Annotated in this window: 75 protein-coding genes, 1 tRNA gene and 1 other RNA gene; 32 read left to right on the top strand and 45 right to left on the bottom strand. The window is 67.0% G+C overall.

The features are described 5' to 3' along the window. Window positions 1-815: 815 nt before the first annotated feature. The 5 genes from B1A74_RS05550 to B1A74_RS05530 all read right to left on the bottom strand — a co-directional run bounded on the left by B1A74_RS05550 (window position 816) and on the right by B1A74_RS05530 (window position 6,958). Window positions 816-2,525: an ATP-binding response regulator gene (locus tag B1A74_RS05550; protein ID WP_019591431.1), complete on the bottom strand. Its 1,710-nt coding sequence runs from the start codon at window positions 2,523-2,525 to the stop codon at window positions 816-818. Next, a complete protein-coding gene (locus B1A74_RS05545; RefSeq protein WP_077244019.1) occupies window positions 2,518-3,069 on the bottom strand; it encodes a heme NO-binding domain-containing protein in 552 nt (183 codons plus the stop codon). The genes B1A74_RS05550 and B1A74_RS05545 overlap by 8 nt, the downstream gene beginning before the upstream one ends. A gap of 256 nt (window positions 3,070-3,325) precedes the next feature. After that, entirely contained in the window at window positions 3,326-5,089 is a 1,764-nt protein-coding gene (locus tag B1A74_RS05540) for a putative bifunctional diguanylate cyclase/phosphodiesterase (RefSeq protein WP_244269173.1), read from the bottom strand. Continuing rightward, window positions 5,073-5,483: a response regulator gene (locus tag B1A74_RS05535; protein WP_018945926.1), complete on the bottom strand. Its 411-nt coding sequence runs from the start codon at window positions 5,481-5,483 to the stop codon at window positions 5,073-5,075. The genes B1A74_RS05540 and B1A74_RS05535 overlap by 17 nt, the downstream gene beginning before the upstream one ends. Then, window positions 5,480-6,958 carry a DUF3939 domain-containing protein gene (locus tag B1A74_RS05530; protein ID WP_077244017.1) on the bottom strand — a complete coding sequence of 493 codons (1,479 nt, stop codon included), beginning with the start codon at window positions 6,956-6,958 and terminating at the stop codon, window positions 5,480-5,482. Before B1A74_RS05530 ends, B1A74_RS05535 begins: the two co-directional genes overlap by 4 nt. Before the next feature lie 217 nt (window positions 6,959-7,175). Between B1A74_RS05530 and B1A74_RS05525 the strand changes: the two genes are divergently transcribed. Further along, complete coding sequence (locus B1A74_RS05525) at window positions 7,176-7,595, top strand: secondary thiamine-phosphate synthase enzyme YjbQ (RefSeq protein WP_077244016.1); 420 nt, start codon at window positions 7,176-7,178, stop codon at window positions 7,593-7,595. Between the two features lie 11 nt (window positions 7,596-7,606). Here B1A74_RS05525 and rlmM read toward each other — a convergent pair whose 3' ends face one another. Further along, entirely contained in the window at window positions 7,607-8,677 is a 1,071-nt protein-coding gene (rlmM, locus tag B1A74_RS05520) for a 23S rRNA (cytidine(2498)-2'-O)-methyltransferase RlmM (protein WP_077244015.1), read from the bottom strand. 261 nt (window positions 8,678-8,938) lie between these two features. Next, on the bottom strand, window positions 8,939-10,672 hold the full coding sequence (gene soxB, locus B1A74_RS05515) for a thiosulfohydrolase SoxB (RefSeq protein WP_077244014.1): 1,734 nt from the start codon (window positions 10,670-10,672) through the stop codon (window positions 8,939-8,941). 437 nt (window positions 10,673-11,109) lie between these two features. On the opposite strand from soxB, the gene B1A74_RS05510 reads away from it, so the two are divergent. The 3 genes from B1A74_RS05510 (at window position 11,110) to B1A74_RS05500 (ending at window position 13,421) form a co-directional block, all read left to right on the top strand. Next, window positions 11,110-11,200: transfer RNA gene (locus B1A74_RS05510), tRNA-Ser, on the top strand. Between the two features lie 40 nt (window positions 11,201-11,240). After that, a non-coding RNA gene (locus B1A74_RS05505) (RtT sRNA) lies at window positions 11,241-11,387 on the top strand. A gap of 126 nt (window positions 11,388-11,513) precedes the next feature. Further along, window positions 11,514-13,421, top strand: coding sequence for a polysaccharide biosynthesis protein (locus tag B1A74_RS05500; RefSeq protein ID WP_077244013.1), 1,908 nt, complete (start codon window positions 11,514-11,516; stop codon window positions 13,419-13,421). 13 nt (window positions 13,422-13,434) lie between these two features. On the opposite strand, the gene B1A74_RS05495 is transcribed toward B1A74_RS05500, so the two are convergent. The 3 genes from B1A74_RS05495 to B1A74_RS05485 are packed head-to-tail and all read right to left on the bottom strand — an operon-like array spanning window position 13,435 to window position 17,288. Continuing rightward, a complete protein-coding gene (locus B1A74_RS05495; protein WP_077244012.1) occupies window positions 13,435-15,663 on the bottom strand; it encodes a polysaccharide biosynthesis tyrosine autokinase in 2,229 nt (742 codons plus the stop codon). Between the two features lie 35 nt (window positions 15,664-15,698). Further along, window positions 15,699-16,139, bottom strand: coding sequence for a low molecular weight protein-tyrosine-phosphatase (locus B1A74_RS05490; RefSeq protein ID WP_018945919.1), 441 nt, complete (start codon window positions 16,137-16,139; stop codon window positions 15,699-15,701). 18 nt (window positions 16,140-16,157) lie between these two features. Next, entirely contained in the window at window positions 16,158-17,288 is a 1,131-nt protein-coding gene (locus tag B1A74_RS05485; RefSeq protein ID WP_038035878.1) for a polysaccharide export protein, read from the bottom strand. Window positions 17,289-17,489: 201 nt separating this feature from the next. On the opposite strand from B1A74_RS05485, the gene B1A74_RS05480 reads away from it, so the two are divergent. The 7 genes from B1A74_RS05480 (at window position 17,490) to phoR (ending at window position 24,693) form a co-directional block, all read left to right on the top strand. Further along, window positions 17,490-18,827 carry a TRZ/ATZ family hydrolase gene (locus tag B1A74_RS05480; RefSeq protein ID WP_077244011.1) on the top strand — a complete coding sequence of 446 codons (1,338 nt, stop codon included), beginning with the start codon at window positions 17,490-17,492 and terminating at the stop codon, window positions 18,825-18,827. A gap of 7 nt (window positions 18,828-18,834) precedes the next feature. After that, window positions 18,835-19,539 (top strand): bifunctional 2-polyprenyl-6-hydroxyphenol methylase/3-demethylubiquinol 3-O-methyltransferase UbiG, encoded by a 705-nt coding sequence (gene ubiG / locus B1A74_RS05475; protein ID WP_077244010.1) that lies wholly within the window; start codon window positions 18,835-18,837, stop codon window positions 19,537-19,539. Then, window positions 19,536-20,213, top strand: a complete 678-nt coding sequence (gene gph / locus B1A74_RS05470) for a phosphoglycolate phosphatase (protein ID WP_018945915.1) — start codon at window positions 19,536-19,538, stop codon at window positions 20,211-20,213. The genes ubiG and gph overlap by 4 nt, the downstream gene beginning before the upstream one ends. A 98-nt stretch (window positions 20,214-20,311) precedes the next feature. Continuing rightward, window positions 20,312-21,184, top strand: coding sequence for a squalene synthase HpnC (gene hpnC / locus B1A74_RS05465; protein ID WP_077244009.1), 873 nt, complete (start codon window positions 20,312-20,314; stop codon window positions 21,182-21,184). A gap of 68 nt (window positions 21,185-21,252) precedes the next feature. Beyond that, window positions 21,253-22,584 carry a DUF3422 family protein gene (locus B1A74_RS05460; protein ID WP_077244008.1) on the top strand — a complete coding sequence of 444 codons (1,332 nt, stop codon included), beginning with the start codon at window positions 21,253-21,255 and terminating at the stop codon, window positions 22,582-22,584. 92 nt (window positions 22,585-22,676) lie between these two features. Then, the gene (phoB, locus tag B1A74_RS05455) at window positions 22,677-23,366 is read left to right on the top strand and encodes a phosphate regulon transcriptional regulator PhoB (protein ID WP_077244007.1); all 690 of its coding nucleotides are present in this window, start codon (window positions 22,677-22,679) and stop codon (window positions 23,364-23,366) included. Window positions 23,367-23,379: 13 nt separating this feature from the next. Next, window positions 23,380-24,693: a phosphate regulon sensor histidine kinase PhoR gene (gene phoR / locus B1A74_RS05450; RefSeq protein WP_077244006.1), complete on the top strand. Its 1,314-nt coding sequence runs from the start codon at window positions 23,380-23,382 to the stop codon at window positions 24,691-24,693. Window positions 24,694-24,695: 2 nt separating this feature from the next. Here phoR and B1A74_RS05445 read toward each other — a convergent pair whose 3' ends face one another. After that, window positions 24,696-25,322 (bottom strand): YIP1 family protein, encoded by a 627-nt coding sequence (locus tag B1A74_RS05445; protein ID WP_077244005.1) that lies wholly within the window; start codon window positions 25,320-25,322, stop codon window positions 24,696-24,698. 158 nt (window positions 25,323-25,480) lie between these two features. On the opposite strand from B1A74_RS05445, the gene B1A74_RS05440 reads away from it, so the two are divergent. The 5 genes from B1A74_RS05440 (at window position 25,481) to phoU (ending at window position 32,196) form a co-directional block, all read left to right on the top strand. Beyond that, a complete protein-coding gene (locus B1A74_RS05440) occupies window positions 25,481-26,449 on the top strand; it encodes a PstS family phosphate ABC transporter substrate-binding protein (RefSeq protein WP_018945909.1) in 969 nt (322 codons plus the stop codon). Window positions 26,450-26,640: 191 nt separating this feature from the next. Beyond that, complete coding sequence (locus tag B1A74_RS05435; RefSeq protein ID WP_077244004.1) at window positions 26,641-28,911, top strand: ABC transporter permease subunit; 2,271 nt, start codon at window positions 26,641-26,643, stop codon at window positions 28,909-28,911. A gap of 9 nt (window positions 28,912-28,920) precedes the next feature. Then, window positions 28,921-30,588 (top strand): phosphate ABC transporter permease PstA, encoded by a 1,668-nt coding sequence (gene pstA, locus B1A74_RS05430; protein WP_077244003.1) that lies wholly within the window; start codon window positions 28,921-28,923, stop codon window positions 30,586-30,588. Window positions 30,589-30,631: 43 nt separating this feature from the next. Beyond that, window positions 30,632-31,459 (top strand): phosphate ABC transporter ATP-binding protein PstB, encoded by an 828-nt coding sequence (gene pstB / locus B1A74_RS05425; RefSeq protein ID WP_077244002.1) that lies wholly within the window; start codon window positions 30,632-30,634, stop codon window positions 31,457-31,459. A 14-nt stretch (window positions 31,460-31,473) separates the two neighbouring features. Next, window positions 31,474-32,196: a phosphate signaling complex protein PhoU gene (gene phoU / locus B1A74_RS05420; protein WP_024328937.1), complete on the top strand. Its 723-nt coding sequence runs from the start codon at window positions 31,474-31,476 to the stop codon at window positions 32,194-32,196. An 18-nt stretch (window positions 32,197-32,214) separates the two neighbouring features. Here the strand turns inward: phoU and folE are convergent, their stop codons facing one another. Beyond that, window positions 32,215-32,838 (bottom strand): GTP cyclohydrolase I FolE, encoded by a 624-nt coding sequence (gene folE, locus B1A74_RS05415; protein WP_018869560.1) that lies wholly within the window; start codon window positions 32,836-32,838, stop codon window positions 32,215-32,217. Window positions 32,839-32,868: 30 nt separating this feature from the next. Next, window positions 32,869-33,624 (bottom strand): DUF3429 domain-containing protein, encoded by a 756-nt coding sequence (locus B1A74_RS05410; protein WP_077244001.1) that lies wholly within the window; start codon window positions 33,622-33,624, stop codon window positions 32,869-32,871. Between the two features lie 85 nt (window positions 33,625-33,709). Here B1A74_RS05410 and B1A74_RS05405 point away from each other — a divergent pair, with 85 nt between their 5' ends. From B1A74_RS05405 to B1A74_RS05380, 6 genes are read left to right on the top strand one after another with little or no spacing between them, the layout of a single operon-like run. After that, window positions 33,710-35,062: an NAD(P)/FAD-dependent oxidoreductase gene (locus B1A74_RS05405; protein WP_077244000.1), complete on the top strand. Its 1,353-nt coding sequence runs from the start codon at window positions 33,710-33,712 to the stop codon at window positions 35,060-35,062. Continuing rightward, on the top strand, window positions 35,062-35,829 hold the full coding sequence (locus B1A74_RS05400) for a DUF1365 domain-containing protein (RefSeq protein ID WP_077243999.1): 768 nt from the start codon (window positions 35,062-35,064) through the stop codon (window positions 35,827-35,829). Before B1A74_RS05405 ends, B1A74_RS05400 begins: the two co-directional genes overlap by 1 nt. Next, a complete protein-coding gene (locus B1A74_RS05395) occupies window positions 35,829-37,085 on the top strand; it encodes an SAM-dependent methyltransferase (RefSeq protein WP_077243998.1) in 1,257 nt (418 codons plus the stop codon). Before B1A74_RS05400 ends, B1A74_RS05395 begins: the two co-directional genes overlap by 1 nt. A gap of 57 nt (window positions 37,086-37,142) precedes the next feature. Continuing rightward, window positions 37,143-37,595: a GNAT family N-acetyltransferase gene (locus B1A74_RS05390; protein ID WP_024328942.1), complete on the top strand. Its 453-nt coding sequence runs from the start codon at window positions 37,143-37,145 to the stop codon at window positions 37,593-37,595. A 27-nt stretch (window positions 37,596-37,622) separates the two neighbouring features. Next, window positions 37,623-38,123: a DUF7931 domain-containing protein gene (locus B1A74_RS05385; RefSeq protein ID WP_024328943.1), complete on the top strand. Its 501-nt coding sequence runs from the start codon at window positions 37,623-37,625 to the stop codon at window positions 38,121-38,123. After that, complete coding sequence (locus B1A74_RS05380) at window positions 38,110-38,901, top strand: secretin N-terminal domain-containing protein (RefSeq protein ID WP_077243997.1); 792 nt, start codon at window positions 38,110-38,112, stop codon at window positions 38,899-38,901. The genes B1A74_RS05385 and B1A74_RS05380 overlap by 14 nt, the downstream gene beginning before the upstream one ends. Before the next feature lie 135 nt (window positions 38,902-39,036). On the opposite strand, the gene B1A74_RS05375 is transcribed toward B1A74_RS05380, so the two are convergent. Beyond that, window positions 39,037-39,552: a c-type cytochrome gene (locus tag B1A74_RS05375; RefSeq protein ID WP_019022146.1), complete on the bottom strand. Its 516-nt coding sequence runs from the start codon at window positions 39,550-39,552 to the stop codon at window positions 39,037-39,039. Window positions 39,553-39,614: 62 nt separating this feature from the next. Between B1A74_RS05375 and B1A74_RS05370 the strand changes: the two genes are divergently transcribed. Further along, window positions 39,615-40,343 (top strand): HAD family hydrolase, encoded by a 729-nt coding sequence (locus B1A74_RS05370; RefSeq protein ID WP_077243996.1) that lies wholly within the window; start codon window positions 39,615-39,617, stop codon window positions 40,341-40,343. Window positions 40,344-40,362: 19 nt separating this feature from the next. On the opposite strand, the gene B1A74_RS05365 is transcribed toward B1A74_RS05370, so the two are convergent. From B1A74_RS05365 to B1A74_RS05265, 20 genes are all read right to left on the bottom strand, one after another. Then, a complete protein-coding gene (locus tag B1A74_RS05365) occupies window positions 40,363-43,467 on the bottom strand; it encodes an efflux RND transporter permease subunit (RefSeq protein WP_077243995.1) in 3,105 nt (1,034 codons plus the stop codon). Continuing rightward, entirely contained in the window at window positions 43,464-44,801 is a 1,338-nt protein-coding gene (locus tag B1A74_RS05360; RefSeq protein ID WP_018945893.1) for an efflux RND transporter periplasmic adaptor subunit, read from the bottom strand. The genes B1A74_RS05365 and B1A74_RS05360 overlap by 4 nt, the downstream gene beginning before the upstream one ends. Then, complete coding sequence (gene kdsB, locus B1A74_RS05355; protein ID WP_077243994.1) at window positions 44,798-45,565, bottom strand: 3-deoxy-manno-octulosonate cytidylyltransferase; 768 nt, start codon at window positions 45,563-45,565, stop codon at window positions 44,798-44,800. The genes B1A74_RS05360 and kdsB overlap by 4 nt, the downstream gene beginning before the upstream one ends. 7 nt (window positions 45,566-45,572) lie before the next feature. After that, window positions 45,573-45,767 (bottom strand): Trm112 family protein, encoded by a 195-nt coding sequence (locus B1A74_RS05350; protein ID WP_018869574.1) that lies wholly within the window; start codon window positions 45,765-45,767, stop codon window positions 45,573-45,575. 7 nt (window positions 45,768-45,774) lie between these two features. Further along, window positions 45,775-46,788, bottom strand: a complete 1,014-nt coding sequence (gene lpxK / locus B1A74_RS05345) for a tetraacyldisaccharide 4'-kinase (RefSeq protein WP_018945890.1) — start codon at window positions 46,786-46,788, stop codon at window positions 45,775-45,777. A 28-nt stretch (window positions 46,789-46,816) separates the two neighbouring features. Then, a complete protein-coding gene (locus B1A74_RS05340; RefSeq protein WP_018945889.1) occupies window positions 46,817-47,965 on the bottom strand; it encodes a glycosyltransferase N-terminal domain-containing protein in 1,149 nt (382 codons plus the stop codon). Window positions 47,966-47,970: 5 nt separating this feature from the next. Further along, window positions 47,971-48,408: an ExbD/TolR family protein gene (locus B1A74_RS05335; RefSeq protein ID WP_077243993.1), complete on the bottom strand. Its 438-nt coding sequence runs from the start codon at window positions 48,406-48,408 to the stop codon at window positions 47,971-47,973. After that, window positions 48,405-49,043, bottom strand: a complete 639-nt coding sequence (locus B1A74_RS05330) for a MotA/TolQ/ExbB proton channel family protein (RefSeq protein WP_018869578.1) — start codon at window positions 49,041-49,043, stop codon at window positions 48,405-48,407. The genes B1A74_RS05335 and B1A74_RS05330 overlap by 4 nt, the downstream gene beginning before the upstream one ends. A 41-nt stretch (window positions 49,044-49,084) precedes the next feature. Further along, the gene (rlmD, locus tag B1A74_RS05325) at window positions 49,085-50,410 is read right to left on the bottom strand and encodes a 23S rRNA (uracil(1939)-C(5))-methyltransferase RlmD (protein ID WP_024328952.1); all 1,326 of its coding nucleotides are present in this window, start codon (window positions 50,408-50,410) and stop codon (window positions 49,085-49,087) included. A 4-nt stretch (window positions 50,411-50,414) separates the two neighbouring features. Further along, window positions 50,415-51,206, bottom strand: a complete 792-nt coding sequence (locus B1A74_RS05320; RefSeq protein ID WP_018869580.1) for a 3'-5' exonuclease — start codon at window positions 51,204-51,206, stop codon at window positions 50,415-50,417. 7 nt (window positions 51,207-51,213) lie between these two features. Further along, the gene (gene cysM, locus B1A74_RS05315; RefSeq protein WP_024328954.1) at window positions 51,214-52,122 is read right to left on the bottom strand and encodes a cysteine synthase CysM; all 909 of its coding nucleotides are present in this window, start codon (window positions 52,120-52,122) and stop codon (window positions 51,214-51,216) included. A 130-nt stretch (window positions 52,123-52,252) separates the two neighbouring features. After that, window positions 52,253-52,726 carry a sulfur carrier protein DsrE2 gene (dsrE2, locus tag B1A74_RS05310; protein WP_018945885.1) on the bottom strand — a complete coding sequence of 158 codons (474 nt, stop codon included), beginning with the start codon at window positions 52,724-52,726 and terminating at the stop codon, window positions 52,253-52,255. Between the two features lie 330 nt (window positions 52,727-53,056). Next, window positions 53,057-54,628 (bottom strand): dynamin family protein, encoded by a 1,572-nt coding sequence (locus B1A74_RS05305; RefSeq protein ID WP_077243992.1) that lies wholly within the window; start codon window positions 54,626-54,628, stop codon window positions 53,057-53,059. Between the two features lie 46 nt (window positions 54,629-54,674). Then, complete coding sequence (locus tag B1A74_RS05300) at window positions 54,675-55,223, bottom strand: hypothetical protein (RefSeq protein ID WP_077243991.1); 549 nt, start codon at window positions 55,221-55,223, stop codon at window positions 54,675-54,677. Between the two features lie 53 nt (window positions 55,224-55,276). Next, on the bottom strand, window positions 55,277-55,918 hold the full coding sequence (locus B1A74_RS05295; protein ID WP_077243990.1) for a hypothetical protein: 642 nt from the start codon (window positions 55,916-55,918) through the stop codon (window positions 55,277-55,279). Window positions 55,919-55,953: 35 nt separating this feature from the next. Continuing rightward, the gene (locus B1A74_RS05290; RefSeq protein WP_077243989.1) at window positions 55,954-56,580 is read right to left on the bottom strand and encodes a nucleotide-binding protein; all 627 of its coding nucleotides are present in this window, start codon (window positions 56,578-56,580) and stop codon (window positions 55,954-55,956) included. An 87-nt stretch (window positions 56,581-56,667) separates the two neighbouring features. Next, window positions 56,668-57,105, bottom strand: a complete 438-nt coding sequence (locus B1A74_RS05285) for a sulfur globule family protein (protein WP_077243988.1) — start codon at window positions 57,103-57,105, stop codon at window positions 56,668-56,670. A gap of 563 nt (window positions 57,106-57,668) precedes the next feature. Next, window positions 57,669-58,409, bottom strand: coding sequence for a V-type ATP synthase subunit E family protein (locus B1A74_RS05275; RefSeq protein WP_077243986.1), 741 nt, complete (start codon window positions 58,407-58,409; stop codon window positions 57,669-57,671). A 33-nt stretch (window positions 58,410-58,442) separates the two neighbouring features. Next, on the bottom strand, window positions 58,443-62,327 hold the full coding sequence (locus tag B1A74_RS05270) for an efflux RND transporter permease subunit (protein ID WP_077243985.1): 3,885 nt from the start codon (window positions 62,325-62,327) through the stop codon (window positions 58,443-58,445). Window positions 62,328-62,369: 42 nt separating this feature from the next. Next, window positions 62,370-63,518, bottom strand: a complete 1,149-nt coding sequence (locus B1A74_RS05265) for an efflux RND transporter periplasmic adaptor subunit (protein WP_077243984.1) — start codon at window positions 63,516-63,518, stop codon at window positions 62,370-62,372. 285 nt (window positions 63,519-63,803) lie between these two features. Here B1A74_RS05265 and B1A74_RS05260 point away from each other — a divergent pair, with 285 nt between their 5' ends. The 3 genes from B1A74_RS05260 (at window position 63,804) to B1A74_RS05250 (ending at window position 69,451) form a co-directional block, all read left to right on the top strand. Continuing rightward, a complete protein-coding gene (locus B1A74_RS05260) occupies window positions 63,804-64,787 on the top strand; it encodes a sigma-54 interaction domain-containing protein (RefSeq protein ID WP_077243983.1) in 984 nt (327 codons plus the stop codon). 184 nt (window positions 64,788-64,971) lie between these two features. Then, window positions 64,972-66,288: an efflux RND transporter periplasmic adaptor subunit gene (locus B1A74_RS05255; protein ID WP_077243982.1), complete on the top strand. Its 1,317-nt coding sequence runs from the start codon at window positions 64,972-64,974 to the stop codon at window positions 66,286-66,288. Beyond that, the gene (locus B1A74_RS05250) at window positions 66,281-69,451 is read left to right on the top strand and encodes an efflux RND transporter permease subunit (protein WP_425274671.1); all 3,171 of its coding nucleotides are present in this window, start codon (window positions 66,281-66,283) and stop codon (window positions 69,449-69,451) included. Before B1A74_RS05255 ends, B1A74_RS05250 begins: the two co-directional genes overlap by 8 nt. Before the next feature lie 49 nt (window positions 69,452-69,500). Here B1A74_RS05250 and B1A74_RS05245 read toward each other — a convergent pair whose 3' ends face one another. The 4 genes from B1A74_RS05245 to B1A74_RS05230 are packed head-to-tail and all read right to left on the bottom strand — an operon-like array spanning window position 69,501 to window position 73,609. Beyond that, window positions 69,501-70,340 (bottom strand): segregation and condensation protein A, encoded by an 840-nt coding sequence (locus B1A74_RS05245; RefSeq protein ID WP_077243981.1) that lies wholly within the window; start codon window positions 70,338-70,340, stop codon window positions 69,501-69,503. A 5-nt stretch (window positions 70,341-70,345) separates the two neighbouring features. Further along, window positions 70,346-71,566 (bottom strand): tryptophan--tRNA ligase, encoded by a 1,221-nt coding sequence (locus B1A74_RS05240; protein ID WP_077243980.1) that lies wholly within the window; start codon window positions 71,564-71,566, stop codon window positions 70,346-70,348. Between the two features lie 49 nt (window positions 71,567-71,615). Continuing rightward, a complete protein-coding gene (locus B1A74_RS05235) occupies window positions 71,616-72,986 on the bottom strand; it encodes a DUF945 family protein (RefSeq protein WP_077243979.1) in 1,371 nt (456 codons plus the stop codon). A 2-nt stretch (window positions 72,987-72,988) separates the two neighbouring features. Next, on the bottom strand, window positions 72,989-73,609 hold the full coding sequence (locus B1A74_RS05230; RefSeq protein ID WP_024329776.1) for an L-threonylcarbamoyladenylate synthase: 621 nt from the start codon (window positions 73,607-73,609) through the stop codon (window positions 72,989-72,991). A 113-nt stretch (window positions 73,610-73,722) separates the two neighbouring features. Between B1A74_RS05230 and B1A74_RS05225 the strand changes: the two genes are divergently transcribed. Then, window positions 73,723-74,019 carry a YciI family protein gene (locus B1A74_RS05225; RefSeq protein WP_018945870.1) on the top strand — a complete coding sequence of 99 codons (297 nt, stop codon included), beginning with the start codon at window positions 73,723-73,725 and terminating at the stop codon, window positions 74,017-74,019. After that, on the top strand, window positions 74,020-74,898 hold the full coding sequence (locus B1A74_RS05220) for a peptidylprolyl isomerase (protein ID WP_077243978.1): 879 nt from the start codon (window positions 74,020-74,022) through the stop codon (window positions 74,896-74,898). A 48-nt stretch (window positions 74,899-74,946) separates the two neighbouring features. Here the strand turns inward: B1A74_RS05220 and thrC are convergent, their stop codons facing one another. The 3 genes from thrC to alaC all read right to left on the bottom strand — a co-directional run bounded on the left by thrC (window position 74,947) and on the right by alaC (window position 78,700). Beyond that, a complete protein-coding gene (thrC, locus tag B1A74_RS05215; protein WP_018869600.1) occupies window positions 74,947-76,089 on the bottom strand; it encodes a threonine synthase in 1,143 nt (380 codons plus the stop codon). 37 nt (window positions 76,090-76,126) lie between these two features. Further along, the gene (locus tag B1A74_RS05210; RefSeq protein WP_018945867.1) at window positions 76,127-77,434 is read right to left on the bottom strand and encodes a homoserine dehydrogenase; all 1,308 of its coding nucleotides are present in this window, start codon (window positions 77,432-77,434) and stop codon (window positions 76,127-76,129) included. A gap of 63 nt (window positions 77,435-77,497) precedes the next feature. Beyond that, the gene (gene alaC / locus B1A74_RS05205; protein WP_018945866.1) at window positions 77,498-78,700 is read right to left on the bottom strand and encodes an alanine transaminase; all 1,203 of its coding nucleotides are present in this window, start codon (window positions 78,698-78,700) and stop codon (window positions 77,498-77,500) included. A 530-nt stretch (window positions 78,701-79,230) separates the two neighbouring features. Between alaC and B1A74_RS05200 the strand changes: the two genes are divergently transcribed. After that, complete coding sequence (locus tag B1A74_RS05200) at window positions 79,231-79,614, top strand: magnesium transporter MgtE N-terminal domain-containing protein (protein WP_077243977.1); 384 nt, start codon at window positions 79,231-79,233, stop codon at window positions 79,612-79,614. An 89-nt stretch (window positions 79,615-79,703) separates the two neighbouring features. Further along, window positions 79,704-80,270 (top strand): CPBP family intramembrane glutamic endopeptidase, encoded by a 567-nt coding sequence (locus tag B1A74_RS05195; RefSeq protein WP_026279465.1) that lies wholly within the window; start codon window positions 79,704-79,706, stop codon window positions 80,268-80,270. 22 nt (window positions 80,271-80,292) lie between these two features. Here the strand turns inward: B1A74_RS05195 and B1A74_RS05190 are convergent, their stop codons facing one another. Next, window positions 80,293-80,673, bottom strand: coding sequence for a DUF2237 family protein (locus tag B1A74_RS05190; protein WP_018869605.1), 381 nt, complete (start codon window positions 80,671-80,673; stop codon window positions 80,293-80,295). Window positions 80,674-80,835: 162 nt separating this feature from the next. Between B1A74_RS05190 and B1A74_RS05185 the strand changes: the two genes are divergently transcribed. Beyond that, the gene (locus B1A74_RS05185) at window positions 80,836-82,938 is read left to right on the top strand and encodes a putative bifunctional diguanylate cyclase/phosphodiesterase (protein WP_077243976.1); all 2,103 of its coding nucleotides are present in this window, start codon (window positions 80,836-80,838) and stop codon (window positions 82,936-82,938) included. 5 nt (window positions 82,939-82,943) lie between these two features. Here B1A74_RS05185 and lysS read toward each other — a convergent pair whose 3' ends face one another. From lysS to B1A74_RS05170, 3 genes are all read right to left on the bottom strand, one after another. Beyond that, a complete protein-coding gene (gene lysS / locus B1A74_RS05180; RefSeq protein ID WP_077243975.1) occupies window positions 82,944-84,434 on the bottom strand; it encodes a lysine--tRNA ligase in 1,491 nt (496 codons plus the stop codon). A 17-nt stretch (window positions 84,435-84,451) separates the two neighbouring features. Further along, a protein-coding gene (prfB, locus tag B1A74_RS05175; protein ID WP_099049988.1) for a peptide chain release factor 2 occupies window positions 84,452-85,550 on the bottom strand; the annotation gives its coding sequence in 2 pieces (ribosomal slippage) (window positions 84,452-85,477 and window positions 85,479-85,550; 1,098 coding nt in all). A 75-nt stretch (window positions 85,551-85,625) separates the two neighbouring features. Next, window positions 85,626-86,606, bottom strand: a complete 981-nt coding sequence (locus B1A74_RS05170; protein ID WP_077243973.1) for a hypothetical protein — start codon at window positions 86,604-86,606, stop codon at window positions 85,626-85,628. A gap of 172 nt (window positions 86,607-86,778) precedes the next feature. Between B1A74_RS05170 and B1A74_RS05165 the strand changes: the two genes are divergently transcribed. Next, window positions 86,779-88,344, top strand: a complete 1,566-nt coding sequence (locus B1A74_RS05165; RefSeq protein WP_077243972.1) for a DUF255 domain-containing protein — start codon at window positions 86,779-86,781, stop codon at window positions 88,342-88,344. Window positions 88,345-88,467 lie beyond the last annotated feature (123 nt).

Genomic DNA, 88,467 nt, shown 5'->3' with positions numbered 1-88,467 from the left:
TCATCGACGGCATCGAGCAGACCGAACCGACCAACGACGAGGAATCCTCCATCACCGACCGGAGCGCCGCCTGAACCAGCGATCACTCATACACCAGACTTGACCATAACTCCGGCCTTGCGTCAACACGCGTCGCGAAAGCCAGGGAACGGTTGTGAGAATCGTGGGAGGAAGAGGGGATATTCAGCACGAAACGATCCTTGTCATCAGTCTGGAGCATGGTCGTTCCTTGTCCACACGGTGTAAGTAGGAGCCTAAAGCATCGAAGAAAGGTTGCCCACCCTGACTGGCGAACCGGTCTCAAAGAGCCCTCGGGCTTCTGCCCCCAATCCGGAAACTCAAGGACTGGCAGACCGAGAACCCCGAGCTGTCCCGGAAGAAGGTCTACGATCGGTCAGGTCTCGAAGGACACCCTGACCCAACGGGAGGACGTTACCCGAGTGAACGTGGTGGGTCGGTTGATTGACCAGGCTTGGAACGAGTCAGGGGACGAGGGATAGACGGCCAGCCACGCAGCGGGCATGATGCGTTGATCGTAAGGGCAGACGTTGCGCCCAGCATCCGCCAGCCCCTACCTTGCGGGGGCAACATTGGGGGCAACCTTACCCAGACAGCCTAAGAAAGTTAACGGTTAACAGGGGTTTATGGCGGCTTTTTCGTTGACGCCGCCTCCACCAGTTAAGCAGTAAAATCAGGCACCTGCGGGTGCCTTTTTCTTGTGCTTCAGCGCCTGCCCAATCACGATGAGACAGGGAAACGCCGATCAAGCCACACGTGCGACCTCGAGCCGCTTTCGCGTGTGAGCGGGGATGTCTTCAGTCTGCCGCCTGGTGTTCGCTGATCACGGAGCGGATGTGCCCAAAGAGCTCTTCCAGCTCGCGAGGCTTTTTCCCGATTACCTCACTGACGCGGCCGTGGAGGCGTTCAAGCTCGGCATTCGACAACTCCTTGGCTGTCACCACGATAACCGGGATGTCCTTCCAGTCGGGGTTTCGACGAATCTCTTCCAGGAAATCGAAACCATCCATACGGGGCATCATCAGGTCCAGGAGGATTGCAGCTGGCGGCTCGGACCGAAGGCGCTCCAGGCCTTCGACTCCATCGCTGGCCAGAGAAACCATCCACCCGTCCCGTTGCAGAGTACGCTGCAGAACATCCCGTGTCCCGGCGTCGTCTTCCACCACTAGAATCCGGTTACGCGGCTCGGACGTCGTCAATTTCGAGAGCACGGTGGCAAGTCGCTTTCGATCCACTGGCTTGGTGACATAGTCCGTCGCCCCCAGCGCAAATCCTGTGGTCTTCTGATCCATGATCGTGACCATCACCACAGGTATATCGGTCAGAACACGATCGCGCTTGATCCGGCTCAGCACCGCCCAGCCGTCCATCTGCGGCATCATTACATCCAGCGTGATCGCCACCGGACGGATTTCCCTGGCCTTCTGCAGCGCCTGTTCGCCGTCCGTCGCGACCTCGACACAGTACCCCTCGCTGCGCAACTGCCGGGCCAGAAGATCGCGTACGGAGGGGTCGTCATCCACCACAAGTATGGTCGTCCCGTGCGTGGCATTGCCGGTCGCCGACTCACCGCCCCGAACCTCCGGAGGGGTCTCGCCGGACGGCGTTGTCACCGGCAACTCCATCGTGAACGTAGAACCTTCCCCGTATTCACTGACCACACGGATTTCGCCACCAAGCATCTGACAGAAATGCCGCGTGATGGCCAGTCCCAGCCCTGTACCGCCGAATTTGCGGGTAGTGGAGGCATCTGCCTGGGAGAACGCCTGGAAGAGCCGCTTCATCTGATCCGGGGTCATGCCGATCCCCGTATCGTTCACCGAGAACCGCAACTGTCCCCCGGAGGAATCCGGCTCATGGAAAACCGAGAGTGTGACCACCCCTTGTTCCGTGAATTTGCAGGCATTGGAGAGAAGATTGAAAACACCCTGGCGCCACTTGGTCAGATCCGAATGCATGGTCATCGCTTCAATGCCCGGATCCACGTCCAGCACCAGCCGGTTACCGTTTTTCTCCGCCAGCGGCTCCACCGTGGCCATCACCTCACGCAATTGTTCGCCAACCACAAAGCTTTCGAGATGAATATCCATCTTTCCGGCTTCGATCTTGGACAGATCAAGGATGTCATTGATGAGGCTGAGCAAATGTTTGCCTGCCGAGAGAATCCGGTGCAAATCCGTAAGGAGCTCGTTCGCCCCGTCATCCCCCGCCTCCTCCAGCAGGATCTCGCTGTAACCGATAATGGCATTCAGCGGAGTACGCAGCTCATGGCTCATGTTGGCCAGAAAGAGACTCTTGGCCTGATTCGCTTCCACCGCCTCGTCACGGGCCGCCTGAAGTTCGGCCGTCCGATTGGCGACCTCGTTCTCCAGGTTTTCATTCAGCCTGCGCAGTTCACGATTGGATTCGAAAATCTCTCGTGTCTTCTCTTCGGCTATACGTTCGGCCTGCTTGCGCGCCGCCCGTTCACGATCCAGCCTGCGTTGCAGGGTGCTCCCGTCATCCATTGTCGACTAGCCGCAGCGTGAACCGCGTGTGGGTATCTTCCCCATGGGAAAGATCCTCAAAGTCGACTTCGGCCGTCTCACCAAAAGACTCCAGACATCCGTGAATGAGTCCATTGGCCAGATGGGCAAAAGGCCGCGCCGAGGAGTACTCCATGACCAGCCTTTCGCTATCAAGACGTCTGGTGTCAAATGTGGGCAATTCCGCATCGGGATACAACTTCCGCACTTCCACGTGGATGTAGTCCTCTACGTGTTCCAGAAAGCCAAAGGCACTGTCTACCCCGGTGAAAAAGTCGGGGTAGAGTGCCCTGAATCGCCCAAAGAGGTATTTCCCGAATACTTCCAGAAGGTCGTCCACTTCCGTTCCGGTCTCGCGCGAAAGAGCGGTCACCAGCCGCACCATCTCGGAGTGGTCGTAGGTCCCGACGGCAGTGTAGACCCCGCCGCTGGGGAGATTCGCGTGTTCGATAATGGCGTCGGCCACGTCGGGCGAAAAGACGTCCTCCACCATTTCCAGGAATTCCGTGAAAACGATACCCTTCATTATTCCCCCTCCCGGGTGCTTCCAGGAACCGGCCCGGCAGCCCCTTGCATATACCGGTAACATGCTTTCTTGTTGAAGCTTTCACATTTCTCGAGCGCGGACAAGCCCGGGAGGCGCGGAAACGCGGATGCACTGGCTCGGACATGATCTGCCTCAATCCCTCCGTTCGGGAAACGAGGCATGGGGCCGTGAAGCGGCAGCTGGCCACCCCATACGGGTTCAGGGGTTGCGCTTATTCCGTGAATTCACGGGGGCTTCAGCTGTTCCACTGCTCCAGCCATCCGGCGAACTCGCCGGTGGGCATTGGTCGGGCGATGTGGAAGCCCTGCCCGAGGGCCACGCCGGCATCCCGCAGGTAAGCGAGCTGGTCCTCGTTCTCGATGCCTTCGGCAACGGTCTTGAGGCCGAAGTCATGCGCGAGGTGAATGATTGCGCGTATCACCGTATCGCTGCCCGCTTCGCCGGGTACGCCGTCGACAAACTGCTTGTCGATCTTGAGGGTGTCCACCGGCAACTGCTGCAGGTAGCCGAGCGAGGAATAACCGGTGCCGAAGTCGTCGATGGCAACCCGGAACCCGGCCTCGCGCAGCGTCTGCAGGCGCCCGATGGTATCGGTGCCGGTCTCGCACAGCATGGTCTCGGTGAGTTCGATCTCGATCGCTTCGGGTGGCAGTCCGTGCTCGGCGCACAGGGCTCGCATCTGATTGACGAAATCCGTATCGGCGAGATCCGCCGGCGTGATGTTCACCGCCAGCACGAACCTGCCTTCCCGGCCGTCGCGCAGCTCCGCGGCGATGCGAAAGGCAGTGGCGAGGACCCAGGGCGTGATCCGGCGGATGAAACCGCTGGATTCGGCGACCGGGATGAACCGCCCTGGCGGCACCAGCTCGCCGGAAGGCAGACGCCAACGGATCAGGGCCTCGGCACCGGCAATCCGGTTGTCCGTGAGCGATAGCTTGGGCTGCAGCCACAGCTCGAACTGGTCTTCGGCCAGTGCATCATGCAGCGCCGCCTCGGTGCGCAGATGATGCAGCATGGCCTCGCGCCGGTTCTCCGAATAGAACGCCGGCTCGCCCTCGCCCGCCTGTGCCGCGGCCATCATCGCCGCGTTGATCACACTTTCGGCGTCGCTGCCGTCTTCGGGGTAACTGGCAATGCCAATGCGGGCCCTGAGGTGGACCGACTCGCCGGCGATCCGGATCGGCCGACGCTCCATCTGCCCGAGGTGGCTGCACAGCGGCATCACCCGGTCCATGGGCAACGTATCGTCGACAACCAGAACACCCCAGTCCTCGGTATCCAGCCGGGCGAGCTCCATCCCTTCCTCCAACAGATGCCCGAATCGTTCGGTACAGGCGACCGCGGCACGGTCAAGGCCGCGATGACCGAAAGTCTCGAGCACACTGGTGAACGGCGTGTGGATCACCACCACGTGAACCGATACGCCCTCTCCCCTTGCCCTTTCCAGCTCGCTGCGCACCCTTTCATGGAATAGCAGGCGGTTGGGCAGGCCCGTCACGCGGTCATAGTTCACGATGCGCACGAGCTCCTCGTGCCGGGTCTGAGCCTGATGGCGGGCACTCAGCAGGAGTTCCACGCGTTCGAGGAATTCGGAGCGGTCGACAGGGCTGATGACAAACTCGTCGACGATGGAACGCAGGCGGCCTGCCCGGCTGCGCAGGTCGGCACGCGGGAGCATCAGCATCACGGGCAGGAACACCGGCTGCTGGGCGCTCTTCGCCTCGTACAGCGCATCATGCCAGCGCACCAGCCCCGGGCCGTCGCCGATGGCCAGGTCAAAGCCGTCTGACGGCAGTTCAATATTGTCTGGATGGACCACCTGGTAACGCGCCGACAACAGATTCTCCACCTGCTGGCGATTGCCGCGTCCGTCCATCAGCGAGAGGATGCGGGGGGGCTTCCCGACGTCAGTGGCCGAGGCCTGCGAGGCCACCGGCCGCCAGGCGGCGGGGGGCGGGACATTCGTCCCCGAATCACCCGGATCAGGCCTGTCCGTCATCCGCGTCCTCCCTGGTGGATCCCGTCCCCGGCTGCAGGCTCCGGAGCAGATTCAGCAATGCCTCCTTGGCGACCGGCTTGTACAACACACTGGCCGCCCCGTACTGCAGCGAACGGTTCCCGGCATCACGATGGCGATTGGTGGAAAGGACGACGAACGGGATGCCATGGTCCTGCAGTCGCTGACACATCGGCCAGACCGTCTCGCCGAAGCCCGATGGATCGACCAGCGCAACCCAGTGGCCTTCCCGTTGATTCAGCAGTGCCTGCAGTTCGTCCGCCGTGGATGCCCGGGCTGCCGCCATGCCCGCTTCCTCGGCGGCCCGGGCCAGCACGCGTGCATTGCCCGGCTGATACACGATCAGGATCACGCCGAGCGGGGTTTCCGCGGTCATGTCTTGTCCTTCCGGCCGCCATCGCCCTGAAGTACCGCACTGGCCGGCTGCCCGACCCGGAAACCACCCGGAGCGATCTCGAAGCGGCGCTGAACCCGTTCAAAATTGGACATCCGTTTCTTCAGGATCCCGATCAGCTTTTCCAGGGTATCGCCCCCATGGACATAACGGAAAAAGATCACGTTGTCCGCCAGATGGCTGATGTCGCGCGACGAAATCTGGAAATCTTCGCCGAAGGCATGGTTCTCGTTGACCAGGAGCACCGTAATGCCGCGCCTCGACAGCGACTTGGCGAGCGTGTGCAGCGGGCGGTGGACGGCCTCGTCCGGGTTCAGGGCCATGTCGAAGCCGGTAACACTGTCGATCACCACGAGATCGATGTTTTCCTCCTCAATCCGCTGCAGCAGGTCTGCCATGAACTCCTCGGCGAGATATCGCAGCGGTTCGATCTGTTCCACCCGCAGGTTCTCCGATTCCAGCGGACCGTCCACATCGATTTCCAGGTTCCGCAGCCGCCGTAGATAGCCATCCAGCTCCTCCTCGAACTGGAACACGCTGGCGCGATGACCGTCCCGGGCCGCCACGGCCGCGATCATGGCCGCCACGGTCGACTTTCCGACACCACTGGGGCCGGTGATCAGTGTGATGGTGCCACTCTCGAGGCCGCCATGGAGCATCTCGTCCACATCGCCATTCCCGCTGCGGAACTGCACGCTGCCCGCGCCGTTCGTCAGCCGTCGCATTGGCGGCAGGATGCGCGGAAACACCTCCACGCCATTCTCGTCCACCCGGTACTGGTGCGGCCCCCGACGGGTCTGCGAGCCGCGCAGCTTCGACACCTCGACCGTGGGGCTGGAGATGCCCGGGTCCAGGGTGATGACACCGTCCGCCAGAAACTGGAGGTCGTCATCGGGGCTCTCCGCCGAAAACTCCGAGGTAAACATCGCGGTGGCGCCCCGATCGACGAGAAACCGCAGCAATGAAACCACCTGCTGGCGGAACTGGTAGCGGTCGGCGGACATGAGCCGCAGGTGGGTCAGCGAGTCGATGAAAACCCGTTGCGGCTGGATGCGTTCGACCGCCTCGACCACCGTATCGATCATCGGGGCCTGCTCGACATCGGAGGCAGCGAAGACATCGTAGGTCTCGGCGCCGGTAAAAAATTCCTCGGATGGGGCCAGGCTCAGGAACTCGATGCGGCGGGTATCGAGACCGACCCTGGCCGCATTCGCCTGAAGCTCCGCCTCCGGCTCCTGAAAACCGATGAAAAGTGTTCGCTCTTCCTCCTCCGCCGCGAGGAGAAAACTCAGACCAATGGTGGTCTTGCCCAGCCCGGGACCACCACGCAGAAGGTAGCCGCGGCGGGCGATCAGCCCTCCGTCAAGAACCTGGTCCAGGCCGGGAACGCCGGAGGAGACCCGTTCCAGCTCCCCGGCGACCGTGGATGGGTCGGCGTCACGTGTCACTGAGTCCATGTCATGCTTCCTTGTCAGTTGCTGGATTAAACCCTGTTCCCATTGACCAATAATGGTTTCTGCCGGTTCCCTCGGCATCCCCTTGCCGATCATGCCCGGCTTCCGGTCTTCCACGGAAGGGAGCACCCGAGCGTTGCGCCGTCCCGGTAGGATCATGGTCCCGCATGCGGTATAAACACCCCACCCCCGCCCAGGTAACCCTTGCAAGGAGATCGGGATGCCCGTGTACCAGCAGCCACTCACCTTCCACACCCGCGGGCGCCAGAGCCTGGACATCACCCGCGAGGTTGCCCGAATCATCGGCGATTCCGGCATCACCACCGGCACCTGCCACGTCTTCCAGCACCACACCAGTGCGTCGCTGCTGATCACCGAGAACGCCGACCCGGACGTCCGGCGCGATCTGGAGACGATACTGGCCCGGCTGGCGCCCGACGGCGACCCCGCCTACCGCCACGACATGGAAGGCGACGACGACATGGCCGCCCATGCCCGCGCCATGCTCACCCACAATGACCTCACTCTCCCGGTGACCCGCGGCCGCCCCGCTCTGGGTACCTGGCAGGGGATCTTCCTCTGGGAGCACCGTTACGCCGGACACGACCGGCGGCTCACGGTGACCGTCCAGGGCGAATAGCCCGGTCTCCATCAGTCGGCCGCGCCGCGCGCCGGACGGGCATGCACGGTGATTTCCTCGCGATCGTGATACAGCTGGCGCGCCCGCAGCCGAACGGTTTGCGCGCCCAGGCGCTGTTCCAGCCGGTCCAGGCAGTCCCGCACCGTCTCGAAGCGTTTCTTCATCGGGAGCTTGAGGTTGAAGATGGCTTCCCGGGCCCACCCCGCCTCCAGCCAGTCGCCGATACGGTCGGCGACGCGCCCGGGCCGGTCCACGATGTCGCACACCAGCCAGTGCACCGGACGCGGGGGCATCCAGGTGAACGCATCCTCGCGGATATGCTCCACCTGTCCCCCGGCCATCAGGTCGGCATCCATCGGACCGTTGTCCACGGCCTGGACATGCAGGCCGTGCCGCACCAGCTGCCAGGTCCAGCCCCCCGGCGCCGCCCCCAGATCCACCGCCGTCATGCCCTCCGCCAGTCGCTGTTCGCGCTCCTCGGGTGTCAGGAACTGGTGCCAGGCTTCCTCGAGTTTCAACGCGGAACGGCTGGGCGCCGCGCGCGGGGCCTTCAGCCGCAGGATGCCCCCCGGACGGTCGCTGCTGCTCTCCGGCGCGGCCAGACCCAGCTGCACACGGTCCCCGGCCGTCCAGAAACAATGCAGCCGACAACCCTGCGCCTCACCCTGCCCGCGCAGTGCGCCGGCCTTGCGCAACGCCGAGGCCAGCGGGCGCTCCAGTGCCTTTCCGAGGCGGTGCAGCTCCTTGCCCTTGTTGGTATCCGGCGTCTCGTGCCAGATGGCCTCAAACGCCCAGCCGCTCGCGCGGATCCGTTCCACGACCGGGCTCACCCGATCTTCGCGTGACAGGCCCTCCAGCGGATGCAGCGCGGGGAGGCGCTGGCGCGCGAAGATCCGCTCTTCCAGGGAAAACGCGTCGCGCAGCGGTGCCGGATCGCCATCGGCCGATAACAAGCGGACGAAGGCCGTCCCTTCAACGAACCGTGGATAGACGGCCAGGCCTTCGCGCGCGGCTTCCGCGGCCAGCTCGCCGGCCAGGTCCTTTTCGAATCCTGCCCGGCAATAAAAAAGCAGTTCTTCCATGATCCTCCCCAAGTAATTCCGCGCGCCTGCGGCGCCCTGTGGAGCGGCCCCGGCCGCGAATCGCGGCGCCAATCAACACCCCGCGTTGTTCGCGTGCAAGCACGCTCCCATCAAGGGTACCCCGAGAAACCACCCCGGGAGCCTTTCCGGGATCCCTCCTTCACTCGGGGCCTCTCGGGGGCAACAAAAAGGGCCGCCCCTCGCGGGACGGCCCTTCACGATCCGGCTCCGGATCACAAGGATCCGGAGCAACTGGCGGCCTTAGCGAGCCAGGCCGGGATCGCCCTCCACGTTCTTCAGCTTCGGCAGGTAGGGCTCGCCCACGTTGACCGTATCCTGGTTGCGCAGCCAGTTACCCACCACTTCCCAGACCGGGGGCGTGTCATGCCGCTGATGCACGTCGGCCCAGCCCGCCACTACATAGCGCCGTTCCGGATCCATGGGTTCGCCGTTGATCTCCATGTCGGTGATGCGCTCGCCCATCGGCTTGTGCGGGTCGATGGTGTAGCGGATACCACCGGTGCGCACCATGTCGCCGCCGCGATGACGATACGGATCTTCGTTGAAGATCGAGTTGGCCACGTCTTCCATCGCGTGCTTGAGATCCGCACCGGTCATCTCGTTGCGCGTGGTCTCGGAGTACGTCGTCGCGGTCTGGGTCATCAGCTCTTCGAAAGTGATCGGCTGGCCCGGCAGCACGCTCACGCCCCAGCGGAAACCCGGCGACAGCGCGACTTCGGCGTCCATCTCCTCCATCATCGCCTGCACGATGACCTCGTCGAAGGTACCGTTGAAGTTGCCGCGGCGGTAGAGGACATCGTCGGTCACCGCCAGTTCTTCCCGCAGCTGGTCCTCGAACGGCTTGCGCACCTCTTCGATGTGCGCCTCCATCTCCGGATCCGCGTCCAGGATGTTGGCGAACACCGGCAGCATCTTGAAGCGGTAGTCCTTGATGCCGCTGTCGTTCACATCCAGATCCAGCACGCCCAGGAACTTGCCGTTGGAACCGGCGTTGGTCACCAGCGTGCGCTCGCCCGCGGCGTTCTCGATCTCCAGCGCACCCGGGATCGCGTCGTGGGTGTGGCCGCCCATGATCACGTCGACGTCGCGCAGCCGGCGGGCCATTTCGATGTCCGTCACCATGCCGTTGTGCGACAGGATCGCCACGACCTTCGCGCCCTTCTGACGCACCTCGTCGATCATCTGCTGCATCTTGTCGTCACGGATGCCGAACGACCATTCCGGGAACATGTAATCCGGATTGGCCACCGAGGTGTACGGGAAGGCCTGTCCGATCACGGCCACCGGGACGCCGTTCATCTCGCGGATGGTGTAGGGCTCGAAGATCCGGTCACCCCAGTCGCGGTCCTCGACGTTCTGCGCGACGAAGTCGATGCCGTTGGGCTTGAAGTCGTTCTCGATGACTTCCTTGACGCGCTCGTCACCGAAGGTGAACTCCCAGTGACCGGTCATCACGTCCACGCCCAGGAGCTTCTGCGCGTCGACCATGTCCTGCCCGCCGGTCCACAGCGAGGTCGCCGAACCCTGCCAGGTGTCGCCACCGTCCAGCAGGAGGGAGTTCGGCCGGTCCGCACGCAGGCGCTTCACCAGGGTCGACAGATGCGAGAAGCCGCCGACCCGACCGTACTTCTCGGCCGCCTCGGCGAAATCGAGGAAGGTCAGCGCATGGGCCTCGGGCGTGCCCTTTTCGACCCCGAAGTGGTCGAGCAGCGCCTCGCCGGCCAGCACCGGCGGCTTGCCCTGCATGTCCCCCACGCCAATGTTCACGTCCGGCTCACGGAAATAGACCGGGCGCAGCTGCGCATGGCAGTCGGTGTAATGCAGCAGAGACACGTTCCCGAACGGAGAAATGTCGTAGAAATCCGACGGCGCGCGCTGCCAGTCGATGCTCTCGCCCGCCCAGGCATTGGTGGCGAGACCGGCCGCGCTGGCGGCCACCATGACTTCGAGGAATTCCCTCCGCGTGAGGTTCATATACCACTCCTGAATGTTAGGACCTGAATGAAGAAAGCCGTCTGCCGGATCGCGCCGACAGACGCCCTGGTGAACGAAAAGACGTCGGCCCGACATCGGTTATTCCGTCCCGACAGAGGCCATTGCTACAGCGTGACGCGGAACGGCGGCTGCGTCGCAAAACGCCCACACGCTAAGGGGATAACAAAAAAGGCCCCTTCGTCCTGAAGGGGCCAACACGCGACATACACCACTTGACGGTGCCCGGCTCGGGGCAGAGAGCCTGCCGGCGACCACCACCGCAGAAAGCGGACAGTTCAAGTGTAGCGTCAGGAGAAAGCGAGTTCGTGATGCAGATCAACGAGTAATGCCGGCATCCCCCGAGGCCCGCCACTCGGGAACGCGCGATCTCGTCCATTGCACACGGCGCCGATGTCGTTTAACCTTTCGCAGCTTACGGAGAGGTGGCCGAGCGGTCGAAGGCGCACGCCTGGAAAGTGTGTATACGGTAACCCCGTATCGAGGGTTCGAATCCCTCCCTCTCCGCCAGATTTCAGAATCAGGGGGCAACCGGGCCCCTGATTCCATGTAAATCCCGGTCGGATGAGGGATTCGAACCCGAGGAATCGGACAAGCCGGGTTCGACGGGTGCCGCACCGCGGCACCCGAACATCGTCGCAGGCGATGGCCCGGAGGGCGAGCCACAGCGTGGCGAGTAATCCCTCCCTCTCCGCCAGATTTCAGGGGGTATTCCGGCGCCCGCAGCGGGCAACGCCGGAACTCGGCAAGAAAGGGCCCTCGCGGCCCTTTTTTTACATCGGCTCCGCGTATGGCGCGCACTCCGCGCCGGGACCAGGGAAGAATGGGCAACCCCAAGGATCAAACGGGCGACCACCGCACCCGCTGGCTGGGCTCCCTCATCAACCTGCCGCGCCGAACCAAGCGCTGGCTGATGGTCGCGGCCGATGTGGCCATGCTTCCGCTCGCCCTGTGGACGGCCTTCGCCCTCCGGCTGGCCGAACCCCTGCCCGAAGCCCTGATCAATGCCTGGTGGCTGTTTCCCCTGCTGCCGGTGGTCGGTGTGTTCATCTTCGCCCGGCTGGGCCTCTACCGTGCCGTGGTTCGTTTCATGGGAATCCGCGCGGTATGGTCCGTGGCCACCGGGGTCGTCCTGCTCGCCGGATTCCTGTGGGCGGCCGCGGCGATTGGCCGGCTGGACGACTTCCCTCGCCTCGTCCCGGTGGCCTTCGCCCTCCTGGCCTTCATCTACGTGGGCGGCAGCCGTTTTCTCGTGCGCAGCTGGTACCAGAACGTGAACGAACTGCGCCGCCACGCGGAACCCGTACTGGTCTATGGCGCCGGTGCCGCCGGGATGCAGCTCGCGGCCGGCCTCGGCACCACCGGGCAGTTCCGCATCGTCGCCTTCATCGACGACAACCCGGCCCTGCAGGGGCAGGCGATCAACGGCATTCGGGTCCACCCCCCGCAGATGATCGGGACGCTGATGCACCAGTACGGCATCCGGCGCATCCTGCTGGCCGTTCCTTCGGCCTCGCGCTCGGCGCGCAAGGCCATCCTGGAGCGCCTCGAGCCCTATCCCCTGCATGTGCAGTCGGTACCCTCCATGGAGGCCGTCGTCTCCGGCCAGGCGCGCCTGGACCAGCTCGAAGATATCGACGTGGCGGATCTCCTGGGACGCGACCCGGTGCCGCCTCAGCCGGACCTGCTGCAATGCAGCATTGTGGATCGCCGCGTAATGGTCACCGGTGCCGGCGGCTCCATCGGCTCGGAGCTGTGCCGGCGCATCCTCCGCCAGGGACCGGCCGAACTCGTCCTGTTCGAACGCAACGAATTCGCGCTCTACCGTATCGAACACGAAATGCAGGCACTGCGTGCCGAGCTCGGCCTGGACTGCCCGATCCATGCCGTTCTGGGGTCGGTCACCCTGCCCCGGCGGGTGGAATCCGTCCTCGCCCGCCACCGGATCCAGACCCTTTACCATGCGGCCGCCTACAAGCACGTACCCATCGTCGAGGAGAATGCCGTCGAGGGAGTGCGCAACAATGTCCTCGGAACGCGGGTGCTGGCCGACGCCGCGATCGCGGCCGGCGTGGAACGATTCATCCTCATCAGTACCGACAAGGCCGTGCGCCCCACCAACGTCATGGGCGCGAGCAAGCGGCTGGCGGAAATGATCCTGCAGGACCGGGCAGCCGGCACCCCGGCTACCGTGTTTTCCATGGTGCGCTTTGGCAACGTCCTCGGATCATCCGGTTCCGTCGTGCCCCTGTTTCATCGCCAGATCCGGGAAGGCGGCCCCGTCACGGTGACCCACCCCGAGATCACGCGCTACTTCATGTCCATCCCGGAGGCCGCCGAGCTGGTGATCCAGGCCGGCACCATGGCCGGCGGCGGTGAGGTCTTTGTCCTCGACATGGGCGAGCCCGTACGAATCCAGGATCTCGCCCGACGCATGATCCGCCTGCACGGCCGCCAGGTCCGGGACGACAACGGCGACCCGCCCGACGGCGTGGCGATCCAGTTCACCGGGCTGCGCCCGGGCGAAAAGCTCTACGAAGAACTGCTCATTGGCGACAACGTGGAGAGCACGCGCCACCCCCGCATCATGCAGGCCCGCGAAGACCGGGCACCGGCGGATGCCCTCAGCGAGGCGCTGGCGGCTCTGGAACGCGCCGACCAGGCGATGGATGCCGCGGCGACCCGCGCACGTCTGCGGGAAATCGTTCCCGAATACCGTCCCGCCGGGTGAACCGGGAGTTCCGCTACTTGTACGAGTAGTGGTAGTAGCCGTAACCGTAACTGGCACTGGCGGTGGCTTCCATGGAATTCAGGATCGCACCCCGCGTCTCCACGCCCGCACTCTCCAGACGACGCCGCGCCGCCTCGATCTCGCGCGGCGGGTTGAGCTGGAAGCGCACCACCATCAGGGTGGTCGAGCAGTGGCGCGCGACCACGGAGGCGTCCGTCACCGCCAGGATCGGCGGCGTATCGATCAGCACCAGGTCGTACTGCTCGCTCGCCTGATCGAGGAACCGGGTAAAACGCTCGTTCATCAGCAGCTCGGCGGGATTCGGGGGCGCCGAGCCCCGGGCCATGTAATCGAGGCCCTCGATATCGGTATGGCGGATGGCCTCCCCGGGCGTCAGCTTCTCCGACAGCAGATCGGAGAGACCGCCCGCACTGGCCTCGCCGAACGCATGATGAACGTGCCCCTTGCGCATGTCGGCGTCGACCACCAGGACCTTCTGGCCCGCCTGGGCACACACCGCCGCCAGGTTCACCGAGATGAAACTCTTGCCGACACCCGGGCTGGGACCGGTGATCACCAGCCGATTGTCCGCCGCCTCGAGCATCGCGAAATGCAGGCTGCTGCGCAGACCACGCAGCGCCTCGATGGCCCCGTCCGTCGGGGAATACGAGGCCAGCACCCCCGTCACGACCCCTTCTTCCCCGGTGGCCCCGCGTCGACGCCCGCTTTTCAGATCACGCCGCCGCCGCAGCCGCTTGACGAGTTTCTGCTGCACGTCCGACAGCGGTACGGTCGCATAGACCGGTAGATCCAGTTCCTCGATCTGCTCCTGTGATTCAACGCCCCGGTTGAGCATCCCGCGCAGCAGCACCAGCGCCACCGAAAGCATGCCGCCGAGGACCGTTGCCAGCGCCACGATCAGCCCGCGCTGTGGCTCCACCGGTGACGGCAGAACTGCGGCATCGTCCAGGATGCGGACATTCCCCACCGTGCTGGCTCGCGTGATGTCCATCTCCTGCATGCGGTTGAGCAGCTGGACATAGACTTCCTGGTTCACTTCGACATCACGCTGCAGCCGGAGTACCTGTTGCTGGGTCTCCGGCAGACCCCCGATCTCCTGCTGCAGCTCCCGGCGCTCGTTCTCCAGTTGCTCGCGTTTTTCCAGCAGGGTGACGTAGGTCGGATGGTTCTGCGTGTACCGACGGGAGATCTCCGCCTCCTCGAATTCCAGCTCGGTGATCTGGCGCTCCAGGTCAACCAGCCGGTCGAGGACCGCCTGCGTCTCCATCGACATGTCGACGCTTTCCTGCTCCACCTGATACTCGTTCAGGGCGTCTTCCGCTTCCCGCAGCCGTGCCCGTACCTGGGGCACCTGCTCTTCCAGGAACTCCAGGCTCTGTTCCGCCTCCGCGGCCTGACGTTCGACGTTCTGGCGGCGATAGATGTCACTGATCGCGTTCAGGGCGCGCCGAGCCTGTTCCGAATCGGTGTGGGTGAACGTCAGGCTGAAGACACCGCTCTCATTGCCCTGTTCCGTGGCCTGGAAACGGTTGCGCAGATCGCGTATCGCGGCCAGCCGAGCGCGGCGCTGGAGTTCGAAGCGGGCCCCGGCCCCGGCCGAGATGTCCTCCACAAACAGGATGACCTGCCCGTCGAGGAAGCTCGCATCCTCCCCGGTCCGGCCTTCTCCCAGGACCCGATCGTCGTGGGCCAGGCGGAACTGATCCTCGCCGGTGACCTGCAGTGTCAGGGTTTCCCCTTCCATCGCGGGCGTGACCCGCAGATCGCCCACCGTCAGCGATTCTCCGGACCACGCATAGCGCTCGGCGACGCCGCCCAACACGGCGGCCCGGCTCCGGTCCCAGTCCCGGCGGACCAGAAAATCTCCGATGACCGGCAGGCGCACCGGACGCACGATCAGGTCCAGGCGCTCGCGATCCACCGCCTGACCCAGCACCATGCGCGAACGCAGAATCTCCAGTTCCGCCGATGCACGCGGCTCGCGCCCCAGCATCTCGCGCATGTCGTTCAGTGGTGCACTGACACCGCCGGTATCCTCCACCTGGACCAGCGCATCCGCCTGGTAGACCGGCGTCGAGAGGGTCGCATACGCCCCTCCGCCCAGCATGAACAGGAAGGTGATGCCGACGATCCACCACTTGTGATCGAGCAGCAGTCCGAGCAGCCGGCCAAGGTCGATCTCGTCATCCGCCGGCGGCGGGGAAGCGGGGGTCTGCGTCATGGGTTACCTGTTCCTGTCGTGGCGCGGCCGGGAGATCAGCCCAGTCGCTCCGCCCAGCTCTGTGCGGCTTCGGTCAGCAGCGCGTGCACTTGCCGAAATGCCTCGTCGCTCTTGCCATAGGGATCGGGAATATCGCGCCCGCGACCGTCATCCAGCCAGTGGCCGAAACGCATGGTCTTGCCCAGGGCACGGGGGTGGTTGCGGCCGATCGCCTGGCGCTGCCCGTCGCTCATCACCAGCACCAGATCCGATTGCTCGAGCATGCCGGTGGTCACTTGCCGGGCCTCGTGACCGGACACGTCCAGGCCATCGGCCTCCGCCAGTGCCCGCGCCTGCGGCGCGACACCCTCGCCGACCAGCGCGCCCAGACCGGCCGAGCCAATGCTGCGCTCCGGGGCATGCCGGCGCAGCATCGCCTCGGCCACCGGACTGCGACAGATGTTGCCCGTACATACCACGAGGATCCGTTCAAACATCCGTTCCACCCTGCCCGCTCAGAAGTCGTCGCGCAGCTCGCGCACGTCGCGCGTGGCCTGGGAGGCACGATAAACAGCGTTAACAGTCGGCAGCAACTGATTGATCACACGGTTCCAGCGCCCCAGGGGAGTCGTCGTCACATAGACGATATCCATGGGTTCGAGCTCGAACTCGGTCCCCAGCACCAGCGCCGTGGCATCCCGGGCGTCCAGCTGGTAAACCGTCGCCAGCAGGTCACTGTCCGGCGGCGCCTGACGGACCACAAAGATGCCGCTGGCATCCGCCGTCGCCTCGTTGAAGCCACCGGAATCGGTAAGTGCGTCGGTCAGCGAGATCCGTCCGCGTCCCATCGGGATACTGCGCGGTTCGCCCACCTCGCCCAGCACATACGCCTTCTGGTCGGTCGTGTCCGGCACGTGCAGCACGTCGCCATCCCGGAGCACGCGGTTCTCGGACAGATCGCCCTCGCTCAGCATCGCGTACATCGACAGCGGCACTTCTTCACCATCGCGTGTCAGACGTACGTTGTGCCAGTTCGCCTCCTCGGTCAGCCCACCGGCATCATTGATCGCGTCCAGCACCGTCAACGGAACGTTGGTCACCGGCTGGCGCCCCGGTTCGCGCACCTCGCCGGTCACGTGCACCTGCTGCGAGCGGTAATCCGCCACCAGCACTTCTACCTGCGGATCATTGATGACCGCGGCGAGCTCTTCCGCAAGGATGTCCCGCACTTCGGCGACCGTTCGGCCCTCGACCTCCACCCGTCCGACGAACGGATAGAAGATGGTCCCGTCGGAATGCACCGTATTGCCGGATTCGGCCGCCGAGCGTTCCGAACCGGCCGGGATCGTCAGTTCGGGATGGTCATAAACGATGATGCTGAGCACGTCGCCGCGACCGATCCGGTAGTCGTACCGCGTGTCATCCGCCTCGAGCTCCTCGCGTGCCTGTTCCAGATCCGGCTGGACGGGATCCTCGGCCTCCTGACGAACCAGACCCCGGGTGATCGGCTTCACTTCCACCTTGTCGTGCAGTGGTTCGCTCTCGGCGCGCTCCTGAATGAAACCACCCGGCGCGAACCCGCAGCCCGACAGGGCGACGGCGACCACGAGAGGCACCGCGGTTTTCCAGCTTCCTGCTGCGATCATTGGCAACTGCACCCGGTTTGGCGATCTCTGAAGGCCGCAAGGATACAGCTCGGTGCGGGCATATTCCACAGTTCCGGCCCCATCCTTTCCGAGTATCGCCGCGGTCCGTCGGCCGGGCCGCGAACGTGTACATTGGTCCACGTTTCCTTACCATGCGCGGATTCCGAAACCCGATTTTCAAACCGTCATCGCGGAGTTCCGATGTCCGAAGCAGCCACGCTGATCCTGAGCGCCTCCTGGGTGCTGCCCGTGGTTCCACGGGGGGCCGTCCTGGAAGACCATGCGGTAGTCGTTCGCGACGGTGCGATCCTGGCCGTCAAGCCACGCGAGCAGGCCCTCGCCGAGCATCCCGAGGCCCGCCACGAACATCGCGAGGGGCACGCCCTGATGCCGGGGCTGGTGAACGCCCACACCCATGCCGGCATGACCCTGTTGCGCGGCATCGGCAGCGACCAGCCGCTGATGGAGTGGCTGAAGCGCTACGTATGGCCGGTGGAGGGCCGGCTGCTGTCGCCGGAGTTCGTCAACGACGGCACCCGGCTGGCTGCCGCGGAGATGCTGCGTGGCGGCACCACCTGCTTCTCCGACATGTATCTGTTCGTGGGGGACGCCGCCGCCGCGGTCGATGCCAGCGGCATCCGCGGGGTGATGGGCCTGACGGTGTTCGACTTTCCCACCCCCTGGGCGCAGACCCCGGACGAATACTTCCAGCGCGGCCGCGAGGTGGTGGAGACCTGGGGTGATCACCCCCGCATCCGTTTCACCGTCGCTCCTCACGCGCCTTACACCGTCGGTGACGAGAGCATGCAGCGGGTGGGCGAGCGCGCCCGCGAGCTGGGCGTGCCGGTGCACACCCACGTGCACGAGACCGCCGGCGAGGTGGAAGAGGCGGTGAGCAACGGCGGTGAACGCCCGCTGGCCCGGCTCGCCCGTCTGGGCCTGCTGGACCAGCCGTTCATGGCCGTCCACATGACCCAGGTCAGCGACGAAGACCTGGCCCTGCTGGAGAACCGGCCGGTGTCGATCACGCACTGCCCCGAATCGAACCTCAAACTGGCGTCCGGCTTCTGCCCCGTGGCCCGCCTGGACCAGGCCGGGATCAACCTCGCGCTGGGCACCGACGGGACCGCCTCCAACAACGACCTCGACATGATCGGCGAGATGCGCACGGCGGCCCTGCTGGCCAAGGGCGTGAGTGGCGATGCAGCCGCGCTGCCGGCCGAGCGCGTGCTGGAGATGGCAACCCTGGGCAGCGCGCGCGCCCTGGGGCTGGACCACGAGATCGGTTCACTGGAAGCGGGCAAGCGGGCCGATCTGATCAGCCTCGACCTGACCTCCCCGGAGCTGCAGCCCGAACACGATCCGCACGCACGCATCGTCTATGCCGCCACCCGCGAGGCCGTGCGCGACGTATGGGTGGACGGCCGGGCGTTGCTCGCCGACCGCGAACTGCTTACGCTTGACCTTGAGGCCATCCACGCCAGCGCCGTCCGGTGGCAGGGCCGCGTGGCCGAGACCCTGCAAGCCTGCGAGAGCTGAACCGCCCATGACCCAGATCCATTCCAACGTCGATCAGGCCGAGATCCACAAATTCACGGATCGCGCGCACGAATGGTGGGACCCCAACGGGGCCTTCGCCACCCTGCACGCAATCAACCCGCTGCGCCTGGAATGGATCGACGGCCACGCCGATCTCGTCGGCAAGAAGGTGCTGGACGTCGGCTGCGGCGCCGGGATCCTGTCCGAGGCAATGGCCGTGCGCGGGGCCGAGGTCACCGGACTCGATGCCGGTGCCGAACACCTGGAAGTCGCGCGCGAGCACGCCCACGACAGCGGTGTTTCCGTGCGTTATCTGCACGTAACGGCCGAGGAGCACGCGGAAAAGCACCCCGGCGAATACGACGTGGTCACCTGCCTGGAAATGCTGGAACACGTGCCGGACCCGGAGAACGTGATCGACGCCCTGTGCCGACTGGTCCGGCCCGGCGGCTGGATCTTCCTCTCCACCATCAACCGCACCCCGCGCGCGTTTGCCGAGGCCATCGTGGGCGCCGAATACGTGATGCGCCTGCTGCCGGCTGGCACCCACGAGTACGGCCGTTTCATCCGCCCCTCGGAGCTGGCCGCGCAGCTGCGCCGGCATCACGTGGAGGTGGCCGACCTGACCGGGCTCACCTGGTCGCCGCTGTCCGGGCGCTACCGCCTGACCCCGAACACCGACGTCAACTACCTGATGGCCGCACGCGCATGAGCCACGAACCGGGCGCGGTCCTGTTCGATCTGGACGGGACCCTCCTCGACACCGCACCCGACATGCATGCCGCTCTCAACCGGCTGCTGGCCGAGAACGACCGCGCGCCCCTGCCCTTCGATGCCGTGCGCAACCATGTCTCGCACGGCTCGCACGCCCTGGTCACCCTGGCCTTCCCCGACGCGCCGGACGAGCAAACCGAGGCCCTGAAAAAGCGTTACCTCGAGATCTACGCGCGCGACCTGTGCATCGCCACCGCGCTGTTCCCGGGCATGGACGCCCTGCTGAACGAGATCGAGGCGCGCGGCTGGCGCTGGGGCGTGGTCACCAACAAGCCCGCGTGGCTGACCGAACCGCTGCTGGAGGCCCTGGGCCTCGCCCCGCGCATGAGCGCGATCGTCTCCGGCGACAGCCTCAATCGGCGCAAGCCGGACCCCGACCCCATGTGGCTGGCCGCCCGCCAGACCGGGCTCGAGCCCGCACACCACTGCTACTGGGGCGATGCAGAACGCGACATCGCTGCCGGCCGTGCCGCCGGCATGAGCACGCTGATCGCCGCCTGGGGCTACATTGACGCCGGTCAGAACACCGACGGCTGGGGTGCCGACGGTGTCCTGGACCATCCCGGCGACTTCTGGGGCTGGCGCGAGACGTTCACCCGCGCCGCCGGCTGAGTGACAGGCCCCGCCCGTCCCATCGGCCGGAGGGCCGGCCTCCCACACAGGACAAAACCGGCATAATGGGTGCACCAAGACCCCCGACTGGAGCTGACATGGCCCGCCCCGACATCGCCGCTGCCTATCGGCATTGCCGCCTGCGTGCCCGGTCGCACTACGAGAACTTCCCCGTCGCCTCGCGCCTGCTGCCGCGCCCAATACGCGACCCGGTGGCCGCGATCTACTGCTACGCGCGCGACGCTGACGACCTCGCCGACGAGGACTCGCGCCCGGTCGAGGCCCGCCGGACCGAGCTGCAGGCGATGCAGGAACACGTCCGCGCGCTGGACGACCCGGCCGCGGAGAGCACCCCCGAATGGATCGCGCTCGCGGACGCGAAGAGGCGCTTCAACCTGCCCGTTGAACCCTTCGTCGACCTCGCGGACGCATTCATCCAGGACCTGGAAAAGACCCGCTATGCGGACATCGGCGAGGTCATGGAGTACTGCCGACGTTCGGCCAACCCGGTCGGCCGGCTGATCCTGCACCTGCAGGGCGAACCCGATGACGCCATGCTGGGCCAGTCGGATGCCATCTGCACCGCCCTGCAGCTGATCAACTTCTACCAGGATCTGCACCAGGACATCAGCGAGAACGACCGCATCTATCTCCCGCAGGACGAGATGGCCCGCTACGGCGTGACCGAGGTGATGCTGCGCGAGCGGCTCAACACCCTGCCCCTGCAGAACCTGATGCAGTTCCAGTACGCCCGCGCCGACCGCCTGCTGCGCGCCGGCGCGCCGCTGGGCGGAACCCTGGGCGGGCGGCTCGGTCTCGAGATCCGTGCCATCGTCAATGGCGGCGCGCGCGTGCTCTGGCGCCTGCGCCAGGAGAACGATGCCTTCGCCCGCCCCCGCCTGGGCGCGCGCGATATGGCGGTGGTCCTGTGGCACAGTCTGCGGCCGCGCCGACGGGGACGCGGTGCCTGAACGTCCACCCCGACCCGATCCCGACTCCGACTCCGACTCCGACTCCGAACGATCACCCGACTACTGACATGCAAACCAACCCGCTGCTGCCCGGCAACCACCCCCTGCGCGAGTCCATCCAGGAAGAGATCCATACCCGTTTCTACGAGCCCCTGGATCCGCCGGCACGGGTCTCCTGGCTGACCCTGCTGAGCCCGCGCGAAGCCATCGACCGGGAACGTGAATGTGTCGCCGATCTGTGCCGGCGGCACGGAATCGAGCCCCCGCTGAACGGCGAGAACTTCGTAGCCGTGGACCTGGGCGAGTTCCGCCTGCGCTGGGAACGCCACAACGAATTCTCCACCTGGGCGTTCTTCGTTGTGAACGAACCCCGGCAGGAACCGTTTACCCATCCCGCCATCCATCGGGTGCCCATCGACTGGCTGACCGGCCTGCCGGGGGAGACCATTGCCGCCATCCACCTGGAGCTGGAGCCGCGCGAGGCTCCGGTGCGCAGCATGCAGGAGCTGGGCGAACTGTTCGCCCCCTACTCGTTCGCCGGCAACGGCGTCTCCGGCGGCGACGGTCGGGTGTTCAGCGATTTTCGTGTGCGCGAGGACGGCTTTGAGCGCTTCCTGGTACGCGACGTGGACCTCTCCCGCCGTCAGGCCGGGCGCCTGGTGCAGCGCGTCCTCGAACTGGAGACCTATCGCCTGATGGCCCTGCTGGCACTGCCGCTGGCACGCGAACTGATGCCCGAGCTCAACGAACTGGAAGGCCGCCTCAACGACATCAACGACGAAATGGCCGGGATCTCCGAATATTTCCACGGCACGGACCGCGAACAGCGGCTGCTGGCCGCGCTGTCCGACCTGGCCGCCGATGTCGAGCGCATGGGCAGCCACACGGCGACCCGCTTCCACGCCGCACGCGCCTACGCCTCCATGGTGGACAAGCGCGCCGAGGAACTGCGCCCGGTGCGTATCCCGGGCCTGCAGACCCTGTGCGAATACCTCGGCCGCCGCCTTGACCCGGCCATGCGCACCTGCCGCTCGCAGGACGAAAGGCTCAACAACCTCGCGACCCGGATTCACCGCACCACCTCCATGCTGCGGACCCGCGTGGACGTCGCCGTGGAAAACCAGAACCGGGACCTGCTGCGCTCCATGAACCGGCGCGCCCATCTGCAGCTGCGCCTGCAGGAGACCGTCGAAGGGCTTTCGGTGGTGGTGATCTCCTATTATCTGACCAGCCTGCTGGCCTATTTCCTGCGCGGGATGGACGATGCCGGCACCCTGCCGATCCCGGTCAACATCGCCATCGGCGCCACGGTGCCGGTGGTGGTTGGCGGAGTATGGTTTGCCCAGCGCCGCATGCGCGCGCGCATCACCGCCAGTCACGGCGACGACGGACGCCAATGACGGCGAACAGGATTCCCGTCGCATGATGCCGTGTTCACACGTCTGTAACACGCCTGTTATGCAATGCGGTCATCACGCAACCGGAGGCCGACATGGCTGTTTCGATCCTGCTTGTGGAGGATGACCTCGCCATCCGCGAGATGCTCCGCCTGCCCCTCAATCGGGCCGGCTACGATCTGCGCGAGGCAGGCGACGTCCGCAGCGCGCGCACCGACCTGCTCCAGGAGCCGCCCGATCTGGTCCTGCTGGACTGGATGCTGCCGGACATCAGCGGGCTCGACTGGGCCCGAGAACTCAAGGCCAGCCCCGTCACCAAGGACATCCCGGTGATCATGCTGACCGCGCGCGGCGAGGAAGAAGACCGCGTCCGCGGGCTGGACGTGGGCGCCGATGACTACATCGTCAAACCGTTTTCGCCGCGCGAGCTGGTGGCGCGGATCAAGGCCGTCCTCCGGCGCACCACGCCCACCAGCTCGGAGGAGCCTGTGGAATTCCGCGGTCTGGCGCTCGATCCTGTCTCGCACCGGGTCAGCGGCAACGGGCAACCGGTCAGCCTGGGCCCCACCGAATACAACCTGCTGCACTTCTTCATGACCCACCCCGACCGGGTCTTCACCCGCGAGCAGCTGCTGGACAAGGTCTGGGGCACCAACGTCTACGTGGAGGAACGCACCGTGGACGTCCATATCCGTCGCCTGCGCAAGGCCCTGGCCGAAACCGGACACGACGTCCTGGTGCAGACGGTGCGAGGCTCCGGTTATCGTTTCTCCGACCAGCCCTGACCGGATCCGCCCCTTGCAGCCCCCCTTCAATCCCTGGCCACGGGTTATTGCCCGCAACCTGCTCGCCGGCCTGATCATTCTCGGCACCGGATGGACCCTGGGCTACCCGTGGATCACCGCGACGGCCCTGCTGACCGCCGCGCTGGGCTGGAACCTCCTGCAACTCTACCGGCTGGAAAACTGGGCCCGTCGCGGCGGCCGCAGCGAGCCGCCCGATGCCCGCGGCATATGGGGCGAGATCTTCACCAACCTGCACCAGCGCCGCCAGCGGCGACTGCGCCGGGTGGCCGGACTGCGGCGCACGCTGGAGCGCTACCGCGACTCGGCCAGCGCCCTTCCCGACGCGGTGGTGGTCCTCAACCCCGAGCACCGGATCGAATGGGCGAACCCCACCGCCGCGCGCCTGCTGGATCTGGAATGGCCGGCCGACGAGGGCCGCCGCATCACCCACCTGGTGCGCCATCCGGATTTCCTGCGCTTCATGGATCCCGCCAGCGCGCCGCAGGAGAGCCTCAACATGCCGTCGCCGCTGGATGCGAACCGGCGACTGGAGATCCGTCTGGTGCCCTACGGCGAGCACCAGTACCTGCTGCTGGCGCGCGACACCACGCACCTGCACCGTCTGGAGGTGATGCGCCGGGATTTCATCGCCAACGTGTCCCATGAACTGCGCACCCCGCTGACCGTGCTCTACGGCGTGGCCGAAACCCTCGAGGACGAACTGGTCGACCAGCCGGAACTGATGGATTCGGTACGCCTGCTGCGCGAACAGTCCGAGCGCATGAAACTGCTGGTGGACGACCTGCTGATGCTCTCGCGCCTGGAGACCGGGTCGGAACAGGGCGAGCAGACCTGGTTCAATCCGACCAAGATGCTGCGCAATCTGATCGACGAGGCCGAACTGCTGTCCGGCGACCGCGGCCACCACCTGGCACTGGACGCCGAGCCCGATCTGGAGATCCTCGGCACCGAGACCGAGTTGCGATCGGCCTTCGCCAACCTGCTGTTCAATGCCATCAAGTACACCCCGGCAGGCACCCGGGTCACTCTGAGCTGGTCCGCAACCGACGACGGCGGCGCTACCCTCGCCGTGGACGACAACGGTCCCGGCATCGCCAGCCACCATCTGGAGAGGCTGACCGAGCGTTTCTACCGCGTGGATGACGCCCGCAGCCAGGATCGCGGCGGCACCGGCCTGGGCCTGGCCATCGTCAAGCACGTGCTGCTGCGCCACCAGGGACAGCTGCAGATCGACAGCGAACTGGGCGTCGGCAGCCGCTTCAGTTGCCATTTCCCGCCGCATGCGGTGCGGCGCTGCGAAAACTGAACTCAGATCAACCAGGTCGTGCCGAGACGCAGCTCCGGGGCAGCCCCGGGGATCAGGTCCATCAACGCCCAGCCAAAGACCAGCGTGATGAACGCCCCGGAGAACAGCGTGGCCGCCCACAGGCCGATCCGGTTGCCGCGTTTCAGTCCCAGCAATTCGCGCAGAGCCACATACAGCAGCGCAAGGCTGTACAGGATCAGGGCCAGCGCGAGACCGTTGCCCCAGGGCCAGGGGAACGCCGCGACCACGTTGCCCAGCCACGCCGGGACCAGCCCCAGAGTCACGGCCATGGCGGCCCGCTCGGGACCCGTCGGCCCCTGGAACAGCTCCACCAGGTAGTGAGCCGACAGGGTCAGCCCCGCGACCCCCACCGTCATCGCCAGCACGCTGTAGACGCCGAAGCCCACCGGATCCGGAACGGACTCGGGAGGCAGCGCGGGCGGCATCAGCCCGTAAAGCCATTGACTGAGGATGACGCTGGTCAGCACCAGGGGCAGAGAGAAACGCAGGAACACGGCCTGCCACGAAGGCAGCGGACCGTGACCGGCGAGCGAGCGCAGCACCGGTCCCGGACGCACCAGGACACGGGCGGCCAGGGGCCAGACGCGAAGGGGACGATCAGCTTTCATGGGTGCACTGTATGAAGCGCCGATGACAATCCCGTTACAGCCCCCTGTCATGCTTCTGTCACGTCGCCGTCACCAAACTGCAAGCATGGCTCCCGATAATCCGGCATCAAGGACCCACCGGTCCGACGCACCGTCAAGCAAGCACGAGGGAGTGACCCATGCTGTTCAAGCGTAGTGTTCTGGCCGCCGCCGCGGCCGCCGCCCTTGCCGTCACACCGGCGATGGCCGATGTCGACCCGGATCTGCCGGCCTACCAGACCGTCAGCGGCATCTCCGGAAACCTGTCCAGCGAAGGCTCGGACACCCTGAACAACCTGATGGCGCTGTGGGCCGAGGAGTTCCAGGACTTCTACCCCAACGTCAACATCCAGATCCAGGGTGCCGGCACCTCCACCGCCCCGCCCGCCCTGACCGAGGGCACGGCCGACTTCGGCCCGATGTCGCGCCAGCCGCGCGACAGCGAGCAGGCCTCGTTCGAGCAGCGCCACGGCTACGAGATGACCCTGGTGCCGGTGGCCATCGACTCCATCGCGGTGTTCGTGAACCGCGACAATCCGATCGAGGGGATGTCGATCGAACAGGTGGACGCGGCGTTCTCGTCCACCCGCCGCTGCGGCGGTGCCGAGGACATCAACCGCTGGGGCCAGCTCGGCCTGGAAGGCTCCTGGGCCAACCGCGACATCACCATCTACGGGCGTAACGCGGTCTCCGGCACCTACGGGTACTTCCGCCAGCACGCCCTGTGCGACGGTGACTTCAAGAATGCCGTGAACGAGCAGCCGGGTTCCGCCTCGGTCGTCCAGGGTGTCGCCGAGTCCCTCAACGGCATCGGCTACTCCGGCATCGGCTACAACACCTCCGGTGTCCGCGCCATCGCCCTCGGCGAGAGCGAGGATGCCCTGTACGAGCCGACTGCCGAGAACGCCGCTTCCGGCGACTACCCCCTGTCGCGCTTCCTCTACGTCGCGGTCAACAACCACCCGGAAGACGGCCTCGCCCCGCGCCAGGCCGAGTTCCTGAAGATGGTGCTGTCGAAGGAAGGCCAGGAGGTCGTGGTGCGCGACGGCTTCGTCCCGCTGCCCGAGACGGTCGCCAAGCGCCAGCGCGAGGCCCTCGGCCTCGAATAACCGGCGCACCTCCCGCAATGGGGAGGCATCAGGGCCCGGACAATGTCCGGGCCTTTTTCGTTTATGCCCCTGAGCACGAGCCGCTGCGCGTTCAAATGCCTGTCACCGCAGTGTCATCGGACTGTCACAACGCGCCCTTAGGATCCCTGCCAACGACCGTCACGCGCCCGTCGATATTTCAGGGGAACCGAATGCCCGGCACCATCGCGAACACCACCCTCGACCGCTTCCAGCGCTGGCGCCGCGCCAAGGACACCTCGGCCCGCTACCTGATCGGATTTTTCGGGCTGGCCGTGATCGGCGCCCTGACCCTGATGTTCGTCTACCTCCTGAGCGAAACCCTGCCGATGTTCCAGGGCGCCTCGCTGGAGGAACGCGCGGCCTACGATGCACCCGGCGGGGCCGACACCGGGACCATCCACCTGGCGGTCAATCGGCATCGCGAAATGGCCGTGCGCCTGACCGAGGACCGTCGGGCGGTCTTCTTCCGCCCGTACAGCGGCGAGGTGGTACGCGAACAGCCGCTGCCGATCCCGGATGACGTACGGGTCACCAGTTTCAGCATGGCCGAACCGCGCACGCGCCTGGTCGCGGCCGGCCTGGACAACGGCCAGGTGCTGGCCATCGAATACGAATACAACGAACGCTTCACGCCGCAGGGTCGCGAATACGATCCGGGCCTGGTGTACCCCCTGGGAGACGAGGATTCGGCGCTGCTGGACGTGGATTCCGAGGGCCGGGCCATTGACGTGGTCGGCATCCAGCGAGGCTCCAGCGGCGTGCGGGTGGCCGCGGCCACCGAGGACGGTGACCTGCGACTGGTCAACTTCGAGGAACGCACCTCGATGATGACCGGCGAGACCGAGGTCACCCGTTCGGCCCACGACCTGCCCTCCCTGCCCGGGGACGCGACACCGACCCGCATCCTGGTCGACATTACCGGGCGCAACCTGATGGTGGGCGACGACCGGGGCCGGCTGCATTTCTACGACATCAGCACCCCGCGCAACGCCCGGCTCGTCGACAGCCAGCGCGTGGTGCGCGGGGACGACGCCGAGGTCACCTCGCTGGAATACATCCTGGGGACGGTCTCCATCGTGGTCGGGGGCTCGGATGGCTCGGTCGCTCAGTACATGCTGGTGCGCGACGAGGACAACGTGAACCGCATCACCCGCGTCCGCGACTTCCCGCAACATGCCGATGCGGTCACCAACACCCAGCCGGAATACATCCGCAAGGGGTTCGCCACCACCGATGCCTCGGGCGCCCTGGCGGTCCATTACCCGACCTCGCAGCGCACCCTGCTCCAGCAAACGTTCAGCGACCGTCCCCTCTACCGCGCGTACATCGACCCGCGCAATCGCATGCTGATCGCGATCGACGACGCCGAGAGCTGGTTCGTGAACGACCTGTCCAACCCGCACCCGGAAGTCTCCTTCCACGTGCTGTGGCAAAAGGTCTGGTACGAGGGCCGTTCCGGCGGCGACTACGTGTGGCAGTCGTCATCCGCCACCGACGAATTCGAACCCAAGTTCTCGCTGGTGCCGCTGACCCTCGGCACGGTCAAGGCCGCCTTCTACGCCATGCTGTTCGCCACCCCGCTGGCCATCATGGGGGCGATCTACAGCGCATATTTCATGTCGAGCCGCATGCGCGGCCTGACCAAGCCCTGCATCGAACTGATGGAGGCCCTGCCGACCGTCATCCTGGGCTTCCTCGCGGGCCTGTGGCTGGCCCCGTTCATCGAGGCGAATCTGCCCGCGGTAGCCAGCATCCTGATCCTGCTCCCGCTGGCCATGCTGGTGATGGCCTTCGTCTGGACGCGGGTCCTGCCGGAGGGCGTACGCCGTGCGATCCCCGCAGGCTGGGAAGCCGCGATCCTGATCCCGGTGATCCTCCTGGTGGGCTGGTTCGCGGTGTTCATCAGCCCGCATCTGGAAATCTGGATGTTCAACGGAGATGCCCGTCAGTGGCTGACCGACGCCGGCTACACCTACGACCAGCGCAACGCCCTGGTGATCGGCATCGCGATGGGTTTCGCGGTGATCCCGACCATCTACTCGATCTCCGAGGATGCGGTCTTCAACGTGCCCAGGCACCTCACCCAGGGCTCGCTGGCGCTGGGCGCCACCCCGTGGCAGACGGTGGTGCGCGTGGTGCTGCTGACCGCCAGCCCGGGGATCTTCTCGGCGGTGATGATCGGCTTCGGCCGCGCCGTCGGCGAGACCATGATCGTGCTGATGGCGACCGGCAACTCCCCGGTGGTCAACTTCAACATCTTCGAGGGCATGCGCACGCTCTCCGCGAACATCGCGGTGGAGATGCCCGAGACCGCGGTGGGCGGCACCCATTACCGCATCCTGTTCCTGGCCGCGCTGGTCCTGTTCGCCCTCACCTTCACGGTGAACACCATCGCCGAGATCGTGCGCCAGCGCCTGCGGAACAAATACAGCACCCTGTAAGGAACAACGATGAAACACTGGTTCCAGTCCGGCACCCCGTGGATCTGGCTGAATGCCGGGGCAATCGCCGCCTCCCTGGTGATGGTCTTCGGGCTGATCACCATGATCGCGGTGAATGGCCTGTCGTTCTTCTGGCCGTCCGAGGTCATCGAGTTCGAATACCAGCCCGCGGCTGACAGTGAGCCGCGGGGCGTGATGGGCGAGATCGCACGTTCGGAGACCATGACCGCCCAGGCCGCGCGGGAAGCCGGCTTTCAGGTGCCGGAGGGTCAGGAAATCGTCGTGCGCCACCTGATCAAGCGCGGCAACCGCGACCTGGATTCACGCGACTTCCGCTGGTATCTCGAAGACGCGATGTCCGAACGCCGCACCCCGCGCGACGCCGTGGTGCTGGAACGCCTGCAATGGGGTGACTTCTTCGGCTTCATCCGGGAATACCGCGAGGACGGCGAGACCGTGGCCGAAGGGGAAGCGGCACGCACCGCCTTCGAACAACGCATCCGGGAGACCCGCGATCTGGTGCAGCAGCTCGAACGCATCGAGCGGGTCGAGATCGGTCAGGTCAATCATCAGATGGAACGGGTGCGGCTCGACCGTCGCGGCCTCGAACGGGACACCTCGCTACCGGAGGAACAGCGCGCGCAGCGCCACCAGGAACTCGACGAGGAACAGGCGGCCCTGGACGCCGAATACGCCGAGCTGGAATCCGAACGCAACGCCCTGCGCGAGGAAGTCGCCCGTTACGCCATCGTGCTGGAGACCGCCGATGGCCAGCGCACCACCCTCGCGCTGTCGCAGATCGTGAACGCCTGGTGGCCGAACGACATGAGCACGGCCGCGAAGCTGCGCCACTACGTCGGCAGTTTCCGGGACTTCATGACCGGCTACCCGCGCGAGGCGAATACCGAGGGCGGCATCCTGCCGGCGATCTTCGGCACCGTGCTGATGGTAATCCTGATGTCGATCGTGGTGACCCCGTTCGGCGTGCTCGCCGCGATCTACCTGCGCGAATACGCGAAACAGGGCCCGCTGGTGCGCATCATCCGCATCTCGGTGAACAACCTGGCCGGGGTACCGTCGATCGTGTTCGGGGTGTTCGGCCTGGGCTTCTTCGTGTATCTGGTCGGCGGCAACATCGACCAGCTCTTCTTCCAGGATGCCCTGCCCTCGCCCACCTTCGGTTCGCCGGCGATCATCTGGGCATCGCTGACCCTCGCCCTGCTGACCCTGCCGGTGGTGATCGTCTCCACCGAGGAGGGCCTGACACGGATCGGCAGCAGCGTACGCCACGGTTCCCTGTCGCTGGGCGCCACCAAGGCCGAGACCCTGTGGCGGCTGATCGTGCCGCTGTCCGCGCCGGCCATGATGACCGGCCTGATCCTCGCGGTGGCGCGCGCCGCAGGCGAGGTCGCACCGCTGATGCTGGTGGGCGTGGTCAAGCTCGCGCCCAACCTGCCGGTGGACGGCACCTTCCCCTATCTGCACCTGGACCGTGCCTTCATGCACCTCGGCTACCACATCTACGACGTGGGCTTCAAAAGCCCGAACGTCGAGGCCGGCCGGCCGCTGGTGTACGCCACGGCCCTGATCCTGGTGCTGCTGATCGTCGTCCTGAACCTGACCGCCATTTCCATCCGCAACCATCTGCGCGAGAAATACCGCGCGGAAAGCGACTGAGACGCGATCGGCGTCGAACCCCATTCGCCACGGAGTACCCGAAATGAGTGACACCCGGACCCACGCCGTCAACCTGCCCCAGGAGCAGGCCCCGCGCGACCTGAACATCGATCGCGAAGACATCTGCCTGACCGCAGAAGACCTGAAGCTGTACTACGGCGACGACCAGGCGCTCAAGGGGATCGACATCCGCATCCCGAAGAACCGGATCACCGCCTTCATCGGACCGTCCGGCTGCGGCAAGTCCACCTTCCTGCGCTGCTTCAACCGCATGAACGACCTGATCGACGTCGCCCGCATCGAAGGCACCATCCGCCTCGACGGCGAGGACATCTACGGTGCCAACGTGGACGTACCCGAGCTGCGCCGCCGGGTCGGCATGGTGTTCCAGAAGCCCAATCCCTTCCCCAAGTCGATCTACGAGAACGTGGCCTACGGCCTGCGCCTGCAGGGCGTGAAGAATCGGCGCCGCCTCGACGACGTGGTGGAAAAGTCCCTGCGCCGCGCGGCCCTGTGGGACGAGGTCAAGGACCGCCTGCACGAGAACGCCTTCGGCCTGTCCGGCGGCCAGCAGCAGCGCCTGGTGATCGCCCGGGCGATCGCCATCGACCCCGAGGTGCTGCTGCTGGACGAGCCCTGCTCGGCGCTGGACCCGCTGGCCACGCTCAAGATCGAGGAACTGATGATCGAGCTGAAGAAGGACTACACGCTGGTCATCGTCACCCACAACATGCAGCAGGCCGCGCGCGTATCCGACTACACCGCCTTCATGTACATGGGCGAACTGATCGAATACGCCGACACCGACACCCTGTTCACCTCGCCCGCGAATAAGCAGACCGAGGACTACATCACCGGCCGCTTCGGCTGAGGAGCCCCCACGCCATGGACAAGAGTTTCTTCAAGCAGCACATCTCCCAGCAGTTCAACGAGGAGCTGGAAGACATCATCAAGCGCGTGATGGAAATGGGCGGACTGGTGGAACAGCAGCTTGCCGATGCGGTGAACGCCATGGTCGAAGGCGACACCGAACAGGCCGAGACCGTGATCACCACCGACTACCGCATCAACGCGCTGGAGGTCGAGATCGACGAGCAGTGCACCCACATCCTCGCCCGGCGCCAGCCCACCGCCTCCGACCTGCGTCTGGTGATCGCGGTGATCAAGACCATCACCGATCTCGAACGCATGGGTGACGAGGCCGAGCGCATCGGCCGCATGGGCCTGCATCTGCTCGAAGCCGACCGCCAGACCGCCCCGATGAGCGATCTCGCGGAAATGGGCGAACACGTGCGCCACATGACCCGTGGCGCGCTGGACGCCTTCGCCCGCATGGACACCGAACAGGCCGTGCGCGTTGCCCAGCAGGATATCCAGATCGACAGCCTGTACGAATCCGTCACCCACAAGCTGATGAAACAGATGACCGCCGCCCCCGACGCGGTCCCCCGCCTGATGGACATCGTCTGGGCCACCCGCTCCCTGGAACGCATCGGCGACCGCGCCCGCAACATCTGCGAATACGTCGTCTACTTCGTCAAGGGCAAGAACGTGCGTCACACCAGCTACGAACAGATGGCCGCCGAAGCCACCGGCGACCGGCGCTGACCGATTCCGGGCCGACGCTCAGTCGCGCCCGCCTCGGCCGATGAGGTTGAGGAATTCGCGCCGGGTGCGCGAGTCCTCGCGGAAGGCGCCGAGCATGACCGAGGTGGCCATGGAGGAATGCTGCTTTTCCACCCCGCGCATGGTCATGCACATGTGGCGCGCGTCCACCACCACGCCCACGCCCTTGGCCTGGGTGACCTGCTGCAGGGCCTCGGCGATCTGACGCGTCAGGTTTTCCTGGATCTGCAGGCGGGCGGCGAACATGTCGACGATGCGTGCGATCTTGGACAGGCCGATCACCTTGCCGTCCGGCAGGTAGGCCACGTGCACCTTGCCGATGATCGGCAGCACGTGGTGCTCGCACAGCGAATACAGCTCGATGTCGCGCAGCAGAACCATCTCGTCGTTGTCGGAGGTGAACAGTGCCCCGTTCACGATGGTGTCCAGGTCCTGCTCGTAGCCGCGGGTCAGGTACTGCATCGCCTTCGCGGCACGCAGCGGGGTGTCCTTCAGGCCCTCGCGTTCCGGGTCCTCGCCGAGCCCGGCCAGGATCTCGCGGTAGTGCCCGGCCAGTTCGCTGGCCGGCGTGCGGTTATCGGGTTCCTCGTCGCTGTGCGAGTCGCTGTGCGAAGCGGCATCCATCATGTTCTCCTTGGATCAGAGCGGATCGGATCAACCGACCGTGACCGCCCCCAGGCCCGCGGCCAGGGAGAGGATCGCGCCGGTGGTCAGCACCATGCGCAGGGTCAGATAGCCCGGCGGCAGTCGCCGGTCACGCAGGCTCAGCCGGTCCACCCACAACACGCCCAGGAACAGGACCGCCAGGGTCATGATCGCCTCGGGCAACGGTTGCAGGACCGCCAGCCAGGCCAGCACGGGCGGGATGACCGCCCAGGCAGGGCCCGAAAGCGGCCCCACGCGATGGGAACGGTCCGCCAGGTGGATGCCCCAGTGGATCGCCCCCAGAAACGCCAGAATGACCGCACCATATAGCGCCAGCGCGTTGAGTGCGAAAGCCTGCCATTCCGGATGGGCGATCCATGCCCCTGCCCCGAAGAACACGAACGGGATCAGTCCGCCGGCGCCCAGCACCGTCAGGACCGGGTCTCGCGCGTCGGTCCGTGACGTGTCCGGCGTGGCATCGCCCAGCCAGGCGCGCAGTTCGGGCACCCCGCCCAGGGCGCCTTCCCGCGTGACCACCAGGGGCAGGATGCGCATGCCGGTGGCCTGCTGCAACTGGTGGAACGCCGCGCGGTTCCCGGCCGACCCCATGCCCCATTCCAGGCGGGTCCACTCGCCGGGCCGCTGCTGGTCCAGCAGGGCCTCCGCTTCGCGGGTGTCGCTGAGACCGGAGGTCACCAGCACGATCGGGTATTCCTCCAGTGCGCGGCGCACCGGTTCGGGCCAGTCGGGGTTGGTCTCCGCCATGCTCGTCTCCTTCGGCGTCATTTACAGCCATTGTACAGGTATTGTATAAGATCGATATCGACCCCGGCCGCTGGAGAGCCCGGACATGCAAAGACAGCGCATCGCCGTCATCGGCGGCGGTATTGCCGGACTCGCCTCGGCCTGGATCCTGCAGCAGCGCCACGATGTTCGGCTGTTCGAACAGGCGCCGCAGCTCGGGGGCCATGCGCATACCGTGGATGTGGCCGACCCCGAGGGGCCGACCGCCATCGACACCGGGTTCGTGGTCTATAACCAACGCAACTATCCCCTGCTCACCCGCCTTTTCGCGGAGCTGGCCGTCGAGACCCGTCCCACGGACATGAGCTTTGCCTGTTCACAACAACCCGCCGGGCTGGAATATGCCGGCAACGACCTGAACACCCTGTTCGCCCAGCGCACCAATCTGTTGCGTCCGCGGTTCCTGCGCATGGTCGCCGATATCCTGCGCTTCAACCGCCTGGGGCACGAACTGAATGCACGGCAGGAGATGCCGGAGGGCACGCTGGGCGAGTTCCTGGCCCGTCATCGCCTGGGGCGCGGCTTCACCGAAGACTATCTGCTGCCGATGGGCGCGGCCATCTGGTCGTGTCCGCCGGCGCGCATCCGCGAATTCCCGGCGGCCAGCTTCCTGCGCTTCTTCCTCAATCATGGTCTGCTGGATCTGCGCGACCGCCCGCAGTGGCGCACGGTGGTCGGCGGTTCGCGCAGCTACGTCCGGCGTCTGGCGCAGCGTCTGGCCCCCGGCTCGGTGTCGCACGGCGCGGTATCCGCCGTGGAGGCCCGCGCCTCGCAGTGGCGGGTGCACGGACCCGGAGAACCCGAAGAGTTCGACCGCGTGGTGTTCGCCTGCCACGCGGGCGATGCCCGCCGGCTGCTGGACGGCGGCCCTGCGGCCACCCGCGCCCGCCTGGCCGCCTGCCAGTTTCAGGAAAACCGCGCCCTGCTGCATACCGACGCCCGGCTGATGCCGCGCTCCCGGCGGGTCTGGTCTTCGTGGAACTACCTTTCTCGCGCACGCACAACCGGCGAACGCGGCGTCTCGGTATCCTACTGGATGAACGCCCTGCACCGGCTGCAGCGTCGCGAGAACTACATCGTCAGCCTCAACCCCCTGTACGACCCGCATCCTTCGCTGACCCTGGGCGAGTTCCTGTGGGAACACCCGGTGATGGACGCACCGGCCGAACGGGCGCGTGCTGCACTGGCCGAACACCAGGGCGAGGACGGCCTGTATTTTGCCGGGGCGTGGATGGGCGACGGTTTTCACGAGGACGGCCTGCGTTCGGCACGGAGCGTGGGGCGCGCACTGGGAGTGGAAATGCCCTGGGCGGCGGGTTCCGAACCCCTGGCTGTTCCCCGGGCGGACACCGGGTGGCCTGCGGGAACCTCCGTTCCCGCCGTGACGGGACAAACCTGATGGATGCCGCCCTGCTTCCCGGCCATGTCATGCACCGTCGCCTGCACGAGCCGGACTACCGTTTTCGCTACCGGGTGGTGAGCGCGCTGTTCGACATCGACCGGATCGAAGATCTGGCGCGCAACCGCCGCTGGTTCTCGCTGGATCGCTTCAATCTGTTCAGCCTGCATACCCGGGACCACGGCCGCCGCGATGGCACGCCCTGGCGGCCGTGGGTCGAGGCCCGGCTGCGCGAGGGCGGACTGGAGCCGGATGGCGGCGCGATCCTTCTGCAGGCCACGCCCCGGGTCCTCGGCCATGCCTTCAACCCCCTGAGCATCTGGTACTGCCATCACATCGACGGGCGTCTGCAGGCCGTTTTGCTGGAAGTCCGCAACACCTTCGGCCAGCATCACCATTATCTGCTGCCGGCCGGAGACAGCGCGGGGGGCATGCTGCGCGGGGAGAAGGACAAGGTGTTTCACGTCTCGCCGTTCATCGATATGGACGCACGCTACGCGTTCGCCGTGACCGCGCCCGAACTGCGCGAAGGCAGCTCGATGCGCGTGGCGATCCGCGAATACCAGGACGACCGGCTGCTGCTGGTCGCCACCCAGAACGGGCATGTCCGTCCGATGACCGACGCCGCCCTGCTGCTCCAGTGGGCCCGCATGCCCTGGATGACCCTCCAGGTCCTGTTCCTGATCCACTGGCAGGCCCTGAAGATCTGGTGGCGCGGCGGGCGCTATCACCCGCGCCCCGACCCGCCCGAAAAGGAGATGAGCTGATGGAACTGCAACGCAGCGAACGGCTTCCTGCCATGTCCCGGTCCGCGGCCAGCCGGGCCCTGGATCTGCTGGCGCGACGTATCCATGGACTGGACCACGGTCACCTGACCCTGATCGGTCCGCATGGCGAACGCCGCGAGATCGCCGGGCAGGGCCCGGGCAGCGAAGCGGTCTGGCACCTGCGGCGGCCGTGGGCCACGCTTGTGCGACTGGCCCGCCACGGCGACATCGGCTTCGCCGAGGGTTTCATCAACGGCGAATGGACCACGCCCGATCTGCATGCCCTGCTGCGTCTGGCGATGGAGAACGAGCACCGGCTCGGCCACGTCTACCAGCGCCCCGCCTGGCAACGCGGAGTGGATGCCCTGCGCCACTGGCTGCGGCGCAACTCGCGCCGGGGCAGCCGCGCCAATATCCGTTTCCATTACGATCTCGGCAACGACTTCTACCGCCTGTGGCTGGATCGCGGCATGGGCTACTCCGCCGCGCTGTTCTGTCGCAGCGACGAATCCCTGGAGCGCGCCCAGGAGCAGAAATACGAACGGCTGCTGACGCGCCTGGCTCCGGAACCCGGCGCCCACATCCTCGAGATCGGCTGTGGCTGGGGCGGCTTTGCGGAGTTCGCTGCCCGGCGCGGCTACCGGGTAACCGGCGTCACCCTGTCCGACGAGCAGCTGGAGTACGCCCGCGAGCGGATCCGGCAGGCGGGGCTGGCGGACCGGGTCGACCTGCGTCTGCAGGACTACCGCGAACTGAACGAGACCTTCGACCACGTCGTGTCCATCGAGATGTTCGAGGCCGTCGGCGAACGCTGGTGGTCCACCTGGTTCGAGCAGGTGCACCGCTGCCTGCGGCCCGGCGGGCGCGCCGCGGTTCAGGTTATTACCATCGAGGAAGCCGCGTTCGAGTATTACCGCCACAACGCGGACTTCATCCAGCTGTACGTGTTTCCCGGCGGCATGCTCCCGACCCCGGCGCGCTTCGGCGACGCGGCGGCCGCGGCCGGCCTTCAGGTCACCGAGCGCGCGTTCTTCGGTGCCGACTACGCCCGCACCCTGATGCACTGGTACCGTGAGGTCATGCGCACCCGGGGGGCCATCGAGGCCCTCGGTTACTCGCCGGCGTTTCTACGCATGTGGCGTTACTACCTGGCGTACTGCGAAATCGGTTTCAGCTCCGCTCGGGTCGACCTGATGCAGACCGTCATGGAACGCCCGGAACGCGGACTGCCTCACGGGCAGGAAACGCGAGTCTGAACTAGACTCTTCTGTCCGGCGTGGCCTTGGGTAACCGGCCACGAGGAGGAGGTGGTTATGTCCCAGCGCATCAACTTTCGGGAGGCCAGCTGGCCTGCCGACCGGGAGGCACTGTCCCTGATCCGCCGCGAAGTCTTCGTGGAGGAACAGCAGGTGCCCGAAGACCTTGAATTCGACGGCCTCGACGCCGGAGCCCTGCACTGGCTGGCGGAGGAACCGGGAGGCGAACCCATCGGCACCCTGCGCCTGTTGCCCAGCGGCCAGATCGGACGCATGGCCGTGCGCCAGCCCTGGCGTGGCCACGGAATCGGCTCGCATCTGCTCGAGTGCGCCCTGAGTGCAGCAATCCGGCATGGCTGGCGCGAGGTCTGGCTGAATGCCCAGGCGACTCGCCTGGGATTCTATGCCCGTCACGATTTCTTTATCATCAGTGACACGTTCGAGGATGCGGGCATCCCCCACCGGCGCATGCTGCGACGCATCCGGAATTCCATGGCCCGCGCCGGATAAGACGGGCCGGATAACAAAGGTGAAGGCATGAGCACGGAAGGCGGCGAAGTCGAGGAGACCACGGAAGACCCGCGCGGGCAGGCCCGCGAAATGCTGCGCGAGATGAGCGAAAACGCGGGGCGGATCCTGTGGCTCCACGCCCCCGTTACGCTGCTGGAAGAAGTCGCGGACGACGGTCTGCCCGGCGCCCTCGCGCGCATGGCCCAGCGCCACCGCTCCACCGACATTCGCCTGCTGGTGGACGACGACCTGGCACTGAAGGACCGTCTGCCCGAACTGGTCGGCACGCTCAAGCGCCTGACCACCGCGGCCTCCGTGCGGGTGCTGGAACCCGACGAAAACGCACCGCTGGTGATGACGGTCATCGCCGATCAGTCCGGCTGGATGCAGTTCACGCGTTCGGGCAGCCAGCGCATCCTGCGGGGTGAAACCGATCATCGAGGCCGGACCCGGCGCCGCGCCGAGGAATTCGAAGCGAGCTGGGAAGCCGGCCGGGATTCGGACGAACTGCGACGTGTCCATCTCTGACCGACGCCGACGGTTCCTGCGGGCGAGCGCGGCCGCCTGCCTCCTCGCCCTGCCTCTCCGTTCCACGGCTCGCGACGCGGCCGACCGTGTCACGGTCATCGACTTGCAGAATCGCCGGGCCGAGGCCGTGGTGCACGACCTGCGCGAACTGTTCCCTGACGCCACCCTGCAGCCGGATCGCTTCCGCCTGCTGGTGCGGGCGCCGGCGCACGAGATTGAGGAGATCCGCCAGATGGTGGCGGAGCTCGACCGTGCGTCCCCCGATCTGGTCCTGCGCGTGCGCCGCCACCGCGACCACGACGACGACACCGCCGGCCGCATCCGACGCTTTACCACCCGACGTGACGAGGACCGCGAGCAGTTCCTGCGGCTGCGCGACGGAGGGCGCGCCGTTCTGATGGTCGGGGAGACGCTGCCCGCCGGTTACCGCCTGTTTGCCGGCCGTGCCGGCGTGGCCATCGAACCCATCTATCGCGACACGGCGCGCGGCTTCGCCGTGGAACCCCGCATGCAACCCGATGGCCGCGTGCGCGTGGCGATCACCCATCTCCATCAGACGCCCCTGCAGCGCGGCGCCGAGCACGAACGGGTCGCAACGGAGATCACCCTGGAGCCCGGGAGCTGGCACGATTTTGCCGGCATCCGTTCGCGGCTGGAAAGCGACGCCCGCGACGTTCACCCGCCCGTTCGCCGTCGCACTACCCGCGCCCGGGATGACGTATCGCTGGAGATCCGGGTGGACCCGGCGGAGGACGCCACGGCCCCCGGGTTACGCTGAAGTCGTGCGCGGCCCGGGCACGGTGCGCGGCCCGCAACCAGAAAGGCCCGCCGCTGCAGCGACGGGCCCCGGTATGTCTCCGTTCGGCACGGGCCGACCCGGCGGCATATACCACCGGGTGGCCCCGCCGGCCGATCAGTCAGCGCGGAAGCTGTCGTGGCAGGCCTTGCAGGACTGGCCGATCTCGCCGGCCTGACGGCGCAGCTGCATTTCATCGGCCCCTTCATCGATCAGGGCCGTCATGCGCGAAACCTCTTCTTCGAAGTCCGCGATCTTCTGTTCCCAGGTCTCCTGATCTTCCCAGACCTCCATCATGGCATCGGTTTCACCGAGATCGGAGCCCTCGGTAAAGCCCTGCCACGGCATGTCGGCCAGGCGCGCCAGCTGATCGGCACGCTCCAGGAACATCTCCTCGTTGAACGGGATCTCGCCCTGGGCCATGCCCGCCATCGGGCCGAAATTCCAGCTGAAGGCCTTGAACACGCCCTGGCGATACTCGATCGCGTCCTCGGGATCGACCGCCTGAGCGGTACCGGTCATCATCATCGCACCCAGCAGGGCCACGGGAAGACTGCGCAGAAAGAGCTTCTTCATGTTGTGATTCTCCTTTTCGGGCAGAATGAAAGCTGCACGATTAAAATTCCCCTTCATTTTACACCTGCTTGAGGTTCGGAAAAGCGACGCTCGACGCAAAACTCCGACAATAACGTTCGATGAATTCGAAAGCTCGACCCGCCTCCGTACCCGATCATTCGATCGAATGCATCACGTTCGATCTGGACGACACCCTCTGGCCGGTGATGCCGGTCATCCGTCATGCCGAAGACCGTTTCTACGCCTGGCTGCGCGAACGCGCGCCCGCAGTCTGCGCCCGCTTCGAACCCGAGGAGCTGGTGGCCGACCGCGCGGGCTTCATGCGTGCCGCCCCCGAGGGAGAGCGCCACGACCTTACCCGCCTGCGCAAACGATGGCTGCGCGGTCTTGCACAACGCTGCCAGGTCTGTCCGGACACCCTCGAGGAGGAAGGCTTCGCGGTCTTCTGGCATGCCCGCAACGAGGTGACCCCGTTCCCGGAGGCCGACGCGGTGCTCGCCCGCCTGCACGGTCGATTCACCCTCGGCGCCATCAGCAACGGCAACGCCGACGTGTTCCGCACGCCCCTGGGGCGGTATTTCGATTTCGCCGTTCCCGCGGCCGAAGCGGGCGCCGCCAAACCCCATCCGCGAATCTTCGACCACGCGCGCCGGCGTGCCGGCGTACCGGCACCGGCCATCCTCCATGTCGGCGACGACCCCGTGGCGGATATCCTCGGGGCGCTGGATGCGGGGCTCAACGCCGCCTGGTACAACCCCGACGCGCTGCCCTGGGAACACCCGGTTCCCGCGCCGCCGCGTCTGGGCCGTCTCGGCCAGCTCCCGCGCATACTCGGCTTGCACGACTGAATCCCGACCCGCGGCAATTTCAGGCCGGACGCGGGAGCCGGTGCAGCGTCGCGTAGAGCACCGGCACCACGCCGAGGATCAGCACCGTACCGGCGGCAAGGCCGCTCATCACGGCAATGGCCAGCGGCGCCCAGAACGGTCCGGACAGCGCCAGCGGGATCATGCCGAGGATGGTGGTCAGGGCGGTCAGGAGCACCGGGCGGAAACGATTGACCGCGGCCTCGATCAGGGCCTCCAGGGGGTCCAGTCCGCGGCGGCGTTCCAGCTCGGCCTGCTCCACCAGCACAATCGCATTGCGCAGGAGGATTCCGCCCAGGCTCATTGCCCCCAGCAGGGCGATGAAACCGAACGGCTGCCGGAACAGCAGCAGACCCGCGACCACGCCCACCACCGCCAGCGGGACGCTGAGTGCCACCACGAGGGTGTTGCGGAAGCTGTTGAACTGCCAGAGCAGTAACACCACCATCAGCCCCAGGACGACGGGCACCGGCGCCAGCACGCTGGCCTGGGCATCGGCGGCCGCCTCGAACTCGCCGCCCCATGCGCGCTCCACTCGCCCGGCGTTCCCGGTGCCCTGCAGCAGGGTGTCGATCACCGGGTCGGCCTCGCGCACGAAACCGCTGGCGGTGGCACCGGGGGCAAGGTCCGCCTGCAGGGTCACGGTGGGGCGCCGGTCATGGCGCCAGATCACCGCCTCGTCGAACACGGGCTCCACCTCGGCTACCTGGCCCAGTGGCACCGCCGCCCCACCGTCGCGCGGCCAGATCTCCAGGGTGTGCAGCTGTGCCAGATCCCGGCGTTCGTCCTCCGGGAAGCGCCACAGCACCGGCAGGGCCTGATCGCCATCGCGAAACACCCCGATCGGCATGCCGCTGACCCCGGCCTCCAGCGTCTCGGCCACCTCGGCGCTGGACAGCCCGGCCGCTCGTACCCGGTCCTGATCCACCTGTACGTCCAGCGTCAGTGTGCGTTCGCGCCAGTCATGCCGGGGCCGTTCCAGGTCTGGGTGACCTTCCATCCATTCCAGCACGCGGTCGGCGGTGGCGCGCAGTTCGGCCCGGTCCTGCGGCCCGGACAGCCGCAGCTCCACCGGATAGCGCACGGGCTCCCCCAGCTGCATCGGCCGCACCCGAGGTTCCGCCCCGGGGAAGCGACCGTCCATCCATTCGCGGGTCTCCGCGATGATGTCATGCAGTCGATCCACGTCTTCGACCTGCACCAGGATCTGGGCCAGCGCCGGATTGGGAAGCTCGGGCATCATCGGCAGATAGAACCGCGGGGACCCCTCGCCGATGAAGGCCGTGTAGCTTTCCACCTCGGGGTGCTGCGACAGCCAGGATTCCAGCCGCGCCACATCGGCTGCGGTGGTCTCGATGCGCGTCCCTTCTCCCCGCCAGTGATCGATCATGAACTGCGCCCGGTCGGCCGGCGGGAAGAAGATCTGCGGTACCAGCGCAAAGGACGCGACCGCGACCAGCATCAGGCCGACCACCGACGCCAGAGTCCGACGGCGATGGCGCAGCATGGCCGTGAGCGCCCGGCGATAGAGCGCGAGCAGCTGCGTGCCGATTCCGGGCGTCTCCGTGCCGGTCGGATCGCCATTCGCCGGAGCCGGCAACCAGCGCCACGCCAGCAGGGCCGTCAGGGTCACCGCCAGCAGCCACGACAGGCCCAGCGCGATCGCCACCACCCAGAACAGCGAGCGGGTGAATTCGCCCACCAGGGTCGGCGTCATGCTGATCGGCGAGAACGCCAGCGCTGCGATCAGGGTCCCGATCAGCAGCGGCCCGCCGGTCTCGCTGACCGCCTCGCGCGCCGCCTGCAGGCGCTCGGTGCCGCGCCGGATGCGGGTCATCATCAGCTCGGCGACGACGATGGCGTTGTCCACCAGCATCCCCAGCACCACGATCAGGGCCCCCAGCGAGACCCGGTGCAGCTCGATCCCCGCCACCCACATCACGAAGAACGTCGCCAGGATGGTGAGCGGGACGCCCATGCCGACGATCAGGCCGGTGCGCCACCCGAGCGCTACCAGCAGCACCCCCAGCACGATGACCACCGCGGTCGCCAGATTGCCGCCGAAATCCAGGATGGCCGCGCGCACGGTCTCCGGCTGGAAGTTGACCGTGTCGATGTCGATCCCCACCGGGCGATCCCCGCGCAACGCCTGGATGCGCTCCAGGACGTCGTCACCCAGGGCGACCACGTTCGTCCCTTCGGTCGGGCTCACCCCCAGCGCCACCGCCGGCTGACCGTTGTAGCGCAGCATGCGCTCCGGCGGCTCGGCGTCACCGCGGTGCACTTCGGCCACATCGCGCAGCTGGAAACGCTCGCCGGTCTCGGGGTTGTGGATGGCCAGGTTGCGAACGTCGTCCACCGATTCGAACACCCCGGAGACGAACAGCCGGACGCGATCCTCCTCCAGTTCGATCGCCCCGCCGGGCGCCACCACGTTCTGGCGCTCCAGGGCCTGGATAATCACCCCCGGATGCAGATCCAGTGCGGCCAGACGCGAACGCCGGGTCTCGACGAAGATCCGCTCGCCGCGATCGCCGAACAGCTCGGCCCGCGCCACCCCGGGCAGGCGCAACAGTTCACGGCGCAGTTCATCGGCGTAGTCGTGCAGCTCGCGGTGGCTGTAGCCCTCGCCGTGGATCGCCAGCAGGGTGCCGAAGACATCCCCGTAGTCGTCGTCTACCAGCGGACCGCGGATCCCCTCCGGAAGATCGGGTACCGCCGCGCGCACGGTGCGTTCCAGCTCGTCCCAGACCTGGCGCTGGGCCTGATCCCCCAGAGCCTCGTCGACGTGGACGAAGATCACCGACTCGCCATGGCGGCTGACCGATTCCAGTTCGTCCAGCTCGTCGAGCTGCTGGATATGGCGCTCCAGGACCTCGGTGACCTCCTCCTCCACCCGCGTGGCTCGAGCACCGGGATACCCGGTCTGCACCAGCGCGGTCGGCACGGTGAACTCGGGATCCTCGAGCTTGCCCATGTCGATGAAGGCCCAGGTCCCGCCGAGGACCAGCAGGGCCGTCAGGAAGACCACCAGCCGGGCCCGCTGGATGGCCCAGGTCGCGGCGTTGAACCCGGACCCGGCGTTGTCGCCGCCGGGCGGATTCACGGCCGGTTGCCCCCGGCCCCGGTGTCGCGTCCCGAAGCCGGGGCTTCGTCATTGAACCGACGGGTACGCTGGCCCTCGCGCAGCCGCCCGGCACCCGCGGAGACGACCTCATCACCCGGTTCCAGATCACCCTGCACGCGCACCCCGCGACCATCCGCGCCAAGCACTTCCACCTGGCGCGGGGCGACGCGGCCGTCCTCCGGGTCCCGCACCCACACCGCGTAGCCCTCCGCGTGTTCCACCAGAGCGGACGGCGGCAGCACTACGCCGACACCGGGTTCGGGGCGCGCCCGGAAGGCGACCTCGGCGGTCATCCCCGGCAGGACCCGGTCGGGGTCAAGCGCCGTCGCGGGCAGGGTCAGCGGGTCGGGGGTCTCCAGACGCACCTTGACCGGATAGGTCTGCCGTCCCGGCAGCACGTCCACCCCGACCGACCGGATGCTGGCGGAGAAACGCGCGTCGTCCAGCGCCGGAATGCGTACCTCCACCGCCTCCAGCCGGTCCCGCCAGGCCAGCAGCCCCTCGGGAATGCCGACCTCGATCTCGATGGATTCCAGATCCTCGAACAGGACCACCGGGTGATGGGCCTGCACCGGTTCATGCGGTTCCAGATCGCGTTCGGCGACGTAACCGGTGAACGGGGCTCTGAGTTCGCTGTCTTCCAGTGCGTCGCGCGCCTGCTCCAGCTGCGCCTCGATGCGCCGGATCCGGCCCCGGGCGGCCTCGCGCTCCTCCTCGCGGCCGCCGGCCCGCGCGATGGTCAGCGCCTCCTGCGCCGAACGCCGGTCCGCCGCGGCCTCGCGCAGAGCCCGGCGGGCGCGGTCATATTCCGACTGACTCACATGACCGTCGTCGCGCATGCGCGCCACCCGGCGGTATTCGGACTCGGCCTGTTCCTCGCGGGCCCCGGCCGCCTCCAGCCGCGCCTCCAGCTGGCGCCGTTCTTCCTCGCGTGCGCCGCGCTCCAGCATCAGCTGCTCCGCGCGGGCCTCCAACAGACCGCCCTCCAGTTCACGCACCCGGCGCTCGAAGTCGCGCGGGTCCAGACGCGCCAGGAGGTCGCCCTCGTCCACGCGTTCGCCGCGCTCCACCGCAACCGACTCGACCACCCCTCCGACGCGAAACGCCAGCCAGGCACGTTCCGCCGCCTGGGTACGCCCGGAGAAGCGGCGCTCGATGAGAGTGTCCCGCTCGCTCACGGTGACCAGCTTGACGGGCCGTTCGGGTGCGGGCGCCTCCGACGGCCCCTCGCCACATCCGGTCAACACCAGCGCCAGTATCAGGACACCCGCGGCGTAACCCGCCGTCCGGCGACGCGGCCACCCGCCCGTCATGAACCTCCCGCCTGCCCCAGCACGGCTTCCACGCGTTCTACATCGCTCGGGGTGTCGACACCGGGCGGATGCGCCTCCGCGCGCAGCCCCACCCGTATATGCGCGCCCATCGCCAGGGCTCGCAGCTGCTCCAGCTGCTCCAGCCGTTCGAGACGCGCAGGCGGGGTCGCACTCATGCGCCGCAGGAACCCGGCGCGATACGCGTACAGTCCGAGGTGACGCACGGCCGCCGACGTGTCGGGGTCGCGGCCGGCGCGCGCGGCCTCACGGTCGAAGGGAATGGGCGCGCGGGAAAAATACAGCGCCCGCCCGTGGTCGTCGGTCACCAGCTTGACCTGGTTCGGATCGTGCAGATCGGCCGCACTGCCCAGCGGCACCCCGAAGGTCGCCATCCCGGCCTCCGGCGATTCCGCCAGCAGGGCCGCCAGCTCGTCGAGGACCCCGCCGGGCGTCAGGGGTTCGTCCCCCTGCAGGTTCACCACCAGGGATTCGTCACCCCAGCCCTCCCTCGCAGCCACGGCGGCGATGCGATCGGTGCCCGACGGGAGGTCCGCGGCGGTCAACACCGCCTCCGCGCCCGCCTCGCGGGCTGCGGCCAGCACCCGTTCATCGTCGGCCGCCACGATGACGCGGGAGGCACGACTCTCCCGCGCACGCGCGACGACATGCGCGATCAGCGGACGGCCCGCGACCGGCACCAGCGGCTTCTCCGGCAGACGGCTGGAGGCCAGCCGCGCCGGAATGACGACAACGAAGGGTTCCACGGCGCCCTCAGACGTCGCGCCAGCGTTCCTTTTCCTCGTCCGACAGGCGCCGGGCCTCGTCCACCAGCATCACCGGGATCTCGTCCCGGATCGGGTACGCCAGACCGGCCTGAACCGAGATCAGCTCCTGATTCTCGCGATCGTATTTCAGCGGGCCCTTGGTCTCCGGGCAGACGAGGATGTCGAGAAGGCGGTTGTCCATGTTGTACTTACCCCAGATGGCGGAGCCGGATGCTGGTCCTGAGACGCTGCAGCAGGGCCGGCTCGAAAGTGGCTGGAAGGCTGGCCGCCACGGGCCAGTACCAGTGACGGGATTGCGCGAACGACCGGCATTTTACGGCATCCTTCTCGGTCATCAGAACCGGCAGGTCGTCATCAAACGCCAGATCACGCGCGCGAAAGCGATGATGGTCCGGAAACGGGTGCCGGATCACGTAGATGCCGCGCTGCTCCAGCATGGAAAAAAAACGTTCCGGGTCGGCGATGCCGGCGACCGCGTGGACCTCCTGCCCGCCCAGAAGCCGCGGGCGCATGGTCTCGTCACTGCCGTCCACCCGCCGCAGGCGCGAGGCCGGGACCAGGTGCATCGGGATTTCGTCGACACCTGCCTCGCCACCGGTCCGCACGACGAAATCGGCCCGCGCACGTGCCGCCTTCGGCTCGCGCAGCGGCCCGGCCGGCAGACACAGACCGTTGCCGAGGCCCCGGCGTCCGTCCACCATCAACACGGTCAGATCCCGTGGCAGTCGATGGTGTTGCATGCCGTCATCGGCGATCACCACGTCCGCGCCGCGGTCGGCCAGCGCGCGTGCGCCACGCACGCGATCGCGGTCCACCTGGACCGGCAGCCGGGTCCGTCGGGCCAGCAGCACGGGCTCGTCCCCGACCTCGGCCGGATCCGAATCCGGATGCACCGCCTGCCCCGCCTCGCCACGCCGGCCATAGCCGCGGGACACGATCCCCGGACGATAACCCGCCTCCGTCAGACGCCGCGCCAGCCAGTCGGTCATCGGGGTCTTGCCGCTGCCGCCAACCGTCAGATTCCCGACCACTATCACGGCCTTCAATGGCAGTCGGGTATTCCGGCGGATCTCTTCCAGGCGCATGCGGTTGTATTCCGCAAGACCGGCATAGACCAGCGAAAGGGGATACAACGTCGCGGCCACCGGGCCGCGCTGGCTCCAGTGCCGCCACCACCATCGACTCAGCCAGGCGGTATTCATGCGTGGCCTCCGTTCCCCGGCAACGGGCTCACCAGTCCCAGACCTCGGCCAGCAGCGTCTCGAAATGGTCATCCACCCGCCGTCGCTCGTCCCAGAACCGGCGGCGGGCGGCATCCCCCAGCTGACGGCGGACGGCGGCATCGTCGCGCAACGCGGTCCAGCGGGCCAGCACCGCCTGCGGATCGGCGTGCACCTCCACCGGCAATTCCAGGGTCCCTTCGCGCCCGAGGCTGACCGCGGTCCCGCCCGCAAGCGCCTGCCACAACACCCGCGATCCCGGGGCATCCAGATGCACCGCCTGCGTCGCGCTGGCCGCCGCGGCGAACCAGCGCGGGTCGTCCAGCTGCACGACATTCCCGGGGGCGAGCGCATTGCGATCCCATTCGCTCACCCGCAGTGAACGCCCCGGCAGCGGGTGACCGGGATCCTCTTCCAGACTGGCCAGCAGGATATCCTCCTCCCCGAAACCGGAGGCCTCCCAGGCGGCGCGCCAGTCCGGCCAGCCGGCCGCAGTGCCGTGCCACCACCACAGCCGGCGTACCTCGCCACCCACCAGCGAGCGCAGGACCACGTCCGCCTGCGCTTCGACGAAACGCGCCATCGGATCCGCCGGTTCCAGCCACCGCGCGGCACCTCCCTCGCCGGCGCGATCACTCCAGCACCGGCTCTCCTCCGGATCACGGGGCCAGGCCAGCTCCAGACCCCGCGCCGCCGGCCGCGCCGGCGGTGCCGCGTTCACCGCGATCACCGGGGCCTGCGTGGCTTCCAGCAAGTTGGGCGGGGTCACGCCGCCCGCCAGGATGATGCCCGCGGGCTGGAAGCGGTCCAGCACGCGGCGCACGACCCGTGGCCGGTCGCAGGGGCCGTACCCCACGCCCACCTTGCGAAACGGCTGCATGTGCTGTTCGAACAGCTCCGGGCAGTCGCGCTCGAAGGTCAGCACCAGGCGCACGTCCTGACGCTTGTGGCGCACGAATCCCAGCAGCTCGATCCCCAGGCGCAGGCTCTCGGGGTCGGCCCCGGCCCGAATCCAGATCAGGCGGCCACGGTCCTCCGGCGGACTGAGGAACCCCAGCCGCGCCAGCGCGCGCGCCCGGTCACCGCGGCGCCAGTCCCGCCCGACCGCGCTCCAGACTCCCGCCAGTCCGGCCCCATATCCCGGTTCGGTCGTGTACATGCCGCTCAGTCGTCCGCCGCCCGGCCGTCATCACCCAGTGTCGCGATCGACACCGCGCTGACACCGAGGCGGCCCACCACGTCCAGCGCCCGCACCACCGACTGGTGACTGGCACTGGCGTCCGCGCGGATCACCACGGGGTCATCGCCGCGGGCCTCGAGAACTTCGCCCAGCACCTGTTCCAGGGTTTCGACCCGACGGTTCACCAGTTCCCGCCCGTCCACGAAATAACGGCCGTCGGCGTCCACCACGATGTCGATCCAGGCGCGATCGTCCACCTGTTCCGCTTCCCGGTCGGCCGATGGCAGGGTGATGTCGATGTCGGCGTGCCGGTCGAATGTGGTGGAGACCATGAAGAAGATCAGCAGCAGGAACACCACATCGATCAGCGGCGTGAGATTGACGCCGGGCTCCTCGCGTTGTGTGGGCGGGCGGAACTTCACGCCCGGCCTCCGGCCTCGACGCTGCTGGCACTGCGCTCGCCGTGCATGATCTCGACCAGCTTGGTGGCTTCCTGCTCCATCTCCAGCACCAGCTCGTCGATCCGGCCGCGGAAGTAGCGATGGAAGATCAGCGCCGGAATCGCGATCCCGATGCCGGTGGCGGTGGTGATCAGCGCCTGCGAGATGCCGCCGGCCAGATCCCGCGGGCTGCCCACGCCGATCTCGGTGACCACCGTGAAGACCTCGATCATTCCGACCACGGTGCCCAGCAGCCCCAGCAGCGGCGTGATCATCGCGATGGTGCCGAGGGTGTTCATGTAACGTTCGAGTTCATGCGCCACCCGTCGGCCCGCCTCCTCGATGCTTTCCTGGGTAATCTGGCGGGTACGGTCATGGGTCGCCAGACCCGCGGCCAGCACGGCCCCCAGCGGGGAATTTTCACGCAGGCGCTCGATGTCCTCCATCGACAGGCCGTGTTCGCGCATCTGTTCCCATACGCGCGCCAGCAGGCCCTGCGGTACCACTCGCCCTCGCCGCAGCGAGATAAAACGTTCCAGGATGATCGCCACGGCCAGCACCGAACACAGCAGGATCGGCACCATCAGCCAGCCGCCACTTTTCACGATCTCGAGCATTCACTGCCTCCTTGGAGTTACCACGCGATCCGGCCGCTCCCTCAGGCCCGGGAAAAGACGGCCATGGATTCCACGTGCGCGGTGTGCGGGAACATGTCCATGATCCCGGCCCGTTCCAGCCGGTAGCCATGATGATGCACCAGACGTTCGGCGTCACGGGCCAGGGTCGCCGGGTTGCAGGACACGTACACCATGCGCTCGATCCGGCGCGGGCCAAGGGCCTCCACGGCGGCGGCCGCCCCGGTGCGCGGGGGATCGAGCAGGACCCGGTCCCAGTCCTCGTGCAGCCAGTCGGCCCGCGACAGGGCCTCGGCGTCGTCCAGATCCGCACGCGCGTACCGGGTATTGGTAATGCCCTGGGCGCGGGCACTGTCCGCCGCACGTGCCAGCATCGCGTCATCCACCTCGATACCGGTCACGCCGGCCGTCCGGGTGGCCAGCGGCAGGGTGAGGTTGCCCAGCCCGCAGAACAGATCCAGTACCCGGTGCCCCGGCTCCAGTTCCATGGCGGCCACTGCCTGGCGCACCATGGCACGGTTCACCTCGGGGTGGACCTGCACGAAATCCATGGGCGTGAAGCCCACCTCGACGCCGAAATCCGGGTGACGATAAACCAGCGGGGCATCCGGCCCCGCCAGATGGACCACAGTCTCCGGCCCGCCCGACTGCAGGAACACGCCGATGTCTTCCTCGTCGGCCCAGGTCGCCAGCCGCGCCCGATCGGTGTCGGTCAGCGGATCGAGATGACGGAACACCAGCGCCACGCGGTCGTCATCATCCACACCGACCTCGATCTGGGGGATCCGGTCTCGCGCCTGCAGGCCGTCCAGCAGGTCCCGCAGCGCACGGATCCGGTGCCCCACCGCCGGATGCAGCACCTCGCAGTGATCCATCTCCGCAAGATAGGGACTGCCCCTTTCGCGGAAGCCGACCAGGGTCCCGCCCTTCTTCGGGACATGTTTGGCGCCGAGCCGCGCGGTACGCCGATAGCCCAGCGTCGCCCCGGTCAGCGGCTCGAACCGCGCCTCGGGCGTTACATGACCGATGCGTTCCAGCGCGTCGAAAAGGGCCTGTTCCTTGATCTCGCGCTGCAGGTCGATCGAGGCGTGCTGCAGCTTGCAGCCACCGCACAGACCGAAGAACGCGCAGGGCGGATCCACCCGGCCGGCAGCGGGCTCCAGCACCTCCACCACTTCGGCCATATCAAAACGGCGCTTGCGCCCGGTCTGCACCGCGCGCACCCGCTCGCCGGCCAGTGCCCCGTGCACGAAACAGGCCTTGCCGTCACGCCGGATCACGCCCTGGCCATCCAGGGTCACGTCCTCGATCACGGCCTCGAACGGGGTGCGGTCGATCTTCTTGCCCATGCCGTCAGCCCCGCCAGGCTTCGAGAAATTCAAGGTGGTGCTCCGCCGGGCTGGCGGCCAGGTAATCCGCCAGCTGGTCCTGGCGGGACTTCAGCGCGTCGTCGGTCAGGTGGCCCCGCATGTGCTCGAAGCGCAGCCACACGAGGTAGGTATTGAGCACGTCGTGCTCCACGTAGTCGTGGATCTCGCCGGCGCGTCCGTCGCGCCATGCCGGCCAGACCATGGAGCCGTCCATGCCCAGCTTGCCGGGGAAACCCAGCAGGCTGGCCATGGTGTCCAGACCGGTCACCGCGCGGCCCTGGAAACCCGCGAGCACATCCATCAGGTCGACATGGCGCCAGTGGAAGCGCGACAGGTAATTGTTGTAGCGGAACTCGCGGTCGTCGTCGCCCTGCTCCCAGTACCGCGGCGCCTGCACACCATTGACCAGCGCGCGGTAGTGCAGCACCGGCAGGTCGAAGCCACTGCCGTTCCAGCTCACCAGCGTGGGCGTGCGCTGGTCGATCACGCCGAAGAACTGGCGCAGCAGTTCGGCCTCGTCCGGCGTGTGCCCGTCCTCGCCGTCGCGGCCGAAGGCCGACAGCTTGAGCGCTTCCCCGCCCTGGTACAGCACCCCGATGGATACGATGCGATGCAGCGGATGGCGCAGGAATTCCGAGCCGGTCTGCGCTCGGCGCATCGCGAACAGCGCATCCGCGACCTCCCGGTCGGTCAGGCCATCAAAATCGTACAGCCGGCGCGCGCCCTCGATATCGGGCACCGTTTCCAGGTCAAAAACCAGTACGGGAGCGGACATGCCAGCCTCAGTCGGGGTAGACGCCGGTGGAAATGTAGCGGTCGCCGCGATCGCAGATAATGGCCACGAAGGTCCCGCCTTCGACCTCTGCGGCGAGCCTCAGGGTGGCTGCCACCGCGCCGCCGGACGACACCCCGGCAAAGATGCCTTCCTCTGCCGCCAGCCGGCGCATGGTGGTCTCCGCTTCCTCCTGGGTCACGTCCACGGTGCGATCCACCCGCGCGGCCTCGAAGATCGTCGGCAGATAGGCCTCGGGCCAGCGCCGGATCCCCGGTATGGAAGCCCCCTCTCCCGGCTGCACGCCGACGATCTCGATCTCCGGATTGCGCTCCTTCAGGTACCGCGAGACCCCCATGATGGTCCCGGTGGTGCCCATGGAGGACACGAAATGGCTGATCGTGCCCTCGGTGTCGCGCCAGATCTCCGGCCCCGTGCCCTGATAGTGGGCATCGGGATTGTCGGGATTGCCGAACTGGTTGAGCAGGAAGCCTTCTCCCGCGTCCGCCATGCCCTGAGCGAGATCACGCGCCCCTTCCATGCTTTCCTCGCGCGTGACCAGCTTGAGCTCGGCGCCATAGGCCTTCATCGACGCCCGCCGTTCGGCCGACATGTTGTCCGGCATGATCAGGATCATGCGATAGCCCTTGATCGCGGCCGCCATCGCCAGCGCAATGCCGGTATTGCCGGAGGTGGCCTCGATCAGCGTGTCGCCGGGACGGATGTCACCGCGCTGTTCCGCCGCCCGGATCATGTTCACCGCCGGGCGGTCCTTGACCGAACCGGCGGGATTGTTGCCCTCGAGCTTGACCAGCACGGTCGACGGCAGATCCGCGGCCAGACGCTGCAGGCGCACCAGCGGCGTGTTACCGACGAAATCCTCGAGCGTCGGAAAGGAATCGGGATGCAGTCGTTTCATGGCCGCAGAGTATAACGACTCGCGCAGGCTTTGCGGGTCCGCGGGCACGACGAATGCGACGTGAACCCCGTCAACAAAAAGGCCCCGGAGCTCGGCTCCGGGGCCCGAATGGCGCGAACGCCCCGCCCGTTTACATGAACAGGCAGATGTCGGAATCACCGGCGAACTCGAAGAACGCCGCCGCCCCCGCGTATTCCACGCCATCAATGAAGTGACTGGTGTCCATTTCGAACAGATCCACCGTCATCTGGCAGGCGATCATCCGCACTTCGGCCTCCTGGCACAGATCGCGCAGATCCTCCAGATCAGAGACGCCCTTCGCCTTCATCTTCTTCTTCATCATCACGGTCATCATCTTCTGCATCCCCGGCAGGGCCTGCACAAGAACCGGCATGGGCATCGGCATCGGCATGCCCGGATTGCCCAGCGAGGTCACCTGAAGATCCAGCTTTTTCTCCAGCAGCTTCAGCCCGTAGAAAGTAAAGAAGATCTCGCACTCATAGCCCAGGGCCGCTGCAGTCGAGGCCAGGATGAACGGGGGATACCCCCAGTCCAGGCTGCCCTTGGTCGCGATGATGGCCATTTTCTTCTGTTCGTCGCTCATTGAGTTTTCCTCCTGTTGTTATACGTGGCAGAGCCGGATGGCGCCCCCTGCACCACCCGGCTCCGAATGGCGTGATTCGCGGATACTTCAGTGTCCGGCGTTGTGACGCGCTCGTCGCCAGTCCCGAACCAGGGCGCAACCCGCGCAAACGCCCAGGGCGGCAAGACTGGCCCAGACGGAAATCGGCACCAGAATCATCGCCAGCCCAAACATGACCCACGCCAGTACGGTCATTGCTCTCCTCCTTCGGTGCAGCCGGCCCTGGGCCGTCCCGCGACCGCTTTGCTTTTTTTCGACAGCAGGCAGGCACCAACCAGAGCAGCCGGAAGCCTACCGCGTTCCGTTGCTCCCTGCATCACTGACCTCGGCCGAACCTTCCTGATCCGGTCCGGATTCCGGCGCCGGCCGCCGTTCGGCCGCCTCCGCCGGACGGTGGACGTCCGCCGCGGACGCCCGGCCACTGCCGGGATCCACGGGACGTGCGTCCACGAACTGATTGTTGAGCTTCTGGATATAGGCCTCTGCCTGATCGCGGAGACCATGCAGACGCGCCAGACGCCGCCGCCCGAGTCCGCGCGGCGAGCGCGCGAATAGCGAACGCATCGGACGGGTGCTCTTGAGGAAGGCCTCCTGCCAGTTCCCCGCCGCCGATTCCTTCGGCAGTTCGCGCGCGATTCGCCGCGCCAGCCAGCGCCGGTTGAAGAAATGGATCCCGCCCAGAGCCACCACCAGCAGGATCACGCCCGCCGAGGTCCAGACCGGGTTATCCAGCAGAGTTCCCCACACCCGCCCGTCGATCCACGGACGGATGCCGTCGGTCGCCTGATACCCGATCACCGCGAGCACCGCCACGAGCACCCCCATCATGCCCGCGTCGAACTGCAGCACCCGACGACGCCAGCGGTCGAGGCTGCGCTTGATCGCCGGCAGCACATCCATCTCGATGGACTCGGCAATCGCCTGCAATGCTCCAATAATGCGATAGGACCGCGACGAACTGATCTCCCGGATTTTCTTGTGGATCTCCTCGCGGTCGTGCGCGGATTTCTCCTCGTAGCGTTCCCGCACCTGCGGGTCCCCGATCTCCACCGCACCGCTTTCGTTGTAGATGCAGTAGAAACGCCCGGTTGCATTCCCCTGGCGCACCACCGCGCGCTGCCAGGCCGCGACGACTTCCTCGAGGTTGTCCTCGCGCCAGGTCGTGTCGATCTGGTTCAGGATAAAGACCAGCTTGGTGAAGTCGTTGCGCTCGGCCACCCGGTTGACCAGGTGTTCCAGGGTGTCGCGCATGGCGCCGGGTTCGGGGTGCCGTGCATCGAAGAACACCAGCACCAGATCCGACAGATCGATGATGTGGTCGGTCAGCTGCAGGATGGTGGTGCGTTGCTCGTCGGCATCGAAGCCGGGCGAGTCGATCAGAATGCGGCCCCGCAGCTGCTCCGCGCGCGCGGTCTTCATGGCCAGGAAATGATCCACCGTGCGCCCGCCGCCATCGGTGATGCGTTCGATCTCGTCGGACACCCGATAGAACGGGAAGCGCGGATCACCGTCGAGCGCCAGGCCCGGGAGCTCCTGCACCCGTTCGCTGCCGCCATAGGAGATCACGGTGAACTTGTCGTCCACCGCCTGACTGCCGCTGCGCTGCACGGTTTCACCCACGAACTCGTTGATGAACGTGGACTTGCCCGAGGAAAAGGTCCCCAGGACCGAGATCATCGGCCACCACGAAATGGTGAAGGCGTAGGACTCTTCTTCCGGATCCAGCAGGCCCGAGGCATATCCGACCCGATCCAGTTCCCGGAACGGATTGACCACGCCCTCGAGGACCGGGTTTTCCTCCGCCAGACGGTCACTCAGGAGCTTGAGCTGCTTGCGGACGCGGCTGCCAGGTCGATTGAACATTCCGATCTCCGTATTGGTTCGGGCCCGGGGCAGACCGCGCACACGACTAGCGCGGCGCCGACGGCGGACGGTATGGGCCGCCCGACCCCGGATAGGGACCGCCCTGCCCCGAGAGTGGGTTGAACATGTTCATCATACCCATGGGACCGCCCACATTGCGATTCAGGCTCCACATGTCGCGCTGCATGCCGATCACGGACCCGGCCATCACCTCGGTATCCCGGGTCATCGACCCGATGTCCGTGCTCATGCGGCCGGTGTCCTCGCTGATGGACGCAACGCTCTGCTCCATCTCGGCCGTGGACCCCGCAATATCCACCATGCGGCCCTCCATCGCCTCCATGTGGCGCACAATCGCCGACATGTCGCGGTCCACCACCCGGGTCATCGAGGAGATCTCCTCGGTCAGCTGTGACACGTCCCGGGTCAGGCTGGTGATCAACCAGAAACCGTACACCGCCAGCACAACGAATGCGACCAGGGAAGCATAGACGATCAGTTCGAGCCGCCGGGCCCGTCGTTGCGCATCGTCCGCCTCGTCCTTGACCTCGTAATACTGACTGTCGCCGTCAGCTGGCCTGTCTTTCGCACCCATCGTTCCTCCGGTCGGTGACTACAGCACACGTGATGTGGAGGGTGCCGCAAACCTCAGCGGAACCGTTCCAGGTGGTCCACCCCTTGCGGATGATGCCGGGCATAGATCGGACGCAGTGGGGCCATCATCGCCCGGCGTTCGCCCTCCGGAAGCTTCTCCAGCGCCCGGTCCCAGCTGCCCATGGCGGCTTCAACGTCGCCGGTGGCGTGTTGCAGATTGCCCAGTTCCCCGAGGATGTCCGCCCGTTCCCGGCTTTCGTACGCCTGCGTCTCCAGCCCGTCTTCGAGAATGTTCATCGCGGCTGCGGCGCCCTCGCGCCAGTACGTCTCCCGCGCTTCGGTCAACAGCGCCTCGACCTCCACCGGCTCCTCCGCGGCTTCTTCCCTGGCGGCTTCTTCCCTGGCGGCTTCTTCCCTGGCGGCTTCTTCCCGGGCGGCTTCTTCCCGGGCGGCTTCTTCCCGAGCGGCTTCCTGCCGAGCGGCTTCCTCCCGAGCAGCCTCTTCCCTGGCGGCTTCTTCGTCCCAGGCAGGGGGCTCTTCCTCGAGCACGACGCCGGAATCCGCGGGCGGATCTTCCGGTTCGGCCGGCGCCAGCCAGTCACGGGCGGACCAGGCGATCAACCAGAGGACGATCACGATCAGCACCCAGTAGCGATTGATGAAACCGTGGCGCGGCTTGTCTTCACCTGATCCCATTTGTCACCTCGTTTCCTGGAGGGGATAGCCCCTTTTTATCCGAAAATTGCCCGGGCCAGTCGATCCAGCTCCTCCGCCGCCTTGCCGGATGGCTCCAGCTCGTTCACCGCGAGACCCTCGCTGAACGACCGACGGAAGGCCGTGCGCTGCTTCAGCCGAGGGCGCAGAAAACGGATACCCTCGATCTGCTGCAGGGCCTCCGCAGTCTCCTCGGTCTCGCGCACGAACTGGTGCGTGTCGGCGCGATTGATGAATACCTCGATGCCGGGGCCTGTGTCGCGATCGGTCCGACGCCCCTGGATCTCGCGCACGAAACGGTGAGTGGACCAGACGTCGGCCTGACTGGGCGGCACCGGGATCAGCACCCGGTCCGCGGCGGCGACCGCCTGCATCAGGGTGTCCATGGCGGAGGGCCCGACGTCCACCAGCCAGTGATCGAAATCCCCCTGCCGACCCAGCGCGACGTCGGCATCGGTCGTGGCGGGGAGCGCGGGGCTGTACCCCTCCTCCTGCCGCACTTCCAGGACATCGCCGAGAGTCCCCTGCGGATCCAGGTCCACGGCCTGCACGCGGTGCCCTTTCGCGAGCAGCCAGAGCGCGAGATTGAAAGCGACGGTGCTCTTGCCCGTTCCACCCTTCAGGTTGGCCACCACGGTCAGCATTGCGGCTCCCGGATCCATTGAATTCGAAAACGGGCTGCCCGGCGAACCGGGCAGCCGATCATGCACGGGCGAGCCCGTGCGAGCAGATCACTGCTCTTGCTGCTGCTGCGGCATGCCCTGCTGCGGCATGCCCTGCTGCGGGCCATAGCCGTACCCGGGGCCGTAACCGTAGCCCGGATGGCCATAGTAGCCGGGACCGTAGCCCTGACCACGACCATAGCCGTAGCCGTCACCACGCCCGTGACCGTAGCCGTGACCATGACCGCGACCGCGGGCGGAGAAATCGAAATCGCCCATCATGTCGCCCATCATGTCGCCCATGTTGTGGCCGCGGCCGTAACCCGGACCGCCAAAGAACGGCATGCCACCGTAGCCGGGGCCATAGCCATAACCGGGACCGTACGGAGCCCCGTAGCCCGGGCCGCCATACCCCGGGCCGCCCCACTGCGCGGAAGCCATCATCGGGGCAGCGGCCAGACCGGCCATGGATGCCGCAAGAACGGCTGCTTTCAGAAACTTGCTCATAGTGTTACCTCCTCCTCTCGGAGACATGCCCTCCCATTTCTGCCACCGATGCGCGGAGGGCGGTCACGCACCGGCCCCTGCCCGAAGGCAGGTGATTCAGGGCCCCGAAAAGGGTCCCCATGAACCCGGGCCGCCGAAGAACGGGAATCCATATCCTGACATGCCCGGTTCACTTGCCCCCGGTCCCCGGTGGCCGCCATACGGATACGGACCGGACCCGTAACCGTAGGGCGACATCCCGGGACCCGGGCGTGCTTCACCTGCGGGAACGCGCGAGCGGTCCTCGCGTCCCCGCCGCGCCGGATCGTAGTCCGGCGGAGGGAACGATCCAGCCGACCGGGGTTCGCTCCGGGTGAAGCCTCCCGGCTCTCCCGCATCGGCCGCGGATGGCGGTCCGGCATGCCACGGGTTGTGACGTTCCCGGGCCTCGGCAGCCGCAGCGGCCACCATCAGCCCGACCGTCACCAGGGCCACCAGCAGGACGCTCCGCCCCGCTGTTGCTCCCCGCTGCATGCCGTCACCTCCGAACGCCATTCGCCTCGCTCCCATGCGTCACCCGGTGCTCAGTAGTCCCCCGAGTCGCGACGCTCTTCCATCTGCTCCATGCGCATCTCGCGCTGGCGTTCCATCTCTTCCATGTAGGCCTGGCGACCCTTCTTCATGGCTTCCATTCGGGCCTCGCGCATGGCTTCCATTTCCTCGATGCGTTCCTGCCGCTCGGCCTGCATGCGCTCGATACGCTCGCGCATCTCTTCCGGCATGTCCTCCGGCAGATCTTCGGGATCAAATTCCGGCATCTGGCCGTAGCCTCCGGGACCCTGCATACCGGGACCATAACCGGGACCGTACGCGGGACCGTGCATCATGCCGGGGCCATGACCCTGCTGCGGACCATAGCCGGCACCATGGCCCGGGCCGTATCCATACCGCGGGCCATAACCATGTCCCGGGCCGTAACCCTGACCGTAGCCCTGGCCATATCCCTGACCGCGGCCCTGGCCATATCCCTGACCGCGGCCCTGGCCGTAGCCCTGCCCGTGGCTGCGCCCGGACATGCCGAAGCTGAAGTCACCGGAGGCATCGCGACGCTGCATCATCTCGCCGCCCTGATGCCCGCCCATGCCCTGTCCATACGGACCCGGCTGGCCCCAGGGACCGGGAACCGGAGCATGCTGGCCCATCGGCTGACCCTGAGCGCCCGGGTTCCCTTCTTCCGCCTGGGCCGCGCCCAGCACGGACATCGAGACCACTGCGGCGCCGGCCATGGCCAGACCGAGCATGCGTGCATTAAATCGCTTCTTCATCATTAACCTCCTTGAGGTTCTTTCAGTGATTGCTCATTTCAGCCGAATACCCCGGCGTCGGCGGCCACCCGAATGGCGTGCACCGGGGCCCGCCCCCGAGGAAGACGGTTCTTTTCCGTCTTCCCCGGGTTCCGACTTCTGTTCCGTGGTGGTGGAATCGTGATCCTGCGGAGTCTCCGTCCCGGCGCTCTCCGATCCGTCGGAACGGGTATCCCTGCCGGATTTCCGGGGCTCGGCCGTACCCCCCTCCTTCGATCCATGGCCCTCGTCCGGCGCGGATTCGGCGTTCGCACCCGCGTCCGCTCCACGGCCGGAGGGGCCGTCCGAGGCCCCCGACGCGGGGGGACCCGGCGCAGGACCGGACGACGGGGCTGGAGAAGGCCCGGAGCCCGAGCCGGAACCGCCGGATCTCGGGCCACCGCCCGGCCCCGGCCCCGGCCCCGGGCGCGCCCCGAAACGGCCGCGCAGAAGCTTCAACAAGGCGAGGAAAAGATCGCGCATGCCCTCGACGAAGGCGGCGGCCAGGCAGCGCAGATACAACCCGAGATACTGGACTGCGCGTGTGACCGGTCCGCCCTCGGCCGGGCCGAAGGGATTGTCGTCACGGCCGGTCCCGGCACTGCCACTCGTCGGGGTAGCACAGCCGGAGCCGTTGGTGCCGTCGCCGTCTTCCAGCGAGGCGGGACAGAACGCGCGCCGCCCGGAGATACAGCCCAGCGGGATAACGACCAGGGTCAGCAGCGTGGCCACGATGGTCCCGAACATCAGCGAGATCGCCATGCCCTGGAAAATGGGGTCGAACAGGATGACGCTGGAACCGGCGAGCAGCGCGAACGCGGTGATGATGATGGGCCGCGTGCGCGCCTGACAGGCGAGGATCATCGCCTCGCGGACGTCATGTCCCTGATCCACCGCCTGGCGACCGAAATCGACCAGCAATATGGAATTGCGCACGATGATCCCTGCGAGAGCGATGAACCCGATCATCGAGGTCGCGGTGAATTCGGCGTTGAACAGCCAGTGGCCCGGGATGATCCCGATCAGGGTCAGCGGGATCGGGGCCATGATGATGCCCGGCAGCACGAAGTTCCCGAACTCCCAGACCACAAGCATGTAGATGAGAATCAGGGCGATGGCGAACGCGATGCCCATGTCGCGGAAGGTCTCGTAGGTAACCGTCCATTCGCCGGCCCATTCGAACGCCGTGGAACCGTCGTTCGGCGGCGGTCCCAGCCAGTGCGGCTGCACCCGACTGCCGTCGGGAAGCTCGTAATCGGCGAGTTGTTCCTGCACCTCGAGCATCCCGTAGACCGGCGCCGCCAGACGCCCCACCACTTCGCCGGTGACATACTCCACCGGCCTCAGGTTCTTGTGATAGATGGGTTCGTCCTGCGGGCGCTCGACGAACCGACCCAGCTCGCCCAGGCTGACTGTCCCGCCATGCTGCGAGGCCACCGGCAGCTGTTCCAGACGCCCGATATCGGAGCGCGTGGGGCGTGGCAGGCGCAGCTCGATCAGGTGCGGCTCCACCAGCGAACGCGCCTTGATGTCGCCCAGGACCCGGCCACCGATCGCGGTCTCCAGCGTCTGGTTCACGGTCTCCACGGTGACACCGCGGCGCAGGGCCTTGTCGCGGTCCACGTCGAAATGCCAGACGTCGTGCGGGGCCTGCAGGAAGCTGTCGACGTCCGCCACGTGTTCGGCCCCACGGAACATTCCTTCCAGGTCGCGCGCGACCTGACGCCGGGTATCGGCATCCGGGCCATACACCTCGGCGACCACCGACTGCAGGACCGGGGGCCCCGGCGGCATCTCCACCACTTCGATGCGGGCGCCGGCTTCGCGGGCCAGCGGTGTCAGACGCTCACGGGCCTCGGTGGCGATCTCGTGGCTGGAGCGCGCACGATCGCCCTTGTCCACCAGCTGAACCTGGATATCGCCCAGCCAGGGGTCCTGGCGCAGGTAGTAATGACGCACCAGACCATTGAAATTGAACGGCGCCGCAGTGCCGACATATGCCTGCAGCCCGGTCACTTCCTCGAACTCCCGCAGCTCGGACACCATCGCTTCGCTGAGCGAGGCGGTCTCGGTCAGCGCCGTGCCCTCGGGGAAATTGATCATCACCTGGAATTCGGGCTTGTTGTCCAGCGGCAGCATCTTCACCCGGACATCCGTGGTGTAGAACAGGCTGGCCATCAGGAAGAACACCACCACGATACCGGCCAGGAAGGCGTAGCCCCGGGCGGGATTGTCCGCCAGCCCGGGGATCACCCGGCGGAAGAACGTACCCAGCCGCTCGGCCTGCCGGTGTTCCTTTTCGGTGGCCTTCTCCAGGTAGGCCATGCTCGGGCGCAGCCGCTGGGTCAGCCAGGGGGTGAACACGAAGGCCGCGACCAGCGAGAACAGCATGGCGACCGACCCCAGAACCGGGATCGGCTGCATGTAGGGACCCATCATCCCGGACACGAAGCCCATGGGCAGCAGTGCAGCGATCACGGTAAAGGTCGCGAGGATCGTCGGGTTGCCCACCTCGCGTACCGCATCCACGTTGGTTTCGGCATCCAGGCCGCGCTTCATCAGCCAGCGGCGGTAGATGTTCTCCACCACGACGATGGCATCGTCCACGAGGATCCCGATCGCGAAGATCAGCGCGAACAGACTCACCCGGTCGATGGTGTAGTCGAGCAGCCACGCGCTGAACACGGTGAACAGGATCACAACCGGAATCACGATCAGCACCACCAGTGCCGCGCGCAGCCCCAGGAACAGCGCCACCAGCAGGGTCACCGCGAAGGTCGCGACAAACAGCTTGAAGATCAGCTCGTTGACCTTTTCGTTGGCCGTCTTGCCGTAGTCGCGCGAGATCTCGACGCCCACGTTGTCGGGGATGGCGGAGCCTTTCAGGCGCTCCAGGCGTTCGAGCACGCCATTGGCGACCGTGACCCCGTTACTGCCGGGCTTCTTGGCGATCGCGAGGGTCACGGCGGACGCACCCTCCGGTGCGGCATCGGGTGCCTCGGCGGCCGGGCCGGAATAGTGACGCACGAAGCGATCCACCTCCCCCGGGCCATAGCTCACGTCGGCCACGTCGCGCAGATACACCGGGCGACCGTCTTCCACCGAGATCAGCAGGCGTTCGACATCCTCGGCACTGGTCAGGAACGAACCGGTGTGCACCGACATGTGCCGTCCACCCGCCTCGATCGCGCCCGCGCCGCGTTCGGAATTGGCCTGACGCACCGCACCCGCGATCTGATCCAGGGTGACCCCGTAACCTTCCAGCCGTTCCGGCCGCACCTCGATGCGCAGTTTTTCCTCGCGGCCACTGACCACGAAGCTCTGCGCGGTGTCGGGTACCTCGTTGAGTTGCTGCTGCGCGTCCAGGGCGATCTGGCGCAGCATCGCGTCATCGACCTCGTGCGACCAGAAGGTCAGCGTCACCACCGGCACGTCATCCGCACCCTTGGGCTTGACCATCGGTTCGCTGACCCCCGGAGGCATCAGATCGCGGTTCGACATCAGCCGGTCGTGCACCTTGACCACCGAGGATTCCATTTCCTCGCCGACGTCGAACTGGACGGTAACCATCGCCTCGCCTCGCTGCGAGACCGAGTAGACGTTATCGACACCCGAGAGCTCGCTCATCAGACGTTCCAGCGGCCGCGCGGCCAGACTGGCCACCTGCTCCGACGGTACGCCCGGATACTCCACCATGATGTCGACCATCGGGACCGAGATCTGCGGGTCTTCCTGGCGTGGCGTGACGACCAGGCCGAGGATGCCGATCGCGATGCTGGCCAGCAGCAGCAGCGGCGACAGCGGCGAATGGACGAAGGCGCGGGCCATGCGCCCGGCGATGCCGGGATCGGTCGCGTGATCGCCGGGCCGTTCCTGGTTGCGAGGTTCCTGGTCGCTCATGTCTGGCGCGAACGTCCTGTCATTGTTCGATTTCGAAGCGCATCAATGGCGGCCGCCGGGGTGCCGCAGCACCCGCGCCCCGGGCTCCAGCCCCGAGGTCACGACCACGCCGCCATCACGCGACGCCCCCAGCCGGACCATGCGGATGCGCACCTCGTCATCGGCATCCAGCACGGCCACGCGCGGCAGGGCCCCGCCCGGGATGATCGCGCTCTCCGGGATCACCACCCGGTCTTCGCGCGTCACTTCGCCCGGCAGATGCACCTCGGCGTACATGCCCGGGCCGCCGCGGACCTCCTGCGGCAGATCGAACTTCACGGTCACGGTATGGCGTTGCGGGTCGGCCAGCGGGAAGATCCGCGAGACCCGGGCGCTGACTTCTTCGGCATGCCCGTCGAGCGTCACCGGAACGATGTCGCCCACGTCCAGCTGACGCACCAGGCGAACCGGCACGGCCGCCTCCACCCGCAGATAATCCAGGTGCCCGAAGGTGACCAGAGGATGCCCGGGCTGAACGGTATCGCCCTGTTCCACGTGCTTGTGCATGATCACCCCGTCAAACGGAGCACGGGAGCGGGTGTCCTCCAGCGCGACGTCGAGCTCCTCGACGCGGGCCCGGGCCTGCTCCCAGCGCGCCCGGGCCTGATCGACGCCGATGTGGCGGGAAAAGAGATCCGTAGTGCGGTCCAGGGTCGGGTCACCGAATCCCATGAACTGCCCCATGTTGCGCGTGAACATCTGGTCGAACATCGACGGCATGCCCATGCCCGGCATCTGCCCGATGTCCTGTGAGCGCGGGGAAATGACCTCGCGGTCGTACTGCATGCGTGCTTCGCGGATCGCCGCCTCGGTGGTGCGCATCTCGGCGAGCGCCGCCTGGCGTTGGGCCTGCAGGCGATCGTCGGAGATCGCGACCAGTTCTTCTTCCGCTTCGAAGCGGTCGCCCTCGACCCCTTCGACCGCGATCACCCGGCCACCCGACTGCGCCCGCAGGGTCACTTCACTGAACGGGATCACCGTGCCGCTGACGGTATGGCGCTCCGCGGCGAGCGGCTGAGCAACATGGACCCCGGTATTGTCCGGACTCGTGGTTCCCGGGCTCTGGGCCGGCGTCCAGGCGGTCTGCGCCCCGGCCGTACCAACCAGGGCGACCATGCACAGCATCAGGCTGGCCGTTCGCATCAGCGTCATTCGCACCTCCCCCCCGACAGCGTGCCTGTTCCGTTGGTCTTGTTTCGTTGTAGAGAAAAGCACGCCCCGATACAAGCAATAGAAATGCCAATATTAGAATATTATTGAATTTCAGATATTTGTCTTCGTGAAAAAAACACCACACACTCAGGGTGTTGCAACACGCGCTACCCGGGAATTCGAATATAAGCATCTGTTACTTCGTAAATTTTTTTGTTGCAACAGCGGTGGCGGCGTTGCAACGCCGCTGCCATACTCCGGGTGAGTTTCCCGGAGAGGAAGGCGATGAAAATGAATCGTGGGGAGGGGCTGCCGGACGCGTTCCGTTCGGCCGATCCGGACTGCCATCACCAGATGGTCTTCGCCCGCCGGGCGGCGGGCAGCGACATTCGCATGCTGCTGCTGGGCGAGTCGGGAACCGGCAAGACCCGCCTGGCCCGGGGCATCCATGAATGGAGCCCGCGGGCCGCCGGACCCTTCGTCGAAGTCAACTGCGCGGCCATCCCCGACGAGCTGCTGGAATCGGAGCTGTTCGGCCATGTGCGCGGGGCCTTTTCCGGCGCGGTGAGCGATCGCGAGGGTCGTTTCGAATCGGCCCACGGCGGCACCCTGTTCCTCGACGAAATCGGTGAACTGCCGCTGCGTCTGCAGGCCAAGCTGTTGCGCGCGGTGCAGGATGGCCAGTTCGAACGCGTGGGCGAGAACACCACGCGGCAGGTGGACGTACGCATCCTTTCCGCCTCCAATCAGGACCTCCAGGCCCGCGTGGATGCGGGACAGTTCCGCGCCGACCTGTTCTACCGCCTGGCTGTCGCCACGGTGGAGCTGCCGCCCCTGCGGACCCGGCCGCGTGATCTGGCCGCTACCCTCGACCGCTTCATCGAGGAACACGCGCTGAAGCTGGCGCCGGCGTTAAGGCGCAAACTGGAAGCCCACCCCTGGCCCGGCAATTTCCGCGAGCTGGAGAACGTGTTCGCCTGCCTCCAGCTGCACGCGGTGAACGGTCACGTGGAGGATTTCCCCCTGCCCGAAGGCCGGCCTCCCGGGACCGTTTCACCACCGGCGGAGGCCGCCGCCCCGGCAACGGCTTTTCCGGAGGCGTCCCCCACGGACGCGGCCCCGCAGGTATCCCCGAGGGAGTCCGAAGAGGCGCGGCGCCTGCGTCAGGCCCTTGCCGCTCACAATGGCAACCGCTCGCGGGCCGCGCGCAGTCTCGGGATCGACCGCACGACCCTGTGGCGCAAGCTGCATCGCTATAACCTGGCCTGAGAAAAAGCATTCCCCGTGCCTGCGGCCCTCGCGCCGCCGATGTTAGGATTGGCCATATCAGGAGACACTGATACCGGTCTCCCGCGGACGGGAACTTCAACCGGTGCACCGTCTCCAAGGCCCGGGCGTCAGGCCCGCGCCCCATCCAGCCCAGGACCCGAGCGAGAACTGCATGTCCCGTGTCATGCCGCGAGTCGGCCGTGCCCTCATCCCCGTACTGATCCTCGCGCTCAGCGTGGCGGGATTCATGATCCTGCGCGCTACCGGTCCCGAGGCGCCCGCACCCGCGGGTGAGGAACGTTCCTGGCCAGTACGGGGGTTCGTCGCCGAACCGGGCACCCATCGGCCTTCCGTCATGCTCTACGGACGCAGCGCATCGGCCAGCGATGCGACCCTGCGGGCCGCCGTTCAGGGGGACGTGGGAACGGTTTCCGCCCGCATCGGACAGCATGTGGAGCAAGGCGACCTCCTGGTCCGGATCGACCCGGCCGACGCCCGCCTCGCCCTGCGCCAGGCCGAAGCGGAGGTGCGTGAACTTGAGGGGGCCCTCGAGAGCGAGGAACTCCGGGCGCGTTACGACCGCGAGGCCCTGATCCGCGAACGTGAAATGCGGGACATTGCCCGACGCGGCCTCGACCGGGCCCGCAACCTGCGTGAGCGGGACATGGGCTCCGACAGAGATGTCGACGATGCCCGCGAACGTCTCGAACAGGCCGAACTTACAGTACAGAACCGGGAAGAAGCGATCGCGGATGCCCCCATGCGCATCGCCGGCGCCGAGGCGCGGCTGGATCGCGCCCGGGCCGCGGTCGAACAGGCCGAACTGGACCTGGAACGCACCGAGATCCGCGCCCCGTTCGATGCCCGCGTGACCGCCGTCCGGACCTCCCCGGGCGAACGCGCCCGGGTGGGCGACGAACTGGTGCGCCTGTTCGACGTGGACGACGTGGAGATCCGGGCCGGACTTCCCGTGTCGCTGGAGCCGCGGCTGGAGGCGCTGCTGGCGGAGGGGAGAACGCTGGAAGCCTCGGCCCGCAACGGCGGCCGCCAGATCACCAGCGAACTGGTCCGCATCGAAGGCGAAACCCGGCCTGGCGCCAGCGCTTCGCACGGCGTGTTTGCGATCCGCGAAGGCGGGCGCTCGCTGGGTCTGAACCGCTTCCTTGAACTGGACCTGCGCCTGCCCGAGGAAGACGACAGCCTGGCCGTTCCGTTCGAGGCCCTGTACGGGCGCGACACCATGTTCCGCGTAATCGACGGCCGCCTGCAGTCCCTGAAGGTTGAACGTCTGGGCGAATACCGCAGCGAGGCCGGGGACACCCTGGCGCTGGTCCGCAATCCGGACCTGTCGGCCGGCGACGTCCTGATCGCCACCCGCCTGCCCAATGCGGTGGATGGCCTGCGCGTAGAGGTCGAGGACGACGAGGACCTCCCCACCGCGGCCGAAGCCGTGCGCGAAGGCGACCCGGACCTCCAGCCGCAGGACGCCGGCGATGAGTGAAACCAGCGCACCCATGCCGGGTGGCGCCGCGGCCGGGGGCGATGCGGAGGGCGCGGCCGGTCGCGGTCCGATCCGGCTGTTCCTGGAACACCGCCTGGCCGCCAACCTGCTGATCGCGCTGATGCTGCTGGCGGGCGCCTATGCCCTGAACCAGCTGAACTCGCAGTTCTTCCCCGATTTTGATCTCGACATCATCACGGTCCAGGTCGTGTGGTCGGGCGCTGCCGCCGAAGACGTGGAACAGTCGATCACCGACCCGCTGGAGCAGGACCTGCGCACGGTCGACGACCTGCGCGAAATGACCTCCACCTCCGCGCTGGGGGTGGCGACCATCACCCTGGAGTTCGAACCCGGCGCGGACATGTCGCACGCGCTGGAACAGGTCAACGACCGGGTCGATCAGCAGCGTAACCTGCCGGCGGATGCCGAGACCCCGATCGTCAATCAGGTGATCAACTACGAACCGGTCTCGCGCCTGCTGATCACCGGCCCCGACGACCCGGAACAGCTGCGGACCCTGGCCCGGCAATACGAACGCGAGCTGCTGGACGCCGGCATCGCGCGGGTCGAATTCACCGGCCTCACGGAAGACGAGATGGCCATCCAGGTGCCGGCCTTCAATCTCTACCGCCTGGACATGACCCTGGCCGACATCGGCGCCGCGATCGCCGGCATGAGCCGCGACATGCCCGCCGGCTCGGTCGGACGCGACGACACCGCCCGACAGCTGCGCAGCCTGGAGCAGGCACGCGACATCGTGTCCTTCGAACGCCTGGTGCTGCAGGGCGACCCCGAACGCGGTCGGGTGCTGCTGGGCGACATCGCCGACATCGACCTGCGCCCCCGGGACGGCGAGGTGCGTGTCCGCTCGCAGGGTACGCGGGCCATCGAGATGCAGCTGATGCGCAGCGAGACCGGCGACGCCCTGGAATCCGCGCGCATCCTCGAACAGTGGCTGGAGCGCACCCGGCCCGCCCTGCCCCCGGGTGTCGAGCTGCAGGAAACCGATGCGTTCTGGGAGCTGCTGTCCGAGCGCATCACCCTGCTGCTGAAAAACGGTGCCGGGGGACTCCTGCTGGTGCTCGGGATCCTGTTCCTGTTCCTGAACCGCCACATCGCCCTGCGCGTCGCCCTCGGCATCCCGATCGCCTTCACCGCCGCATTCGTGGTGTTGTGGCTGGTGGGTGGCTCGATCAACATGATGTCGCTGTTCGGCTTCATCATGTCGCTGGGGATCATCGTCGACAACGCCATCGTCGTCTCCGAGCACGCCTACAGCCTGCATCAGAGGGGCCTGTCGGCCAGTCGGGCGGCACGTCAGGGTGCTCAGCGCATGGTCGGTCCGGTCGTCGCCGCGTCACTGACCACCGTCGCGGCCTTCATGCCACTGATGCTGATCGGCGGGATCATCGGCAACATCCTGTTCGACATCCCGCTGGTGGTGATCTGCGTGATCGTGGCCACCCTGCTGATCGCGTTCCTGATCCTTCCGGCCCATCTCAAGGGCGTGATGGATCGCCTCGAGGAACCGCCGGCCGGCAGCCTGCGGGCGCGCTTCGACCGGGGGTTCGAGAACCTGCGCAACGGCCCGTTCCGCCGTGCCGTCACGCACGCCGTGGACCACTCCGGGGTCACCCTCGCCCTGGCGGTGGGGGCGGTGATCCTGGCCATCGGCCTGGCGGCATCCGGACGCATCGGCTTCACCTTCTTCCCCTCGCCCGAGGGCACGGTCGTCAACGCGGGCGTGAACTTCGTGGCCGGCACCCCGCCGGAACGGGTCGAAGAGTTCCTCATCCACGTCGAACAGGCGCTGGAGGAAACCGACGAGGAACTCGGCGGCGGCCTGGTGCGTGCCTCGGTGACCCGGCTCGGACGCGGCATCGACCCCGGCGACGGCAACGCCCCGCAGGGCGACCAGTTCGGCAACATCCAGGTCGAGCTGATCTCGCCGGAGGCCCGCGAGGTGCGCAACCGGGCGTTCATCCAGGCATGGCGGGACAACGTCCGCGAGGCCCCCGGCATCGAGACCTTTTCTATTGACGAGCGTCAGGCCGGCCCGCCCGGGCGCGATCTCGAAGTGCGTCTGACCGGCGATGACCCGCATATCCTCAAGGACGCGGCACTGGACGTGGCCGATCTGTTCGACGAGTTCCCGGGCACCTTCGCCACCCAGGACGACACCCCGTTCGGCCGCGAGCAGCTGACCTTCCGCATCCTGCCGGAAGGCCGCGCCCTCGGACTGACCACGGAGCAGATCGGCGCGCAGCTGCGCGACGCCTACGACGGCCATCTGGCGCAGATCTATCAGGATGGCCTGGAGGAGGTCGAGGTACGCGTGCGTCTGCCCGACGACGAACGCCACGCGACGGAAAGCCTGGACCGCCTGCAGATCCGCCTGCCGGACGGCGAGCTGACCCCGCTGGAGAACGTGGCGGAACTCGCATCCCGTCCCGGCTTCGAGACCCTGCGGCATGCCGATACCCGCCTCGCGATCGAGGTATCCACCGAAGTCGACCGCTCGGTGAACAATGCCGCGCGCATCCGCGCCGCGCTGGAAGACGGTCCGCTGGACGCGGTCGCCGAGCGCCACGGGGTGGACTGGTCCTTCGAGGGCCGCGCGGCGGATCAGGAGGAGACGTTTGCCGACATGCGCACGGGCCTGGTGCTGGCGCTGGGCCTGATGTACATCATCCTCGCCTGGGTCTTCGCCTCCTGGGGCTGGCCGCTGATCGTGATGGCCATCATCCCGTTCGGGATCCTCGGGGCCCTGCTGGGCCACTGGATCCTCGGGGTGGAGCTGACCGTGCTGTCGATGTTCGGCCTGTTCGGCCTGACCGGGATCGTGGTCAACAACTCCATCATCCTGGTCAGCTTCTACCAGGGATTGCGGGAGAGCGGTCTGGCCCTGCGCGAGGCGATCATCGAGGCCTCCTGCCAGCGCCTGCGCGCGGTCATCCTGACCTCGGTCACCACCATCGCGGGCCTCACCCCGCTGCTGTTCGAGCGCTCGGTGCAGGCGCAGTTCCTGATCCCGATGGCGATCTCGATCGTGTTTGGGCTGGCAGTGGCCACGGTGCTGGTACTGTTCGTGATCCCGGCGCTGCTGCGCCTGTACGAGGGGGCATTCGATCGCGGCGCCACGTCCACCCACCACGCGAGCTGACCGCAGCCCCGCGGAAGGGGGGGGCACGGGGCGGCGGGGCGCGTCGGGGTCAGGCGTCGCCGCCGCGCCGACGCAGGCGGATGGGGGCGTAGGGTTCGCTCTGCCCCCACTCCACCAGCCCCGCCTTGGCCAGCTCGAGGATGGCGAGGAACGACACCACCACGCCCTGGCGGCCCTCGGCCCGTTCCAGCAGGCCGACGAAGTCGGTGAAGGTCTCGCTGTCCAGCTCGTGCAGCAGCCGGGTCATGCGCTCGCGCACCGACAGCTGTTCGGTCGCCACGTGGTGGTGGGCGTTCAGGCTGGCACGCCGCATCACCCCGGCGAGCGCATCCATCAAGGCATCCAGCGACGGCGCCGGGGGCGGCGGGCCTTCCAGTGCGTCGGTCGCGGCGCCGGCGGCGAAGAAATCCCGCTCCATGCGCGGCAGTGCGTCCAGGCGTTCGGCCGCGGTCTTGAACTGCTCGTATTCCTGCAGCTGACGGATCAGCGCCATGCGCGGGTCGCCGGCGTCTTCCTCGCCCGACTCCGCCGGGCGTGGCAGCAGCATGCGCGACTTGATCTCGGCCAGCAGTGCCGCCATCACCAGGTATTCGCCCGCCAGCTCCAGGCGCAGGGCACGCATCACCTCGATGTAGGCCATGTACTGGCGCGTGATCTCGGCGATGGGGATCGCCAGGATGTCGAGGTTCTGCCGGCGGATCAGGTACAGCAGCAGGTCCAGCGGCCCCTCGAAGGAATCGAGGAACACTTCCAGCGCATCCGGAGGGATGTACAGGTCCTCGGGCAGCTCCGCGACCGGTTCGCCGTGAACCCGCCAGACGTGCTCGCCCTCCCCGGCGGCGGCCGGATCAACGGGGTCGACGCTGGCGTCTTCGGCGTGTTCGCTCACCGGCTCTACCGCAGGTAGTCCAGCCCCATCGCGCGCCGGACCTCCTCCAGGGTCTCGCGCGCCTCTTCGCGCGCGGCCTCCGAGCCCTCGACCATGATCGAGCGCACCAGCCCGGGATCACTGGCGTATTCGCGCGCGCGCTGCTGGATCGGCTCCAGCTCCTCCTGGATGCCCGCGATCAGGGGCTTCTTGCAGTCCAGACAGCCGATCCCGGCGGTGGTGCAACCCTCGTAGAGCTCGCCCCGCTTTTCCTCGCCGGTGTAGACCTGATGCAGCTCCCACACCGGGCATTTTTCCGGCGTCCCCGGATCGGTGCGGCGCACCCGCGCCGGATCGGTGGGCATGGTCCGGATCTGGCTTTCCACCTCCTGCGGCTCGGACCGCAGGCTGATGGTGTTGCCATAGCTCTTGGACATCTTGCGCCCGTCGAGCCCGGGCATCTTCGCGGTGGGCGTCAGCTTCGGATGCGGCTCGGGCAGGATGATCTTGCCCCCGCCCTCGAGATAGCCGAACAGCCGTTCGCGGTCCTTCAGCGAGATGTTCTGCTGGGATTCCAGCATCGCCCGGGCGACCTCCAGGGCCTCGTCCTCGCCCTGCTCCTGGAAGCGCTTGCGCAGATCGCGGTAGCGCTTGGCTGCCTTCTTGCCCATCTTGTCCACGGCCTGCTCGGCCTTTTCGGCAAACCCGGGTTCGCGCCCGTACAGATGGTTGAAGCGCCGCGCCAGCTCGCGCGTGACCTCCAGGTGCGAGACCTGATCCTCGCCCACCGGCACCATGCCGGCGCGATAGGCCAGCACGTCGGCACTCTGCAGCACCGGATAGCCAAGAAACCCGTAGGTCGCCAGATCCTTCTCGCGCAGCTGTTCCTGCTGGTCCTTCCAGGTCGGCACCCGCTCCAGCCAGCCCAGCGGGGTGATCATGGACAGCAGCAGATGCAGCTCGGCATGTTCCGGCACGCGCGACTGCACGAACAGGGTGGCCGATCCCGGACTCACCCCCGCGGCCAGCCAGTCGATCACCATCTCGGTCACGTATTGCTGCAGGTCGCCCGGGTCCTCGTAGTGCGTGGTCAGCGCATGCCAGTCGGCAACGAAGAAAAAGCACTCGTAGTTGTGCTGCAGCTCGATCCAGTTCTTCAGGACCCCGTGATAATGCCCGAGGTGCAGGCGCCCGGTGGGCCGCATCCCCGAGATGACACGCTGGTTCGTCCCCTGATTGGTGGTCACGGTCGCGATCCTTCCTGATGGTTGACTGATGAGACTGAGGTGGTCGGTGTCAGAACATGCCGCCGGCGGCGGCGAACAGCAGGCCCAGGGCGCTGGCCGTACGATCCCGGTCGTTGACGTGGATGCGGCCGTCCCGCATCGCCAGAGTCCCGCTCAGGATCTCGCCGTCCCGTTCCAGCCAGGCATCCGCCTCGGCCGCGGCCAGAACCCGATTGAACGGTTGCGGGTCGGCCAGCCCGACCAGCGACTCGGGCCATTGCAGCCCGACCGCGGCCTGCATGTCCAGCGCGATCGCTTCCACCGGGCGCATGCGGAAGCCGTCGGGCGTCCCGGAAAAGACCAGGTTGCCCTCCAGCTCCAGCCGACGCTCCGGCTCGTCGTTCATGATCGCCCCGAGCGTCACCGCCGGGCTGCGCTCCAGCGACTGGCTCACGGCATCGATCATCGCGGCATGGGTGAGATCGCGGCGTTGCTCGGCCTCCTGGCGCCGGTGCGCCGGGTCACGCAGGGTTCCGGCGAGCTGCTCCACGGCTGCGCGGTCCCAGCGCTCCAGCCCCAGCTGCAGATCCATCGGCCCGCTGTGGCGCACGACACGCTGGGTGCCCCGCGTCACGGTCATCCGGTCGATTTCCAGGCGCGCACGGGAGTCCAGCCGGTCTCCATGGGTGCTCTGGAACGCGTTGATCCGGGCACGTTCCAGAAGCAGACTGCCCTCGCATCCCGGCCCCGTCCATTCCATCCGGTCGGCCGCCACGCCGCCTTCATAATCCGGAAGCACGCCATAGACCCCGTCGGCGTCCGGTTCCAGCGCAAGGACCTGCCGCAGACCTTCGAACACCAGGGTCCCGTCCGCGTGGTCGAGTCGCAGACGCGGGATGGACAGACTCGCCATCGCCTGCTCCTCCGACCACGCGAACTGGCCCAACGCCTCCTCGAATTCCAGCCACAGGGGGCTCTCCGACTCCCGGTCTTCCGCCACGGCGGACCACTGCGCAATATCCAGCCGCGTTCCCTGCACCTGCACGCGCGTCGTCACGCCGCCTCCGAGGCCACTCCGACTTTCCGCTTCCGGTTTCAGCCGCTGCAGCACGGCAGCCAGCGCGGCATGGTCAGCCAGGGCATCGTCGAGGGCCGCGTGATCCAGCCGGGTCTCGACCCTCGCTCCGAGAACCCCGTGCCGAACTTCATGCCGCAAGGGGATCTCGTAGGTCGTCGTACCATCCCTGACGTGCAACGTTCCCTCGGACCGCGCCTCACGATAGCTCCGCTCGTAGATTCCGGGTTCGTGGCGCAGTTCCAGGCCGCCCGCCCCCAGGTCCATCTCGGCGCTGAGGGTGTCTTCCACTTGCCCCCCGACGTACCAGGGCCAGAGTGCGGCCACGGCCAGCAGCACCAGGACCAGGATGATCCATTTACGCATGACTATTCATCCAGGAAGGCCGCGTCGCCAAGCCCGTGACGTACCACTTCGACGCCTTCGCCGGTCAGGTCCAGCACCGTCGTCGCCTCCAGTGTCCCCGCCCCGCCGTCGATGATGGCATCCACGGCGTGCCCCAGCCGTTCCTCGATCTCCCAGACCTCGGTCAGCGGGGTGTCGTCCCCCGGCAGCTGCAGGGTGGCGGACATCAATGGCGTACCGAGTTCCGCCAGCAGCGCGGACACGATGGGGCTGTCCGGCACCCGCAGTCCGATCGTCCGGCGCCTGGGATGCTGCAGCCGCCGCGGGACTTCGCGGGTGGCGGGGAGAATGAAGGTGTAGGGCCCCGGAGTCCGGTTCTTCATCAGCCGAAAGGCACTGTTGTCCACCTTGGCGTACACCCCCAGTTCGGACAGGTCACGGCACAGCAGGGTGAGATGATGGGTCTCGTCCACCTCGCGGATGCGGCGGATGCGATCGGCGCCGGTCTTGTCACCGGGCAGGCACGCCAGCGCATAGCAGGCATCGGTGGGCACGGCGATCACCGCACCTTCCTGCAGCCGGTCGCAGACCTGGCGGATCAGCCGTGGCTGGGGATTCTCGGGGTGGATCGCGAACGTACTCATGGGGAACCGCAGATCGGACAAAGCGCGCAGTGTAGCGCAACTGTGACCCGACCATCACGCCGCACCCGCCCGTGACGTTACAATGTCCGCCTGTCCCCCGACACGGAATGCCGATGCTCTACATGATCCAGGGCCACGATGCCCCCGATTCGCTGGACGCCCGCCTGGCGGCGCGTCCGGAACACCTGGAACGCCTGCAGGCCCTGCGCGATACCGGACGCCTGGTGCTGGCCGGGCCGTGCCCCGCGATCGACAGCCCCGATCCGGGGCCGGCCGGCTTCAGCGCCAGCCTGATCGTCGCCGAATTCCCGTCTCTGGAAGCGGCCCGCGAATGGGCCGATGCCGATCCTTATGTCCGGGCCGGGGTGTATGCCTCGGTGGATGTCCGCCCCTTCAAGCAGGTGTTCTGAATGGCCGCATCAACGTTTCCACTGCCCGCACCCCGCGGCCTGCTCGCGGCCGCCATCCTGGTCGCCGTTACCTCACTCGCCGCCTGCGGCGACGGCCCCCGGGATGACGAACGCAATGGCCACGAAACCGGTGCCGCCACCACCACCGAAGACGCCGAAATCCTCGCACGCATCGATGGCGAACCGATCACCCGGGCCGATGTCTTCACCTATTCCGGGCTGGATGACGCCCCCGGGATGGCCGGCGATGATGGCGTGCTCGACGAGCTGATCAGCCTGCGGCTGCTGCGCCAGGAAGCCGAGCGGCGTGGCCTGCACGAGGAAGAAGAAACGCGCCGGATCCTCGAGATGGTCCGCACCAACTTCCTCGCCTCCGAGATGATGGAACGGATGACGGCCGAGCTGGAACTCACCGAGGACGACCTGCGCGCCGAATACGAACGCCAGGTGGAGCAGATGGCCGCCGAGGAGTACCGCGCCCGCCACATCCTGGTCGAGAGCGAGGAAACCGCCCGGGACCTGCTGGCCGAACTCGAGGACGGGGTGTCGTTTGCCGAGCTGGCGGAAGCGCATTCAACCGACCCCGGCTCCGCCCAACGCGGAGGTGACCTGGGCTGGTTCGAAGCCGGCCGCATGGTGCCGGCCTTCAGCGATGCCGTGCAGCGCCTGGAACCCGGCGAGACGACGACGGATCCGGTGGAAAGCCGCTTCGGCTGGCACCTGATCCGGCTGGAAGAGACGCGCCCGGTCGACCCGCCGCCCATGGAAGACGTGCGGGCCGAACTGATCGAGATCCTGGAAAGCCGCGCGATCCAGGAAGAGATCGAACGCCTGCGCGAAGCCGCCCGGATCGAGATCCCCGAACGCCCGGCGAACTGACCCTGCCCGCGGGGCCGGAATCGGTCCCGCGGCTTCAGGTGAACGGTTTCAGGCGAGGTTGTCGCGGATCGCCTGCGACACGGCGTCCAGCTCCGCGGGCACCCGCGTCGGCTGGACCACGCTCTGACTGATCGCGGTGTCCGGGTCCTTGAGCCCGTTACCGGTGAGCGTGCAGACCACGGTGGACCCCGCCGGGATTCGCCCCGAGCGAATGTCGCGCAGGGCGCCGGCCAGAGAGGCAGCGGAGGCCGGTTCGCAGAACACCCCCTCCTTCTCCGCCAGCAGTTTCTGCGCGGCCAGGATCTCGTCGTCCGCGCATTCGTCGAACCAGCCACCCGATTCCTCGCGCACCTTCCACGCCATGTCCCAGGACTGCGGATGGCCGATGCGGATCGCGGTCGCGACCGTGTCGGGATCGTCCACCATGGCCCCGCGCATGAACGGCGCCGAACCCGAGGCCTGATAGCCCACCATGTGCGGCCGGTTCCCGACCATGCCGCCGCCGGCATACTTGCAGTGCCCCTGGCAGTAGGCGCAGGCGTCGGTCACGTCCTCGCTGCTGCGGGCGGCCATCTCGCTGTAGCCGATCCAGTGCGCGGTGATGTTGCCGGCATTGCCCACCGGCAGGCAGTGATAATCCGGTGCCCGACCCAGCTCCTCGATGATCTCGAACGCCGCAGTCTTCTGGCCCTGCAGACGGTACGGATTGACCGAATTGACCAGGGTCACCGGCGTGTTCGAGGCGACTTCCTTGACCAGGCGCATGCCATCGTCGAAATTCCCGGCGATCTGGATCACCGTTGCCCCGTGCATCATCGCCTGGGCCAGCTTGCCCATCGCGATCTTGCCGTCCGGGATCACCACGAACGCGGTGATCCCCGCGCGGGCGGCATACGCCGCGGCGGCGGCCGAGGTGTTGCCGGTAGAGGCGCAGACGATCGCCCGCGAACCCTCTTCCACGGCGCGGGTGACGGCCATGGTCATGCCCCGGTCCTTGAACGAACCGGTGGGGTTCAGGCCCTCGTACTTGACGTAGATCTCCACCTCGCTGTCCAGCTCGCGCGGGATGTTGTTGAGGCGGATCAGCGGCGTGGCGCCCTCGCCGAGGGAGATCACGCGGGTGTCGTCGTGGACCGGAAGGCGATCGCGGTAACGGTCGATCAGGCCGGTGTAGCGGTGTCCGTGGGCCATGCGGATTCTCGTGTCGTGGATCGGATCAGTCGATTGTTCAGAGCGCTTCCATGCGGATGCGCGTGATCGGCGTCAGCAGGTGCGGCAGTGCCTCCACCGCGGTGATGGCCTCGTTCATCGCACCTTCCCGCACCGCGTGCGTCAGCATGATGATAGTGGCCTCGCCGCGCTGCGGATCGGGTTCGCGCTGCAGAATGGCCTCGATGCTGATGCCGTGCTCGCCGAGGATGCGGGTGATATCGGCCAGCACGCCCGGCCGGTCCTGGGTACGCAGGCGCAGGTAGAACGAGGTGTGTACGTCTTCCATCGCCAGCACCGGGTGATCCGACAGCGCATCCGGCTGGAACGCCAGATGCGGCACGCGGTTCTCGGGATCGGTGGTCAGGGCGCGCACCACGTCGACCAGATCGGCCACCACCGCCGAGGCCGTGGCCTCGGCCCCGGCGCCAGCGCCGTAGTACAGCGTCGGGCCGACCGCGTCGCCCTGCACCAGCACCGCGTTCATCACCCCGTCGACATTGGCGATCAGCCGGCGTTCCGGAATCAGGGTCGGATGCACGCGCAGCTCGTAGCCGTTGTCCATGCGCCGGGCGATGCCAAGGTGCTTGATGCGATAGCCCAGCTCGGCGGCGAAGCTCACGTCCTCGCGGGTGATCCCGCTGATGCCCTCGACCGCCACGCGATCGAACTGCAGCGGGATGCCGAAGGCGATGGAGGCCAGGATCGCCAGCTTGTGGGCCGCATCGATGCCCTCCACGTCGAAGGTCGGATCGGCCTCGGCGTAACCCAGCGACTGAGCCTCCGCCAGCACGTCCTCGAAGTCACGACCCTTGTCGCGCATCTCGGTCAGGATGAAGTTGCCGGTCCCGTTGATGATCCCGGCCAGCCACTCGATACGGTTGCCCGCCAGCCCCTCGCGGATCGCCTTGATGATCGGGATGCCACCGGCCACCGCCGCCTCGAAGGCCACCATCACGCCGCGCGCATGGGCCCGCTCGAAGATCTCGTTGCCGTACAGCGCGATCATCGCCTTGTTCGCGGTCACCACGTGCTTGCCGGCATCGATCGCCCGCAGGACCAGATCACGCGCGGTTTCGGTACCGCCCATGAGCTCGACAACCACCTCGACTTCGGGGTCGTCAACCACCACGCCAGGGTCGGTGGTCAGGCGGATTCCGGAAGTGTCGCAGTCGCGCTCGCGCTCGATGTCACGGGCTGCCGCGGCCACGACCTCGATCCCGCGTCCGGCGCGCCCGGCGATGTCGGTGCCGTTGCGGGCCAGCACGTTCACCGTGCCACAGCCCACGGTACCCAGTCCGAGAATTCCGATCTTTACCGGCGTCATATGATCCTGTTTCCCTGATCGTCCGGATGCACCGCATCCGGGTTTTGGTCTTCGAATGCCTGGTTACGCGGAGGCATCGGCGAGGACGGAATCCGCCCGGAACATCGCCTTGATCCCCCGCAGGGCCTGGCGCGTGCGCTGCTCGTTCTCGATCAGGGAGAAGCGCACGTGGTCATCCCCGTAGGAGCCGAAGCCGATCCCGGGCGAGACCGCCACCTTGGCGTCGCGCAGCAGCTTCTTGGCGAACTCCAGCGACCCCATCTCGCGATAGGGCTCGGGGATCGGCACCCAGACGAACATGGTCGCCTTCGGCTTTTCCACTGCCCAGCCCAGCTTGTTCAGGCCGTCGCAGAGCACGTCGCGGCGCACGCGATAGGTCTCGCGGATCTCCTCGACACAGTCCTGCGGGCCTTCCAGCGCGGAGATCGCCGCCACCTGAATGGGCGTGAAGGTGCCGTAGTCGAGATACGACTTGATCCGCGCCAGGGCGGCCACCAGCGTGGGGTTGCCGCACATGAAACCGACCCGCCAGCCGGGCATGTTGTAGGTCTTGGACAGGGTATAGAACTCCACCGCGATGTCCTTGGCGCCCGGCACTTCGAGGATCGAGGGGGCCCGATAGCCGTCGAACGCGATCTCGGCGTAGGCCAGGTCGTGCACGATCCAGATCCCGTGCTCGCGGCAGATCTCCACCACCCGTTCAAAGAACTCCAGATCCACGCACTGCGTGGTCGGGTTCCCCGGGAAATTCAGGATCAGCATCTTCGGCTTGGGCCAGGAATCGCGGATCGCCCGCTCCAGCTCGGCGAAGAAATCGACGTCCGGCGTCAGCGGCACGTGGCGCACGTCGGCGCCGGCGATCACGCAGCCATAGGGGTGGATGGGATACGCCGGGTTCGGCACCAGTACCGCATCCCCCGGCCCCAGGGTGGCCAGCGCAAGATGCGCCAGGCCTTCCTTGGAGCCGATGGTGACGATCGCCTCGGTTTCCGGATCGAGTTCTACATCGAAACGATCCTGATACCAGCGGGTGACGGCACGCCGCAGCCGCGGGATCCCGCGCGACACCGAATAACGGTGGGTGTCGCCGCGCTGTACCGCCTCGGTCAGTTTGTCGACGATGTGTTTCGGAGTCGGCTGGTCCGGGTTGCCCATGCCGAAGTCGATGATGTCCTCGCCGCGAGCTCGTGCCTCGGCCTTCAACTCGTTCACGATGTTGAAGACGTAGGGGGGCAGTCGCTCGATGCGGGGAAAGACGTCGGTCACGGGTCGATTCCTGATTGGGCCCGGGATCACCGGGCGTAGGCTTTGCGGCGCTGGCGACCGGCGCGATCAGGATACGCGCACCCTGATCCGGCGCGCGCCGGGAAACGGGTCAAACTATAACCCGCATCGGAACCTGTCAACGCACACCGCCGCAAGGCTTGTTTCGCCACCCGCGCTTTCGCTATGATTCGCGCCCGTTCGTGGCCGGGTGCCACGAGCGCATGTTGAGCCATACGAGGTATGACGACACCCATGGACAGTTGCAGTTGCCGATGCACGAAGGCCGCCGGCGCGGCGGATGACGTGTATCCAGCTGTCCGTCGGACCCGGACCCGCCGCCTCCTCGTCTGAACGAGGCCCCGGAACCCGGTCCGTCGTGACGTGGATACACGCCGGATACGGGTTCCCGCACATCCCGGTAGCGACCGGGTCGTGCCTGCCCCACCGCCCGCTCCCCGATCGGGGACCTCCGGACGGCCTTCGCATCGTGTGTTTTTCCGTTTCACCGAACCGATGCGAGGAGACCGAACATGACCGAACTGGCAATGGATACCGTGCAGGATTTCCACACCGGCGCCGAATTCCGCGGTGAAAGCGCCGTACCCGGGGTGCACTGGGCCGACATGCGCCCCGACCCCGCCGTAGCCGGCATCCAGGGCGCACTGGAGGCCGGCCAGCTGGCCGCCGCCCGCATGCGCTTCCTCAAGCTGACCGAACGGGCGCAGGCCGAGGTGCTGCAGGCGCTGGACCCCGCCACCCTGGCGCGGCTGGCCGACCGTCTGCCCAGCCATGGTCTGGCGCAGGCCTGCGAACACCTGGCGGAGTCCGAGCGCCGTGACGTGCTCGGTGCCCTGCCCGGCGGCAAGCGTCACGGCGTGCGCGTGATCCTCGACCACCGCGCGCGCCTGGCCTGAGGCAAAGCCCCGGGCGGACGGCCGGCCGCGGCGATCGCCCGGCCGGCCGACCCGCTCACCCGCAACCAACCATTGCCCCTCCCGCCACCTTGCGACCGTTCATCGCCCGTCATCCACTGCTCGCCGGAGCCCTGTTCCAGGGTGCACTCATCCCCGTGGCGTTCGCGCTGGCGGCGCTCGCCGGAGTGCCGCTGCTGGGCGCGATGGACTGGAGCATCGAGGCCGTGGCCCTGGGCCTGCTGGTCACCACCCCGATGTTCCTGCTGGTCGCCGTGCTGGGCTGGACCGACCACCCGGCGTTTCGCGACATTCGGGCACAGCTGCAGGAATTCCTGGATCTGCTGTTTCGCGGGGCCCCGGCCGGCTCGGTAGTGCTGATCGCGGTGCTCGCCGGGGTCGGCGAGGAGCTCCTGGTACGCGGCGTGCTACAGCAGTGGCTGGGTCTGCACCTGCCGCCCGGGGCCGCGATCCTGCTGGCCTCGGTGCTGTTCGGGCTGGCGCACTACGTCAGCCATCTGTACTTCGTCTTCGCCACCCTCATCGGCCTGTATCTCGGCTGGGTGTACCACGTGACCGAGAACCTGGTGGTGGTGATGATCGCGCACGCGGCCTACGACTGGGCGGTCATCCGCTGGTATCTGGCCCGCCCCGTCTGAGGCGCCCGCGAACGCGTCCGCGCTACTCTGCCGGATCCCGCGCGTGCGCCTGCAGCACGTCCAGCGGGATGATCGCCAGGGTCTCCTCGTGGGTCGCCCGCAGATACACCCCCGGCGCCACGCCGGCCCGATACGCCTCCACCCAGCGGCCGGCGCACAGGCACCACCGGTCTCCGGGCTTGAGCCCGGGGAAGCCGAAGGCCTCCATCGGCGTCACCAGATCGTTGCCCTGCGCCAGGGAATAATCGAGAAACGCCTGCGTCACTTCGGCACAGACCGTATGGATGCCGGTGTCGTCGTGTCCGGTGGCACAGCGCCCGTCGCGATAGAACCCGGTCACCGGGTCGCGGCCACAGGGCTCGAGTTCCTCACCGAAGACATTGCGCGAGGCAAAGGGCTGCATTGATGGCTCCCTGAGTACGGATTCAGATTCACAAGGATACCCGATCTGCGCATGGCGTTTCGCGCAACCGGACTCGCCGGGCGGATCCGGCGCGATTGCACCGGGCGGATTCCCATCGCCATAATGAGCCAATAGCGGTCGGGTACCAGGCAGGAATCAAGGATGAAAACGGATCAACAGCAATACGGGCCCGACGATACGCTGGTCATCGATTACCGCAGCCTGATCGAGGACCACCCGCACATCATCACGGTGTACCGGCCGGACACGACCATCCTGTTCGCCAACCGCATGGCGCGGGAATACTTCGGCGCCGATCTGGTCGGCCGGCGCTGGATCGAGGATCTGCCCCCCGAACACCAGGAGGCCAACCTCGCCGACCTGGCCCGGTTCACGCCGGAACAGCCGGTCCGGATCATCGAGAACCCGGTCATTCGGGCAGACGGTACACAGCGCTGGGTCGAGTGGACCTCCCGTGCCTTCTTTGACGAGCATGGGCGGATCACCCACCTGCAGACCCTGGGCATTGACTCCACCGAGCGCCACCGTGCCCGCGAAGCGCTGGAACAGCGCGAGGCCGAACTCGCCGAGGCGCAGCGCATCGCCCATCTGGGTTCCTGGATCTCGGATTTCGAAAACGACGAAATCCGCTGGTCGGACGAGGTCTACCGCATCTTCGGCATGACCCGGGAGCAGTGGGGCGCCAATCACGAGTCCTTCATAACGGTCGTGCATCCGGATGACCGGGAACACGTTCAGCAGGCGGTCAACGCGGCTCTGCGCCCCGATGGTCCGGAATATGACATCGAACACCGCATTCGCCGACCGGACGGCACCACGCGGGTGGTCTACCAGCGCGGCACCGTGAGTTTCGACGACCATGGCCGCCCACGGCGCATGGCCGGGATCGTGCACGACATCACCGAACGCCGCGAGACCGAAGACCGCCTGCAATACCTGACCTGGCACGACCCCCTGACCGGCCTGCCCAACCGCGAACTGTTCCTGCAGCGGCTGAACGAAAGCATGGAATACGCCTGCGGCCGCGGCTGGCCCCTGCTGGTTGTGCACCTGGGGCTCGACCGGTTCAAGGGGATCAACGAGGGGCTGGGGCACACCACCGGCGACGCACTGCTGCAGCGTGTCAGCCAGCGTCTGGAAGGTGCCCTCGAGGAAGGCGACACCCTGGCGCGTATCGGTGGCGATGAATTCGGCATCGTACTGGGCCACAGTGCCGAGGCCGAAACCCTGGTCCGCCAGGCGGCCGGTTTGGTGGATCATTTGAAGGAACTGTTCGCGATCGATGGCGAAGAGGTCTACGTTCCCGGGTCGGCCGGGGCGGCCCTCTACCCCGACGATGGCAGCGAACCCCACGAGCTGTTGCGCCGCGCGGGTGCCGCCATGGATCAGGCCAAGCGGGAAGGCGGTAACGGGCTGCGTTTCTGTTCCGGCGAGCGCAACACCACGGCGCGCGCACGGGTCGCCCTGGAAGGCCAGCTCCGGCGCGCCGTCTACCGCCAGGAAGGCTTCTTCCTGCACTATCAGCCGCGGGTCGAGGCCGGGAACGGGCGCATCACCGGTCTCGAAGCCCTCCTCCGCTGGCAGGATCCCAACGGACAGGTGCTGTCGCCGGGGACCTTCATCCCGGTACTGGAAGAAACCGGACTGATCCGTGAACTGGGGGAATGGATCCTGCGCGAGGCCTGCCTGCAGCATCAGCGCTGGAAGGCCAGCGGACTGCCCTCACCACGGATCTCCATCAACCTGGCCGCCCCGCAGTTCCGTGATCAGGATCTGCCGCGCCGGATCCGCCGGATCCTGGCCGAAACCGGCACGCCGGCCGATGCGCTGGAGCTCGAGGTGACCGAGAGCATGCTGATGGCCGACGTCCAGCGGGTCATCCACACCCTGGGGGCATTTCGCGACATGGGGCTGCGGGTGGCCCTGGACGACTTCGGCACCGGCTACTCGTCACTCGCCTACCTCCAGCGTTTCCCGCTGGACGTACTCAAGATCGACCGCAGCTTCGTGCGCGACCTCGACAATGGCGGCAGTGGCGAGGCCATCGTGCGCACGGTGCTCAGCCTTGCCGCAAACCTGAACCTGGAGACCGTCGCCGAAGGCGTGGAAAACCTCGAACAGCAGCGTTTCCTGGAAGCCGCCGGCTGTGACACTCTCCAGGGGTTCCTGCTCGCCCGCCCCGCTCCCGCGGCACAGTGCGCCGGGCTGCTCGCACGGGGCGTCATCGCCCCGGACAAACGCTGAGGGACTCAGGCTTCGGGGCGCATGTGCGGGAACAGCAGCACGTCGCGGATGGAGCTGGAGTCCGTCAGCAGCATCACCAGGCGGTCGATCCCGATGCCCTCCCCGGCGGTGGGCGGCAGGCCGTGCTCCAGGGCGCGGATGAAGTCGGCGTCAAAATGCATGGCCTCGTCGTCACCCGCGTCCTTCTCCGCGACCTGCTCGCGGAAACGCTCGGCCTGATCCTCGGCATCGTTGAGCTCGGAGAACCCGTTGGCGATCTCGCGCCCGCCCACGAACAGCTCGAAGCGATCGGTGACGAACGGGTTGTCGTCGTTGCGCCGGGCCAGCGGCGAGACCTCGGTGGGATAGGCGGTGATGAACGTCGGGTCGTGCAGCTGGTGCTCGGCGGTGGCCTCGAACAGCTCGGTCCACAGCTTGCCGAGACCGAACCCCGGCTTCACCTCGATGCCCTTGCGCTCGCAGTGCGCGCGCACGCGCTCGATGTCGTCGAGGTCGGCATCCGCGATATCGTCGTTGTGGGCGAGGATCGCCTCGCGCACGGTCATGCGCGCAAACGGTCTGCCGAACTCGTAGGTCACGCCCTGGTATTCCACGGTGGTGGTCCCCAGCACGTGCTCGCACAGCCCGCGCAGCAGCGCCTCGGTGCGATCCATCAGCGCATGGTGGTCCACGAAGGCCTCGTAGAACTCCAGCATGGTGAACTCGGGGTTGTGCCGCGTGGACAGCCCCTCGTTGCGGAAATTGCGGTTGATCTCGAAGACCTTCTCGAACCCGCCCACCACCAGGCGCTTGAGGAACAGCTCCGGCGCCACGCGCAGGTACAGCGGCATGTCCAGCGCGTTGTGGTGGGTGACGAACGGGCGTGCAGTGGCCCCGCCCGGGATCACCTGCATCATCGGGGTCTCCACCTCGAGAAAGCCCGCATCCTCGAAGTAGTCACGGATGAAGCGGATGATCCGCGTACGCCGCCGGAACAGCTCGCGCGATTCCGGACTGGTGATCAGGTCCACGTAGCGCTGGCGGTAGCGCGCCTCCTGATCGGTCAGGCCGTGGAACTTCTCCGGCAGCGGCCGCAGGGCCTTGGTCAACAGGCGGAATTCGGTCAGATTGACGGTCAGCTCGCCGGTCTTCGTACGGAACAGCGTGCCGCGCGCGCCGACGATGTCGCCCAAATCCCACTGCTTGAAGGCCGCATACACCCCTTCCGGCAGGGCATCGCGCTGCACGAACAGCTGGATGTCCCCGCTCATGTCCCGCAGGCGCACGAAACTGGCCTTGCCCATCACCCGTTTGCCGATCATGCGCCCGGCCACGCAGACCTCGATGCCCTCGGCCTCCAGCGCCTCGCCCTCGGTTTCATAGTGCGTGGCGTGCAGCTCGCCGGCCAGGGCATCCCGGCGGAAGTCGTTGGGGAAGGCGTTGCCGGCCGTGCGCAGCTCGTCGAGCTTGGCGCGGCGCTGCGCGATCAGCTTGTTCTCGTCGGTTGTTTCGGTCATCGAGGGTTTTCCGGGGGTTACAGCCCGCTCTTGAGGCTGGCTTCAATGAAGGGATCGAGGTTGCCGTCGAGCACGCCCTGGGTGTTGCCGACCTCCACGCCTGTGCGCAGATCCTTGATCCGCGACTGGTCCAGGACATAGGAGCGGATCTGGCTGCCCCAGCCGATGTCCGACTTGGTCTCTTCCTGCGCCTGTTTGGCCGCGTTCTGCTCCTGGATCTTCTGCTCGTACAGCTTGGCCCGCAGCTGGTTCATCGCCATCTCGCGGTTCTTGTGCTGCGAGCGTCCGGCCTGACAGGCGGCCACGATGCCGGTCGGCTCGTGGGTGATGCGCACCGCCGAGTCGGTAGTGTTGACGTGCTGCCCGCCGGCCCCGGAGGAACGGTAGGTATCCACGCGCAGGTCGGACGGATCGATCTCGATCTCGATGTTCTCGTCCACCTCGGGCGAGACGAACACCGACGCGAACGAGGTATGGCGGCGGTTGCCGGAGTCGAACGGCGACTTGCGCACCAGGCGGTGGACGCCGGTCTCGGTGCGCAGCCAGCCGAATGCATGGTCGCCCTCGACACGCACCGTCGCGCTCTTGATCCCCGCGGTCTCGCCCTCGGAGAGCTCGGTGACCTCCACCTTGAAACCCTTGCTCTCGGCCCAGCGCAGATACATCCGCAGCAGCATGTTGGCCCAGTCCTGCGCCTCGGTGCCGCCGGAACCGGCCTGGATGTCGACGTAGGCATTGGCCTCGTCCATCTCGCCGGAGAACATGCGGCGGAACTCCAGGGCCTCGACGCGCGCGGTCAGCCCCGCGACATCCGCCTCGACCGAAGACACGGTTTCCGCGTCATCGTCGGCCTCGGCCATCTCCAGCAGTTCGCGACTGTCCTTCAGTGCATCCGTGATCTCGCGGATGTTGAGGACGATGCCCTCCAGCTGGGCCCGTTCCTTGTTCAGGGCCTGGGCCTGTTCCGGTTGATTCCAGATGTCCGGGTTTTCTTCCAGCTCGCGCTGGACTTCTTCCAGCCGTTCTTCCTTGCCAGCGTAGTCAAAGATACCCCCTCAGGCCGTCGATGCGGCCTTGCAGGTCTTCGATCCGGCTGTAGAGCGGACTCAGTTCCATGGTGTGTCCCCGTGCGGAAAAAGCCCGAGAGTATACCAAGCCCGGCCGCCTGCGTGGTATCACTCATGCACGGAGTTACAGACCGGGCCAGGGCATCCGCCGGCGCCACAGCGCCCAGGTATCGCGTCCGCGCAGGATGCGACGCGGGCCCTCCGCCGGTGGCAGCAGTGGATCCTCGATCTCCAGACGCCCGGTTCGGCCGAAGCGCAGGCCGGCGGCACGCGGGGCGATGACCTCGAGCACCAGCGAGGTCAGCAGCGCGGCCATGCGTTCCGGGCTCGCCGGACCGTCCAGCGAATCCATCACGATCACGTCGCCACCCGACGCCGGATCGGGATTCCAGTCCGCCCCCGCGGTCTCCGCCAGCCAGCGGCCGTGGATGCCGCCGCCGGCGACCCGCACGGCCGGCGCAGCGGGCGGCGGCTCGCCCGGCGACCAGAACCACAGCCCCTGCACCGGGTCCAGACCGCTCTGTTCGCGCTGCTGGTTGACCGGATGCTGAAACCAGGCCATCTGGATCGCGTTGCCCAGCACCTGCAGGCAGCGGGCGGCCTCGCTGTCCAGGCCGGCGGCCGGCATCGGCCGGCCCCAGCCTGCCGACGGGCTGCGGGTGCCGTCGGCACCCGCGGCGGCCATCGACAGCAGCCACAAGCCCTGCGGCGACTGGTCCAGCCGCGCCCCGACCTTTTCCAGCTCCGGTGCGGCGGCCGCCCAAAGGGCCTCCCGATCGGTATCGGCGACCCCGTCCACCGGACGGGCGGTCAGATCCCGCATGCCGGCATTCAGTGCTACCGGACTGGCCAGCCAGGTACGCAAGGCGGACCCCGTCTCTCCTCCGTTTCCGGGTTCCGTATATCCCAGCGCCTGCGCGAGGGTCCGCTCCCAGCCGGGCGGTTCGTCCGGTCGCACCCCCGTGACGGTTTCACCGGGCGTCGCCGCGCGCGAACGCGCGAGCAGCTGCCGCAGCCAGCGTACCGCCAGCCCGCCGCCCCCGGCGGCGCGTGCCGCCACCAGGGCATCGCGCAGCCCCGGCACCAGAATCCGCACGTCGCTCATCGCAGCCACCTCCGCGGAACAGCCAACCGCGCGCTTTCGTCTCTCATGCAAGGATCCCTCGGATGAACCTGCGCATGGTAGCAGCCGAGCGCGGCGATCATGGAGAAGCCCCGCAGCCAGGGTCTATGCTTTACGAAAGAGTCGACCGCGAGACGCGGTCCAGGAGCCCGACATGGGAACCGCAACTCAACACGTTTCATCTGCCCGCAACGGCTTGCGCGCCGCAGGTACCCTGCTGATCGCGGCGCTGTGGCTGTTCGTCGGTGCCGCGTCGGCGGAAGACTACCCTGCGGATTCGCAGATCGAATGGAACAGCTTCGATCCCGAACTGTTCGACCGGGCCGAGGATCAGAACCAGCCGCTGTTCTTCTACTTCCACGGGCAATGGTGCACCTGGTGCATCGACTTCCAGAACGAGTCACTGGAAAACCCCATGGTTGTGGACATCCTGAACGAGGAGTACGTCCCGGTCCTGATCGACCTGGATCGGCGCGCCGACCTCTTCACGCGCTATGGCGGCCGCGGTCTGCCCTTCGTGGTCATCACCACCCCGGACGATGACGTGATCTCGCGCTTCACCGGGCATATCCGCGCCGACGGCCTGTACCGGATCCTGGAGCGCCAGCAGCGGGTGGTGTCGGTGACGGGGCGCGAGGAAACCCCCGCCGAGGAGCCGATCACCACGGTCGACGGCTTTCTTGAGATGCTCGACCAGGTGTACGTCGCCGACGCTGACCGCCTCAGCGGCAGCGCGCTGTTCGGTACCCTGAGCAAGCGCCCGCAACCCTGGACCTACCGCTTCCTGCTGGATCAGGAGAAATGGGCCGGGCGCATGCCGGGTCTGCTGGATCAGGTGGCCGAAGACCTGCACGACCCGGTGGATGGCGGCTTCTTTTTCTTCTATGACTTCGACCAGCGCGACCCGGACCGGGCCCTGGAGACCTCCAAACGCCTGGATCAGAATGCCGCGTTCCTGTGGCTGTTCGCCCACGCCTGGGAAGAAACCGGCGATGAACGCTACCGCGAGATCGCGGAAGACGTGATTCGCTGGCTGCGCGATGCGATGTGGGACGAGGACCAGCGGCGCTTCGGCAACTCCCAGTACGCCGACAATGCCTATTACCGACTGGATCCGGATGAACGCCGCGCCACCGATCCGCCGCGGGTCGATCGCACGACCTACGCCCATACCTCGGGGCAGGCCATCGCGGCACTGGCCGCCAGTGCGCGGATCTTCGACGATGACGAGCTGCTCGAGTGGGCCGACACCGCCCTGCGCGGTGTGGATGCCTATCTGGGCATCCCGGCGGGTTTCCTGCATGCGGTCACTGAGGAGGGCCAGCCCAAACTGGAAGGCTATCTGCCCGCGCAGATCTGGCCGGAAATCGCCCGTCTGGAACTGCGCCGGGCCGCCCGGGCGCTGGAGCGCAATCCGACGGACACCGCCGCCGGCGAACCCGACCCGCAGGCGCGCCTGGACCGGCTGCAGCCGTTCTTCGACGAGGATCTGAACGCCCATGCCGAGCGACTGGACGGGGAACTCGAACCCTGGACCGAGGTACCCACCCAGGCCGCACTGGCCTGGTGGCTGCATTACCTGCCGGCGGAGGCGGTGGCGGCCAGCCACGTGGACCCGGCGGCCGTGGAAGCCCAGCTGCAGATCCATCCCGGTGCCGACCCCGATGACATCGCGCTCGGATTCGCCGCCCTGCAGCGCGGCATGCCGGGCGAGGATTAAGAAGCGATCATTCCCCGCCCTCGGCCGACGCGGAGGGATCCTCCCGGGCCTCCAGGCGCTGGCGCAAACGCTCCGCCTCGGCCCCGGTGCGCACCTCCAGCACCTCGATGCCTTCGCCCCCGG

The organism is Thioalkalivibrio halophilus (assembly GCF_001995255.1).
GTDB classification, from domain to species: Bacteria; Pseudomonadota; Gammaproteobacteria; order Ectothiorhodospirales; family Ectothiorhodospiraceae; genus Thioalkalivibrio; species Thioalkalivibrio halophilus.
The sequence above is the reverse complement of the archived record's forward strand: the minus strand, read 5'-3'. Positions and strand labels throughout refer to the sequence as shown.

Coding starts and splice junctions, on each gene's coding strand:
- B1A74_RS05340 (WP_018945889.1), bottom strand. CDS start 47,965: ATGTACACGACCGAACCGGGATATGGGGCCGGACTGGCGGGAGTCTGG.
- B1A74_RS05400 (WP_077243999.1), top strand. CDS start 35,062: ATGGATGCCGCCCTGCTTCCCGGCCATGTCATGCACCGTCGCCTGCAC.
- B1A74_RS05485 (WP_038035878.1), bottom strand. CDS start 17,288: ATGATCGCAGCAGGAAGCTGGAAAACCGCGGTGCCTCTCGTGGTCGCC.
- B1A74_RS05290 (WP_077243989.1), bottom strand. CDS start 56,580: ATGCTGACCGTGGTGGCCAACCTGAAGGGTGGAACGGGCAAGAGCACC.
- B1A74_RS05500 (WP_077244013.1), top strand. CDS start 11,514: ATGGGCAACCCCAAGGATCAAACGGGCGACCACCGCACCCGCTGGCTG.
- B1A74_RS05535 (WP_018945926.1), bottom strand. CDS start 5,483: ATGACCGCGGAAACCCCGCTCGGCGTGATCCTGATCGTGTATCAGCCG.
- B1A74_RS05405 (WP_077244000.1), top strand. CDS start 33,710: ATGCAAAGACAGCGCATCGCCGTCATCGGCGGCGGTATTGCCGGACTC.
- B1A74_RS05360 (WP_018945893.1), bottom strand. CDS start 44,801: ATGACGGGCGGGTGGCCGCGTCGCCGGACGGCGGGTTACGCCGCGGGT.
- B1A74_RS05295 (WP_077243990.1), bottom strand. CDS start 55,918: ATGGGATCAGGTGAAGACAAGCCGCGCCACGGTTTCATCAATCGCTAC.
- thrC (WP_018869600.1), bottom strand. CDS start 76,089: ATGGCCCACGGACACCGCTACACCGGCCTGATCGACCGTTACCGCGAT.
- B1A74_RS05385 (WP_024328943.1), top strand. CDS start 37,623: ATGAGCACGGAAGGCGGCGAAGTCGAGGAGACCACGGAAGACCCGCGC.
- B1A74_RS05210 (WP_018945867.1), bottom strand. CDS start 77,434: ATGACGCCGGTAAAGATCGGAATTCTCGGACTGGGTACCGTGGGCTGT.
- B1A74_RS05435 (WP_077244004.1), top strand. CDS start 26,641: ATGCCCGGCACCATCGCGAACACCACCCTCGACCGCTTCCAGCGCTGG.
- B1A74_RS05460 (WP_077244008.1), top strand. CDS start 21,253: ATGCAAACCAACCCGCTGCTGCCCGGCAACCACCCCCTGCGCGAGTCC.
- B1A74_RS05305 (WP_077243992.1), bottom strand. CDS start 54,628: ATGTTCAATCGACCTGGCAGCCGCGTCCGCAAGCAGCTCAAGCTCCTG.
- B1A74_RS05490 (WP_018945919.1), bottom strand. CDS start 16,139: ATGTTTGAACGGATCCTCGTGGTATGTACGGGCAACATCTGTCGCAGT.
- B1A74_RS05550 (WP_019591431.1), bottom strand. CDS start 2,525: ATGGATGACGGGAGCACCCTGCAACGCAGGCTGGATCGTGAACGGGCG.
- B1A74_RS05445 (WP_077244005.1), bottom strand. CDS start 25,322: ATGAAAGCTGATCGTCCCCTTCGCGTCTGGCCCCTGGCCGCCCGTGTC.
- pstB (WP_077244002.1), top strand. CDS start 30,632: ATGAGTGACACCCGGACCCACGCCGTCAACCTGCCCCAGGAGCAGGCC.
- B1A74_RS05395 (WP_077243998.1), top strand. CDS start 35,829: ATGGAACTGCAACGCAGCGAACGGCTTCCTGCCATGTCCCGGTCCGCG.
- B1A74_RS05370 (WP_077243996.1), top strand. CDS start 39,615: ATGAATTCGAAAGCTCGACCCGCCTCCGTACCCGATCATTCGATCGAA.
- phoB (WP_077244007.1), top strand. CDS start 22,677: ATGGCTGTTTCGATCCTGCTTGTGGAGGATGACCTCGCCATCCGCGAG.
- B1A74_RS05320 (WP_018869580.1), bottom strand. CDS start 51,206: ATGTCCGCTCCCGTACTGGTTTTTGACCTGGAAACGGTGCCCGATATC.
- B1A74_RS05440 (WP_018945909.1), top strand. CDS start 25,481: ATGCTGTTCAAGCGTAGTGTTCTGGCCGCCGCCGCGGCCGCCGCCCTT.
- pstA (WP_077244003.1), top strand. CDS start 28,921: ATGAAACACTGGTTCCAGTCCGGCACCCCGTGGATCTGGCTGAATGCC.
- B1A74_RS05170 (WP_077243973.1), bottom strand. CDS start 86,606: ATGAGCGACGTGCGGATTCTGGTGCCGGGGCTGCGCGATGCCCTGGTG.
- phoU (WP_024328937.1), top strand. CDS start 31,474: ATGGACAAGAGTTTCTTCAAGCAGCACATCTCCCAGCAGTTCAACGAG.
- rlmD (WP_024328952.1), bottom strand. CDS start 50,410: ATGGGCAAGAAGATCGACCGCACCCCGTTCGAGGCCGTGATCGAGGAC.
- ubiG (WP_077244010.1), top strand. CDS start 18,835: ATGACCCAGATCCATTCCAACGTCGATCAGGCCGAGATCCACAAATTC.
- B1A74_RS05540 (WP_244269173.1), bottom strand. CDS start 5,089: ATGACGGACAGGCCTGATCCGGGTGATTCGGGGACGAATGTCCCGCCC.
- folE (WP_018869560.1), bottom strand. CDS start 32,838: ATGGATGCCGCTTCGCACAGCGACTCGCACAGCGACGAGGAACCCGAT.
- B1A74_RS05410 (WP_077244001.1), bottom strand. CDS start 33,624: ATGGCGGAGACCAACCCCGACTGGCCCGAACCGGTGCGCCGCGCACTG.
- B1A74_RS05260 (WP_077243983.1), top strand. CDS start 63,804: ATGAAAATGAATCGTGGGGAGGGGCTGCCGGACGCGTTCCGTTCGGCC.
- B1A74_RS05225 (WP_018945870.1), top strand. CDS start 73,723: ATGCTCTACATGATCCAGGGCCACGATGCCCCCGATTCGCTGGACGCC.
- B1A74_RS05270 (WP_077243985.1), bottom strand. CDS start 62,327: ATGAGCGACCAGGAACCTCGCAACCAGGAACGGCCCGGCGATCACGCG.
- B1A74_RS05495 (WP_077244012.1), bottom strand. CDS start 15,663: ATGACGCAGACCCCCGCTTCCCCGCCGCCGGCGGATGACGAGATCGAC.
- B1A74_RS05185 (WP_077243976.1), top strand. CDS start 80,836: ATGAAAACGGATCAACAGCAATACGGGCCCGACGATACGCTGGTCATC.
- dsrE2 (WP_018945885.1), bottom strand. CDS start 52,726: ATGAGCGACGAACAGAAGAAAATGGCCATCATCGCGACCAAGGGCAGC.
- B1A74_RS05230 (WP_024329776.1), bottom strand. CDS start 73,609: ATGAGTACGTTCGCGATCCACCCCGAGAATCCCCAGCCACGGCTGATC.
- lpxK (WP_018945890.1), bottom strand. CDS start 46,788: ATGAATACCGCCTGGCTGAGTCGATGGTGGTGGCGGCACTGGAGCCAG.
- B1A74_RS05530 (WP_077244017.1), bottom strand. CDS start 6,958: ATGGACTCAGTGACACGTGACGCCGACCCATCCACGGTCGCCGGGGAG.
- B1A74_RS05350 (WP_018869574.1), bottom strand. CDS start 45,767: ATGGACAACCGCCTTCTCGACATCCTCGTCTGCCCGGAGACCAAGGGC.
- B1A74_RS05300 (WP_077243991.1), bottom strand. CDS start 55,223: ATGGGTGCGAAAGACAGGCCAGCTGACGGCGACAGTCAGTATTACGAG.
- B1A74_RS05265 (WP_077243984.1), bottom strand. CDS start 63,518: ATGACGCTGATGCGAACGGCCAGCCTGATGCTGTGCATGGTCGCCCTG.
- B1A74_RS05390 (WP_024328942.1), top strand. CDS start 37,143: ATGTCCCAGCGCATCAACTTTCGGGAGGCCAGCTGGCCTGCCGACCGG.
- B1A74_RS05200 (WP_077243977.1), top strand. CDS start 79,231: ATGACCGAACTGGCAATGGATACCGTGCAGGATTTCCACACCGGCGCC.
- B1A74_RS05545 (WP_077244019.1), bottom strand. CDS start 3,069: ATGAAGGGTATCGTTTTCACGGAATTCCTGGAAATGGTGGAGGACGTC.
- B1A74_RS05165 (WP_077243972.1), top strand. CDS start 86,779: ATGGGAACCGCAACTCAACACGTTTCATCTGCCCGCAACGGCTTGCGC.
- lysS (WP_077243975.1), bottom strand. CDS start 84,434: ATGACCGAAACAACCGACGAGAACAAGCTGATCGCGCAGCGCCGCGCC.
- B1A74_RS05250 (WP_425274671.1), top strand. CDS start 66,281: ATGAGTGAAACCAGCGCACCCATGCCGGGTGGCGCCGCGGCCGGGGGC.
- B1A74_RS05275 (WP_077243986.1), bottom strand. CDS start 58,409: ATGAAGAAGCGATTTAATGCACGCATGCTCGGTCTGGCCATGGCCGGC.
- gph (WP_018945915.1), top strand. CDS start 19,536: ATGAGCCACGAACCGGGCGCGGTCCTGTTCGATCTGGACGGGACCCTC.
- B1A74_RS05375 (WP_019022146.1), bottom strand. CDS start 39,552: ATGAAGGGGAATTTTAATCGTGCAGCTTTCATTCTGCCCGAAAAGGAG.
- B1A74_RS05480 (WP_077244011.1), top strand. CDS start 17,490: ATGTCCGAAGCAGCCACGCTGATCCTGAGCGCCTCCTGGGTGCTGCCC.
- cysM (WP_024328954.1), bottom strand. CDS start 52,122: ATGAAACGACTGCATCCCGATTCCTTTCCGACGCTCGAGGATTTCGTC.
- B1A74_RS05220 (WP_077243978.1), top strand. CDS start 74,020: ATGGCCGCATCAACGTTTCCACTGCCCGCACCCCGCGGCCTGCTCGCG.
- B1A74_RS05525 (WP_077244016.1), top strand. CDS start 7,176: ATGCCCGTGTACCAGCAGCCACTCACCTTCCACACCCGCGGGCGCCAG.
- soxB (WP_077244014.1), bottom strand. CDS start 10,672: ATGAACCTCACGCGGAGGGAATTCCTCGAAGTCATGGTGGCCGCCAGC.
- rlmM (WP_077244015.1), bottom strand. CDS start 8,677: ATGGAAGAACTGCTTTTTTATTGCCGGGCAGGATTCGAAAAGGACCTG.
- B1A74_RS05255 (WP_077243982.1), top strand. CDS start 64,972: ATGCCGCGAGTCGGCCGTGCCCTCATCCCCGTACTGATCCTCGCGCTC.
- B1A74_RS05190 (WP_018869605.1), bottom strand. CDS start 80,673: ATGCAGCCCTTTGCCTCGCGCAATGTCTTCGGTGAGGAACTCGAGCCC.
- B1A74_RS05235 (WP_077243979.1), bottom strand. CDS start 72,986: ATGCGTAAATGGATCATCCTGGTCCTGGTGCTGCTGGCCGTGGCCGCA.
- B1A74_RS05330 (WP_018869578.1), bottom strand. CDS start 49,043: ATGCTCGAGATCGTGAAAAGTGGCGGCTGGCTGATGGTGCCGATCCTG.
- hpnC (WP_077244009.1), top strand. CDS start 20,312: ATGGCCCGCCCCGACATCGCCGCTGCCTATCGGCATTGCCGCCTGCGT.
- B1A74_RS05285 (WP_077243988.1), bottom strand. CDS start 57,105: ATGAGCAAGTTTCTGAAAGCAGCCGTTCTTGCGGCATCCATGGCCGGT.